The organism is Actinomadura madurae (genome assembly GCF_900115095.1).
Taxonomy (GTDB): domain Bacteria; phylum Actinomycetota; class Actinomycetes; order Streptosporangiales; family Streptosporangiaceae; genus Spirillospora; species Spirillospora madurae.
This window is the reverse complement of record NZ_FOVH01000001.1, coordinates 849,205-957,724: the sequence shown is the minus strand read 5'-3', so window position 1 is coordinate 957,724 and position 108,520 is coordinate 849,205. Positions and strand designations below refer to the sequence as shown.

General features: G+C 72.7%; 97 protein-coding genes and 1 tRNA gene (1 of these 98 cut by a window edge). 40 read left to right on the top strand and 58 right to left on the bottom strand.

The genetic code is table 11. The features are described from left to right. Positions 1 to 124: 124 nt before the first annotated feature. The 11 genes from BM339_RS04515 to BM339_RS04465 form a co-directional block, all read right to left on the bottom strand. The gene (locus BM339_RS04515) at positions 125 to 1,225 is read right to left on the bottom strand and encodes a prephenate dehydrogenase (protein WP_021597566.1); all 1,101 of its coding nucleotides are present in this window, start codon (positions 1,223 to 1,225) and stop codon (positions 125 to 127) included. Between the two features lie 21 nt (positions 1,226 to 1,246). Then, the gene (aroH, locus tag BM339_RS04510) at positions 1,247 to 1,609 is read right to left on the bottom strand and encodes a chorismate mutase (RefSeq protein WP_021597565.1); all 363 of its coding nucleotides are present in this window, start codon (positions 1,607 to 1,609) and stop codon (positions 1,247 to 1,249) included. A gap of 30 nt (positions 1,610 to 1,639) precedes the next feature. After that, a complete protein-coding gene (locus BM339_RS04505; RefSeq protein ID WP_021597564.1) occupies positions 1,640 to 2,371 on the bottom strand; it encodes a pseudouridine synthase in 732 nt (243 codons plus the stop codon). After that, on the bottom strand, positions 2,368 to 2,943 hold the full coding sequence (scpB, locus tag BM339_RS04500; RefSeq protein ID WP_021597563.1) for an SMC-Scp complex subunit ScpB: 576 nt from the start codon (positions 2,941 to 2,943) through the stop codon (positions 2,368 to 2,370). Before scpB ends, BM339_RS04505 begins: the two co-directional genes overlap by 4 nt. Further along, positions 2,936 to 3,802, bottom strand: a complete 867-nt coding sequence (locus tag BM339_RS04495) for a segregation and condensation protein A (RefSeq protein ID WP_024935257.1) — start codon at positions 3,800 to 3,802, stop codon at positions 2,936 to 2,938. Before BM339_RS04495 ends, scpB begins: the two co-directional genes overlap by 8 nt. A 116-nt stretch (positions 3,803 to 3,918) precedes the next feature. Next, positions 3,919 to 4,560, bottom strand: a complete 642-nt coding sequence (locus BM339_RS04490; protein ID WP_075019959.1) for a SecDF P1 head subdomain-containing protein — start codon at positions 4,558 to 4,560, stop codon at positions 3,919 to 3,921. Positions 4,561 to 4,594: 34 nt separating this feature from the next. Beyond that, positions 4,595 to 5,464: a ParA family protein gene (locus BM339_RS04485; RefSeq protein ID WP_276330333.1), complete on the bottom strand. Its 870-nt coding sequence runs from the start codon at positions 5,462 to 5,464 to the stop codon at positions 4,595 to 4,597. A gap of 193 nt (positions 5,465 to 5,657) precedes the next feature. Next, on the bottom strand, positions 5,658 to 6,686 hold the full coding sequence (gene xerD / locus BM339_RS04480) for a site-specific tyrosine recombinase XerD (RefSeq protein ID WP_052357475.1): 1,029 nt from the start codon (positions 6,684 to 6,686) through the stop codon (positions 5,658 to 5,660). Positions 6,687 to 6,727: 41 nt separating this feature from the next. Continuing rightward, positions 6,728 to 7,372: an NUDIX domain-containing protein gene (locus BM339_RS04475; RefSeq protein ID WP_075019958.1), complete on the bottom strand. Its 645-nt coding sequence runs from the start codon at positions 7,370 to 7,372 to the stop codon at positions 6,728 to 6,730. Then, positions 7,369 to 9,057, bottom strand: a complete 1,689-nt coding sequence (locus tag BM339_RS04470; RefSeq protein ID WP_024935259.1) for a CTP synthase — start codon at positions 9,055 to 9,057, stop codon at positions 7,369 to 7,371. The genes BM339_RS04475 and BM339_RS04470 overlap by 4 nt, the downstream gene beginning before the upstream one ends. A gap of 918 nt (positions 9,058 to 9,975) precedes the next feature. Next, on the bottom strand, positions 9,976 to 11,625 hold the full coding sequence (locus BM339_RS04465) for a coiled-coil domain-containing protein (protein ID WP_024935260.1): 1,650 nt from the start codon (positions 11,623 to 11,625) through the stop codon (positions 9,976 to 9,978). Between the two features lie 351 nt (positions 11,626 to 11,976). Here BM339_RS04465 and pip point away from each other — a divergent pair, with 351 nt between their 5' ends. The 14 genes from pip (at position 11,977) to BM339_RS04395 (ending at position 24,878) form a co-directional block, all read left to right on the top strand. After that, positions 11,977 to 12,945, top strand: coding sequence for a prolyl aminopeptidase (pip, locus tag BM339_RS04460; RefSeq protein WP_075020145.1), 969 nt, complete (start codon positions 11,977 to 11,979; stop codon positions 12,943 to 12,945). A gap of 583 nt (positions 12,946 to 13,528) precedes the next feature. Continuing rightward, on the top strand, positions 13,529 to 14,077 hold the full coding sequence (gene ectA, locus BM339_RS04455) for a diaminobutyrate acetyltransferase (RefSeq protein WP_083597233.1): 549 nt from the start codon (positions 13,529 to 13,531) through the stop codon (positions 14,075 to 14,077). 56 nt (positions 14,078 to 14,133) lie between these two features. Then, positions 14,134 to 15,396 (top strand): diaminobutyrate--2-oxoglutarate transaminase, encoded by a 1,263-nt coding sequence (gene ectB, locus BM339_RS04450; protein WP_021597326.1) that lies wholly within the window; start codon positions 14,134 to 14,136, stop codon positions 15,394 to 15,396. A gap of 33 nt (positions 15,397 to 15,429) precedes the next feature. Beyond that, a complete protein-coding gene (locus BM339_RS04445; protein WP_021597325.1) occupies positions 15,430 to 15,825 on the top strand; it encodes an ectoine synthase in 396 nt (131 codons plus the stop codon). After that, positions 15,822 to 16,760, top strand: coding sequence for an ectoine hydroxylase (gene thpD / locus BM339_RS04440; protein ID WP_021597324.1), 939 nt, complete (start codon positions 15,822 to 15,824; stop codon positions 16,758 to 16,760). The genes BM339_RS04445 and thpD overlap by 4 nt, the downstream gene beginning before the upstream one ends. A gap of 103 nt (positions 16,761 to 16,863) precedes the next feature. Beyond that, positions 16,864 to 17,757 (top strand): ectoine/hydroxyectoine ABC transporter substrate-binding protein EhuB, encoded by an 894-nt coding sequence (gene ehuB, locus BM339_RS04435; RefSeq protein WP_021597323.1) that lies wholly within the window; start codon positions 16,864 to 16,866, stop codon positions 17,755 to 17,757. Positions 17,758 to 17,760: 3 nt separating this feature from the next. Beyond that, a complete protein-coding gene (ehuC, locus tag BM339_RS04430; protein WP_075019956.1) occupies positions 17,761 to 18,477 on the top strand; it encodes an ectoine/hydroxyectoine ABC transporter permease subunit EhuC in 717 nt (238 codons plus the stop codon). Next, on the top strand, positions 18,477 to 19,130 hold the full coding sequence (ehuD, locus tag BM339_RS04425) for an ectoine/hydroxyectoine ABC transporter permease subunit EhuD (protein ID WP_021597321.1): 654 nt from the start codon (positions 18,477 to 18,479) through the stop codon (positions 19,128 to 19,130). The genes ehuC and ehuD overlap by 1 nt, the downstream gene beginning before the upstream one ends. Further along, positions 19,117 to 20,082: an ectoine/hydroxyectoine ABC transporter ATP-binding protein EhuA gene (gene ehuA / locus BM339_RS04420; protein WP_021597320.1), complete on the top strand. Its 966-nt coding sequence runs from the start codon at positions 19,117 to 19,119 to the stop codon at positions 20,080 to 20,082. Before ehuD ends, ehuA begins: the two co-directional genes overlap by 14 nt. A 390-nt stretch (positions 20,083 to 20,472) precedes the next feature. Further along, positions 20,473 to 21,672, top strand: coding sequence for an RNA-guided endonuclease InsQ/TnpB family protein (locus BM339_RS04415; protein WP_143118272.1), 1,200 nt, complete (start codon positions 20,473 to 20,475; stop codon positions 21,670 to 21,672). 7 nt (positions 21,673 to 21,679) lie between these two features. Then, a complete protein-coding gene (locus BM339_RS04410) occupies positions 21,680 to 22,075 on the top strand; it encodes a helix-turn-helix domain-containing protein (RefSeq protein ID WP_075019954.1) in 396 nt (131 codons plus the stop codon). A gap of 70 nt (positions 22,076 to 22,145) precedes the next feature. Further along, a complete protein-coding gene (locus tag BM339_RS04405) occupies positions 22,146 to 23,336 on the top strand; it encodes a thiolase family protein (RefSeq protein WP_021597317.1) in 1,191 nt (396 codons plus the stop codon). Positions 23,337 to 23,338: 2 nt separating this feature from the next. After that, entirely contained in the window at positions 23,339 to 23,710 is a 372-nt protein-coding gene (locus tag BM339_RS04400; protein WP_075019953.1) for a Zn-ribbon domain-containing OB-fold protein, read from the top strand. Between the two features lie 34 nt (positions 23,711 to 23,744). Continuing rightward, complete coding sequence (locus tag BM339_RS04395) at positions 23,745 to 24,878, top strand: NAD(P)H-dependent flavin oxidoreductase (RefSeq protein WP_075019952.1); 1,134 nt, start codon at positions 23,745 to 23,747, stop codon at positions 24,876 to 24,878. Here the strand turns inward: BM339_RS04395 and BM339_RS04390 are convergent. Beyond that, positions 24,862 to 25,407, bottom strand: coding sequence for a putative immunity protein (locus BM339_RS04390; RefSeq protein ID WP_200871994.1), 546 nt, complete (start codon positions 25,405 to 25,407; stop codon positions 24,862 to 24,864). The two genes, BM339_RS04395 and BM339_RS04390, sit on opposite strands and share 17 nt — an antisense overlap. Positions 25,408 to 25,541: 134 nt before the next feature. Here BM339_RS04390 and BM339_RS04385 point away from each other — a divergent pair, with 134 nt between their 5' ends. After that, positions 25,542 to 26,381 (top strand): aldo/keto reductase, encoded by an 840-nt coding sequence (locus BM339_RS04385; RefSeq protein WP_075019951.1) that lies wholly within the window; start codon positions 25,542 to 25,544, stop codon positions 26,379 to 26,381. A gap of 7 nt (positions 26,382 to 26,388) precedes the next feature. Here the strand turns inward: BM339_RS04385 and BM339_RS04380 are convergent, their stop codons facing one another. Further along, the gene (locus BM339_RS04380; RefSeq protein WP_021598833.1) at positions 26,389 to 26,793 is read right to left on the bottom strand and encodes an ATP-binding protein; all 405 of its coding nucleotides are present in this window, start codon (positions 26,791 to 26,793) and stop codon (positions 26,389 to 26,391) included. Positions 26,794 to 26,940: 147 nt separating this feature from the next. Here BM339_RS04380 and BM339_RS04375 point away from each other — a divergent pair, with 147 nt between their 5' ends. The 3 genes from BM339_RS04375 to BM339_RS04365 all read left to right on the top strand — a co-directional run bounded on the left by BM339_RS04375 (position 26,941) and on the right by BM339_RS04365 (position 28,776). Next, complete coding sequence (locus BM339_RS04375; RefSeq protein WP_075019950.1) at positions 26,941 to 27,795, top strand: helix-turn-helix domain-containing protein; 855 nt, start codon at positions 26,941 to 26,943, stop codon at positions 27,793 to 27,795. Beyond that, a complete protein-coding gene (locus BM339_RS04370) occupies positions 27,792 to 28,049 on the top strand; it encodes a DUF397 domain-containing protein (RefSeq protein ID WP_075019949.1) in 258 nt (85 codons plus the stop codon). The genes BM339_RS04375 and BM339_RS04370 overlap by 4 nt, the downstream gene beginning before the upstream one ends. 70 nt (positions 28,050 to 28,119) lie before the next feature. Next, complete coding sequence (locus tag BM339_RS04365) at positions 28,120 to 28,776, top strand: hypothetical protein (protein ID WP_075019948.1); 657 nt, start codon at positions 28,120 to 28,122, stop codon at positions 28,774 to 28,776. 6 nt (positions 28,777 to 28,782) lie between these two features. Here BM339_RS04365 and BM339_RS04360 read toward each other — a convergent pair whose 3' ends face one another. Beyond that, positions 28,783 to 29,280 (bottom strand): FBP domain-containing protein, encoded by a 498-nt coding sequence (locus BM339_RS04360; protein ID WP_075019947.1) that lies wholly within the window; start codon positions 29,278 to 29,280, stop codon positions 28,783 to 28,785. Positions 29,281 to 29,352: 72 nt separating this feature from the next. Here BM339_RS04360 and BM339_RS04355 point away from each other — a divergent pair, with 72 nt between their 5' ends. The 3 genes from BM339_RS04355 to BM339_RS04345 all read left to right on the top strand — a co-directional run bounded on the left by BM339_RS04355 (position 29,353) and on the right by BM339_RS04345 (position 34,823). Beyond that, entirely contained in the window at positions 29,353 to 29,922 is a 570-nt protein-coding gene (locus BM339_RS04355) for a TetR/AcrR family transcriptional regulator (protein WP_075019946.1), read from the top strand. Positions 29,923 to 30,064: 142 nt separating this feature from the next. Beyond that, the gene (locus BM339_RS04350; protein WP_075019945.1) at positions 30,065 to 34,309 is read left to right on the top strand and encodes an nSTAND1 domain-containing NTPase; all 4,245 of its coding nucleotides are present in this window, start codon (positions 30,065 to 30,067) and stop codon (positions 34,307 to 34,309) included. A 31-nt stretch (positions 34,310 to 34,340) separates the two neighbouring features. Further along, a complete protein-coding gene (locus BM339_RS04345; protein ID WP_021598564.1) occupies positions 34,341 to 34,823 on the top strand; it encodes a pyridoxamine 5'-phosphate oxidase family protein in 483 nt (160 codons plus the stop codon). Here BM339_RS04345 and BM339_RS04340 read toward each other — a convergent pair whose 3' ends face one another. Next, positions 34,824 to 35,645, bottom strand: coding sequence for a class I SAM-dependent methyltransferase (locus BM339_RS04340; protein ID WP_075019944.1), 822 nt, complete (start codon positions 35,643 to 35,645; stop codon positions 34,824 to 34,826). Positions 35,646 to 35,701: 56 nt separating this feature from the next. On the opposite strand from BM339_RS04340, the gene BM339_RS04335 reads away from it, so the two are divergent. The 3 genes from BM339_RS04335 (at position 35,702) to BM339_RS04325 (ending at position 37,854) form a co-directional block, all read left to right on the top strand. After that, positions 35,702 to 36,289: a TetR/AcrR family transcriptional regulator gene (locus BM339_RS04335; RefSeq protein WP_024936667.1), complete on the top strand. Its 588-nt coding sequence runs from the start codon at positions 35,702 to 35,704 to the stop codon at positions 36,287 to 36,289. A gap of 75 nt (positions 36,290 to 36,364) precedes the next feature. After that, complete coding sequence (locus BM339_RS04330) at positions 36,365 to 36,961, top strand: TetR/AcrR family transcriptional regulator (RefSeq protein ID WP_075019943.1); 597 nt, start codon at positions 36,365 to 36,367, stop codon at positions 36,959 to 36,961. Further along, positions 36,958 to 37,854 carry an SDR family oxidoreductase gene (locus BM339_RS04325; protein ID WP_075019942.1) on the top strand — a complete coding sequence of 299 codons (897 nt, stop codon included), beginning with the start codon at positions 36,958 to 36,960 and terminating at the stop codon, positions 37,852 to 37,854. Before BM339_RS04330 ends, BM339_RS04325 begins: the two co-directional genes overlap by 4 nt. On the opposite strand, the gene BM339_RS04320 is transcribed toward BM339_RS04325, so the two are convergent. Together BM339_RS04320 and BM339_RS04315 are read right to left on the bottom strand one after the other, a co-directional pair. Continuing rightward, a complete protein-coding gene (locus tag BM339_RS04320) occupies positions 37,849 to 38,820 on the bottom strand; it encodes a CapA family protein (protein ID WP_075019941.1) in 972 nt (323 codons plus the stop codon). The two genes, BM339_RS04325 and BM339_RS04320, sit on opposite strands and share 6 nt — an antisense overlap. Before the next feature lie 25 nt (positions 38,821 to 38,845). After that, positions 38,846 to 39,904, bottom strand: coding sequence for a class I SAM-dependent methyltransferase (locus tag BM339_RS04315; RefSeq protein WP_075019940.1), 1,059 nt, complete (start codon positions 39,902 to 39,904; stop codon positions 38,846 to 38,848). 101 nt (positions 39,905 to 40,005) lie between these two features. Between BM339_RS04315 and BM339_RS04310 the strand changes: the two genes are divergently transcribed. Continuing rightward, entirely contained in the window at positions 40,006 to 42,891 is a 2,886-nt protein-coding gene (locus BM339_RS04310; protein ID WP_075019939.1) for an ATP-binding protein, read from the top strand. On the opposite strand, the gene BM339_RS04305 is transcribed toward BM339_RS04310, so the two are convergent. Continuing rightward, on the bottom strand, positions 42,875 to 43,450 hold the full coding sequence (locus BM339_RS04305) for a dihydrofolate reductase family protein (protein WP_075019938.1): 576 nt from the start codon (positions 43,448 to 43,450) through the stop codon (positions 42,875 to 42,877). The two genes, BM339_RS04310 and BM339_RS04305, sit on opposite strands and share 17 nt — an antisense overlap. A gap of 71 nt (positions 43,451 to 43,521) precedes the next feature. Between BM339_RS04305 and BM339_RS04300 the strand changes: the two genes are divergently transcribed. Beyond that, complete coding sequence (locus BM339_RS04300; RefSeq protein WP_021599619.1) at positions 43,522 to 44,103, top strand: TetR/AcrR family transcriptional regulator; 582 nt, start codon at positions 43,522 to 43,524, stop codon at positions 44,101 to 44,103. Here the strand turns inward: BM339_RS04300 and BM339_RS04295 are convergent. The 3 genes from BM339_RS04295 to BM339_RS04285 form a co-directional block, all read right to left on the bottom strand. Next, positions 44,100 to 45,134 (bottom strand): SGNH/GDSL hydrolase family protein, encoded by a 1,035-nt coding sequence (locus tag BM339_RS04295; RefSeq protein ID WP_075019937.1) that lies wholly within the window; start codon positions 45,132 to 45,134, stop codon positions 44,100 to 44,102. The genes BM339_RS04300 and BM339_RS04295 overlap by 4 nt on opposite strands. A 70-nt stretch (positions 45,135 to 45,204) precedes the next feature. Next, entirely contained in the window at positions 45,205 to 45,702 is a 498-nt protein-coding gene (locus tag BM339_RS04290) for a GNAT family N-acetyltransferase (protein WP_075019936.1), read from the bottom strand. Between the two features lie 24 nt (positions 45,703 to 45,726). Continuing rightward, complete coding sequence (locus BM339_RS04285) at positions 45,727 to 46,839, bottom strand: ADP-ribosylglycohydrolase family protein (protein WP_052357969.1); 1,113 nt, start codon at positions 46,837 to 46,839, stop codon at positions 45,727 to 45,729. 223 nt (positions 46,840 to 47,062) lie between these two features. On the opposite strand from BM339_RS04285, the gene BM339_RS04280 reads away from it, so the two are divergent. After that, positions 47,063 to 47,635 (top strand): hypothetical protein, encoded by a 573-nt coding sequence (locus BM339_RS04280; protein ID WP_052357968.1) that lies wholly within the window; start codon positions 47,063 to 47,065, stop codon positions 47,633 to 47,635. A gap of 69 nt (positions 47,636 to 47,704) precedes the next feature. Further along, positions 47,705 to 48,541, top strand: a complete 837-nt coding sequence (locus BM339_RS51145) for a GNAT family N-acetyltransferase (RefSeq protein ID WP_075019935.1) — start codon at positions 47,705 to 47,707, stop codon at positions 48,539 to 48,541. On the opposite strand, the gene uvrB is transcribed toward BM339_RS51145, so the two are convergent. Together uvrB and BM339_RS04265 are read right to left on the bottom strand one after the other, a co-directional pair. Continuing rightward, complete coding sequence (gene uvrB / locus BM339_RS04270) at positions 48,534 to 50,651, bottom strand: excinuclease ABC subunit UvrB (protein WP_021598744.1); 2,118 nt, start codon at positions 50,649 to 50,651, stop codon at positions 48,534 to 48,536. The two genes, BM339_RS51145 and uvrB, sit on opposite strands and share 8 nt — an antisense overlap. An 87-nt stretch (positions 50,652 to 50,738) precedes the next feature. After that, entirely contained in the window at positions 50,739 to 51,890 is a 1,152-nt protein-coding gene (locus BM339_RS04265; protein WP_075019934.1) for a sensor histidine kinase, read from the bottom strand. 136 nt (positions 51,891 to 52,026) lie between these two features. On the opposite strand from BM339_RS04265, the gene BM339_RS04260 reads away from it, so the two are divergent. The 3 genes from BM339_RS04260 to BM339_RS04250 are packed head-to-tail and all read left to right on the top strand — an operon-like array spanning position 52,027 to position 54,671. After that, entirely contained in the window at positions 52,027 to 53,040 is a 1,014-nt protein-coding gene (locus BM339_RS04260) for a hypothetical protein (protein WP_021598742.1), read from the top strand. 21 nt (positions 53,041 to 53,061) lie between these two features. Then, positions 53,062 to 53,742, top strand: coding sequence for a hypothetical protein (locus BM339_RS04255; RefSeq protein ID WP_075019933.1), 681 nt, complete (start codon positions 53,062 to 53,064; stop codon positions 53,740 to 53,742). A gap of 26 nt (positions 53,743 to 53,768) precedes the next feature. Continuing rightward, positions 53,769 to 54,671, top strand: coding sequence for an inositol monophosphatase family protein (locus BM339_RS04250; RefSeq protein ID WP_075019932.1), 903 nt, complete (start codon positions 53,769 to 53,771; stop codon positions 54,669 to 54,671). 9 nt (positions 54,672 to 54,680) lie between these two features. Here the strand turns inward: BM339_RS04250 and BM339_RS04245 are convergent, their stop codons facing one another. Continuing rightward, positions 54,681 to 55,907, bottom strand: a complete 1,227-nt coding sequence (locus BM339_RS04245) for an ArsB/NhaD family transporter (protein ID WP_075020144.1) — start codon at positions 55,905 to 55,907, stop codon at positions 54,681 to 54,683. 68 nt (positions 55,908 to 55,975) lie between these two features. Between BM339_RS04245 and BM339_RS04240 the strand changes: the two genes are divergently transcribed. Continuing rightward, entirely contained in the window at positions 55,976 to 61,828 is a 5,853-nt protein-coding gene (locus BM339_RS04240) for a WD40 domain-containing protein (RefSeq protein WP_075019931.1), read from the top strand. Here the strand turns inward: BM339_RS04240 and coaE are convergent. From coaE to polA, 6 genes are all read right to left on the bottom strand, one after another. After that, positions 61,825 to 62,424, bottom strand: coding sequence for a dephospho-CoA kinase (gene coaE, locus BM339_RS04235; RefSeq protein WP_075019930.1), 600 nt, complete (start codon positions 62,422 to 62,424; stop codon positions 61,825 to 61,827). The genes BM339_RS04240 and coaE overlap by 4 nt on opposite strands. A gap of 16 nt (positions 62,425 to 62,440) precedes the next feature. Continuing rightward, complete coding sequence (locus BM339_RS04230) at positions 62,441 to 62,932, bottom strand: GNAT family N-acetyltransferase (protein WP_021600180.1); 492 nt, start codon at positions 62,930 to 62,932, stop codon at positions 62,441 to 62,443. A gap of 138 nt (positions 62,933 to 63,070) precedes the next feature. Continuing rightward, positions 63,071 to 65,023 carry an endonuclease/exonuclease/phosphatase family protein gene (locus tag BM339_RS04225; protein ID WP_024936538.1) on the bottom strand — a complete coding sequence of 651 codons (1,953 nt, stop codon included), beginning with the start codon at positions 65,021 to 65,023 and terminating at the stop codon, positions 63,071 to 63,073. Between the two features lie 230 nt (positions 65,024 to 65,253). Next, positions 65,254 to 66,732 carry a 30S ribosomal protein S1 gene (gene rpsA / locus BM339_RS04220; RefSeq protein WP_075019929.1) on the bottom strand — a complete coding sequence of 493 codons (1,479 nt, stop codon included), beginning with the start codon at positions 66,730 to 66,732 and terminating at the stop codon, positions 65,254 to 65,256. A gap of 237 nt (positions 66,733 to 66,969) precedes the next feature. After that, complete coding sequence (locus BM339_RS04215; protein ID WP_256255209.1) at positions 66,970 to 68,049, bottom strand: polysaccharide deacetylase family protein; 1,080 nt, start codon at positions 68,047 to 68,049, stop codon at positions 66,970 to 66,972. Positions 68,050 to 68,445: 396 nt separating this feature from the next. Further along, positions 68,446 to 71,136, bottom strand: coding sequence for a DNA polymerase I (gene polA / locus BM339_RS04210; RefSeq protein WP_075019927.1), 2,691 nt, complete (start codon positions 71,134 to 71,136; stop codon positions 68,446 to 68,448). A 138-nt stretch (positions 71,137 to 71,274) separates the two neighbouring features. Between polA and BM339_RS04205 the strand changes: the two genes are divergently transcribed. Together BM339_RS04205 and BM339_RS04200 are read left to right on the top strand one after the other, a co-directional pair. Next, positions 71,275 to 71,631 (top strand): PaaI family thioesterase, encoded by a 357-nt coding sequence (locus tag BM339_RS04205; RefSeq protein ID WP_235206576.1) that lies wholly within the window; start codon positions 71,275 to 71,277, stop codon positions 71,629 to 71,631. A gap of 277 nt (positions 71,632 to 71,908) precedes the next feature. Beyond that, positions 71,909 to 72,484 carry a DUF4352 domain-containing protein gene (locus tag BM339_RS04200; RefSeq protein ID WP_075019926.1) on the top strand — a complete coding sequence of 192 codons (576 nt, stop codon included), beginning with the start codon at positions 71,909 to 71,911 and terminating at the stop codon, positions 72,482 to 72,484. Positions 72,485 to 72,559: 75 nt separating this feature from the next. On the opposite strand, the gene BM339_RS04195 is transcribed toward BM339_RS04200, so the two are convergent. From BM339_RS04195 to BM339_RS04170, 6 genes are all read right to left on the bottom strand, one after another. After that, positions 72,560 to 73,318 carry an ABC transporter ATP-binding protein gene (locus BM339_RS04195; RefSeq protein WP_075019925.1) on the bottom strand — a complete coding sequence of 253 codons (759 nt, stop codon included), beginning with the start codon at positions 73,316 to 73,318 and terminating at the stop codon, positions 72,560 to 72,562. Then, complete coding sequence (locus tag BM339_RS04190) at positions 73,308 to 74,048, bottom strand: ABC transporter ATP-binding protein (RefSeq protein ID WP_052357949.1); 741 nt, start codon at positions 74,046 to 74,048, stop codon at positions 73,308 to 73,310. Before BM339_RS04190 ends, BM339_RS04195 begins: the two co-directional genes overlap by 11 nt. A gap of 47 nt (positions 74,049 to 74,095) precedes the next feature. Next, positions 74,096 to 75,253 carry a branched-chain amino acid ABC transporter permease gene (locus BM339_RS04185; protein ID WP_075019924.1) on the bottom strand — a complete coding sequence of 386 codons (1,158 nt, stop codon included), beginning with the start codon at positions 75,251 to 75,253 and terminating at the stop codon, positions 74,096 to 74,098. Then, positions 75,250 to 76,215, bottom strand: a complete 966-nt coding sequence (locus BM339_RS04180; RefSeq protein ID WP_021597334.1) for a branched-chain amino acid ABC transporter permease — start codon at positions 76,213 to 76,215, stop codon at positions 75,250 to 75,252. The genes BM339_RS04185 and BM339_RS04180 overlap by 4 nt, the downstream gene beginning before the upstream one ends. A gap of 92 nt (positions 76,216 to 76,307) precedes the next feature. After that, positions 76,308 to 77,471 carry a branched-chain amino acid ABC transporter substrate-binding protein gene (locus BM339_RS04175; protein ID WP_021597333.1) on the bottom strand — a complete coding sequence of 388 codons (1,164 nt, stop codon included), beginning with the start codon at positions 77,469 to 77,471 and terminating at the stop codon, positions 76,308 to 76,310. Between the two features lie 298 nt (positions 77,472 to 77,769). Beyond that, positions 77,770 to 78,354: an ANTAR domain-containing response regulator gene (locus tag BM339_RS04170; RefSeq protein WP_021597332.1), complete on the bottom strand. Its 585-nt coding sequence runs from the start codon at positions 78,352 to 78,354 to the stop codon at positions 77,770 to 77,772. 107 nt (positions 78,355 to 78,461) lie between these two features. On the opposite strand from BM339_RS04170, the gene BM339_RS04165 reads away from it, so the two are divergent. After that, positions 78,462 to 78,546, top strand: a tRNA-Leu gene (locus tag BM339_RS04165). A gap of 100 nt (positions 78,547 to 78,646) precedes the next feature. Further along, positions 78,647 to 79,399 carry a hypothetical protein gene (locus BM339_RS04160; protein ID WP_075019923.1) on the top strand — a complete coding sequence of 251 codons (753 nt, stop codon included), beginning with the start codon at positions 78,647 to 78,649 and terminating at the stop codon, positions 79,397 to 79,399. A gap of 165 nt (positions 79,400 to 79,564) precedes the next feature. On the opposite strand, the gene pyk is transcribed toward BM339_RS04160, so the two are convergent. Continuing rightward, positions 79,565 to 80,995 carry a pyruvate kinase gene (gene pyk, locus BM339_RS04155; RefSeq protein WP_075020143.1) on the bottom strand — a complete coding sequence of 477 codons (1,431 nt, stop codon included), beginning with the start codon at positions 80,993 to 80,995 and terminating at the stop codon, positions 79,565 to 79,567. A 108-nt stretch (positions 80,996 to 81,103) separates the two neighbouring features. Further along, on the bottom strand, positions 81,104 to 81,661 hold the full coding sequence (locus BM339_RS04150; RefSeq protein WP_075019922.1) for a type 1 glutamine amidotransferase domain-containing protein: 558 nt from the start codon (positions 81,659 to 81,661) through the stop codon (positions 81,104 to 81,106). Positions 81,662 to 81,725: 64 nt separating this feature from the next. On the opposite strand from BM339_RS04150, the gene BM339_RS04145 reads away from it, so the two are divergent. Further along, positions 81,726 to 82,412 (top strand): helix-turn-helix transcriptional regulator, encoded by a 687-nt coding sequence (locus tag BM339_RS04145; protein WP_075019921.1) that lies wholly within the window; start codon positions 81,726 to 81,728, stop codon positions 82,410 to 82,412. Here BM339_RS04145 and BM339_RS04140 read toward each other — a convergent pair. After that, entirely contained in the window at positions 82,409 to 83,269 is an 861-nt protein-coding gene (locus BM339_RS04140) for a hypothetical protein (RefSeq protein WP_075019920.1), read from the bottom strand. The two genes, BM339_RS04145 and BM339_RS04140, sit on opposite strands and share 4 nt — an antisense overlap. Before the next feature lie 297 nt (positions 83,270 to 83,566). Between BM339_RS04140 and BM339_RS04135 the strand changes: the two genes are divergently transcribed. After that, a complete protein-coding gene (locus tag BM339_RS04135) occupies positions 83,567 to 84,994 on the top strand; it encodes a pyridoxal phosphate-dependent decarboxylase family protein (protein ID WP_075019919.1) in 1,428 nt (475 codons plus the stop codon). A 7-nt stretch (positions 84,995 to 85,001) separates the two neighbouring features. Here BM339_RS04135 and BM339_RS04130 read toward each other — a convergent pair whose 3' ends face one another. The 19 genes from BM339_RS04130 to BM339_RS04040 all read right to left on the bottom strand — a co-directional run bounded on the left by BM339_RS04130 (position 85,002) and on the right by BM339_RS04040 (position 105,311). Further along, entirely contained in the window at positions 85,002 to 85,454 is a 453-nt protein-coding gene (locus BM339_RS04130; protein WP_075019918.1) for a VOC family protein, read from the bottom strand. Positions 85,455 to 85,543: 89 nt separating this feature from the next. Beyond that, entirely contained in the window at positions 85,544 to 85,963 is a 420-nt protein-coding gene (locus BM339_RS04125; protein WP_021598013.1) for a helix-turn-helix transcriptional regulator, read from the bottom strand. A 73-nt stretch (positions 85,964 to 86,036) separates the two neighbouring features. Next, positions 86,037 to 87,500, bottom strand: a complete 1,464-nt coding sequence (locus BM339_RS04120; RefSeq protein ID WP_021598014.1) for a glutamate synthase subunit beta — start codon at positions 87,498 to 87,500, stop codon at positions 86,037 to 86,039. Positions 87,501 to 87,515: 15 nt separating this feature from the next. After that, a complete protein-coding gene (gene gltB, locus BM339_RS04115) occupies positions 87,516 to 92,087 on the bottom strand; it encodes a glutamate synthase large subunit (RefSeq protein WP_075019917.1) in 4,572 nt (1,523 codons plus the stop codon). A 295-nt stretch (positions 92,088 to 92,382) separates the two neighbouring features. Beyond that, the gene (locus BM339_RS04110; RefSeq protein ID WP_075019916.1) at positions 92,383 to 93,468 is read right to left on the bottom strand and encodes a hypothetical protein; all 1,086 of its coding nucleotides are present in this window, start codon (positions 93,466 to 93,468) and stop codon (positions 92,383 to 92,385) included. 96 nt (positions 93,469 to 93,564) lie between these two features. Then, entirely contained in the window at positions 93,565 to 94,359 is a 795-nt protein-coding gene (locus tag BM339_RS04105) for a hypothetical protein (protein WP_024936736.1), read from the bottom strand. Positions 94,360 to 94,429: 70 nt separating this feature from the next. Further along, the gene (locus BM339_RS04100) at positions 94,430 to 95,167 is read right to left on the bottom strand and encodes a VIT1/CCC1 transporter family protein (RefSeq protein ID WP_052357985.1); all 738 of its coding nucleotides are present in this window, start codon (positions 95,165 to 95,167) and stop codon (positions 94,430 to 94,432) included. A 14-nt stretch (positions 95,168 to 95,181) separates the two neighbouring features. Further along, on the bottom strand, positions 95,182 to 96,570 hold the full coding sequence (lgt, locus tag BM339_RS04095) for a prolipoprotein diacylglyceryl transferase (protein ID WP_075019915.1): 1,389 nt from the start codon (positions 96,568 to 96,570) through the stop codon (positions 95,182 to 95,184). An 81-nt stretch (positions 96,571 to 96,651) separates the two neighbouring features. Further along, positions 96,652 to 97,488, bottom strand: coding sequence for a DsbA family protein (locus BM339_RS04090; protein ID WP_021599548.1), 837 nt, complete (start codon positions 97,486 to 97,488; stop codon positions 96,652 to 96,654). A gap of 161 nt (positions 97,489 to 97,649) precedes the next feature. Next, entirely contained in the window at positions 97,650 to 98,426 is a 777-nt protein-coding gene (locus tag BM339_RS04085) for a DsbA family protein (protein ID WP_075019914.1), read from the bottom strand. A gap of 57 nt (positions 98,427 to 98,483) precedes the next feature. Continuing rightward, complete coding sequence (locus BM339_RS04080; protein WP_021599546.1) at positions 98,484 to 98,975, bottom strand: vitamin K epoxide reductase family protein; 492 nt, start codon at positions 98,973 to 98,975, stop codon at positions 98,484 to 98,486. A gap of 170 nt (positions 98,976 to 99,145) precedes the next feature. Further along, entirely contained in the window at positions 99,146 to 99,958 is an 813-nt protein-coding gene (trpA, locus tag BM339_RS04075; protein WP_024936737.1) for a tryptophan synthase subunit alpha, read from the bottom strand. Then, positions 99,955 to 101,190 carry a tryptophan synthase subunit beta gene (trpB, locus tag BM339_RS04070; RefSeq protein WP_021600035.1) on the bottom strand — a complete coding sequence of 412 codons (1,236 nt, stop codon included), beginning with the start codon at positions 101,188 to 101,190 and terminating at the stop codon, positions 99,955 to 99,957. The genes trpA and trpB overlap by 4 nt, the downstream gene beginning before the upstream one ends. 129 nt (positions 101,191 to 101,319) lie before the next feature. Next, positions 101,320 to 102,126 (bottom strand): indole-3-glycerol phosphate synthase TrpC, encoded by an 807-nt coding sequence (gene trpC, locus BM339_RS04065; RefSeq protein WP_024936738.1) that lies wholly within the window; start codon positions 102,124 to 102,126, stop codon positions 101,320 to 101,322. A 69-nt stretch (positions 102,127 to 102,195) separates the two neighbouring features. Next, positions 102,196 to 102,651: a DUF2752 domain-containing protein gene (locus BM339_RS04060; RefSeq protein ID WP_075019913.1), complete on the bottom strand. Its 456-nt coding sequence runs from the start codon at positions 102,649 to 102,651 to the stop codon at positions 102,196 to 102,198. A gap of 27 nt (positions 102,652 to 102,678) precedes the next feature. Further along, complete coding sequence (locus BM339_RS04055) at positions 102,679 to 103,344, bottom strand: response regulator transcription factor (protein ID WP_075019912.1); 666 nt, start codon at positions 103,342 to 103,344, stop codon at positions 102,679 to 102,681. After that, positions 103,341 to 103,949 carry a Trp biosynthesis-associated membrane protein gene (locus BM339_RS04050; RefSeq protein ID WP_075019911.1) on the bottom strand — a complete coding sequence of 203 codons (609 nt, stop codon included), beginning with the start codon at positions 103,947 to 103,949 and terminating at the stop codon, positions 103,341 to 103,343. Before BM339_RS04050 ends, BM339_RS04055 begins: the two co-directional genes overlap by 4 nt. 251 nt (positions 103,950 to 104,200) lie before the next feature. Continuing rightward, on the bottom strand, positions 104,201 to 104,407 hold the full coding sequence (locus BM339_RS04045) for a cold-shock protein (RefSeq protein WP_026405868.1): 207 nt from the start codon (positions 104,405 to 104,407) through the stop codon (positions 104,201 to 104,203). 247 nt (positions 104,408 to 104,654) lie between these two features. Beyond that, positions 104,655 to 105,311, bottom strand: a complete 657-nt coding sequence (locus BM339_RS04040) for a TIGR03085 family metal-binding protein (protein WP_075019910.1) — start codon at positions 105,309 to 105,311, stop codon at positions 104,655 to 104,657. A 140-nt stretch (positions 105,312 to 105,451) separates the two neighbouring features. Here BM339_RS04040 and BM339_RS04035 point away from each other — a divergent pair, with 140 nt between their 5' ends. Together BM339_RS04035 and BM339_RS04030 are read left to right on the top strand one after the other, a co-directional pair. Further along, positions 105,452 to 107,299 carry an ABC transporter ATP-binding protein gene (locus BM339_RS04035; RefSeq protein ID WP_024936743.1) on the top strand — a complete coding sequence of 616 codons (1,848 nt, stop codon included), beginning with the start codon at positions 105,452 to 105,454 and terminating at the stop codon, positions 107,297 to 107,299. Beyond that, a protein-coding gene (locus BM339_RS04030) for an ABC transporter ATP-binding protein (RefSeq protein WP_075019909.1) crosses the window boundary here: on the top strand, positions 107,296 to 108,520 show its 5' portion. 587 nt of this gene lie beyond the right edge of the window; 1,225 of the gene's 1,812 nt are visible here — the first part of the coding sequence; the start codon lies at positions 107,296 to 107,298; the stop codon falls past the right edge of the window. The genes BM339_RS04035 and BM339_RS04030 overlap by 4 nt, the downstream gene beginning before the upstream one ends.

Sequence of the window (108,520 nt, the reverse complement as noted above, 5' to 3'; positions counted from 1 at the left end):
CACTCCGCAGAGCCCCGCTCCAGGCGTCGGTCAGCGCCACTCTGAGAGGACGACCCCCCAGACCCCCCGACAAGAACGGCTGACCGCCACCCTCCGCTCCGCAGAGCTCCGCTCCGGGCGTCGGTCAGCCGGGTACCGACCAGCCGCGCGCGCGCAGTTCGGCGGCGAGGCGCTCGGCGGCCTCGGGGACGACCGTCAGCTCCAGCACGCCCAGCGGGCGGCCGGGCGAGTGCTCGATCGTCACGTCCTCGATGTTGACCTGCGCGATCCCCGCCGCCTGGAAGATCATCGCCAGCTCGCCCGGACGGTCCGGGATGACCACCTGCACGGTCGCGTAGGCGGGCTGGTCGCCGCCGTGCTTGCCGGGGATGCGGCCCCGGCCCGCGTTCCCGCGCAGCAGCAGGTCGGCGACGTGCGCGGCGGCCTCGTCGCTGCCGTCGCGCAGCAGCGACGCGGCCACCGCGAGGTCGGTCGCGACGGCCTCCAGCACGTCCGCGACGGGCTGGGAGTTCGCCGACAGGATCCCGATCCACAGCCGCGGGTCGCTCGCCGCGATCCGGGTGACGTCCCGGACGCCCTGCCCGGCGAGGCCCAGCGCCACGTCGTCCGCGCCGGTCAGCCGGGCGGCGACCGCGGCCGACACCACGTGCGGGCCGTGCGAGACCAGCGCGACGGCCCGGTCGTGCTCGGCCGCGTCCACCTCGACCGGCATCGCGCCGCACGCCTTCGCCAGCCCGGTGACGGCGGCGACGGTGTCCGGCGTCGCCTCCGGCGTCGCGCACAGCGCCCACGGGCGGCCGAGGAACAGGTCGGCCCGCGCCGCGCTCGGCCCCGACCGCTCGCTGCCGGCCAGCGGATGCCCCGCCACGAACGTCGTCAGGTCGCAGCCGAGCTCCGCCGCCTGCGCCAGCGGCAGCGCCTTCACGCTCGCCACGTCGGTGTAGGCGGTGGCAAGGCCGCGCTTCTGCGCGTCCAGCAGCGTCACCGCCACCGCCGCAGGCGGCACGGCCAGCACCGCCAGGTCGGCGGGCTCCTCGTGCGCCCCGTCGGGCAGCGCCTCGCCCGCGCCGAGCTCCACCGCCAGCGCCAGCGCCGCCGCGTCCCGGTCGGTCAGCAGCACCTCGGCGCCGCGCTCCCGCATCGCCAGCGCGATCGACGTCCCGATCAGTCCCGTCCCGACCACGACGATGCGCCGCGCCACCACGTCCTCGCTCACGCCGGTCACCCTACTTGCCCGGCACCACCGCTACTGCGCTATGTCGAGCCGCAGAGCCGTCGCGCCGCGCAGGTACACGTGCTGGACGCCCGAGCGGGGGCGGTCCGTCTCGATGTGCGCCATCAGCCGGATCACCCGCGGCAGCGAGCCGGGGACGCCGATCTCCGTCGCGCACAGCAGCGGCACCTCGTGGAAACCGAGCTTGCGGGCGGCCAGCGCCGGGAACTCCGCGGTGATGTCCGGCGTCACCGTGAAGATCACGCTGATGACGTCGTCGGTGGTCAGCTCGTTGCGGGCCATCACCTCCGCGACCAGTTCCGTCGTCGCCTCCAGGATCTGGTCCCGGTCGTCGGCGTCGATCTGCGTCGCCCCCCGGACCGCGCGTACCGCCACAGTCGCCTTCCTTTCCACACCCGGTGTCGTTTACAGCCCGACCGTCTTGTACAGCTCCCCGACCTCCTGCACGGTCAGCGCCCGCATCCCGCCCGGCTTCAGCGAGCCCAGCCTGATCGGCCCGAACTCGATGCGGGCGAGCTGCTGGACGGGGAACCCGACCTCCTTCAGCAGGCGCCGCACGATGTGCTTGCGCCCCTCGTGCAGGGTGATCTCGACCAGCACGCGCCGTCCGACCTGGTCGAAGACGCGGAACCGGTCGGCCTTCGCGGGCCCGTCGTCGAGCGTCACGCCGGCCTTCAGCCGCCGACCGAGGTCGCGCGGGATCGGCCCGTGGATCTCCGCCAGGTAGGTCTTGGCCACGCCGTAGCTCGGGTGGGTCAGCCGGTGCGACAGCTCGCCGTCGTTGGTGAGCAGGATCAGGCCCTCGGTGTCGGTGTCGAGGCGCCCGACGTGGAACAGCCGCTCGGGCACCTCCACGTAGTCGGCGAGGGACTTGCGGCCCCGCTCGTCCGACATCGTGGACACCACCCCGCGCGGCTTGTTGATCGCGTAGTACCGCATCTCGGACCGGGTCTCGACCCGCTTGCCGTCCACATGGATGACGGCGCGCCGCGGGTCGACGCGCTCACCGAACCGGAACACCTTCTTCCCGTTCACGGTGACGCGGCCCTCGCCGATCAGCTCCTCGCAGTGGCGGCGGCTGCCGATCCCGGCCTCGGCCAGGACCTTCTGCAGACGCACGCCCTCGTTCTCGGTCACGTGTCCTCAACTATGTCGTCCGGCAGGTCATCGGGCAGGTAGGGGGCGAGCTCGGGCAGCTCGTCGAGGTCGCGCAGGCCGAGTCGCTCCAGGAAGTACCCGGTGGTCCGGTACAGGTGCGCCTGCGACTCCGGGTCCTGGCCCGCGTCCTCGATCAGGCCGCGCAGCGTCAGCGTCCGGATGACGCCGTCGCTGTTGACGCCGCGGATCGCCGACACGCGGGCCCGGCTCACCGGCTGCCGGTAGGCGACCACCGCGAGCGTCTCCAGCGCGGCCTGGGTCAGCCGCGCCTGCTGCCCGTCGGTGACGAACCGCTCCACGACCGGGGCGCACACGTCCCGGGTGTAGAACCGCCAGCCGCCGGCGACCTCCCTGAGATCGAACCCGCGCCCCTGCTCGGTGTATTCCGCGGCCAGCTCCCGCAGCGTCTCCGCGACCTCGCCGCGCGGACGCTCCAGCAACTGCGCCAGCGCCATCTCGGTGACGGGCTCGTCCACCACCAGCAGGATCGCCTCGATGGACGCCCGCAGCCCGGGGAGCTCCGGCGCGTCCGCGCCGGGTTCCTCAGTCATCGTCTCCCTCGTCCTTCCGGGTCTTCTCGTCGTCCTTCGCGGGCGCGCCCTCGTAGTCGTCGCCGACCTCGACGTCGCCCTCGTCCGTGCCGGTCCACGTGATGTGCAGCTCGCCGAGGGGCTCCAGCTGCTCGAACGTGACCGCCTGCTCCCGGTACAGCTCCAGCAGCGCCAGGAACCGCGCGACCACCTCGTAGGTGCCCTCCGCGTCGGACGCGAGGACGCGGAACGTCGTCCTGCGCAGCCTGCGGAGCCGCTCCACGACGATCGCGGCCTGCTCCTTGACGCTGGCCCTCGGCTGGTACATGTGCTCGACCGACACCGCCGGCGGCGCCTTCGGGGTGAGCGCCCTCGCGGCGAGCCGGGCGAACTCGTCCGGACCGAGGCCGAGCAGCACCTCCGGCAGCAGGTTCGCGAACCTCGGCTCCATCGGCACCAGGCGCGGGTACCGCCGGCTCGCGTCGGCGATGTGCCCGGCGATGACCTGCGCGACCTCCTTGTAGGCGCGGTACTGGAGCAGCCGCGCGAACAGCAGGTCGCGGGCCTCCAGCAGGGCCAGGTCCTCCTCGTCGTCGACCTCGCCGGACGGCAGCAACCGGGCGGCCTTCAGGTCCAGCAGGGTCGCGGCGACGAGCAGGAAGTGGCTGGCCTGGTCGAGGTCCCAGTCGGCGCCGTGCGAGCGGATGTGCGCGATGAAGTCGTCGGTGACCTTGTGCAGGGACACCTCGGTGATGTCGAGCTTGTGCTTGGAGATCAGGCCGAGCAGCAGGTCGAAGGGGCCCTCGAAGTTGTCCAGGTGGACGCGGAAGCCCTGCTCCTGCTCGTTCTCCTGCCCCGGCTCCGGCGACGTCTCGGCCACGTCGCTCACGGTAGCGGAGGACTCCTCCCGCGCTGTGCTCACCGGCCCCATCGTCCCATGCCCGGCGGGTCCCCCGCGCCACGGACGATCACGAGCGGTGACGGGCCGCCGGGGCGCTACCGCCCGGTCAGCCGCCCGACGATGCCCTCCGCGTGGGCGCGGTCGAACGTGCCGGCCGGCCCGCTGATCTGCACCTCGCCTCCGGTGATGGCCTGGGTCACCTGTGCGGGCTCCGACACGAGGCCGCCGCCGACGAGCATGCCCATGAGCCTGGCCGGCAGCTGGGAGGCGGACGCCTCGGCGGCCTTGCGGGTCAGCTCGGCGAACCCGGGCGCGTCCGCGGAGGTCAGGGTGATCTCGACGACCCAGCCGGGGTTGCCCTTCGCGGGGTCGGGGGCGGCCGCCCGCACCTTCTCCAGCCTGCGCACGGTCAAGTCGTCCTCGCCGAACGTGTAGCAGGACCGAGCGCCGGTGACGGTCACCGCCCCGCCCGTGCACGGCGGCGCGGACTCCTTCTCGACCAGCGCGAACGTCAGCGGCACGCGCAGGTCGAACGGCCCCGACGACGCGGCCGGCGTGGGCTCGCCGCCGTCGCCGCCGGTCGCCACGAGATAGCCCACGACGACCGCGACCAGCAGGATGAAGCCGGCGATCACGGCGCCGATCACGATGAGCGCCGTCCCCGGCCCGCGCGCGGGCGGCGGGGGCGGCGGCGCGCCGGGCGGCGTGTCATGGGGAAAGGGCGGGGGGTGACCCATGTGCGCTCCGTCGCTCAGGGGGTGCCGGACGGCCTCACGCGGCCTGCGCGGCCCACCTGATGAGCACCTCCCGCGCCAGGCTCCGGTACGCGTTGGCGCCCATCGAGCTCGGGTCGAAGAACGTGATCGGCTCGCCGGCCACGGTCGCGTCCGGGAACCGGACCGTCCGGTTGATCACGGTGTGGAAGACCTTGTCGCCGAACGCCTCGACGATCCGGCCGAGGACCTCGCGGGTGTGCAGCGTCCGCGAGTCGTACATGGTGCCGAGCACCCCGTCGATCACCAGGTCGGGGTTGATCCGGCCCTGCACCTTCTCGATGGTCTCCATCAGCAGCGCCACGCCGCGCATCGCGAAGTACTCGCACTCCAGCGGGATCAGCACGCCCTCGCTGGCGGCCAGCGCGTTGACGGTGAGCAGGCCGAGCGACGGCTGGCAGTCGATGAGGATGTAGTCGTAGTGGTCGACGGCCGACTTCAGCGCGCCCTGCAGGATGTACTCGCGGCCTACCTCGTGGACGAGCTGGACCTCGGCGCCGGACAGGTCGATGTTGCTCGGCAGCAGGTCCATCCCGTCGACGCCGGTCTCGATGACGACGTCCTCCCACTCGGTGTCGCGTTCGAGCAGCAGGTTGTGGATCGTCACGTCGAGCTGGCGCGGGTCGCCCTTGCCGAGGCCGACCGACAGGGCGCCCTGCGGGTCGAAGTCGACGAGCAGGACGCGGCGGCCGTACTCGGCGAGCGCGGCGCCCAGGTTGATCGTCGTGGTGGTCTTGCCGACGCCGCCCTTCTGGTTGCAGACGGCCACGATCCGCCCCGGCCCGTGCTCGTCCAGGGGTTCCGGTTCCGGGAACACCGGCACGGGTCGCTGAGTAGGCCCGAGGGCCCGGCTCGGATCGGTCTCGATGGTGGCGGAGGAAAGGACTCCATCCGCACCGTTAGTGCTGGTCACCAGATCCCTCCCCGGCGGCCTGGAAATGCCATCCAGAACGGGGACTCTAGGCCCGTCGACCCCGTCGCTCAAGCCGACGCGCGCCGAACGTCGCGATTTGTCGGCGCACCGGTCCGTCCGGTTCGTCCCTCCGTGCGCCGCTCCCGGGTCAGGTCCGCGCCCGCGGGTGCGAGGTGGCGTAGACCTCGCGGAGCAGCTGGACCGTGACGAGGGTGTAGACCTGCGTGGTGGTCACCGAGGCGTGGCCGAGCAGCTCCTGGACGACGCGGACGTCGGCGCCGCCGTCCAGCAGGTGGGTGGCGAACGAGTGCCGCAGGGTGTGCGGGGACACCTCCGACAGCTGCGCCCGGTCGGCGGCGGCGCGCAGCACCATCCACGCGCCCTGCCGCGACAGCCGCCCGCCGCGCGCGTTGAGGAACAGCGCCGGGCCGCCACGCCCGGCCCCGGCCAGCTCGGGCCGGGCCCGCACCAGGTAGGCGTCCACGGCCTCGCGGGCGTAGTCGCCGATCGGCACCACCCGGGCCTTGCCGCCCTTGCCGGCGACGCGGGCGAACCCGTCGCGCAGGTCGAGGTCGTCGACGTCCAGGCCGACGGCCTCGGAGATCCGCGCGCCCGACCCGTAGAGCAGCTCCAGCAGCGCCCGGTCGCGCAGGCCGCGCGCGCCGCCGGGGTCGCCGGACGGCCCGGCCGCCGCGGCGAGCAGCCGCTCGACCTCCGCCAGCGAGATCGCCTTCGGCAGCCGGCGCGGCGGCGTCGGCGGCTTCACGTCGTGCGCCGGGTCGGTCGCGGCCAGGCCCTCCCGCAGCGCGAACCGGTGCAGCCCCCGGACGGCGACCAGCGCCCGCGCCGCCGAGCCCGCCGACAGCGGCGGATGGTCCGGGTCGCCCTCGCGCAGCACCACCAGGAACGCCCGGACGTCGTCCTCGGCGACCTCGCCGATGGCCGCGCGGCCCCGGCCGTCCAGCACCTGGGCGTACCGGCGCAGGTCGCGGCGGTAGGAGCTGAGCGTGTTGGCGGCCAGGCCCCGCTCGACCGCCAGATGCGCCAGATAGGCGCGGACGGCCGAGTCGACCGCGGACTCCGCGGCGTCGGCCGCGTCCCGCGTGCTGCTCCGGGAGGACGGGCTCGGGGACAGTGCGGCACCTCTTCCGGCCGTGGGCTCCGGGGACCCGCCCATCATGCCCCCTCCGGCGGCCGGAGGGGGACCTCATCCGGGGCTCAGTGCTCCGGCGCGTCGACCGGGCGCAGATCGGCGTACCCGGAGTCGCGCGCCGCGCGCACCGCGAGGACGCCCATGCAGGCGATCATGTTGTGCAGCTCGCCCGCGAACACCTTGCGGACCGCTTCCTCCAGCGGCACCCAGACGACCGGCATGTCGGCCTCCTCGTGGACCCGCTCGAAGTCGATCTCGTCGGCGGGCACCTCGGTGAGGCCCCGGGCCAGGAAGATCCGGACGCGTTCGTCGGCCATGCCGGGCGTGGGGTACACGTCGAGCAGGGTGTCCCAGCGTTCGGCCCGGTACCCGGACTCCTCCAGCAGCTCCCGCTCGGCGAGCTTGTGCAGGGGCTCGCCGTCCACGTCCCGCAGGCCGGCGGGCGCCTCCCACAGCAGCCGCGCCACCGGGTGCCGGTACTGCCGCAGCAGCAGCACCCGGTCCCGGTCGTCGACGGCGATGACACCGACGGAGCCGATGTGCTCGATCACGTCGCGCTGGACGGCCTCCACACCGTCGCCGACCGGCATCTCCACCTGGTCGACGCGGACACCGAAGACGCGTCCCTTGTAAGGCGTGGACGTTTCGACGACCGTCCAGCGCTCCGGACGGTCACGGACGTCGTCCGGGCCGAGCTCCTCGCCGCTCATGACGTGGCCACGGTCCCCGTCCCGCCCTCGCGCGCCTCCGCGTAGTCGAGGGCGGCGGAGATGAGACCGGTGAACAGCGGATGCGGCCGGGTCGGGCGGGACCGGAACTCCGGATGCGCCTGCGTGCCGACGAAGAACGGGTGCTGCTCGCGCGGCAGCTCGACGTACTCGACGAGCCGCCCGTCCGGTGACAGGCCCGAGAACCGCAGCCCGGCCTGCTCCAGCCGGTCGCGGTAGGCGTTGTTGACCTCGTAGCGGTGCCGGTGCCGCTCGGACACCTTCGCCTCCCCGTACAGCCCCCGGACCACGGAGCCCTCGGCGAGGTCGGCCGGGTACAGGCCGAGCCGCATCGTGCCGCCCATGTCGCGCTCCCCGGCGACCACGTCGAGCTGGTCGGTCATGGTGGCGACGACGGGATGCGCGGTGGTGGCGTCGAACTCGGCGCTGCCGGCGTCGGTCAGCGCGCCGAGCGTCCGCGCCGCCTCGATGACCATGCACTGAAGCCCGAGGCAGATGCCGAGCAGCGGCACCCGGTTCTCCCGGGCGTGCCGGACCGCGCCGAGCTTGCCCTCGATGCCGCGGACCCCGAACCCGCCCGGGACGAGGACGCCGTCCACGCCGTCCAGCTCCCGCTTGGCGCCCTCGGGCGTCTCGCAGTCGTCGCTCTTCACCCAGCGGATGTGCACCCTCGCGTCGTTGCCGAACCCGCCGTGCCGCAGCGCCTCGGTGACCGACAGGTACGCGTCCGGCAGGTCGATGTACTTGCCGACCAGCGCGATCGTGACCTCGCGGGCCGGCTTGTGGACGCGGCGCAGCAGCTCGTCCCACGACCCCCAGTCCACGTCCCGGAACGGCAGGTCGAGGCGGCGCACCACGTAGGCATCCAGCCCCTCCGAGTGCAGCACCTTCGGGATGTCGTAGATGCTCGCGGCGTCCACCGCCGACACGACGGCCTCGCGGTCCACGTCGCACATCAGGCTGATCTTGTGCTTGAGCCCGTCGGTGATCGGCCGGTCGGACCGGCACACGATCGCGTCGGGCTGGATGCCGATGGAGCGCAGCGCCGCCACCGAGTGCTGCGTCGGCTTGGTCTTCAGCTCCCCGGACGGCCCGATGTAGGGCAGCAGCGACACGTGCAGGAAGAAGCAGTTCTCCCGCCCGATCTCGTGCCGGATCTGGCGCACCGACTCCAGGAACGGCAGCGACTCGATGTCGCCGACCGTCCCGCCCACCTCGGTGATGACGACGTCGACCTCGCCGTCCTCGCCCATCCCGCGGATGCGGTCCTTGATCTCGTTGGTGATGTGCGGGATCACCTGCACCGTGTCGCCGAGGTACTCCCCGCGCCGCTCCTTGGCGATCACGTTGGAGTAGACCTGCCCCGTGGTGACGTTCGCGGACCCGTGCAGCTCGGTGTCCAGGAACCGCTCGTAGTGCCCGATGTCCAGATCGGTCTCGGCGCCGTCATCTGTGACGAACACCTCGCCGTGCTGGAACGGGTTCATCGTCCCGGGATCGACATTGAGGTAGGGATCGAGCTTCTGCATGGTGACCCGCAGGCCGCGGAGAGCGAGAAGCCGCCCAAGGCTGGACGCCGTCAGTCCCTTGCCGAGGCTGGAGGCGACACCGCCGGTAACGAAGAGATGCTTGGTAGGACGCGGCCTACCAGTGGCTGCCGAAGGCAAGAAGAGACTCCCGTGGTCGTTGCGAGGCGGACACGCTCACTGTCCACGGGCCTCTAGCTTATGGCATTTCTCTCCTCCTTCGGGCGCTGGGCACCCTCTATCGTCGAGAAACGCGGGCGATCGCTGCTGTGTTTATGGCAGTGCCCTCCTCCTTCGGGCCTTGGCGGCCCTCCATCGTCGGGCACCGCGGGCGATCGCTGGCATCGCTCCGGCTCGCCTTGCGGCTCGCTTCGCGATCAGGGTCTCGCTTCGCTCGCCCCTGCCTTCGGACGCGATCGCAACCATTTCGGTTGTCGCGTGGCTGGGCCACCGGCTGGCGTCCGCGCGTCCGTACCGCCACAAACGGCTCTTGGCTGAGCACCACCCGGCACGCCTCTTGGCTGAGCACGCCGCCCACGCTTCCGCATGAAGACGTTCGCAACGCTCTTGGCTGAGCCCAACTCGGCACGCTCTTGGCTGAGCACGACCCGCAACGCCTTTGCGCAGGCACGGCCCGCGCACGACCCGCGACGCGACCCCGCGAGGCCCTTAGATGAGCGCCATCCCGCAACGCTCTCGGACGAGCACGACTCGCAAGGCTCCTTCGTGGACAAGACCCGCGACGCCCTGGATGAGCAGCGCTCGCGCTGCCCTGGGAGAACCTGGCTCGCAAGGCTCTTGCTTGACATCATTCGCGACGCTCTTGGATGTGGACGATTCGTGCGGCTCTTGGTAGTGGGGGCTGAGATTGAGTGCGGGGCTCAGCCCGTGACCCGCGGGTCGGGTGGCCGGAGGGCGCCCTGGCGCCCGGAGGTCGCCCGACCCGTCGAGCCGGGCGACCGCAGCGACACGCCGCCGACCTGCACGGTCGCTACACACCCGCACCGTGGCGTGAGGATCGGCCGGCTCGTGACGGGGGGTGCAGGGGGGTCGTCCCCCCTATAGGCGGGGCGTAGCCGCTGTGGGCATGATGGTGCGGAGTTGTCTGGTCAGTTCGTCGATCAGGCTGCGGGCCTGGTCGGCGGCCTGGCGGGCGGCGTCGCGTTCCTGGGAGAGTTCGGCGATCTGGGCGCGCTGCTCGGTGACGGCCTGGGCGAGCTGGTCGACCCACTGGTCGCGTTCGGCGAGCTTCTCGGCGACGGCGTCGCGTTCGGCGGCGAGCTGGCGCATCGCGGCGACGGTCTTGTCGCGTTCGCGGCCGGCCTGGTCGGCGCGGCCGCGGGCGAGGGTGAGCTCGGACTCGGCGCGGGCCTGCGCCTGGACGGCGGCCTCCCGGTTCCGGTCCGCGGACTCCCGCGCCTTGGCGGCGGCGTCGCGTTCCCGCTCGGTCTTCTTGGCGGCCTCCAGGGACTGCGCGGCGGTGTCGAGGGCCTGCTGCCGCTCGGCCTCGGCGGAGTCGGCGCGGGCGACGGTCTCCTGGATGCGGCGCTCGGCGTCCTGGGCGCGGCGTTCGGCGTCCTGCGCGCGGCGCTCGTTCTCCTGGGCGCGGCGTTCGGAGACCTCGGCGCGGCGGCGGCTCTCCTCGGCCTCCTTGCCGGTGGCGGCGACGGCGTGCTGGAGGTTCTGCGCGGTCATCTCGGCGTCGGTGACCTTGGCGCGCAGCTGCGACAGCTCGGCGTGCGCGGCCTCCAGCGCGCGGGACAGCTCGGCGGCCTGCTCGGCGACGCGGTCGCGCTCGGACTCGGCGGAGCGGCGGCCGCCGACGGCGTCCTCGACGGCGCGCAGGGCGTCGTCGCGGGCCTCGCTCATGGCGTCGCGCTGCTGGATCGCCTGGCGGACGGTGGCCTCGGCCTCGGCGACGCGGCGCTCGGCCTGCTCGACCTGGGCCTGCACCTGCTCCAGCTGCGCGCGGGCCTGGTCGGCCTGGGCGCGGGCCTGGTCGGCCTGGGCGCGTCCCTGCTGGGCCTGGTTCCAGGCGGCGGCGGCGTCGCGCTGCGCGTTCTCCTTCTCGGTCTGGAGCGCGGCGATCTGCGTGACGACCTCGGCGGCCTGGCGCTCGGCCTCCACCGCCCGGCGGTCGGCCTGCTCGGCCTGGCCGCGGGCGCGCTGCACCTCGCCCCAGGCGGCCGCGGCGTCGCGCTGCGCCGACTCCTTCTCCTGCTGGACGGCGGCGACCTGCGACGACGCCTCGTTCTGGGCTTCGGCGAGGCGGCGCTCGGCCTCGACGGCGCGGCGGTCGGCCTGCTCGGCCTGGCCGCGGGCGCGCTGCACCTCGCCCCAGGCGGCGGCCGCGTCGCGCTGCGCCGACTCCTTCTCCTGCTGGACGGCGGCGACCTGCGACGCCGTCTCGGTCTGCGCCTCGTTGACCTTGCGCTCCCCCGCGGCGAGCGCGTCGCCGATGAGGTCGGCCATCTGGCGGAGCCGCTCGACGATGTCCCAGGGCTGGGCCTCGTGCTGCTCGACGTCGGGGCGCACGATCTCGCCCGTCCGGGCGTGCGGCGCCTGCTGGCCGGGCTTGGACATCTGGATCGGCTGCTGGGCGGCCGGCAGCGCCTGGGGGGCGCGGTTCGGGTCGCGTCCCATGGCGGGCCAGGGGTTGGCGGCGTCCGGGACGCCGCGGGAACCGCCCGATCCGTTCAGCTCGCTCACCGGTCTCCTCGCCTCCCGGGCGGGAGCGCAGCGGCGCCGTTCACCCTGCTCGCCGCGTCGCTCGCCCGACGGCTCGTCACTTCGCTCACGTGTCTCCTCGCCCGGCGGCGCGCGGCCGCGTTCGCGGGGGTCGTTGTGCTCATCTCGTTCGCTCCGCAGCCGGCCCTGTGGCTCCTCGCTTCGCTCACTAGAGGCACTCTAGTCCCGACCAGCGGAACGTTTGCCCAGTTTGGGGTTTACTTTCTCGACTCTCGCGCCGTGTTCTCGCACGCCGGACGCCTGATCGAGGCGCGCACGGTGCCGTGGGTCACACCGCTGCGGGACGCGGCCGGGGTGGGACAATCGCGCCCCATGGAGCTTCGCACCCTGTATCCGCCGATCGAGCAATACGATTCCGGGCTGCTCGACGTCGGCGACGGCGACCGTATCTACTGGGAGGTCTGCGGGAATCCGGAGGGCAAGCCCGCGGTGATGGTGCACGGCGGGCCGGGCGGCGGGTGCAGCCCCGCGCACCGCCGGCAGTTCGACCCGGAGGCGTACCGGGTCGTGCTGTTCGACCAGCGCAACTGCGGGCGGAGCGAGCCGCACGCGAAGGACCCGGAGGTGTCACTGGAGGGCAACACCACCTGGAACCTCGTCGCCGACATGGAGCGGCTCCGGGAGCACCTCGGCATCGAGCGCTGGCTGGTGTTCGGGGGGAGCTGGGGCAGCGCGCTGTCCCTGGCGTACGCGCAGACGCATCCGGAGCGGGTGACCGAGCTGGTGCTGCGCGGCATCTTCATGCTGCGGCCCTTCGAGCTGTACTGGTTCTACCAGGAGGGGGCGTCGCTGCTGTTCCCCGACCTGTGGGAGAAGTACGTGGAGCCGATCCCCGAGGACGAGCGCGAGGACCTCATCTCGGCGTTCCGGGAGCGGCTGGAGTCCCCCGACCGGGAGGTGCGGGTCGCGGCGGCGAAGGCGTGGGCGACGTGGGAGGGCTCGACGCTCACGCTGCGGCCGGATCCGGAGCTGGCCGGCGGGTTCGCGGAGCCGGACTACGCGGTGGCGTTCGCCCGCATCGAGAACCACTACTTCGTCAACGAGGGGTTTCTCGAGGAGGACCAGCTGATCCGGGACGTGGACAAGATCCGGCACATCCCGGCGGTCATCATCCAGGGCCGCTACGACGTCTGCACCCCGGTCGCGACGGCCTGGGATCTGCACCGCGCGTGGCCCGAGGCGGATTTCCACATCGTCGACGACGCGGGACACGCCTACAGCGAACCGGGGATCCTGCACCGCCTGATCGAGGCGACCGACCGCTTCGCTGGGAAGGGCTGACGCCGGATCAAAACGGCTGCACCCTAATGCGGTGGACTGGTGTCCGGAAAGTGGCCGGGGGCGGGCTTCGGGTCCCGGCCCCGGCCGTCGCATGTGCGACCCGAAACCCACGATTTCTTACCAGATAGCAATCAAGCTCTTACTCTTAGGCTAGGGACCTCTGCGCTTGAAGGTCAGGAAACCGGGCCCCCCAGAGCCCGCGCCAACGCCTTGTCCCCCACCCGTCCCAGGGCGCCCGCAGGCGGACGACCTCCCGCGACGCGACGTGACGCCCGCCGCACGCGTCCAGTTGACAGCGAATCTGAGTGACTTACCTCACACAACCGATACCAAAACGCGCCCTCAGACCGGCGGCCGAACATTAAGGTGACGTTCAGGAAACGTCCCGCACGGTTCCGCGGCGCGCCCGGCAGTTACTCCTGCGTATCACCGGGAAATGCGCACGACGGCCCGGGCAAAGCCCGCCGGAATTGCACTCAAATCCGCAAAGCCCTTAACCATACCCAGTGGCAGATGGGGCTAAACATCACGCAGATAACAATCATCTGCGATCACCGGTCGAGATTCGCTAAGTTGCCTGGACATGGCAGCGCAACCCCTGGAATCACCGACCGGACGCCCCGATGGAAACGAGACGAACGCGGAAGTGGCAATCCAGGAGCCGAGCCTCACCGACGGCCCGCAGCTTTGGCGGCTCGCCCGGGACTCACGGGTCCTGGATGTCAACTCGCCGTACAGCTACACGCTTTGGTGCCGCGATTTCGCGGACACGTCCGTGGTGGCGCGTGACGGCGCGGGCGCCTGCGGCTTCATCACCGGGTACGTCCGGCCGTCCCGCCCGGACACGTTCTTCGTCTGGCAGGTCGCCGTCGACCACGACCATCGCGGCCAGGGACTCGCCCGCCGGATGCTCGACCGCCTCGCCGACCGGCTCGCCCCGCGCGGGCACCGGTACATGGAGGCGACGGTCACGCCGGCCAACACGGCCTCGACCGCGATGTTCGCATCGTTCGCCCGGGACCGCGGCTGCGAGCTAGCCCGCAGCCCGCTGTTCGGCGCGGAGCACTTCCCCGAGGGGGGACACGAGCCCGAGGTGCTCTTCAGGATCGGCCCGATCACCGGCGCGCACTGACCGACCCCGTTCCCACCCCCTGCCCGCTCCCCACCCCTACCTGCCTGGAGGCAGACATGGACGTCTTCGCCCGCCTGGAATCCGAAGTCCGCGGCTACTGCAGGAGCTGGCCCACCGTGTTCACCACCGCGCGGGGCAGCCACATGACCGACGAGAACGGTAAAACCTACCTTGATTTCTTCGCCGGCGCCGGAACGCTCAACTACGGGCACAACAACCCGCAGCTGAAACGCCGGCTGCTGGATTACCTCGCCGGCGACTCGGTCGTGCACGGCCTCGACATGTACACGACCGCCAAACGCGAGTTCCTGGAACGCTTCAACGAGTACGTCCTGATGCCGCGCGGCTTCGACTACAAGGTGCAGTTCCCGGGCCCGGCGGGCAACAACTCCGTCGAGGCGGCGCTGAAACTCGCGCGCAAGTACACCGGCCGCGAGACGGTGGTCAGCTTCACCAACGCCTTTCACGGGATGACGCTGGGCGCGCTCGCCGTCACCGGGAATTCCATGAAGCGGACGGGGGCCGGCGTGCCGCTCGGGCACGGCGTGGCGATGCCGTACGACAACTACCTCGACGGCCGGACGCCCGACTTCCTGCTCTTCGAGACGATGCTCGACGACAGCGGCAGCGGCCTGGACAAGCCCGCCGCCGTGATCGTGGAGACCGTGCAGGGCGAAGGCGGCATCAACGTCGCCACAGCCGAGTGGATGCGCGGTCTGCAGGACCTGTGCCACCGGCACGACATCCTCCTCATCGTCGACGACGTGCAGATGGGCTGCGGCCGCACCGGGCCGTTCTTCAGCTTCGAGGAGGCCGGGATCACCCCGGACATCGTCTGCCTGTCCAAGTCCCTCAGCGGCTACGGGCTGCCGTTCGCGGTGACCCTGATGAAGCGCGAGCTGGACGTGTGGGAGCCGGGCGAGCACAACGGCACCTTCCGCGGCTTCAACCCCGCGTTCATCACCGCCGTCGCCGCGCTGGAGGACTACTGGACCGGCGACGACATGGAGAAGGAGACCCTCGCCAAGGGCCAGCAGGTCCAGTCGGCGCTGGAGGAGATCGCGCTCGCGCACGCCGGCGCGATCGACGGCGTCCGCGGCCGCGGCCTCGCCTGGGGCCTGGTGATGAACGACGCCGAGATGGCGCCGCGGGTGTGCGACGAGGCGTTCGCGCGGGGGCTGCTCATGGAGACGTCCGGCCCGGAGGGCGAGGTCGTCAAACTGCTTCCGCCGCTCACCACGACGGAGGCCGAGCTGGGCCGCGGCCTGGAGATCATCGCGGAGTCCATGGAGGCCGTCCGCCAGAAGGTCACCGTCTGAGCCGCCCCCGGCACATCTGAAAAGAGGAGATTCATGATCGTTCGTTCCCTTGGGGAGATCATCGGCACCGAGCGGGACGTGCAGGCGCCGACCTGGTGCAGCCGGCGGTTCGTGCTGGCCAAGGAGGGCGTCGGGTTCTCGCTGCACGAGACGATCCTGTACGCGGGGACCGAGACGAGGATGTGGTACGCCAACCACATCGAGGCCGTCTACTGCGTCGAGGGGCAGGGCGAGCTCACCAACGACGAGACGGGCGAGAAGCACAAGATCGAGCCGGGCGTGATGTACCTGCTCGACGGACACGAGCACCACACCCTGCGGGCCCACACGGACGTGCGGACCGTCTGCGTCTTCAACCCCCCTTGCACCGGGCGGGAGGTCCATGACGAGAACGGTGTCTACCCGCTGCTGACCGAGGAGGACGCATGAGCATCATCGAGTCCCATCCGACCATCGACGACGCCTATCCGACCCGCAAGTCCTCCGAGGCGGCGCTGCTGTACCGCCAGGACCCGGTCGTGCACGGCGATGCGCAGGACGGGCCGATCGACGCCGCGACGCTCGACTCCTTCGAGGCCAACGGGTTCCTGTCCGTCGACCAGCTGCTCGCGCCGGACGAGGTCGAGGACTACCGCGCCGAGCTGCGCCGGCTGTCGGCGGACCCGCAGGTGCTGGCCGACGAGCGCACGGTCACCGAGCGCGGGTCCGAGGAGGTCCGCTCCATCTTCGAGGTGCACAAGATCAGCGAGGTGTTCGCCCAGTTGGTGAGCGACCACCGCGTCGTGGGCCGGGCCAGGCAGATCCTCGGCTCGGAGGTTTACGTGCACCAGAGCCGGGTGAACTACAAGCCAGGGTTCACTGGCAAGGACTTCTACTGGCACTCGGATTTCGAGACCTGGCACGCGGAGGACGGCATGCCCCGGATGCGCGCGGTGAGCATAAGCATCGCGCTCACCGAGAATTTCGTGCACAATGGCGGGCTAATGATCATGCCTGGCTCGCACAAGACCTTCGTGGCCTGCGTCGGGGAGACGCCGGACGACCACTACAAGGAGTCCCTGCGCGGACAGGAGATCGGCACGCCCGACCCGAACAGCCTGTCGATCCTGGCCGACAAGCACGGGATCGAGCTGTTCACGGGGCCCGCGGGCTCGGCGACCATGTTCGACTGCAACTGCATGCACGGCTCGAACGGGAACATCACCCCGTTCCCGCGATCCAACGTGTTCATCGTGTTCAACAGCGTGGAGAACACCTGCGCCGAGCCGTTCTCGGCGCCCGCGCCCCGTCCGACGTTCATCGGCGCGCGTGACTTCACTCCCGTCGGCGCCGGGGGCGCCGAGGGAGGCCCGGTCGGCGCCTGACCGAACACAACAATTCGATAACCCCGACCCACCCGCTCCGCGCCCGCGGGGGCCGCCACCGGTCCCCGCGGGCGCGGAGCACACCCATCCCAGGAGTTCAACGATGACTTCCTCGAGACGCGACTTCCTCCGGACCGCCGTTCTGCTGTCCGCCGCGGTGCCGCTGGCCGCGGCGGGCTGCTCCACGACGGATCCGGAAGAGGAGAAGGCCGGCGGCGGCACGCTGGACAAGGCCAAGAGCGCCGGCACGATCACGGTCGGGTTCGCCAACGAGGCCCCCTACGGCTACACCGACAAGTCCGGGAAGCTGACCGGCGAGGCCCCCGAGCTCGCCCGCGTCATCTTCAAGAACCTCGGCATCGACGACATCAAGGGCGTCCAGGTCGACTTCGGCGGGCTCATCGCCGGGCTGAACGCCAAGCGGTTCGACGCGATCGCGGCCGGCATGTTCATCACGCCGGAGCGGTGCGCCTCGGCGGCGTTCGCCAACCCCGAGTACGTCGCCAAGAGCGCCTTCATGGTGCCCGAGGGCAACCCGGAGGGCCTGAAGGCCGCCGAGGACCCCGGCAAGAAGGGCGTCAAGGTCGGCGTGCTCACCGGCGCGGTCGAGGCCGGCTACGCCGAGAAGACGGGCGTCAAGAAGGGCGACATCAAGACCTACGCCGACCAGGCGAGCGCCTTCGAGGGCCTCAAGGCCGGGCGCATCGACTGCATCTGGCTGACCCGCATCTCGCTGGCCGACCTGCTGACCAAGCACCAGGGCGAGGGCTTCGAGGTCACCGACGCCTTCACGCCCGTGATCGACGGCAAGGAGCAGCTCGGCGCCGGCGCGTTCGCGTTCCGCAAGGCCGACAGCGACCTGCTGAACGCCTGGAACGGGGAGCTCGGCAAGCTCAAGCAGGGGAACAAGCTGCTGCCGATCCTGCAGCCGTTCGGCTTCACGCAGGCGGAGATGCCCGCCGCCGACGACACCGCCGCCAAGTTCTGCCAGGGCTGACCTGTGTCCGATGTCCTCGACAGCTATCCCCAGTGGCTGGACGGGGCGTGGGTCACGGTCCGGCTCACCCTCCTCGGCGGCGCGCTGGCGCTGGTGCTCGCGCTGATCTTCGGGATGGCGGGCACCTCGCGCCACGCGTGGGTGCGCGTGCTGAACCGGGTGTACGTGGAGTTCTTCCGCGGCAACGCCACGCTGGTGCTGCTGTTCTGGTTCTTCTACGCGCTGCCCCTCATCGGCCTGCGCTTCACCACGACGTTCGCGGCCGTGCTGGCCCTCGGCCTGAACGTCGGCGCCTACGGCGCGGAGGTGGTCCGCGGCTCGATCAACGCCGTCCCGAAGGCGCAGTACGAGGCCACGGTGGCGCTGAACTTCACGCCGGTCCAGCGGATGCGGCGGGTCCTGCTGCCGCAGGCCTTCGCGCTGATGCTGCCGCCCTTCGGCAACCTCATCATCGAGCTGATGAAGGGGACGGCCATCGTGTCCCTGGTCGGCCTGGTCGACCTGACCCGCGTCTCCAAGAACATCCAGGGCAGCACCGGTGAGACCGTCGCGGCGTTCTCCGTGGTCCTCGTCCTGTACTTCGTGATCGCGCAGCTCCTGCAGCTGTTCGTCCGCTACGCCGAGCGGCGCGTGGACCGCATGCTGGGCCGCAGGCTGCCGAGCGAACCGTCCCTCGGGACGATCGCCGCCGGCGCGCCCGGAGCGGGGGTGGGCAGCTGATGACCTGGGACTGGCAGTACTCCGGCGACATCCTGCCCGACCTGCTGGACGGGTTGCGCTACACGGTCATCGCGACGCTGGCCGGCTACGTGATCGCGATCGTGCTCGGCCTGGTGTGGACGCTGCTGCGCCGCACCCCGAGCCGGGTGTTCAACCAGACGATCCGGTGGATCACCGAGTTCATCCGGTCGACGCCGCTGATCCCCCAGCTGTACTTCGTGTTCTTCGTCCTGCCCGCGTGGGGCGTGACCATCGGGTCGCTCACCGCGGGGATCATCACGCTCGGGATCCACTACTCGACCTACACGGCCGAGGTGTACCGCGCCGGGATCGCCGACGTGCCGAAGGGGCAGTGGGAGGCGTGCACCGCGCTGAACCTGCCGCGCACGAGGGTGTGGCTGGACGTGATCCTGCCGCAGGCGATCCGGCGGGTGATCCCGACCCTCGGCAACTACCTGATCGCGATGTTCAAGGACTCGCCGATGCTGCTGGCGATCAACGTCTCGGAGCTGCTGTTCTCCGCGTACCAGGTGGGTTCGCGGTCGCTGCAGTTCCTGGAGCCGATCACGATGGTCGGCCTGTTGTTCGTCATCGTCAGCGTCATATCCTCGATACTCGTCCGCCGCTTGGAGAGGCGCTATGCCACCAACTGACACGACACCGGACGCGCCCTCGCCGAACGACTCCGACGGCGGCGCCGAGAAGAAGGACGCCGCCGCGGGGCGGGGCGTGTCCACCGAGAAGGGCGGCCTCGAAAAGGGCGGCACAGAGAAGGGCGGCGGCGAGGAGGCGGGCGTCACGAAGGACGAGGCGCCCGTGGAGCTGCCGCACGGCGAGGCGCCAGGCATCCGCTTCGAGAAGGTCATCAAGCGGTTCGGCTCGAACGTGGTGCTCCGCGAGCTGGACTTCACCGTGGAGCCCGGCGAGCGCGTGACCCTCATCGGGCCGAGCGGGTCGGGCAAGACCACCATCCTGCGGCTGCTGATGACCCTGGAGGCCCTCGACGAGGGCCTCATCTGGATCGGCGACGACACGCTGTGGCACGAGGAGCGGGGCGGCAAGCGCGTCCCGGCGGGCCAGAAGCACCTGCACGAGATGCGCAAGCAGGTCGGCATGGTGTTCCAGCAGTTCAACCTGTTCCCCAACATGAACGTGCTGCGCAACCTCACGGAGGGGCCGGTGCGCGTGCTGGGGGTGTCCAAGGACGAGGCGGTCGAGCGCGCCAAGGGCCTGCTCGACATGGTCGGCCTGTCGGACAAGGAGAACGCGCACCCGACGCAGCTGTCCGGCGGGCAGCAGCAGCGGGTGGCGATCGCGCGGGCGCTCGCCATGCAGCCGCGCGTCCTGCTGCTGGACGAGGTCACCTCGGCCCTGGACCCCGAGCTCGTCGTCGGCGTCCAGGACCTGCTGCGCGACATCGCCCGGCAGAGCGACCTGACGATGCTGTGCGTCACCCACGAGATGACCTTCGCGAAGGACATCTCGAACCGGGTCCTGATGTTCGACCAGGGCCAGATCGTCGAGGAGGGGCCGCCGGACCAGATCTTCGGCGAACCGTCCGAGCAGCGCACCCGGGACTTCCTGCAGGCGGTCCTCGCGTCCTGAAGGAGCCCGAACCCGCGTCGCCCGCGCCCCCGTCGCCCCGGGGACGCGGGCGACCCTCATTGAGGGGGCCCGCTTGGACCGCGCTGCTTCCGACCGGGCCCGCCCCACACGATCTCGGGCCGCAACCGGTGAGCGACGCCGCGGGAGGTGTGCAGGGCGATCGCCTCCTAGACGACCCGGGTCCGCTCTGGCAGTACGCCGGGGCGCCGGCCAGGCGGTTCCCGGGCATCGAGGTCGACCCGGCGGGTGCTCTACGCCGACGGGGTCAAGTCCTCAGCTCCGCCGGTGTGGCCGTGGGCGTAGACCTGTGCCTGCACATTTGTCCGCCGCGACCACAGCCGCACGATGGCTCTCCGTGGTTTGTCGGTGGCGATCGGTATGTTGTGGGGCGTGTCCCAGTTCCGGCTGTGCCCATCCCCTGCCCAGGAGGCGGGGTTGCTGGAGCATTGCGGGCATGCCCGCTTCGTGTGGAATCTGGCCGTGGAGCAGCAGGCATGGTGGACGCCGCGCCGGGGCCCGGCGCCGGGGTATGTTGCCCAAGCCCGCCAGTTGACCGAGGCCCGCGCCGCGAACCCGTGGTTGGCGGCCGGGTCGCAGACGGTGCAGCAGCAGGCGCTCAAGGACTTCGCGCAGGCGATGGCGAACTTCTTCGCGGGCACGCACCGGCGCCCGACCTGGCGTAAGGCCGGTGTGCATGAGGGGTTCCGGATCGTCGGGGCCCGCGGCCGGGCCTGGGATGTGCGGCGGTTGTCGCGCCGCACCGGTGAGGTGCGGGTGCCGAAGGTGGGGTGGGTGCGGTTCCGCTGGTCCCGGCCCGTCCCGCCGGGGGTGAAGTCGTTCCGGGTGACCCGCGACCGCGCCGGACGGTGGCATGTCGCCTTCGCGCACGTGCCCGCCCCGGTTCCCGCGCCCGGTAACGGTGAGGCGGTCGGCGTCGACCGCGGCGTGGCGGTGTCCGCCGCGCTGTCCACCGGCGAGACCTCCACCGTGCCGGGGTTGACGCCGGGTGAGGCCGAGCGGCTGAACCGGCTGCTGCGCCGTCTGGCCCGCGCGAAACCAGGGTCGAACCGGCGTGCCCGCGTCAAGGCCGCCATCGCGCGGCTCAAAGCGCGTGAGGCCGACCGCCGTAAGGATTGGGTGGAGAAGACCTCGACGGATCTGGCGCGCCGCTTCGAGGTGATCGCCGTCGAGGACCTGAGCGTGCGCGCCATGACCCGCTCGGCCAAGGGCACCAACGACGTACCTGGCACCAACGTCCGCGCCAAAGCAGGGCTCAACCGGAGCATCCTGGCCAACGGGTGGGGTCGGCTCGTCACCCGGCTGGAACACAAGGCACCCGGCCGCCTGGTCCGGGTCGACCCTGCGTACACGTCGCAGACCTGCAACGCCTGCGGGCACCGTGCCCGGGACAACCGCGAGAGCCAAGCGATGTTCCGGTGCGTGGCCTGCGGGCACCAGGACAACGCCGACGTCAACGCCGCACGCAACATCCGAGACACCGCCGTGGGGCGCACGGTGGCCGCGCAGGGAGGCGGGGCGGCAGCCCGGCCGGTGAACCGCGAACCTCCACCGGCTCTCCTGCCCGCGTAGGGGATGGGTGGGAATCCCCCGCCTCCAGGCGGGGGAGGACGTCAACCGCCATGAGGATCCGCCGGACGGGGACGCGGCGCTGCAGCCCGTCCTGGCCTGGCTGGAGGCGAACCTGCACCGCCCGCTGACGCTGGACGACATCGCGCGGCACGCGTCGGTCAGCGTCCGGACGCTGACGCGGCGGTTCCGCGACCAGGCGGGGACGACGCCGCGGCGGTGGCTGGCGCGGGCCCGCGTCCACCGGGCGCAGCATCTCCTGGAGAGCACGGACCTGCCGGTCGAGCGGGTCGCGGCCGAGGCCGGGTTCGGGTCGCCGGTGACGCTGCGCGCCCATTTCGCCCGCCGGGTCGGCGCGTCCCCGCTGGCGTACCGGAGCGCGTTCCGGGCCCGTCCGGACGGCTGATCGCCCCCGTCGGCCCGTTCACCGAACGCGATTCTGTACCGTGGCGCTTACGGACGAGGAGAGCGAGGCGATGGGCACTTCGATCGTGGGGCTCGGGATGACCGAGCTCGGCAGGGTCTACGGGCGGAGCCCGCGGCGGCTCGCCGCCGACGCGGTGCGGCTCGCCGCCGACGACGCCGGGCTGGCGCTCGGCGACCTGGACGGGCTGCTCGTCAGCCACGGCATGGGCGGCTCCCCCGGCATCGAGCTGGCCGAGACGCTGGGGCTGCGCGACCTGCGGACGCTGTCCCTGGTCAACTCCTACGGCGCCACGGCCGGGGCGATGGTGTCGTACGCGGCCATGGCGGTGCTGAACGGGACGGCGACCACGGTCGCGTGCGTGTTCGCGGACGCGCCGCTGAAGCCGAAGCAGTCGTCGGGCTCGGCCTACAACCGGGACGCCCCCGCGGGGTCCGGGGTCGCTCCCGGGAAGGCGGAATGGTACGGGTTCGGCGGGATGACGGCGGCGCTCGGGCTGCGCAGCGTCAACTCCTACTACGCCCTCGCCGCGCAGCGGCACATGGCCCGGTACGGGACGACCAGCGAGCAGCTCGGCGCGATCGCCGTGTCGACCCGCGCATGGGCCGTCCGCAACCCGCTCGCCCAGATGCGCGAGCCGATCACGCTCGCGGACCACCAGAACTCCCGCTGGGTCTCCGAGCCGCTGCACCTGCTGGACTGCTGCCTCGTCTCCAACGGCGCCGTCGCCGTCATCGTGACGAGCGACGACCGGGCGCGCGACCTGGCGCGCCCGCCCGTGCACCTGTGGGGCTGGGGCCAGGGGCATCCGGGGCACCGCAAGGAGCGCGGGAGCGACTTCGGCCTGACGACCGGCGCCGCCGCGTCCGGGGCGACGGCGATGAAGATGGCCGGTGTCACGGTGGCCGACGTGGACGTGTGCGAGCTGTACGACTGCTACACCTACACCGTCCTGGTGTCGCTGGAGGACTACGGGTTCTGCGGCAAGGGCGAGGGCGGCGCGTTCGCGGCGTCCGGCGCCCTCGGGCCGGGCGGGTCGCTGCCGACCAACACCGGCGGCGGGCAGCTGTCGGCGTACTACATGTGGGGCATGACGCCGCTGTCGGAGGCCGTGATCCAGGCGCGCGGCGACGGCGGGGAGCGGCAGGCGCCGTCCAACGACGTGATCCTCGTCAGCGGGAACGGCGGGATCCTCGACCACCACTCCACGCTGATCGTCAGCCCGCACCGGAAGGAGTCCTGACCGTGGAGATCGGCATCCTGCGCCGGGACGGCCGGACCGACCCGTTCTTCGACGGCACCGCCGCCGGCCGGCTCGTCATCCGGCGCTGCGAGGCGTGCGACCGCTGGTTCGCGCCGGACGCGTCCGGCTGCCCCGGCTGCGGCGAGGAGGACCTCGCCTGGGCCGACGCGAGCGGCGAGGCGTCGCTGGTGACCTGGACCGTCCTGCCGAAGGATCCTCCCGCCTACCTGGCGCTGGTGGAGCTGGCCGAGGGCCCGTGGATGCACACCCGCCTGGACCGCGTTTCCCGCGACGACCTGCGCGAGGGCCTTCCCCTGCGCGCCGTGTTCGAGCACCCGGACGAGGGCGAGTCGTACGTCCTGTTCCGCCCCTAGACCGAATGCCGTTCGGCCCGTTAGCGTCGAGACCATGAACACCGAGGTCTGCGCACGGTTCGGCATCGAGTTCCCGCTGTTCGCCTTCAGCCACTGCCGCGACGTCGTCGCCGCCGTCACCAACGCCGGCGGCTTCGGCGTCCTCGGCGCCGTCGCGTACACCCCCGACCGGCTCGAAGAGGAGCTGCGCTGGATCGACGACCACGTGCACGGGCGCCCCTACGGCGTGGACGTCCTCGTCCCCGGCAAGATCGACAAGTCGGCGGAGGGCGGCGGCCTCGACGCCATGCTCGCCGCCATCCCGGACGAGCACTGGACCTTCCTCACCGGCCTGTTCGCCAAGTACGACGTCCCGCTGCCGGACTTCGAGAGCGCCAAGCGGTCCAACGCGCGCGGCGGCACCCAGGTCACCGCCAAGGGCGCGACCGAGCTGATCGACGTGTCGCTCGCCCATCCGATCGGCCTCATCGCCAGCGCCCTCGGCACCCCTCCCCCGCTCATGGTCGACAAGGCCAGGGCCGCCGGCGTCCCCGTCGCCGCGCTCGTCGGGACGTCCGAGCACGCCCGCCGCCAGGTCACGGCCGGCGCCGACCTGATCGTCGCGCAGGGCGGCGAGGCCGGCGGCCACACCGGCGAGATCTCCACGATGGTGCTCGTCCCCGAGGTCGTCGACACCGTCGCGCCGGTGCCCGTCCTCGCCGCGGGCGGCATCGCCACCGGGCGCCAGATGGCCGCCGCGCTCGCCCTCGGCGCGTCCGGCGTCTGGTGCGGCTCGGTGTGGCTCACCACCGAGGAGGCCGAGACGTCCCCGCCGGTGAAGGAGAAGATGCTCGCCGCGACGTCCCGCGACACCGTCCGCTCCCGCTCGCGCACCGGCAAGCCCGCCCGCCAGCTCCGCTCCGCCTGGACCGACGAGTGGGAGGGGCCCGCCAGCCCCGGCCCGCTCGGCATGCCGCTCCAGATGATCGTCGCCGAGGGCGCCATGCGGCAGATCACCAAGATCGCCGAGTCCGGCAACCCGGGCGCCCAGGCCCTCGCCAACTACTTCGTCGGCCAGTGCGTCGGCCTCATGAACACCGTCAAGCCCGCCCGCCAGGTCGTCTACGACATGGTCGAGGACTTCGCCGGCGCCGTCGAGCGCCTCAACGCCATCACCGGGGCGGACTGACCCGCAGCCCCGCGTCGAGCCGCCGGTGGAGCGCTCCCAGCCGGGTGCGGACGTGCCCGCCGGACGGGAAGCGCCGGACCACGGCGCGCACCTCCGGCGACGCGTGCTCCACCGCCCAGCGGATCTCCTCGTCGCCCGCGCCGGGGTCACCGCCCGCCGCGAGCTCGCGGGCCTGCGCCTGCCGCAGTGCGGTCGCGAACACGTGGTTCACCTGCTGCGACGACACCAGGTCGTGGACGTACGGGCTCGCCGCCGCGTAGGCCGCGGCGCGAGCGGCGGCGGTGGCGACCGGATCGCCGGCCTCGCGCGCCGCCGCGAGCGCCGCCGAGGCGAGCGGGCGCAGCGGCCCCTTCCGCATGTCCCCGTGCGCGTAGGCGCGGATGCCCGCGATCGCCTCGCGCGGACGGGAGTCACCGGGCGCCCTCGCCTCGAACAGCGGAAGCACCCGCTCGGCGCAGTCGGCGGCCCACCGCCCGACCGCACGCCGATCCTCGTCGGTCAGCGTTATCCCAGGTTCGGACATCGTCATGAGCCTCGATCATATCGTTGAAACGCCGGTTGAAACTTTGACGGATCAGGCCCTCACCACGGCCACCAAGCCTCAAACCATGGTGATCCCCCTACCGGTCGCCTACGGTGAACGCCGGGGGGAGAACTCAACACATGTCGACCGAGAACATCCGTATCGGGGACGAGTGGCCGGTGCGGCGGCTCGGGTTCGGGGCCATGCAGCTGCCGACCGAGCCGGGCGAGGCCCGCACGAACTCCATCGCGGTGGTCCGGCGCGCCGTCGAGCTGGGCGTCACGCTGATCGACACCGCGTATCTGTACGGGTGGGGCGCCAACGAGGAACTCCTCGTCGAGGCGCTGCACCCCTATCCGGACGAGGTGCTCATCACCACGAAGGTGGGCGTCGTCCCACCGGCCCCGCCGCGCGAGGCGGCCCTGTGCGGACGCCCCGAAGTTCTGCGAGATCAGGTCGAGCAGGCCCTGCAGCGACTTCGGGTCGACAGGCTTGAGCTCCTCCAACTGCACCGCGTCGACCCGGAGGTGCCGCTGCCCGATCAGGTGGGGACGCTGGGCGAGCTGCGTGCCGAGGGCAAAATCGGCCACATCGGCCTGTCGGAGGTCACCGTCGCCGAACTCGCCCAGGCGCGGCGGATCGTGGACGTCGCCAGCGTGCAGAACCGCTACAACATCCTCGACCGCGAGCATGAAGCGGTGCTCGACGCGTGCACGGCGGCGGGAATCGCCTTCCTGCCCTGGCGGCCCGTCCTCCCGGCGGCCACGGCGCGCACGAGGGAGATCACCGCCGTCGCGGCCGAACTCGGCGCCTCCCCCGCCCAGGTCGCGCTCGCGTGGCTGCTCGACCGTTCGCCGATCATGCTGCCCATCCCGGGGACCTCCTCGATCAGGCATCTGGAGGAGAACGTCGCAGCGGCGAGCCTGCGGCTGGACGACGACCAGCGCAGCCGCCTGGACGCCGTCCGGCCCTCCACGTGATCGTTCGTCATCGCAGGGGCGGCGGGCCGGGGAACCGCATCCACACCGCCGTCCGCTCCCCGTCGGCCCGGACGCTCCACTCCAGGGTCAGCGCATCGATGATCCGCAGGCCGCGCCCGTCCACGGCGAGCGGATCGTCCCGCATCACCGGCCGCGCCCCGAGCGCCCCGTCGTCGACCACCTCCGCCACGATGTCCGCGCCGAAGGCGGAGAACATCACCGTCACCCGCCCGCCGCACCCCGACGCGGTGTGCTCGACCGCGTTGGTGAACGCCTCGTTGACACAGGTCTGGACGTCCCCGAGCGAGGGGTGCCCCTCCCCCAGGACGTCCCGCGCGAACCCCCGCACCTGCCGCGCCGCCCGCTCCGCCCCCGGCAGCGTGAGCGCCGCGATGACCTCGCTGATCGCCATCTGAGTCCTCTCTTTCGGACCCACAGACTCCAAGCGCAGCGCAGTCACCTCAACACGTTCCGTGTCACCCGAAAGGACTCCCGGCTAAATTTTCAGCGGTGGTCGATTCTCCGGACATCTGACTTCGTAGCGTGACACTCTGATCACATGTCGGAAGCGACCCTCTCCACCACGCGCCGCCGCAAGATCGGAAGAGTCCTCCGCCAACTCCGGGAGGAGGCCGGGTACACCCTCAAGACCGCCGGTAAGCAACTCGAACGCTCCCCGTCGTCCCTCAGCCAGATAGAGAACGGCGTGCAATGGCTGCGCCTCCGCGACCTCGGCTTCATCCTCGACCAGTACGACGTCCCCACGGACCTCCGCGCCGCCCTCATGACCCTCAACGAGCAAGACCGCCAACCCGGCTGGTGGGACGCCTACCGCGACCTGGTCAGCCCGGAAGCCATCGACTATGCGTCGGTGGAAAACAACGCAGCGCGCATCATGATCACCGAGACCACCTACATCCCGGGGCTATTGCAAACCGAGGCCTACGCCAGCGCGCTGCACCAGAGGCAGGTGCCGGAGAACCCACCCGAACAAATAGAGCGCTGGGTCGCTTTCCGCCTCGCTCGCCAGCAGATTCTGCAAAGATCTCGGGTACCGCGACTCGACGTGACCGTCGACGAAGCGGCGCTTCGCCGCGTACGCGGCGGACGCCACGTGATGAGATCCCAACTCCGAAGACTGTTGAACGAGATGGAGAAGGACTACCTCCACTTGCACGTTCTCCCGCTGGATGTAGATCCCGGTCCTGCCTACGGCGGTCAGTTCGATCTCCTGGAGATCGGCTCGCCCGCCATCCTCAGCATCGTCCTCACCGACCACTTGACCGGACGATGGCTTCTCGAAGGCGACACGGAGGTCTCACGGTATAAAGTCAAGTGCATAGAGGTGCAATCGTCGGCACTCTGCCAGAACGCCTCCCGTGATGCCATCGAGAGAATAATCTCTGAGCTATGACGGGATCGGATCTGAGGAACGCGATCTGGCGGAGAAGCAGCTTCAGCAGCTCTCAGACTCAGGAATGCGTAGAGGTCGCCGCAGTCTGGCGAAAGAGCAGTTGGACAGGCTCTTCAGGAACTGATTGCGTCGAGCTTGCCAGCGTCGACCGGGTGGTGGCGGTGCGGGATTCGAAGGACCCGGACGGGCCTGTCATCACCTTCGAAGCACGGGCATGGAGCGCGTTCCTCAGCACGCTCAAGGCGCGGGGCTGAGGCTGTGCATAGGCCGGGGCGGCCTGGGGATCTGCCGGAGCCTTGGGAGCTGTGGGCGCGGGGCGCGGCGATGGCGGCGGTGGAGGCCACGATCCCGGAGGACTTGAACGCGTCGTTCCTGGTGCACTCCAGAGGCGTCTCGCATGACGATTCCGGCGGCAACGAGTGGACGCTGGCGCTCATCGAGGGCGGGCGGGCCGTCCTGTACGGATGCGACCACGAGGCGAGCAGGACGAGGTTCCGCGAGCCGCGCCTCGATCTGCTGGCGGGCGCGCCGTCCTGGCTGCCGCTCGAATGGCTGCGCGACCTCCTGGAAGCGGACGAACTGGGGTTCGTCTATTGGTTCGACGGCGAGTGGACTCGGGTCGAGTATCCGGCGGGCGTCCGGGACGACGGGCTCGCCGGCACGGTGGGGCGCACCATGGACATGCAGAAACTGGTCGCCATGGTGACCGACGTCGTGTTCGGCTACAAGCTGGCCGAGGCCGTCGGCGCCGACGATGACGAGGACGTCGACAGCGCCTTGGACGAAACCATCGGCAGGGCGCGGAAGGGCGCTCTGGAGGAGATGGTGAGGCAGGCGCGGGAGCGTGCCCTGTCCGCCGATGGCTTCGCCTGGTTCAGCGAGCGTTTCGACCTGGATCTCACCGCGGCGCTCAGGACCGCTCAGCGGGCAGGGCTGACCCCCGGCAGCGCCTTCCCGGAGCTGCCCGCCGGGGCGGAATGAGCGCGATCAGCGGGTGATCTTGTCGAGGAAGGTGGTCAGGTTGGTCCGCATGCGGGCGATCTTCTCGTCCAGGGTGAGGGCCTCCTCGTACTCGCCGGCCGCGACCGAGTGCTTCTTGTCGCGGACGTAGAGGGAGCAGTCGAGGTCGTCGCAGAGGTACTGGCCGACCGAGTTGCCCTGGCGCCCGGCCTCGCCGGTGCGGCGGGCCGTCATCAAGGACACGGCGCCGCCGGTCCGTGTCGTCAGGCACAGCGAGCACATGCTGCGCGCGGTGAAGCCTCGGGACGCGCCGGAGGCTCTGCGCAGGGCGATGCCGGTGAGGCGGCCGTCGTGCTCGGCGACCAGGTAGGCGCGCTCGGGGGCGCCGGGATCTCGCCAGCCCAGGTAGTCCAGGTCGTCCCAGGGAAGGTCGGCGAACTCCTTGGGCAGGCCGAGGCGCTTCGCCTCGCCCTTGGAGCAGTTGACGAAAGACGTGCGGATCTCACGCTCGGTCAGGGGTCTCATGTGCGGCGAGGCTAGTCTTCCTAATAGGCTTAGGCAAATTCATTAGGTGTCTAGGCGATTGAGGTGGGGTCCATGGCTCGGGCGGGGGTGACCGTCGAGCGGCTGACCGGGGCGGCGGCGGAGCTGGCCGACGAGGTCGGTTTCGGCAACGTGACCGTCGCGGCGCTCGCGCGCCGGTTCGGCGTCAAGGAGGCGAGCCTGTACTCGCACATCAAGAACGCCCATGATCTGAAGACTCGCGTCGCGCTGCTGGCCCTGGCCGAGCTAGCCGACGAGGTCGCCGCGGCGGTGGCGGGGCGCGCGGGCAAGGACGCCCTGGTGGCCTTCGCGAGCGCCTACCGCGACTACGCCAAGCGCCACCCGGGCAGGTACGCCGCCGCCCGGATGGAGCTGGACCCCGAGACGGCCGCCAGGAGCGCGGCACGGCGGCACTCGGAGATGACGCGGGCACTGCTGCGGGCCTACGACCTGTCAGAGCCCGACGAGACCGACGCGGTCCGGATGCTGGGCAGCGTCTTCCACGGCTACGTGAGCCTGGAGACCGCGGGCAGCTTCAGCCACACCCCCCGTGATGTGGAGGCCTCCTGGAGCAGAACCCTGGACGCCCTCGACGTCGCCCTCAAGAACTGGCCCCCGGCCTGATCCTTGCGCCACCCCTCGTGACCTTTTGGTCGATTACGGTGTTCGCCGCTCCCTGCCGCTCCCGATGCACTGGGATTGGCGTGTGCGCGAGGACACGCGGAGTGATCGATCGGAGTTGATGCGGGCCGGAGTGAGGGCCCGGGTGGTCCGGTGGACGGGGTCGACCGGGGCGCAGGCGCGGCGGTGGTCCGCTCCGGTGCTGCTGTCGGTGTTGGCGGCGGGCGCGGTCGGGCCGTTGCTGATCCCGGTCGTCGGGGCGTCGGCGGTGGCCTCGGCGGGAGTCGGGGCGGTGACGGCGGTCGGCGGGAACGTCCTGACCGATCTGGTGAGGTCGGGGATCGCGCGGCTGGCCGGCCAGGAGGTCCAGGGCTCGGAGGGAGATCTGGAGTCAGAGCTGGAGCGGGGCGTCCGGCGGATCCTGGAGGCCGGCGGGGAGCGGGCGGAACGGCTGCGCGGCGAGATCGCGGAGTTGCTGCGGGAGGTCGGGGCGGTCGGCGCCGCGATCGAGGCGGTGCTGGAGACCGGTGACCGCCGGTTGCAGGCGGAGCTGGCCGCCGGGCTGGCGGCGGTGGGCGAGGAGTTCGGCGAATTCGGGTTCGTCCTGTCCGAGCTGCGGGTTCAGCTGGGGCTCCTCCGCGAGGGCATCGACCGCCAGGGCGGCCGGCTCCGGCAGCAGAGCGCCCAGCTCCAGCTCGCCGTGGACCTGGGGTACCGGCAGGCCACCGATACGCGGCTGCTCCTAGAGCAGGTGGCCGCGATCGAGCGGCGGACCCGCCCGGGTCGTCCACCCGAGTCCGGGGCGGCGTGGTCCGACGGGTGCCCCTACCGGGGGCTGGTCGCCTTCAGCGAAGCGGACGCCGGGGTGTTCTACGGGCGGGAGGTGCTCACGGCGCAGCTGGTGGCCAGGCTCGCGCAGCGCCTGACCAGCGCCGGACCGCTGATCGTGACCGGCGCGTCGGGGGCGGGCAAGTCGTCCCTGCTGCGTGCGGGGCTGCTGCCGGCGGCCGGGCGCGGTGAGTTGTCGGAGGCGGCCCGGCAGTGGCCGCGCCATGTCCTCGACCGGCCCACCGGATCTCCGCTGGAGCGCCTGGCGATCCTGGTGGCCGGGCTGGCGGGCCTGGATGCTCCCGGCGTGCTGCGCTCGCTCACACGGGAGCCCGGTCAGGCGCACCTCCTGGTACGCCAGGCGCTCGACGCCGACGCGGGGCGCCGCGGCCTGTCCGGCCCGGCCGCGACCGGATCCCGGCTGATCCTGGCCGTCGACCAGTTCGAGGAGCTGTTCACCCTGGACGTCCCGGACGAGCGGCGCGAACGGGCCGAGGTGGAACGGGACGCGTTCATCACCGCTCTCCACGCGGCCGCGAGCGCGCCGGCCGGACCCGACGGCGCCTCCGCGGCCCTGGTCGTGATCGCCGTCCGCGGCGACTTCATCGACCGGTGCGCGCAGCACCCCCTGCTCGCCGCCGCGCTCCAGGACGGCCCCTTCGTCGTGGGCCCGATGGCGGAGGCCGACCTGCGGCGCGCGATCACCGGGCCCGCCGACGTCGCCGGCCTGAGCATCGAGCCCGGCCTGATCGACACCATTCTCAGCCCGCTGCGCTCGCCCGCCGGCGGTTACGACGCCGGGGCGCTGCCGCTGCTGTCCCAGGCGATGCTGACGATCTGGGAGCACCGCGAGGACGACCGGCTCACCGGCCGCGGCTACGCCCTGACCGGCGGTGTCACGCAGGCGGTGGCCACCAGCGCCGAGGCGGCCTACGCCGACCTGGACCCCGGTCGGCAGCGGCTGGCCCGCCACGTGTTCCACCGGCTGACAGCGGTCTCGCGCGACGGCCGGCTCGCGCGGCGCACCGTCCAGCGCCCGGACCTGCACGCCGGTCACTCCGACCGGGGACGCGCCGACTCGGACCGGATCCTGGACGTCTTCGCCGCGCGGCGGCTCATCGTCGTCGACGACTCCGGCGTTCAGATCGCCCACGACGTTCTGCTGCGCGCCTGGCCGCGACTGCGCGGCTGGCTGGAGGCGGACCTGTCCGATCACGCCCTCTACAACCAGCTCGTGGACGCCGCCGGCGAATGGGCCGGCCACGGCCGGTCCGCCTCCTTCCTGTTCCGCGGCGAACGGCTGGCCGCCGTCCAGAGCGCCCGGACCCGCTGGCAGGCGGACCCCGGCCGCTTCCCCGCCCTGACCGACACCGCGCGTCTCTTCCTCGCCGCCGGCGCCCGCGCCCGGATCCGCGGCAGGCGCCGCCGCCGGGCCGTGCTGGCCGCCTTCTCCGTGCTCGTGGTGTTCGCACTGGGCCTGGCCGCCACGGCCGTCCGCTCGTCCGTCGACGCACGGCATCAGCGGGACCTGGCCGTCTCCCGCCAGCTCATCGCCCAGAGCCGGCTCCAGGCCACCGACCCCGTCCTTTCCGCACTGCTGGCCGCGGCCGCCTGGCGCATCGACCCGGCACCCGCGACCCGCGCGAACCTGCTCTTCATGCTGAGCAGGCCCGAGCGCGGCGTTCTCACTTCGCGCGCCGACTCGATCACCGCGGCCGAGCTCAGCCCGGACGGACGCACGCTCGCGCTCGGCACCCTGAACGAAGTGTCGTTCGTCGACGTCAGGACACGCCGGCACGTCGGCGCGCCGCTCACCGGCCTGGACGGTGCGGTCTCCGCGAGTTTCAGCCCCGACGGGCGCACCCTGGCGACCAGCAGCGGCGGCGATCACAGGGTGCTGTTCTGGGACGTCAGGACGCGCAAGCAGGTCGGAGCGCCGCTTCCCGATCACGGCAACCCCGTCGACGCGATGGTGTTCCACCCGGACGGACGCACCCTGGCCACCAGCGGCGACGGCATGGTCCGGTTGTGGGACGCGAGGACGCACGAGCAGATCGGAGAGGACCTCACCGGCCGGGGTGAACCCGCCTCCGTGGCGTTCAGCCCGGACGGACGCGCTCTCGCCACCGGCACCGACGGCAAGGTGCAGATATGGGACACCAGGACGCGTGAGCGGATCGGCGCCCCTCTCGAAGTCGACTACGACTCGATGCCCCCCACCGCGGTGTTCAGCCCGAGCGGGAACATGCTCGCCACCGGCGGGAAAAGCGTGGTGCGGCTATGGGACTCCGCGACGCGCAAGCCGGTCGGCGGTCCTCTCACCGCCCACGACGGCGACGTGACCTCTCTGGCCTTCAGCCCGGACGGGCGCACCCTGGCCATCGGTGACAGCGGCAACACCCTGCGACTGTGGAACGTTCATACCCGGCGCCAGCTCGGTGAGCCCTTCATCGGCCATACCGACTCGGTGACGTCCATCATCTTCCTCAATGACGGCGGCACCCTGGTCACCGGCGGCACAGACGGCACCGTGCGGCTGTGGAACTTCACCACGCACAGGCAGGTCGGTGACCCGCTCGCCGGTCATCGGGAAGAGATCACCTCCCTGGCGCTGAACCGCGACGGAAAGACCCTGGCCACTGGCAGCGCGGACAGGACAGTGCGGTTCTGGGACCTTCACCGGCGCCGTCAGATCGCCTTGCTCGAAAGGGCGCACGCCGAGAGCGTCACATCCGTCGCTTTCAGCCTCGGCGGGGACACCCTGGCCACCAGTGGCGGCAACGACAAGACGGTCCGGCTGTGGGACGTGCGGACCCGGCGTCAGACCGGCGCCCCCATCACCGGCGACTACAGCGGATCCGTGGCCTTCAGCCCGGACGGACGCACCCTGGCCGTCGTGGACGGCTATTCCACGGTCCGGCTGTGGGACGTCCGAACCTGGCGGCAGACCGGCGCACCGATCACCGGCTCCGGCGACTACAGCGGACCCGTGGCCTTCAGCCCGGACGGGCGCACCCTGGCCACCGAGGGCGACGGCAACTCGGTGCGGTTGTTCGACAGCAGGACGCACAGGCAGATCGGCGCCCCTTTCGCAGGCCACGAAGGCATCATCTCCTCCCTGGCGTTCAGCCCTGACGGCCGATCATTGGCGAGCGGCAGCCTCGACGGCACGGTCCGGCTGTGGGACGTCCGCGCCCATCGGCAGATCGGCGCGGCCCTCACCGGCCACACCGCCTATGTGGGTTCCATCGCGTTCAGCCATGACGGGCGAGCCCTGGCCAGCGGAAGTGGTGACGGAGAGATCCACTTGTGGGACCCGGAAACGCGAACGCAGATCAGCGGTCCCCTCACCGGGCACGACGGGGCCGTCGCCGCCGTGCTCTTCGGCCCGGACGGGCGCACCCTGATCAGCGGCGGCGCCGACAGGACGGTGCGGCAGTGGGACGTGGCGGCCCCCCGCGATCCCTACGCGGCCGTCTGCGCCATCGCCGGGCGCTCGCTCACCGCCGGAGAGTGGGCCCGATACGTCCCCGGGCAGAGATTCCGTTCCGTCTGCCCCTGACCGGGCGAGCGATCTGCAGGAAGATCTCAGGATGAGCCTTCCTGATGATCTGGACGAGCTGGCGCGGAGCGTCATCGACGGGAACCGGTACATGACGCTCGCAACGAGCGAGGACGACGGCCGGCCGCGGGTGTCGCCGGTGTACTTCACGCACGCCGGCTACCGCACGTTCTACTGGGTGTCGTCTCCGGACGCGCGGCACTCGAAGAACGTCGCCGCGCGCCCCGAGGTGGCGATCGTCATCTACGACTCGTCCGTGGAGATCGGCAAAGGCCGCGCCGTCTACCTCGACGCCGTGGCGGCGAGGGTGCCGGACGACGAGCTGCCGCGGCGGTGCGCCGAGGCGTTCGCGGAGGTGGATCCCGGCGCCTACCGGCTCGAACCGCGGGACCTCGTCGGGGACAACCCGTGGCGGCTGTACCACGCGGACGCGACCGGGTGGGAGGTGCACCTGCCCGGCCGCGACCCGCGCAACCCCACGGGCACCGACACCCGGCGCCGCGTGACGCTCTGATCAGCCGGTCCGCGTCGCGGTGACGGCCATCGTGATGTAGGGCAGCGTGAAGCCGCCGCCCAGCGCGTCGATGGCGGCGCCGACGCCGTCGAGCACCTCCGTCGCCTTCTCGGGCGGGAGGGTGGTCAGGCTGCCGTGCGTGGGCATCTGGTCGAGCCACTCGTCCCGGGTGTAGTGGTGCTCCCAGTCGAAGCGCCACTGCTCGGGATCGGTGAACGCGCCCGCCTGCCGCATGCCGTCGGCGGCCTTGTCGAACATCGCCTGGTAGACGTCCAGGGCGGGCCGCCCCGCCTGGCCGGAGAGCGGGGAGCCGGGCGCCACGCGCTCGTAGACCTCGACGAGGGCGTCCGCGACCTCGGCGGGAAGCTGGAAGACGTGCCAGAACGCGGCGAGGCGGCCGGCGGGGCGGAGCACCCGGGCCGCCTTGGCCGCGCCCGCGACCGGGTCGATCCAGTGCCAGGCCGTCCCGGCGACGACGGCGTCGAAGTCGCGGCCGGCGGCGTCCCAGGTCTCGAAGGCCGCCACCTCGACGTCGAGGCCGCGGCGCCGCGCGAAGGCGGCCATGCGGGCGTCGGGCTCGACGCCCAGCACGGTGCAGGCGGCGGCCTGGAACTGCCGGGCGGCGGTGCCGGTGCCGCAGCCGACGTCCAGGACGTCCGGGCCGGGGCTCGCGGCGGCGATCCGGTCCACCATGGCGTCGGGATAGGCGGGACGGGTCCGGTCGTAGCGTGCGGCGTCCGTGCCGAAGGACTCGGCGACGTGCCTGGCACGATGGGGTTCGGCAGGGGAGCTGTCCGCTTGCCGGGACGGTAGAGTGGGCATGCGCCCACTATGAATGGGCAAGCGCCCACTCGTCAACGGGAGAGGTGGGATCCACGGTGCCGACCGGGGTCGCCCTGCGCGACGTGCGCGAGCAACTGTTCGACGCCGCCGAGCGCGTCCTGCTGCGGGACGGGCCGAGCGCCCTCACCAGCAGGGCGGTCACCGCGGAGGCGGGCTGCGCCAAGGGCGTCCTGCACCGGCACTTCGCCGACTTCGACGCCTTCCTCGCCGAGTTCGTGCTGGACCGCGCCCGCCGGATGGACGCCCAGGCCGCCGTGCTGCGCGACTCCGCCGGCGCCGGCACCGTGGTCGGCAACCTCGCCGCCGCGATGACGGCCGTGTTCGAGTCGGTCGCGATGGCGATCCTCCCGCTCATCACGTTCCGGGACGAACTGCGCGCCCGGCTGCGGACGACCTGGCCCGCCGGGCTCCCCGTCATCACCGAGGCCGTGGAGATGGTCGCCGCCTACCTCGCCGCCGAACGGGACCTCGGCCGCATCGCGCCGGACGCCGAGGTCGAGGTGCTCGCCCCCACCCTGCTCGGGGCGGGGCACCTGCAGTACGCCGACCGGGCGGCTCCCGCACCGGATCCCGAGGCGGTCCGCAAGACGGTGACCACGGTCATCGGCGGCGTCCTGCGCTGATCGCGCCGCGCGCACTTGCCCCGGCGCCGCCGGTGTGTTTTTATAAATGCACGTTCATTCATTAATGGAGGTGCGATGGCGGGGCGGCCGCGGGGCGTGGACGACGCGGTGATTTTGCGGGCGGCGGTCGAGGTGATCGGCAGGGTCGGCCCGGCGAGGCTCACGCTCGCCGCGGTGGCGGACGAGGTCGGCCTCGTACCGGGCACGCTCGTCCAGCGCTTCGGGTCGAAGCGGGGCCTGCTGCTGGCGCTGGCGGAGCGGTCGGTCCAGGACGCCGGCACGCTGCACAAGCGGGCGCGGGACGGGCACGAGTCCCCGCTCGCGGCGCTCCGGGCGTTCGCCGCCGCGTCGATGTCCGAGCTGGCCACGCCGGAGAAGTACGCCAACCACCTGGCGTTCCTGTGCATGGACCTGACCGACCGGGAGTTCCACGAGCGCGCGCTGGCCGTCCACGAGGCGCACGGCCGCGTGATCGAGATGCTGCTGGACGAGGCGATGGCAGGCGGCGAGCTCCGGCCCGGGACCGACACCGGGGCCGTGGCCGGATCCGTCCAGGTCGCCATCGCGGGGGCCGGGCTGACGTGGGCGCTCGACCGCCGGGGAACGCTGGCGGACCGGCTCGCGCACGAGATCGGCACCGTCCTGGCGCCGCACGCGAAGGAGGGACCATGACGCTCGAAGGGCAGGTCGCGCTGGTGGCCGGGGGCACCCGGGGCGGCGGGCGCGGCATCGCCGTCCAGCTCGGGGCGGCCGGGGCGACCGTGTACGTCACGGGACGCAGCAGCGGGTCCGAGCGGTCGGACCTCGGCCGCCCGGAGACCATCGAGGAGACCGCCGAGCTGGTCACGGCGGCCGGCGGGACCGGCATCCCCGTCCGCGTCGACCACAGCGTCCCGGACGAGGTCCGCGCGCTGGCCGGGCGGATCACGGCCGAGCAGGACGGCCGGCTCGACGTCCTCGTCAACTCGGTGTGGGGAGGCGACCCGCTGACCGACTGGGAGCACCCGCTATGGGAGCAGGACCTCGACCGGGGGCTGCGGCTCCTGCGGCAGGCCGTCGAGACCCACGTGATCACCAGCCGGTTCATGCTGCCGCTGATGGTCGCCCGGAAACGCGGCCTCGTGGTGGAGGTGACCGACGGCAACACCGCCCGCTACCGCGAATCGTTCTTCTACGACCTCGCGAAGTCGAGCGTCATCCGGCTCGCGTTCGCGCAGGCCGCGGAGCTGAGGCCGCACGGGGTCGCCGCCGTCGCGATCACGCCCGGCTTCCTGCGCTCGGAGCACGTGCTGGAGCACTTCGGCGTCACCGAGGAGAACTGGCGGGACGCGGTGGCCAAGGACCCGCATTTCGCGTACTCCGAGACCCCGGCGTACCTGGGGCGCGCCGTCGCCGCCCTCGCCGCCGACCCCGAGATCATGAGCAAGACGGGACGGGCCCTGGCCACCTGGGGCCTGTACAAGGAGTACGGGTTCACCGACGTCGACGGGACCCAGCCCGACTTCGCCGCGCACTGGGCGGACGCGCTGGTCGACGAGTACGGGCCGCTCGGCGACCCGCTATGACCGCGGCACGTCGACGACCAACCGGCCGTCCCGGACGGTCACCGGCGTGCCGAACCCGGCACAGGCCCGGGTGAACCGGTCGGCGATCCAGGCGCGGTCCGCCCCCTCGGCCAGGCGGGTGCGGCAGAAGTCGAGCCGCAGCGGCACCGCCTCGATCCGGGACGGCCCGGCGGCCTCCAGCCTGACCAGGAACACCAGCCCCAGGTCGTTGCGGAGCCCGGCGTCGACGGCGTAGTCGTCGATGAAGTCGCCCATGTCGAAGATGACCGGCCAGGCGATCCCGTGGAAGACGTGCGCCGAACTCCCGGCGACGAGCGTCGCGCCCGCGTCCACCAGGGCGCGCGCCGCCCGCCGGACGTACGGCAGCGGCTCGGAGGTCATGTTCGGGCCCCAGTGCGGCAGGACGAGCACGGCGTCGTGCTCGTCCCGGAGCCGCCGCACCTCGTCCAGCAGGAATTCGGGGACGCCTCGCTCCAGATCGGCAAGGGCGACCCCCGGACGGCCCGCGCCCGCGGCGAAGTCGGACGGGTGATCGGTGACGCCGACGACCGCGACCCGCACTCCCCCGGCGTCCAGGACGACCGGCTCCCGCGCCCGCTCCAGATCGGCCCCGGCGCCCACCGTGCGGATGCCCACGCGGCCGAGGAGGGCGAGCGTGTCCGCCAGCGCGTCGCGTCCGAAGTCCAGCGCGTGGTTGTTGGCGAGCGTCACGCAACCGACGCCGAGATCGGCGAGGGCCTCGACCGCGGCCGGCGGCGCCCGGAAGTGGAACGGCTTGCCGGGCGCGTCCCACCGCCGTCCGCGCCCGGACACGCAGCACTCCAGGTTCAGCACCGCGAGATCGGCCTCCGCGAAGACCTCGCGCACGCCGCCGGAGAACAGCCCGTACGGGCCGGACGCGGCGATCTCGTCCGCCACGCCCCGGCCCAGCATGGTGTCCCCGGCCAGCGCCACCGTGATCGTCATGCCGTGCTCGCCATCCTTGGGGGCCTCACATCCTCAACCGGTAGATCCGCCAGAAGCCGGTGTCGCTCACGTCGAGCGTCTCCACCCCGGCATACCCGGCATCCGTCGCGTACGCCGCGAGCGTCCCCGGGCGCATGACCGCCCCGGTCCCGGCCGACCCGTCGTGGCTGAGCGAGTCGGGCAGGCAGATCAGCAGGCTGAAGCCGTACAGCAGGCGCTGGACCTCGTCGCCCGGCGTGGTGAGGACCTGGTCGGCGGCCTCGTCGACGACGATCACGACCGCGTCCGGCGCCGCCGCGGCCCGCATCCCCGCCAGCACCTCCGTGGGGCGCGGCATGTCGTGCAGGCACTCGACCAGCATCAGCACGTCGTACGGGCCGCCCGGGAGCCCCGCCGCGGCGTCGGCGCGGTGGAACCGCACGCGGTCGGCGACGCCGGCCTCCGTGGCGTGCTTGCGCGCGGCGTCCAGGGCGACGTCGTCGAGGTCGAACCCGTCCACCTCGATCCGCGGATGGGCCTTGGCCAGCCCGATCGCCGACCAGCCCTGCCCGCAGCCGACGTCGGCGACCCGGGCGCCCGCGGCGAGCCGCTCGCGCAGCCCGGGGATCTGCGGCGCCCAGTCGCGGGGCAGGGCGTGCAGCAGCATCGGCCGGTTGAGGTCGCCCTGGGCGTTGGACATGTCCTCCCCGTAGGCGTCCCAGGGCACGCCCCGCCCGGCCCGGTACGCCTCCGCGATCGCGGGCAGCTGCAGCACCGCCGCCATGACCTGGCGGACCAGCGGCTCGGTCCAGGCCGGGCTGTCGGCGTCCAGCAGCGCCTCGGCGTGCCCGGCCGGGAGCTCGTACCGGCCGTCCGGCAGCCGGACCAGGACGCCCGCGACGGCCTGCTGCTCCAGCCACTCCGTGGCGTACCTGGGCTGCGCCCCGGTCCGCCCGGCGAGCTCCTCGGGGGTCGCCGGACCGTCCTCATGGAGCGACGCGTACCAGCCGAGCCGCCCCCCGAGCCAGACGGCCGCGGCCTCCATCGTGGCCACTGCCTGCCCGAACAGCCGTTCCGACAGGGCACCCGGGCTATATTCGGTCATGAGGTCTCCTTTCCTCCTCTACCGAAGAGATAGGCCTCGGCACATGCAGGCGCCTTGCACGGCGCTTGCACGCGGCGGCGACCGCACGGGGGTTCACGGCCATGGAGTTCCGGGTGCTCGGCTCGCTGGTGCTGGTGGACGGCGAGCGGGAGATCATGCTCACCAGCGCGCACCAGCGGCGCCTGCTGGCGGCGCTGCTGCTGGAGCCCGGATGCCCGGTGTCGGCCGGCCCGCTGGTGGACGCCCTGTGGGGCGAGGACCCGCCCGCCTCCGCCGCCACGACCGTCCAGTCGTATGTGTCCCGGCTGCGCCGCGTCCTCGGCCCCGGGCTGCTGCAGCGCAGCCCCGGCGGGTACCTGCTGGCCGCCGGCGCCGAGTCGACCGACGCCGGACGGTTCGAGCGGCTGGCCGCACGCGGCCGGTCCGCCGACCGCCCTGCCGACCGGATCCGCCTCCTGGAGGAGGCGCTCGCGCTGTGGCGCGGGGACGCCTTCACCGACCTCGCGCACCACCCGCCCGGCCAGGCGGAGGCCGCCCGGCTGGCGGAGCTGCGCGCCTCCTGCCGCGAGGACCGGGCGGCCGCCCTGCTCACCCTCGGCAGGTTCGCCGAGTCCGTCGCCGACCTGCGGGCCCTGACCGTCGCGGAGCCGTTCCGGGAACGGCCGTGGCGGCTGCTCATGCTCGCGCTGCACCGCTCCGGCCGCCAGGCCGAGGCGCTCGCCGCGTTCCGCGCCTACGACGGGATCCTCGCCGAGGAGGGACTGGAACCGTCCTCGGCGATCAGGGCCGTGCAGGCGACGATCCTGGCCGAACCCGACCCCGCCCCGCCCGCCGAACCCCTCACGGCCGCCCGCCGCCCGCCCCGCCCCGTCACCCCGCTGATCGGGCGGGAGGACGAACGCGCGTTCGTGCTGGACCTGCTGAAGGAGCACGCGCTCGTCACCATCACCGGCCCCGCGGGGGTCGGGAAGTCGCGCCTGGCGGCGGAGGTCGCCGCCGCCGAGGCCTCCGCCCGCCTCGACGGAGCCCGCGTCGTGCACCTCGCCGCCGTCGCCGACCCCGGCAGGGTCTGGTACGCGGTCGCCCAGGAGCTGGGCGTCAGCGGCCAGGGGCCCGACCGGCTCGCCGACGCGCTCGCCGCGCGCGACATGATCCTCGTCCTCGACGGCGCCGAGCACGTCCTGGACGCCGTCGCGGCACTGGTGACCACCGTCCTCGCCCGCTGCCCCGGCGTGACGGCGCTCGTGACCGCCCAGGAACGCACGGGCGTCGCCGCAGAGTGCGTCGTGCCGCTGTCCCCGCTGTCCGCGGACGGCGCGGACGCCCCCGCCGTCCGGCTGTTCACCGAGCGCGCGACCGCCGTCAACCCCGCCTTCCGGGCGGACGGCCCCGGCGCCGCCACCGTCGCCGCGCTGTGCCGCCACCTCGACGGGCTGCCGCTGGCGCTGGAGATGGCCGCCGCCCGCATGGGCTCCTACACGCCCCGCGACCTGCTCGACCGGCTCGACCGGCGGTTCGCGCTGCTGCACGGCGTCCGGGCCACCGAACCCGGCCGGCACCGCACCCTGCGGGCCGCGGTCGACTGGTCCTACCGGCTCCTCGCCCCCGCGGAACGCGAGGTCTTCACCGCCCTGTCGGTCTTCCCCGCCTCGTTCGACGCGCCGGCGGCCGCGGCGACCTGCGGCGGCGACCCCGAGCACGTCCGCGACGTCCTGGCCCGGCTGGTCGAGCGCTCCATGGTCACCGCGGAGCTGCGCGGCGGCCGGGCCCGGTTCGCGCTGCTGGAGACCCTTCGCGGCTACGGGCGGGACGTGCTCGCCGCCCGCGGCGACCTCGACGCCGCCCAGGGCCGGCACGCCGCCTGGGCCGCCGACCTCGCGGAACGGGCCGACGCCGGGATGCGCGGCCCCGGCGAGGCCGAATGGACCGCGCGGATCGACGACGCCCTGCCCGACCTGCGCGCGGCCTTCGCCTGGGCCTCCGCCGGACGGCACGCCGACCTCGTCCGGCGGCTGACCGTGGCGCTGCTCGGCTACGCCTACCACCGGCTGGTCCTGGAACCCGCGGACTGGGCGGCGCGGGCGCTGGAGACGGTCGGGGACGACGCCCCGGCCGCCCTGCACGTCCTCGCCGCGATCGGCCCCCTGAACAGGGGCGACCTCCCGGCCGCGGAGTCCCTCGCACGCACCGGCCACGGCCTGGCCCGTCCCGGCGCCCCGGAACGGAACATGGCCGCGCTCCTCATGGCGGACGCCGCGGGCTACGGAGGCCACGCCGAGGACGTGGCCGGGCGCGCCGCCGAACTCCTCACGGCCGCCGACCCCCACCTCCGGGCGCTCGGCCACGTGACGGCCGGCATCGCCGCGGCGTACCTCGGCCGCCCGGACGCCGCCCGCGAGCACGCCGCCCGGCTGCGGCCCCTCGCCGGCCGCGCCGCCGCCCCCACCCTCGCCGCCTGGCGGCACTACCTCGCCGGAGAGATCTCGGCCGCCGGGGACGGCATCGCCGCCGTCCACGACCTCGACACCGCGGTCCGGACCGCCCGGCAGGTCGGCAACCGGCTGATCGAGGGCGTCGCGCTGGTCGCCGCCACCGCGTGCCGCACCCGGCACGGCCGGCCCGAGGCCGCGCCGCCGGCGGTCGCCACCGCGATCGGCCACTGGCGCCGCCAGGGCGACTGGACGCACCAGTGGCCGACGCTGCGGACGGCCGCGATCCTGCTCTCCCGGCTCGGCGGCCACCGCGACGCGATCGTCCTCGCCGCCGCCGTCGCCGCCCTCGGCCCGGCGCCCTACGGCCGGGAGGCCGACGACCTCGCCGCGCTCGAATCGCGGGCCCGCTCGGCGCTCGGGCCGGCCGCGGTGGCCGAGGCGCGCGCGGCGGGCGCCGCGCTCGGCCCGGCCGACGCCGCCCTGTACGCGCTGAACGCCATCGACGCCCGATCTCGGGACGCGCGCCCGCGTGCGGGCGTCACGGACTCCGGCTGAACCAGGTGACCTGCGCCCCGTTGCCGAACGACTCGCGCCGCTCCGGCGTGAACCGGGCGGGACGGAACTCGCCCGCGAAGGCCGGTGCCCCCGCTCCGGCCACCACCGGGTAGGACTTGACGATCAGCTCGTCGATCTCGGGCAGGAGGACGGCCGCCAGCCGGCCACCGCCGGCGAGCCAGATGTCCTTGTCGCCCTTCTCGGCCTTGAGCTCCCGGACGGTGCCGAGCGGTTCCCGCACCAGCTCGACGCCCGGATCGTCGATCGCCTCCAGCGAGGTGGACGCGACGTACTGGCGAACGTGCGCGTACGGGCTGGTCACGCCGATGTCGAGCGCGGGCCGGTAGGTTCCGAGGCCCATGATCAGCGTGTCGAACCGCTTGTTGGGAGCGTCCTCCAGCCCGGCCCGCGGGCGGACGTGGGTCGGGACGGTCTCCGGATACCGCTCGTTGATCCAGGCCGCCATGTCGTCCCCGAGCGGGTAGAAGTCGACCTCGCCGCGGGGGCCGGCGATGTAGCCGTCGATGCTGACGCCGACGTAGTAGACGAGTTTTCGCATACCGACACTCCACTCGTAGTACTCTCTCTGTAGTGATTTGAACGTAGTACTACAGATGGAGTGGTGTCAACATGCGGCGGAACACCGAACGGAGGGCGGCCCTGGTCGACGCCGCCATCGAGGTGCTGGCCAGGGAGGGCGCGCGCGGGCTGACGTTCCGCGCCGTGGACGCCGAGGCGGGCGTGCCGACCGGCACCGCCTCCAACTACTTCGCCAACCGGGACGACCTGTTCACCCAGGCGGGCGGCCGCATCTACGAGCGCCTCACACCGGACGCCGCCACCGTGGCCGGGGTGCGCGAGGGCCCGCGCGACCTGGCCAAGGTCACCGAGATCCTGCGGGAGACCGTCGGCCGGATCGCCGAGTTCCGCACCGGCTACCTCGCGCTGCTGGAACTCCGCCTGGAGGCGACGCGGCGGCCCGCCCTGCGCGCCGTCCTGACCGACCGGGTGCGGGCGGACGTCGAGACCAACATCGCCCAGCACCTGGACTCCGGCCTGCCCGGCGACGCCACCTCGGTCCGCCTCCTCTACCTCGCCCTCAACTGGCTGATCGTCGAGCACCTGACCCTGCCGGGCGTGTTCTCCGACGAGGAGGTCCAGGAACTGGTGGGGCTCGCGGTGGAGCGCGCCGCCCCGCGCGAGGACGGCTAGGAGAGCGGCCGGCCGGGGCCCTTCTTGATCTGGTCGACGAAGAGCCGGGCGAGCGCCCGCTGGCCCGCGACCGTCGGATGGTAGCTGCGCGGCTCCGCCTCCAGCGCCGCCAGGTTCAGCGTCAGGCCGTTCATGTAGGCGTCCTTGCTGCCCACCTCGTGGCCTGCGAACGCGCTGTAGGCGTCCACGAACTCCACGCTGCCGGGGCGCCGCCCGGAGACCTTCCGCGCGTCCGCCTCCGCCACCGACTGCCGGATCAGCCGGTCCAGGTCGTAGGTGCGCGCGTTCAGCCAGCGCTGGTCCGACACCGTGATGTTGTCCCCGTCCGCGCCGCTGACCTCGGAGAACGCCTTCGGGTACCCCATCACGACCACCCGCGCCCGGGGCGCCCGCTCGGTGATCTTCGCGATCAGGTCGGGCAGGCTCCGGCGGAGCTCGGCCATCCGCCCGGCGATCTCCTCGCCCTGCGCGGTGCAGCCCTTGCTCCACGGCAGCCGCACCACGCAGCCCGCCAGCACCCTGGAGAACCCGACGTCGTTGCCGCCGATGCTGATCGTCACCAGGCTCGTGTCGGCGCCGATGCGGCCGATCTGCGGGGGCTCACCGCCCCGCCCCTTCAGCACGTCGCCGGTCCTGGCGCCGGAGCACGCCCAGAACGCACTGCCCTTCGCGAAGCGGAACGCCTTCGAGACCTCGTGGTAGTACGCCTTGGACGTCCGGTGGCAGCGGTCGAGCGGGTTCTGGTCGGCCACCGTCGCCTCCGCGCCGACGCCCGCCGAGTAGGAGTCGCCGAGCGCGACGTAGGAGCCGCGCGTCGCCACCTCCAGCGGAGTCGGCGCCCTCGTGGTCGCCACCGGGTCGGCCCGCGCCTCCGGCGCCGGCGTCCGGCACCCGCTCCCGAAGACCTCGCACCGCGCCGCCGGCAGCAGGACCAGCGGGACGACGGCCAGGGCCAGCAGCACCACCAGCAGGGCGAGCGCGGCCCTCCGCTCGCCGAGACGGCCCCGCACCCACGCGACCGGGCTGATCATCGTTCTCCTTCGCGTCCCAAGGTCCAGACGTCCGTGAGCCGCCCCGGGTTCCCGCCTTTACATTGTAGATCTACTCCAGTGGCGCCCACATGACGAGGCGCGGGCCGAGTTCGTGCAGGCCGGCCTCGATCTCGGCCTCCCAGTGGGCCCTGAGACCCGGCCCCCAGCGCTCCGGGGGCAGCTCGGCGAACCCGTGCCGGGCGTACCAGGGGCCGTTCCACGCGACGTCCCGGAACGTCAGCAGGCTGACCCCGGGCGACCCCGCGGCGGCGGCCCGCGCCTTCACCTCGTCCAGCAGCCGGGCGCCGATCCCCCGCCCCACCAGGTCGGCGCGCACCGAGATCTGCTCCAGGTGGACGGCCCCGTCGACCTCCTCGACGGCCGCGAACCCGACCGGCGGATCGCCCGCCACCACGATCTCGGCGCCCTTGGCGATCATGTGCTCGACCACGGGCGGGCCGGGCGGGAAGACGATCCCGATCTCGTGGAACATGGGGTCGCCCGAGTTCTCGATCGCCCCCAGCCCCGGCAGATCCGCGGGCCCGGCCAAACGCACCGTGTAGTCCATTCCGCGATCGTAGGGCCGCGCCGGTCAGGCGTAGAAGCGCATATGCCACTCCAGCGGGGGCTCGCCGTAGGCGTCGCCCGGCGGGTTGGGGCCGAACTCGACCTCGCTGCCGTGGGCGAGCTCGATGATGGCGGCGCCGGCCTCGACCGTGTCGCGCCAGTGCTCGGGGACGGCCCGCGCGCCGTACCGCGCCCCGAGCAGGTGGCCGCAGAGGGCGCCGGTCGAGTCGCTGTCGCCGGAGTGGTTGACGGCGAGCAGCAGCCCGCGCGGGACGATCTCCAGCGGGTACCCTCCCCCCGCCTCCGCGGCGAGCGCGGCGTGGACGGCGATGGCGAGCGCCTCGGGGCCGGTGAAGCCGCGTCCCAGGCTCTCCACCCGCTCGGGGGAGGGCCGGCCGCTCCCCGCGAGCTCGACGGCCCGGTCGAGCGCGGCGGCCGTCTCCTCGTGGCCCGGGTGCTTGCGCAGCTCCGCCATCGCCTGCCGCACGGCGTCGGCGAGCGCGGCGCCGTGAACGAGCGCCGACACCGCCACGGCGAGCGCCCCGGCCGGGAGGCGGCCTGACGGGTGGCCGTGGGTGAGGGCCGCCGTGCCCTGGCCGCGCGCGAAGACGGCCTCGGGATCCGGGTGGCCGAATCCGGCCGGTGCCGCGCGGACCGTCCCCGCGCAGCCCTTCGAGTCGTTGACGGGCTCGTCCACCGTGCCGAGCGGCCATCCCGGCTTGCCGCGCTCCCCCGCCGCGAGGAGCGCGGCCCGGGTGGTGCGGCTGACGCCCCGGCGGGCCATGACGGCCGGGGCGTGCAGCGCCGGCCCGGTGGCGTGCAGGTCACCCGCCGGGAACCGCTCGCCCTGGACCCTCATCCACGAGAGGTAGTTGGACTGCACCAGGCCGAAGTACGCGCCGCCGATCCCCCTGGAGCGGGCCCGGATGGACGCCTGGAGGCCCGCCTGCGCGGTGAGCAGGCAGAGCTGCGTGGCCTCCCCGATCTCGGGCCGCCCCGTGTACCCGGTCACGCCGCCGGGCCCGTACGCCTCCCGGATCGCCTCCAGCGACATGCCCTCCACGGGCCGGCCCAGCGCCTCGCCGACCGCCCCGCCGAACAGGCACCCGCGCATCCGATCACCCATCGTCTCCGCCATAACCGAACACGGTAACGACACCGCCCGCACCGCGGCCGCCTCCGCCATCGACGCCGGCCCTTCGATGATCACGATCTCCGTGGCGCGGTGGACCTCGTGCGGTAGCGGGGTGGGGTTTCCGTCTGGGTGGGGAGTTGGATCACCCGTGGGAGGGAGGTCTCGGTCTTGCGGGTGGTCGTTCACTTGCTCTGAACGATCCCCGAGGACGAGAAGGGCCTGATCAATGGCAGGGAACGCTGTGTCGCTCGTCCGGCGCGTGCACGGAAGGACCGTCGACGGTGCGCCGCGGTGGGCGGTGTGGGCCGCCTACGGCGCCAGCCTGGTCGTGCTGCCGTCCTGCATTTGGCGGATCGCGCTGGGCTTCGGCGCGCCGATCGGCCCGCTCATGCCGAGCGACGGCGACACGCACGGCGACGTGCCCGGCTGGGTGCCGATGTGGTCGTACACGATCCTGCTGAGCATCGTCAGCGAGTTCCTCGCCTTCCTGGCGGTGGGACTGGTGAGCCGGTGGGGCGAGGTGTTCCCGTCCTGGATGCCCCTCGTCGGCGGCCGCCGGGTGCCGACCACGGCGGCCGTCCTGCCCGCGGGCATCGGCGCGCTGCTCCTGATCCTCCTCACCTCCTCGCGCGTGCCCGGGTTCGACACCTTCACCGCGCCGGACGGGAGCACGGTGTACATAGAAGGGTGGCGGCTCGGCCTGTTCATCGTGTCCTACGGGCCGCTCCTGGCGTGGGGCCCGCTGCTCGCCGTCGCCACCGCCGCCTTCTACCTCCGGCGGAGGAGGGCGCGGTCGTGACCGGGACAGGACGCCGCGCCCGCCGGAAAAGCGGATGCGGTGCCGGGCGGACCGCGGTGATGCTGGGGCATGGCCTGGACGCTGACCAGTGATCTCGAAGAGTTCCGCGCGCGGGCGGGCGGCTTCCTGCGGGCCGACCCCGTCCGCAACACCGTCGCGCTCACCGTGATCGAGGCGATGCGGAAGCAGGGACCCGGCCTCTACGAGGGCGCGCTGTTCGGATGGTGGCCGCGGGACGGGCGGGTCGCGGCCGCCGTCCTGTGGGCCGGCGCGAACCCGCCGATGCTGAGCGCGATGCCGGACGGCGCCGCGCGGGACCTCGCGGACGCGCTCGCCGCGCGGGGCGCGACCGTGCGGGGGGCCAACGGGGCGCCCCGCGCCGCCGAGGCGTTCGCGGGGGCGTGGACCGCCCGGACGGGGGCGGCGTCACGGGTGGTGATGCGGCAGCGCCTCTACCGGCTGGGGAAGCTGGAGGCGCCCGACCCGGCACCGGACGGCGCCGCGCGCGTCGCGGGGGACGCCGACCGGGGCCTGGTGCTGGACTGGTTCGCGGCGTTCCACCGGGACGTCGGCGAGCACGGCGAGGTGAACACGGCGATGGTCGACGGGCGGCTCCGCGCGGGCGGCGTCCTGCTGTGGGAGGCCGGCGGCCGCCCGGTGGCGATGGCCGGGCGGACCCCCGCCGTCGGCGGGATGGCGCGGGTGGCGCCCGTGTACACGCCGGCCGGGCACCGCCGCCGCGGCTACGGCGCCGCGGTCACCGCGGCGGCGACCCGGGACGCGCAGGACGCCGGCGCCGCCGACGTCGTGCTGTTCACCGACCTCGGGAACCCGACGAGCAACGGCGTCTACCGGCGGCTCGGCTACCGGCCGGTGGAGGACCGGGTGGTGCTGGCGTTCACCTGACGCCGGCCTCCTTCATGTCGCGCAGCTCCCGCTTGAGCTCCTTGATCTCGTCGCGGAGGCGGGCCGCCAGCTCGAACTGCAGGTCGGTGGCGGCCTGGTGCATCTGGTCGGTCATCTGCTCGATCAGGGCCTCCAGCTCCTCGCGGGGCCGCTCTCCGACGAGGTCGGCGGCGTGCCGGCCGACCTCCTTGGTGCGGGACGCGAGGCCCGGGACGGGGGCCTTGCCGCGGGACTGCTGGCGCCCGGCGCCGCCGATGAGGGTCTCGGTGTCGGCGTCCTCGCGGGCCAGGGAGTCGAGGATGTCGGCGATGCGCTTGCGGAGGGCCTGCGGCTCGATGCCGTGCTCCTCGTTGTAGGCACGCTGCTTGGCGCGGCGCCGGTTCGTCTCGTCGATCGCCCGTTCCATGGACGGCGTGACCGTGTCGGCGTACATGTGCACCTGGCCGGACACGTTGCGGGCCGCGCGGCCGATCGTCTGGATGAGGGACGTCTCGGAGCGCAGGAACCCCTCCTTGTCGGCGTCCAGGATCGCGACGAGGGAGACCTCGGGCAGGTCGAGGCCCTCGCGCAGCAGGTTGATGCCGACGAGGACGTCGAACTCGCCGGCGCGCAGCTCGCGGAGCAGCTCGATGCGGCGCAGCGTGTCGACCTCGCTGTGCAGGTAGCGGACCTGGATGCCGAGTTCCAGGAGGTAGTCGGTGAGGTCCTCGGCCATCTTCTTGGTGAGCGTGGTGACGAGGACGCGCTCGTCGCGCTCGGTGCGCTCGCGGATCTCGTGGATCAGGTCGTCGATCTGGCCCTTGGTGGGCTTGACGACGATCTCGGGGTCGATGAGGCCGGTGGGGCGGATGACCTGCTCGACGACGTCGCCCTGGACGCGGTTCATCTCGTAAGGGCCGGGCGTCGCCGACAGGTAGACGGTCTGGCCGATCCGGTCGAGGAACTCCTCCCACTTGAGCGGCCGGTTGTCCATGGCGGACGGCAGCCGGAACCCGTGCTCGACCAGCATCCGCTTGCGGGACGCGTCGCCCTCGTACATGGCGCCGATCTGCGGGACGGTCTGGTGGGACTCGTCGATGACGAGGAGGAAGTCCTCCGGGAAGTAGTCGAGGAGGGTGTTGGGGGCGCTGCCGGGGCCGCGGCCGTCGATGTGCCGGGAGTAGTTCTCGATGCCGGAGCAGGTGCCGACCTGGCGCATCATCTCGATGTCGTAGGCGGTGCGCATGCGCAGCCGCTGCGCCTCCAGCATCTTGCCCTGCCGCTCCATGACGGCGAGGGTCTCCTCCAGCTCGGCCTCGATGTCGCGGATGGCCCGCTCCATCCGCTCGGGCCCGGCGACGTAGTGGGAGGCGGGGAAGACGTACAGCTCGTCGTCCTCGGTGATCAGCTCGCCGGTGAGCGGGTGCAGGGTGGCGAGCTTCTCGATCTCGTCGCCGAACATCTCGATGCGGACGGCGAGCTCCTCGTACTGCGGGATGATCTCGATGGTGTCGCCGCGGACCCGGAACGTGCCGCGGGTGAAGGCGAGGTCGTTGCGGGTGTACTGCATGCCGACGAGCTGGCGGAGCAGGTCGTCGCGGTCGATCTCCTGGCCGACGTGCAGGCGGACCATCCGGTCGACGTACTCCTGCGGCGTGCCGAGGCCGTAGATGCAGGACACCGACGCGACGACGACGGTGTCGCGGCGGGTGAGCAGCGAGTTGGTCGCCGAGTGCCGCAGCCGGTCGACCTCGTCGTTGATCGAGGAGTCCTTCTCGATGTAGGTGTCGGTCTGCGGGATGTACGCCTCGGGCTGGTAGTAGTCGTAGTACGAGACGAAGTACTCGACGGCGTTGTTCGGCAGCATCTCGCGCAGCTCGTTGGCGAACTGGGCGGCGAGGGTCTTGTTCGGCTGCATGACGAGGACGGGCCGCTGCAGTTTCTCCACCAGCCAGGCGATCGTGGCGGTCTTGCCGGTGCCGGTGGCGCCGAGCAGCACGGCGTCCTTCTCGCCGCCCTGGACGCGGGCGGTGAGCTCGGCGATCGCCTGCGGCTGGTCGCCCGACGGCGTCATCTCGGTGACGACCTCGAACGGCGCCACCCGGCGCCGCAGATCCGTGATCGGGCGCATCGGCATCTCCCTGGTCCGGCGTACTCCCTGCTCCCCCACTGTATGCAGCGGGTGGGACATTCCCGTCCCGTGCGGCTCAGGCACGGCTCAGGACGCCGGGAGCGGGATCCGGGCGCGGACGGCGTAGCCGCCCTCCCGCGGCCCCGCGTCGAAGCTGCCGCCGAGGGCGGTGACCCGCTCGCGCAGCCCGACCAGGCCGTTCCCGCCGCTCGGCAGCCGGTGTTCGGGCCGGGCCGTGGACGGCTCGTTGGCGATCTCCACCTCGATCGCCTCGGGCAGCAGGCCGAGGTCGACGCGGGTGTCGGCGGCCCCGGCGTGCTTGTGCACGTTGGTGAGTGCCTCCTGGACGAGGCGGTAGACCGTCCGCCCGACGGCGACGGGCATCGGGCGCTCGTCGCCGCGGATCACCAGGTCGACGCGGAGCCCGGCGGCGCCGGACTGGTCGACCAGCTCGCGGACGTGGGCGAGGGTCACGGCCTCCTGCGGGAGGGCGTTCTCCCCCTGCCTGAGCACGCCGATGACGTGGCGCAGCTCCTCCAGCGCCTGGCGCCCCATGTCGCCGATGACGGAGGCCGTCTCGGCGGCGCGGGCGGGGTCGCGGACGGCGATCGCCTTGAGCGCGCCCGCGTGGACGACCATGACGCTGATCCGGTTGGCGACGACGTCGTGCATCTCCCGGGCGATGCGGGTGCGCTCCTCGCCCCGCGCGCGCTCCGCGAGCAGGTGCTGTTCCCGTTCGAGCCGTGCCGTGCGCTCCTGAAGCGATGCGATCAGCTGCTTCCGCGCGCCCATGTAGAGGCCGAGCAGGACGGGGACGGCCACGAACGCGATGCCGAAGATGGACTGCGCGAGGAAGCTCTCCGTGTTCGACGTCGGGGAGGGGAAGGCCAGCCCGGCGACGTAGGCGGCGACCGCGAGCACCACCACCGTCCGGCGGGACGTGGTGTAGGCGGCGAGCGAGTACATGATGACCAAGGCCGCGAAGACCCCCGCGCCGGTGACGGTGCCGAACACCACCATGAACACGGTGAGGCCCACGGGGTGGAGGCGCCGCACCACCAGGGCCAGCCCGAGGACGACGCTGCAGGCCGACACGACCGGTGGCGGGAGCCAGAACATCTGGTCCGCGAACCACAGGAAGACGCTGTCGAAAATGGCGAGGGTGAGGGCCAGCGCGATGTCGAAGGCGCGCGAACGCCGCGTGGGCCATGCCCCCGCCACCCAGCCCCGCACGTGCATGGCGACGAGCCTATAGCGACCGGAGGGGCGGATTGTCGCACATGTGAGCGAACCCCTTACCTGCAGGGCTTTTCCGGCCCATGACCCCTCGTTACGATGAACGACGCGCCGATTTGGGACGGGGTAGCCACCGACAATGACCCGATTCACCGACTGGTTCGGGAAGAACGCCGACGCGGTGATCGCGCTCGTGCTGGCCGTGATCGTCGCGATCCTCGGGCTCGGGGTGAACCTGCCGAACGAGGACGAGATCACCAACAGCGGGATCCTCGCCGTGATCGGCCTGCTGGCGACGTCGGTGCTGCGCGACCGCGGGCGGCGGATCCCGGTCGAGGCGGAGGTCCGCGACACGCTGCGCGCGTCCTCGGCCACGCTCGACGACCTGAGCGGCAAACTCGCCCACATCGAGACGTTCGAGGGCGTCCTGTCCGACACCAAGCGCGCGCTGGACGAGACGGCGGTCGTGCGGGTCATCAGCGGGGCCCAGGTGGCGCAGGTGCTGGCGGAGGCCCGCCGCGACACCGACCGCTGGTTCTTCAAGGGCGGGACGGGGACCTACATCCGCGCGCGGACGCTGCCCGAGTGCGTGAGCGCGGCCCGGCGGGAGCGGCGGACCCTGCTGTTCCGCCTGGAGATCCTCGACCCGACGAACGTGGAGGTGTGCGAGGCGTACGCGCGGCACCGCCGGTCGGTGTCGGACGGCCCGGACGCGACCGGCGAGCCGTGGACGCTGGAGCGCACGCGCAAGGAGGCGTACGCCACGCTCCTCGCCGCGTGCTGGCACAAGCAGCGGTTCGCGATGCTCGACATCGACATCGGCCTGGCGCAGACCATGACGACGCTCCGCTACGACCTGGCGTCCTCCCGCGTGGTGGTCACCCGCGACGACCCGCGCGGCGAGGCGCTGGTCGTCGACAGCAGCAAGTTCTACTACAGCTGGGTGAGCGCGGAGCTCCAGACCAGCCTGGACCAGGCGCGCCGGGTCCCGGTCGAGCAGGCCCGGCTGGCCCCGCTGGACGACGAGCCCACGGTCGAGGAGGCCCGCAAGCTCTTCGAGGTGATCGGAATCGACCTCGCGCCGTCCTACACCGACCGCGACGTCATCGAGATCATCCGCAAGGCGCTGCGCGCCAAGGACCCGTACGAGTGATGACCGGATGAGGCCGCCGCCGTGAGGTACGAGGAGATCCGGGAGCAGATCCGCGCCGGGACCGCGGCGCGGACGCTGCCCGCGTGGGCGGAGGGCGTCCTCGGCGAGATCCTGGACGGCGCCGCGGCGGAGGGCTCGCCCGCCCCGGCCGTGCGGCACCCGCTCGGCTTCCTGTGCCTCCCCGTGGAGCGCAGCGGCGACCTCGGCGTGTGCCTGCACATCTGGACGCCGGAGGTGCGGCCCGCCCCGTCCACCACGTCGCCGGTGCACTGCCACAGCTGGGACCTTGTCAGTTTCGTCCTTTACGGGACGGTACGTAATGTGCGGATGGACATCGACGACGCCTCCGGCGGTGCCGAGCAGCAGATCTTCGAGGTCGTCAGCCGGGACGGCGTCGACGAGCTGACGGCGACCGGACGCGCCGTCCGCTGCTCGCCGGGCCCGTCCAGCACGCACCGGACGGGCGAGTCCTACACATTGCCCGCGGGTGTGTTCCACAGCACGCTCATCGAGGACGGCAGGGACGCGGCCACGATCGCCCTCGGCCGCCAGTCCCCGGGCGGCGGCGACCTGTCGCTCGGCCCGCTGGACGTTCCCACGCACCAGGTGCGCCGTTCACGTTCCGACCATGGCGACACCGTGCGCGCCCTGCGGCGCTCGGCGCGCAGGATCGCCGCGGCCCACTGCTCGGCGGGCCGGTAGGCCGCCGCGACCGACTGGAGAGGCCGATGAGACCCACGACCCCGGCGGAGGCCCTTCCGGTCGATCTCTCGGAGGCCCGCCGCGTGGCGGTGGAGGCGGCCGAGGCGGCGGGCGCCCTGCTCGCCGCGGGCGTGGGCGGGCCGCTCGGGGTGCGCGCGAAGGGCACCGGCGGCGACGTCGTGACGGAGCTGGACACGGCCGCCGAGGACCTGATCCTGGGGCTGCTGCGGGCGGCGTACCCGCGGCACCGCATCATCGCCGAGGAGTCCGGCGTCCTCGACGGCGCGCCCGGCGAGGACATGGTGTGGCTCGTCGATCCGCTGGACGGCACCAACAACGTCGCGATCGGCATGCCCGTCTACGCGGTGGGGCTGGCGTTGTGCTGGCGCGCCGAGCCCGTCCTCGGCGTCGTCCATGACCCGGTCTCGGGGCGGACGTGGTCGGCGGTGCGCGGCTGGGGCGCGCGCGGGCCGGCCGGGAAGCCGCTCACGCTGCCCGCCCGCCCGCGCCCGGGACGTGCGAAGAACCCGGTCCTGGCCTGGACGCAGGGCCACGCGGTCGGGCCGGACGACCGGACCGCCTTCGCCCTGCGCTCCTCCCTGGAGCGCCGGTGCGCGCGGATGCTGCAGCTGTGGGCGCCGCTGGTGGGGTGGGCGATGCTGGCGCGCGGCGACATCGACGGGATCGTCGGCTACCTGCCGGAGATCGTGGACCTGCCCGCCGGGGCCCTGCTGGCGGCCGAGGCGGGCGCCGAGCTGCGCCGGCTGGACGGGAGCCCGTACCGGCTGGAGATCGACCGTCCGGCGTCCGAGCTCGGTTTCGTCGCGGCGCGCCCCGAACTGCTCGACCGCCTTCTGGAGACGGCCGCGGAGGCCGGGCGGCACGACGGCCGCCCCCGCGTCGCGGGCCGGCCCGGCCTCACGGGGTGAACCGGAGGCTCACCGGGTGAGCCAGAGGGCCCCGACCGAGGCGGCGCAGCCCGTCACGGCGAGGACCGTGCCCGCGAGCACGAACTTCCTGATCGGCACGCGGACGTCCCAGCGCCGGCACCACTCGAACCACAGCAGCGTGGCCAGCGACCCCCACGGGGTGATGACCGGCCCCACGTTCGTCCCGGTGAGCAGGGAGAGCAGCTGGTCCTTGTTCGCCGGCGGCACGGCCGACTCCCCCGCCACGTAGGCGGGGAGGTTGTTGAGGACGTTCGACAGCCCCGCCCCGGCGAACGCGGCCCGGAACGCCCCGGCCAGGCCGCCGTCCTCGCCGACCAGGCCGCGCATCACGTCGTCCAGCCCGAACCTCTCCAGGGCGGGCACGACGAGGAACAGCCCGGTGACGAACACCATCAGCTGCCAGGGGATGAGCGACGGGCGGAGGGCCGACCGGTCGCGCAGGGCGAAGGCGGCCACGGCCACGGCGGCGGCGACGGTCGCGGCGATGCCGAGCTGTATCCCGGTGTGGACGCCGCCGAGGATCGCCCCGATGAACAGCAGGCACGCCGCCCCGGCGGCGGAGAACAGGACCCGGTCGCCGATGGGCGCCGGGGCGGGCGGCTCGTAGGCGTCCTCGCCGCGCATGCGCCTCCGCCAGTAGAACCACCACAGCAGGACCATCGTGACGGCCAGGACCGCGAGCTGCGGCGCCCACATACGGGCGGCGAACGCGCGGGTCTGCAGCGCCACCCGGTCGGCGGCGAGCAGGTTGGTCAGGTTGGACACCGGCAGCAGCAGGCTCGCGGTGTTTGCGAGCCACACCGTCGTCATGGCCAGCGGAAGGGTCGCGATCCGCGCGCGCGCCGCCAGCGCCAGCATGACCGGGGTCAGCAGGACGGCGGTCGTGTCGAGGTTGAGGAAGATCGTGGTGAGCGAGGCGAACGCCACGCACAGCAGGAAGAGCGCCGCGTAGTTGCCGCGCCCGGCCCGGGCCATCCGCTGCGCGATCGCGTCGAAGACCCCGGCCTCCTTGGTCAGCTCCGCCAGGATGATGACGCTGAACAGGAAGAGCAGCAGCGGCGCGATCCGCTCCACGCTGGCGCGGGCCGTGGCGGGGGGCAGGAGGCCGGTGGCCACGAACACGACGCCGACGGCGAGCACGCCGATGCGGATCCAGTCGAGGATCCCGAGCGAGCCGGCGGCGCGGCGCAGGGTCTCGGACCGAGGGGACTGCACGCGCGCCATGATCCCATAGGCGCCGCGGCGCGCTGCCGTCCGCGGCCCGGCCGCGCGATACTGGCGGCATGACTCCCCCCGGCCACCCCCAGGAGCGCCCGACCGACTTCTTCATCAGCTACTCGCCGGCCGACGAGCGGTGGGCGTCCTGGATCGCCTGGCAGCTGGAGGCCGCCGGGCACCGGACGATGATGCAGGCGTGGGACTTCGTGCCCGGGACGAACTTCATCGACTTCATGGACCGGGGCCTCTCGGAGGCCAAGGCCGTGGTGGCGGTCCTGTCGCGCAACTACCTGCGGTCCCGGTACGGGCGGCTGGAGTGGATGGCGGCGCTGCGGGCCGACCCGGACGACCCGGCGCGCAAGCTCGTCACCGTCCGCATCGAGGACTGCCCGATCGACGGCCTGCTGTCCACGATCACCTACGTCGACCTCGTCGGCGTCGACGACCCGGACGAGGCGCGGGGCCTGCTGATGCGGCGCATCCGGGAGGCCCTCGCCGGCCACGCCCGGCCCCTGGACGGCCCCGGCTTCCCCGGCGGCCGCTCCGCGCCGCCCGGCCGGGCGGCGCCGCTCCCAGGCCGCCTGGAGCCGTCTGAGGGCGCCCAGGAGCCGTCCGGGCCCGGGCGGCAGGACCCGTCCGGGGAGCGTCCCGCCCGCCGGGCCCCCGCCGCCGCGCCGGCGTTCCCCGCGGCCGACGCCGGGGACGAGCCGCGCGAGCGGCTGAGCGTCCTGCACGTGTCGGGGCCCCGGTTCGGCCGCACCCTCGCCGAGCCCGGCGAGCCCACCACGGCCGCGGAGCTGCAGGACCGGATCTGGAGCGACGTGACGCGGCTGGCCGACGCCGGCGTGCCGCGCCCCGACCTGCTCGTCGTGACCGGCAACATCACCCACTCGGGCAGCCGCAAGGAGTTCGCCGAGGCGCTGTCGTTCCTGACGAGCCTGCGCGCCCTGCTCGGCCTGGAGGCGCAGCGCGTCGTCGTCGTGCCGGGGACCCACGACGTCACCCGCGCGGCCTGCCAAGCGTACTTCTCCAGCTGCGAGGCCGACGACATCGAGCCGCAGCCGCCGTACTGGCCGAAGTGGCGGCACTACGCGAACCTGTTCAAGGAGTTCTACCAGGGCATCGACGCGCTCATCTTCGACAGCGCCCAGCCGTGGACGCTGTTCCCCGTCCCCGACCTGAAGGTGGTCGTGGCCGGGCTCAACTCGACCCTGCCGCAGACGCACCGCGAGGAGGACCGGTACGGGCGCGTCGGCCAGGCGCAGGCCGCCTGGTTCAACGAGCGGCTCCGGCATTTCGAGGACGAGGGCTGGCTGCGCCTGGGAGCGATCGAGCACACTCCCATCCCCGGCGAGCCCGGCGCGCTGCGCGACCCCGAGACGGTGGAGTCGCTCCTCGGCGGCCACGTCGACCTGTTCTTCCAGGGCACGGAGTCGGAGTTCGGCGCGATCCCCCTGCTCGGCGGCGGTGTCCCGGCCGTGCCGGCGCTCGGCCCCGGCCGGCACCAGACCATCGTCCTGCACCGGGACGGCCTGGAGAGGTGGATCCCCGAGGCCGCCGCCCGGCGCGGCCCGGAACGCCTCGAACGGGCCTGGCCGAACGTGGACGGAACGTTCCCGCCCTCGCGCACGGAGGTCCCGCCCGCCCCGCCCGCCCCGGAGCTCGGCCCGGGGGCCGAGGACGGCGCCGACCCGGTCCCCGATCCCACGGCGCGCCTGCTCGACCGCCTCACCGAGGCGTGCGAGACGCGGTTCGAGCGGGCGACCATCCGGCGCGTCGTCCCACCCGCCGGTCCGGACGGACGGCAGGACCCGCCGCACCTGCTCCTCACCCACCTGGAGGACGGGTTCGTCCGCCAGTACCGCATCGGCGCCCACGTGGGGCAGGTGACGGAGGAGGACGTCGACGCGTTCGTCCGGCACGTCCACGCCGACGGGACCGACCACGGCTCGGAGCTGGTCTACCTGGGGCCGGCCCCCGCGCGGTCGGTGCGCGACGACGCGCTGCGGCGGGGCATCCGCGTGCGCAGCCTCACCGAATTCCAGGGCCTGGTCGACCTGTCGGAGTACGTGACCGCCCAGACCAGGCGGCTCTCCGCGGAAGGCCTGTACCCGCCGTCCCTGTACGTCCCGCAGCGGTACCGGAACCTCGACCGCCTGCGCCCCGAGACCGGCCCGCAAGAGGAGCGCTCCGCGGCCGACGTCCACGAGGACGTCGTCGGCGAGATGCTGCGGCTGCTCGCCGCGGACCACGGGCGCTTCCTGCTGCTCCTCGGCGACTTCGGCCGCGGCAAGACGTTCGCGCTGCGCGAGCTGGCCCGCCGCATCCCCGAGGAGCTGCCGCACGTCATCCCGATCCTCATCGAGCTGCGGGCCCTCGACAAGGCGCACTCGGTGGACGGCCTGGTCGCCGCGCACCTGGCCAACCACGGCGAGGAGCTGATCGACCTCAAGGCGTTCCACTACATGCTCCGCCAGGGGCGCATCGTCCTGCTCTTCGACGGGTTCGACGAGCTGGTGACGCGGATGACCTACGACCAGGCCGCCGACCACCTCGACACCCTGCTCCAGGCCGCCCAGGACAAGGCCAAGGTCGTCGTGGCGAGCCGGACGCAGCACTTCGAGTCCCAGGCCCAGGTGCTGACCGCCCTCGGCGAGAAGGTCGGCGTGCTGCCGCACCGGCGCGTCCTCGGCCTGGAGGAGTTCACCCCGCCGCAGGTCCGCTCCTACCTGGTGAACCGGTACGGCAGCGAGGACGCCGCCGAGGCGCGCCTCGGCCTGCTGACCGGCATCGAGGAGCTGCTCGCGCTGACGTCCAACCCCCGGATGCTGTCGTTCATCGCCGACCTGCCCGACGACCGGCTGCGCGCGGTCGCGCAGGCCCGCCGCGCGGTCAGCCCGGCCGACCTGTACCACGAGATCCTCTCGTCCTGGCTCGCCTACGAGGCCGAGCGGGTCGGCGGCGCCGGCGGGCCGTCCGGGCTGAAGAGCGACGCCATGTGGCAGGCCGTCGGCACGCTCGCGCTGCGGCTCTGGGACGGCGACGAGCAGTTCCTGCGCCTCGCCGAGCTGGCCGACGTCGCCGAGACGCTCACCGGGCTCGCCGGCGGGCGGATGTCGTCCCACCAGGTCACGCACGCCGTCGGCGCGGGCAGCCTGCTCGTCCGCACCCCCGAGGGGCTGTTCGGGTTCATCCACACGTCGGTGATGGAGTGGCTCGTCGCGCGGCACATCGCCGACGAGTTCGCCCGGGGCGCGGCGCCGGCCGTGCTGGGCCGCCGCGCCCTGACCCAGCTGATCGTCGACTTCCTGTGCGACCTCGCCGACACCCGCGCCTGCCAGGCCTGGGCGGCCGGCGTGCTCGCCGACCCCGACGCCGACGACACCGCCCGCGCCAACGCGATCCGCATCACCACGCGGCTGCGCACGCCCGCGCACACCGACCTGCGCGGCGCGCACCTGCAGGGCGAGGACCTGTCCTACCGCGACCTGCAGGAGGTGGACCTGACCGGCGCCGACCTCACCGACGCCCAGCTCGTCGGCGCGAACCTGTCGCGCGCCGTCCTGCGGGACGCGTCGCTGGCGGGCGCGCGCCTGGACGAGGCCAGGCTGACCGGCGCCGACCTGCGCGGCGCCGACCTGTCCCGGGCCCGCCTCGCCCGCGCCGACCTGCGGGACGTCGCCGTGGACGGCAGCCGCTGGACCCGCGCCGCGCTCGTCGCCGCCGACCTGCCCGACCGGATCGCCGCCGCGCCCGAGCTGCGCGAGGCCGCCGTCGCGCCCGGCCGCCCCATCGACATCCAGGTCGCCCCGGCCGCGGTGGGCGTCCCCTACGGGTTCCACTTCCAGACCAGCCGGCTCCCGCAGCCCCTCTCCTACAGTCCGGGCGGGTCCGTCGTCGCCATCGGCGGCGAGGACGGCGGCGTCCTCATCTGCGACGCCGTCACGGGCACCCCCCTGCGCACGCTCCAGGGCCACACCGACCGCGCCTACGCCGTCGCCTTCGACCCGGCGGGCAACGTCCTGGCGAGCGGATCCGCCGACGGCACCGTCCGGCTGTGGGACCTCGCCACCGGCCACGGCACGCACACCCTCGCCGTCCACCCCGACGGCGTGTGGCCCGTGGTCGTCGGCGGGCGCTCGGCGGCGGGCGGCGACCTCGTCGCGGCGGGCGCCGCCGACGGGACCATCCGCATCTGGGACATCGTGTCCGGCGTCCCGCTGCACGAGCTCGCCGGACACACCGCCCCCGTCTACACCGCCGTGTTCGACCCGGCCGGCTCCCTCATGGTCACCGGCGACTCGGGCGGCACGCTGCGCGTCTGGGACCTCACCACCGGCGCGCTCCTGCGGGAGCTGACCGGCCACCGCGGCGCCGTGTTCCGGGCCGTCTTCCACCCGGACGGCTCCCTCCTCGCCGCCGGGGACGAGGCCGGCGTCGTCCGGCTCTGGGACATCCGCACCGGCGAGATCAGGCAGGAGCTCCTCGGCCACACCGGGCGCGTCTACGCCATCGCGTTCCACCCGGACGGCACCCTGCTCGTCACCGGCGACACCGACGGATCGGTCCGCCTCTGGGAGGACGGCCGGCAGCGGGCCGTCCTGTCCGGCCACGGCGGCGGCATCTACCAGGCGACGTTCAGCCCGGACGGCGGCCGCCTCGCCACCGCCGACAGCGCCGGGTCCGTCCGGCTCTGGGACCCGCGGACCGGGCGGCAGCGCCTGGAACTCGCCGGCCACCGCGGCGCCGTGTGGCCGTTCGCGTTCCGCCCCGACGGCGCCCAGCTCGCCACCAGCAGCAACGACGGCACCGCCCGGCTCTGGGACGCCGAGACCGGCCAGTGCCGCACCGTGCTGCGCGGCCACGGCCGCCGCGTCACCGGCGTCGCGTTCAGCCCCGACGGCGGCATGCTGGCCGGCAGCGGCAACGACGGCCTCGTCCGGCTCTGGGAGCCGCGCTCGGGCCGGATGCTCCGCGAGCTGCGCGGCGTCGCCGACAACCTCACCGCCGCCTCGTTCAACACCCGCGACTCCCAGCTCGCCACCGCCACCAACGACGGCGGCGTCCACCTGTGGCAGGCGGGGACCGGCCTGTTCGAGCGCGAGCTGAACGTGGAGACCGACCACGTGTGGGCGCAGGCGTTCGCCCCCGCGGGCGACGTCCTCGCCACCGCCAACGACGACGACTCCGTCCGGCTCTGGTACTGGACGACCGGCCGCGAGATCGTCAACCTCGCCGACCACCGGGGCCGCGTCCGCTCCATCGACTTCCAGCCGGGCGGCGCCCTGCTCGCGACCGGCTGCGACGACGGTCTCGTCCGGCTGTGGCACCCCCGCACCGGCGAACTGACCGCCGTGCTGCGCGGCCACACCGACCGCGTCTACCAGGTGGCGTTCTCACCGTCCGGCGAGACCCTCGCCAGCGCGAGCAACGACGGCACCGTCCGCCTCTGGGACCCCACCACCGGCGAGGCCCTGCACACCCTCGCCGACCACGCCGGCCGCCTCTGGACGACCGCGTTCCACCCGTCCGGGGCCCTGCTCGCCAGCGCGGGCGACGACATGGTCGTCCGCCTGTGGAACCCCTCCAGCGGCCGCCTCCTGCACACCCTCGCCGGCCACACCCGCCGCATCTGGTCGGCCGCCTTCAGCCCGGACGGCTCCCTCCTGGCCAGCGCCGGCGACGACGGCGCCATCATCCTCTGGGACGTCACCGACCACACGGCCCCCGCCCGCCGCACGACACTGCTAGGCCTGGCCGAGGGTTGGGCGGCCCTGGCCCCCGACGGCCGCTACAAGTGGGAGGGCAACGCCACCGCCGAGTTCTGGTACGCCGTAGGCATGTGCCGCTTCGAACCCGGCGAACTGGACCCCTACCTCCCCGAAGTCCACCGCCTCCCCCTAGACGCCCCCTTCTAGGAGGCGGCGCGGCGGGTCAGGGCCTTCCAGAGGGCGTCCACCTGGGTTTTCAGGGCGTCCAGGGTGCCGTTGTTCTCGATCACGTGGGTGGCCACCGCGCGGCGGGCCTCGCGGGTCGCCTGGTTCGCCATGCGGGCTCGGGCGTCCTCTTCGGTCATGCCGCGGCGGGCCACCAGGCGGTCCAGCTGGGTCTCCTCGGGCGCGTCCACGACGACCACCTCGTCGTACATGTCGGCCAGGCCGTTCTCCGTGAGGAGGGGAACGTCGTAAACGACGACCGCGTCCTCGGGGGCGGCCTCCATCAGCTGCCGCATCCGCTCCCCCACCAGGGGGTGGACGATCGCGTTCAGCGCCGCCAGCCGCTCGGGGTCGGTGAAGACGATCTTGCCGACCTTCTCGCGGTCGAGGGCGCCGGAGGGCAGCAGCACCTCCTCGCCGAACTCGGCCACCACGGCGGCCAGGCCCGGGGTGCCCGGCTCGACGACCTCGCGGGCGATCTTGTCGGCGTCGATGACCAGCGCGCCGTGCCGCTCCAGGCGCGCCGACACCTCGCTCTTGCCCGAGCCGATCCCGCCGGTGAGTCCCACTTTCAGCACGGGCTCACCCTAGCCGTCAGGCCTTCGCCGCCGGGACGAGGGGCTTGCGCATGTGGACGAGCGTCAGGTGCGCGGCGACGCGCTCCCGGTGCGTCTCGCTGTAGCCGAGGCGGCGGTACAGGCGAAGATTCGCCTCGCTCAGGTGGCCGGTGAACAGCACGCACGCGTCGGCGCGGCCGGCGACCTCCTGCTCCAGCGCCGCCATCAGCCGCCGCCCGATGCCGCGGCCCTGCAGGTCCGGGACGACCACGAGCCGCCCCACCAGGCAGGTGTGGTCGCTGAACTGGGCGCGGACGGCGCCGACGAGGCGCCCGCCGAGCATCGCCTTCAGCACCACGGCGTCGCCCGCGAGCACCTTCCGCAGCTGCTCGCCGGACTCGACCAGCGGCGGGATGAACGGGTCGCCGTACAGCTGCGCCTCGGCGACGTACGCGGCCCGCTGGACGGTCATCAGCTCGCCCGCGTCGCCGGGGCCCGCACGCTCGATCACGACCGTCAGCTCGTCCATGGGCCCTCTCCCGGCGGGGGGCCGGCCCCCGGCACCCCCCGGTTCGCTTCGCTCATACGCCGTCTCCCGGTGGGGGGACGACCCCCCACACCCCCCGGTTCGCTTCGCTCATCCGACGACCCTAGTGGCGGACGGCTCTCACCGCCCGATCCGGACCGTCACCGCCACCGGATAGTGATCGGACGCGTCCGACTCGGGCACCCCGTAGTCGGTGACGAGCACCCCGTCCGACCCGAAGACCCAGTCGGTGCTGGCGCCGTCGGACCTGGTCGGGTACCCCTCGCCGCCGATCGCGGTGTTGCGCAGGTCGGTGCCGTCGGTCATCGCGGTCAGCTCGCGGCTGCCGGCGCCCGCGTTGAAGTCGCCGCCGATGAGGGTGCGGGGCGCCCCGCCCCAGGCCCGCAGCAGCGTCGCGATCGACCGGAGGCGCTCGTCGACCTGGTCGTCGCCGCCCTCCAGGTGCGTCGACCACACGTCCATCGTGGTCCTCCCGACAGCGAGCCGGGCCCACACGTAGCCGCGGATCTGCGACCAGTCGCCCTTGCGCATCCGGCCCGTCCCGGAGCTGCGCACCGGAAGCGACGTCAGGATCGCGTTGCCGAACTGCCCGTCGGCGGCGGGGCCCCAGATCAGCTTCATGCCGAGGCGCCGCGACAGCCACACGCCGACGTCGGTGGTGCCGGACAGCAGCGATCCCCGCCCGGCCTCCTGCAGCAGGACGACCTGGGCGCGCTGCCCCTCGATGACGCGGGCGATGCCCTCCGGGTCGAGCCGCCCCGACTGGTTGACCGCGTCGTGGATGTTGTAGCTGAGCACCCGAACCTGGCCGTTGGCGGGCGCCGCCGGGGCGTCCCCGTCCGGGGCGGCCACGGTGAACACCAGCGTGCCGATCAGCAGCGCCAGCGCGGCGGCGCCGGCGGTCAGCGCGCGCAGCGGCGCGCGGGCGGGCAGCGGGCCGCCGCGGGCCGCCGCGAAGGCGGCGAGGGCCCCGAGCAGGATCCCGGCGAGGCCCGGCAGCACGTTGTTCGGGAACGGCAGCGGCGACACGGCGCTGATCTGGTACGGGATCAGGATCGCGGCGATGAGCAGGCCGCCGAGCGCGGCGCCAGCGTCGACCCGCCACACCGGCCCGCCGGCCCCGGAGCGGCGCAGCGGCGCCCGGCACGCCACCGCGAGCAGCCACGCCGACAGCACCTGCCCGACGATCACGATGGGGACGACCTCGACGCCGGAGAGCGCGTACGTCCCGGCGACGGCGCCGGCCCCGACCCCGAGCAGCGTCCCGCCGAACACGCAGACGCCGCCCGGCACCGCGCGCACGGCGAGCCCCGACGCCAGGAACGCCAGGGCGAGGCCCTGCCCGGCGACGATCGCGATGTGCGCGCCGGTCAGCGACTGCCAGCCGGACGAGGCGATGAACGCGGGGCTGGACAGGACGAGGACCTGCAGCGCGAGGAACGGCCCGAACGCGGCGGCGCCGATCGCGTCCCGCCAGGAGATCCCGGGCGCGGTGACGGGACCGGACGCCAGCTCCCGGTAGAGCGCGGCGGCGCCGACCGCGACGAACACCAGGCACGCCAGCCAGGGGCCCACGCCGTCCCGCCACACCGGATCCCACGTGGCGAAGCACATCCGCACGGCGGCGTCGATGGACAGGCCCGCGACGGTGGCCGTGGCGAAGCCGACGCCGGACAGGCCGCGGGCGCCCTCGTACAGCGCCGCGACGGCGATCATGCCGATGGCGGTGCCGGCGAACGCCAGCCAGGTGCGCGGGTCGATGGCCTGCGCGAGGAGCCGGACGGCGAACAGGCCGCCGATGCCGGTGAGCAGCAGCGCGCGGGGGCCGGCGGCGCGGCGGATCAGCGGCGCGGCGAACCCGGCGAGGTAGATGACCGCGACCCCCACGGCCGCCGCCGCGGTGCCGGTCTGGTCGGCGAAGTGGTCGAGCTGGGGCAGCGAGAACCGCAGGGTCTGCGCGAGGACCGCGACGGTGACCGCGATCAGCGCGAGCCTGGCGGGGCCCTGCGGGACGATCGAGGGTCCGGCCGCGGCGGGGCCGCCTGTCCTCGTGCCTACGTCTGTGCTGGCCAATTGAACGAGTGCTCCCGGGGGACGAGCGGACCTGCGGGATTGGCGGACGCGCCTGGGCTGCGCCTGCGCCGGCGACCAGGTGTCGCCGCCGGAGGCCATCGTGACGCAAACCGAGCACGGCCGGAGGCCGATCCAGAAGATCGTTCTCCGGCCGTGTCCGGGACGTTCACCGGCTCGCCGCGCGGGGCCGCCGGAGCGGCCGGGCGCGGCGGGCGCGCGTCAGCGGGCCGTCACTGGCCGCCGGAGAGCTTCTCCCGCAGCGCCGCGAGCGCCTCGTCGGTGGCCAGGGCGCCACCGCCGGACTCGCTCTCGCCGCCGCCGGAGTAGGAGGTCTCGCCGCCGGTGGCCGCGGGCTCGGCGCCCGCCTCGGCCTCGGCCTTGCGGGCCTCCTCGATCTGCTTGCGGTGGGCGTCGAAGCGGGCGCGGGCCTCGGCGTACTGCCGCTCCCACGTCTCGCGCTGCTCGTCGAAGCCCTCCAGCCACTCGCCGGTGTCTGCGTCGAAGCCCTCGGGGTACTTGTAGTTCCCCTGGTCGTCGTACTCGGCGGGCATGCCGTACAGGGTCGGGTCGAAGTCCTCTTCCTCGATCCCGGCGGCGCCCTCGTTGGCCTGCTTGAGCGACAGGCTGATGCGGCGCCGGTCGAGGTCGATGTCGATGATCTTCACGAAGATCTCGTCGCCGACCTGGACGACCTGCTCGGGGATCTCCACGTGGCGCTCGGCCAGCTCGGAGATGTGCACCAGGCCCTCGATGCCCTCCTCGACCCGGACGAACGCGCCGAACGGCACCAGCTTGGTGACGCGGCCCGGCACGACCTGGCCGATCTGGTGGGTGCGGGCGAACTGCTGCCACGGGTCTTCCTGGGTCGCCTTGAGCGACAGGGAGACGCGCTCGCGCTCCATGTCGACGTCCAGGACCTCGACCGTGACCTCCTGGCCGACCTCGACGACCTCGGACGGGTGGTCGATGTGCTTCCAGGACAGCTCGGAGACGTGCACGAGCCCGTCGACGCCGCCGAGGTCGACGAACGCGCCGAAGTTGACGATCGAGGACACGACGCCCTTGCGGACCTGGCCCTTCTGCAGGGTGTTGAGGAAGGTCTGGCGGACCTCGCTCTGCGTCTGCTCCAGCCAGGCGCGGCGGGACAGCACCACGTTGTTGCGGTTCTTGTCCAGCTCGATGATCTTGGCCTCGAGCTCGCGGCCCACGTAGGGCTGCAGGTCGCGCACGCGGCGCATCTCGACGAGCGACGCGGGCAGGAAGCCGCGCAGGCCGATGTCGAGGATGAGACCGCCCTTGACGACCTCGATGACCGTGCCGGTGACGATGCCGTCCTCGTCCTTGATCTTCTCGATCGTGCCCCAGGCGCGCTCGTACTGGGCGCGCTTCTTGGACAGGATCAGCCGGCCCTCCTTGTCCTCCTTCTGGAGGACGAGGGCCTCGACGTGGTCTCCGGTGGAGACGACCTCGTTCGGGTCCACGTCGTGCTTGATGGACAGCTCGCGCGAGGGGATGACGCCCTCGGTCTTGTAGCCGATGTCGAGGAGGACCTCGTCACGATCGACCTTGACGACAGTGCCTTCGACAATGTCGCCGTCGTTGAAGTACTTGATGGTCTCGTCGATCGCCGCGAGGAAGGCTTCCTCGGACCCGATGTCGTTGACCGCTACCTGCGGGGTGGTCGAGGTGGCCTCGGTGCTGCTCGTCATGTGTCGGCTGGCTCCGGTACGGACATGGAAGTCGTATGGGGTTGTGCGCGGAGGGCCGTTTTCCGCCCTGCCGAAGACCGGATTGGAACGCGGTCGCCGCCGCGTCAGTACACCGAACCGTTGTCGCCGACCTGACCGAGCGCGAGCCTGCTCCGTCCGAAGCGCGCGCAGGCCCACAGCGCAGCGATCAGGATATGGGACCGATCTCTCGTGGTCAATCCACAGGGACGGCCGCGATCAGTACATCCGCGCCTTCGCCCGGTACTCCTTGGCGAGCCGGTCCTCGGCCGCCTTGGGAAACGTCACGGTGTTCGGGTCACCGTCAGATGTGTACCGCTCATCGGGGTTCTTGTCCAGGTATTCGAGCCACGCGGTGGAACAGTACCGCGTGCAGTCGTTCTCCTTGATCTTGCCCTCGGAGCGGACCCGGTCGATGTTCCAGCGGTCGAAGTCGTCGTCGAACGGGGACAGGGCGGGCTTCCAGCCCGCGAGGAAGAGCCCCTGGAAGGCGTAGCGCCCGTCCTGCTTCTCGGCCCACGTCTTCTTCTTCGGCACGGCCCCGAACGGGTAGGCGAACGTGGTCGTGTGGGTCCCGGTGAGCCGGACGATCCGGTCCTCCATGTCCCCGATCTCCTTGTGCACCTGCTTCTCGGACATGCCGCCGAGATTCGGGTGGGACACCGTGTGGTTGCCGATCTCGAACCCGTGCTGCGCCAGCCACTTCAGTCCCGCGGTGGCCTGCGCGTCCTGCATCCCGAACAGGTCCTTGTTCAGGTAGAACGTCGCCACCGGCCGGAACCCCGGGTTCTCCCGGGCGACCTGCGTGAGGATCGCGACGGCGGTGTCCGGCGCCGGGTTGCCCTGCGCGTCGAGCGCGAAGTGGCCGGGCGTGCTGTCGTCGAACGTCAGGACCACCGGGTGCTTGCCGGCCGGCACGTCGAACCTCCCGCCGACGAACTCCGCCGCCGTGATCGGGTAGTAGCCGTCCTTGGCGAGGCCGGTCAGCTCGTCGTAGAGCTCCTTGGTCGTGCGGTCCAGCGACAGCTCCGGCTTCTTCAGGATCCGGTGGTACATCAGCACCGGGACCTGCCCCAGCTCGTTCGCCTTGGCCGCCACCGCGGCCGGCGCCGCCGCGAGGATCGGCGCGGTGGCCGCCACCGACGGCGACCCGCTCGCCGACGGCCCCGGCGCGGGCGTCCTCCCGGCCCCGGCCGCCTGGGCGGCCGGCGTGGCCCCGGACGCGGCGCCGGTGCGCCCGGCCGTGTCCTCCTTCTCGCGTCCCCTCCGGTCCCCGGGAAGCGTCAGCCCCAGGACCACGGCGCAGGCGATCACAACTCCAGCGATCTTGTGAAGGAGCGGCACGTTACCCCCGCCGGTAGACCCGAACAGGACCAGGGGGCCAGCGTACGACTCCCTGGACATCTACGGACACCCACTGGCGTACCCACATGATCCCCACGGCCCACACCCACCCAGACCCGCATCCCACCAAGTCCGATTTATGGAGCGCCCACTACCCCGACAACCCCGGCCACCGCAGCAACCACGCGACGAGCGGAATGGTTGCGATCGCGTCCGAAGGCAGGGACGAGCGAAGCGAGACCCTGATCGCGCAGCGAGCCGCTAGGCGAGCCGGAGCGATGCAGCGATCGCCCGCGTTTCTCGACGATGGAGGGCGCCCAGCGCCCGAAGGAGGAGAGAAACGCAGAAAAATCAGTGCGCCGCGTCCTGCCAGGTGCGGCCGGTGCCCATGGAGACGCTGAGGGGCGCGCGGAGCGCGTAGGCGCCGGCCATCTCGGCGCTGACCAGGGCCTTGAGCTCGTCCAGCTCGCCAGGGGCGACCTCGAAGACGAGCTCGTCGTGGACCTGCAGGAGCATCCGGGAGGCGAGGCCGGCGGCGCGCAGGGCGCGGTCGACGTTGAGGCTCGCCACCTTGATGATGTCGGCGGCGGAGCCCTGGATGGGGGCGTTGAGGGCCATCCGCTCGGCCATCTCGCGGCGCTGCCGGTTGTCGGAGGTGAGGTCGGGCAGGTAGCGGCGGCGGCCGAGGATCGTCTCGGTGTAGCCCTCCTGGCGGGCCTTGGCGACGATGTCGCGCAGGTAGTCGCGGACGCCGCCGAACTGCTCGAAGTACTCCTCCATGAGGCCGCGGGCCTCGTCCGGGGAGATCCGGAGCTGCTGGGACAGGCCGTAGGCGGACAGGCCGTAGGCGAGGCCGTAGTTCATCGCCTTGATGCGGGCGCGCAGCTCGGAGTCGATCTGCTCGGGCGGCAGGCCGAAGACGCGGGACGCGGTGATGGTGTGGAAGTCGGCGCCGGAGCCGAACGCCTCCAGGAGCGCCTCGTCCTCGGACAGGTGCGCCATGATGCGCAGCTCGATCTGCGAGTAGTCGGCGGTGAGGAGGGACTCGTAGGGCTCGCCGACGACGAAGGCCTCGCGGATCTGCCGCCCCTCGGCGGTGCGGATCGGGATGTTCTGCAGGTTCGGGTCGGTGGACGACAGGCGCCCGGTGGCGGCGATCATCTGGTTGAACGTGGTGTGGATGCGCCCGGCGTCGTCGGCCATCGGGATGAGCGAGTCGACGATGCTCTTGAGCTTGGCCACCTCCCGCCAGCGCAGGATGTGCTCCAGGACGGGGTGCGGCTCCTTCTCCAGGAGGGTCGTCAGGGCCTCGGAGTCGGTGGTGTAGCCGGTCTTGGTGCGCTTGGTCTTGGGCAGGTTCAGCTCGTCGAACAGGACCTGCTGGACCTGCTTCGGCGAGCCCAGGTTGAAGTCGTGGCCGACGGCGGCGTGGGCCTGCTGCTCCTGCTCCTTGACCTGGCCGCCCAGGGAGGCCGACAGCCCGGCGAGGTGGTCGGTGTCGACGGCGATGCCCGCGCGCTCCATGTCGGCCAGGACGCCGACGAGCGGCAGCTCGACCTCGTGCAGGAGGCGGGTGGCGCCGCGCTTGTCGAGGTCCCTGTCGAGGACGTCGGCCAGCTCGGCGACGGCGCGCGCGCGGACCGCGAGGGCCTCGGCCGCCTCCTCCTCGCCGGAGCCGTCCAGGGTGAGCTGGCCCGAGTCCTCGGTCTCGCTGCGCAGCTCGCGGTGGAGGTAGCGCAGGACGAGGTCGGCGAGGTCGAAGGTCCGCTGGCCCGGCAGCGCGAGGTAGGCGGCGAGGGCGGTGTCGCTGGTGACGCCCTCCAGCCGCATGCCGCGCGCGGCGAGCGCCAGCATCGGGCCCTTGGCCTCGTGGATCGTCTTGGGGCGGGCCGGGTCGGCGAGGTAGGCGGCGAGGGCGCGCTCGTCGTCCTCGACCAGCTCGGCGGGGTCGATGTGGACGGCCGGGCCCTTCTTGGACGCCAGCGCCAGCGCGGTGATCTCCCCGGTGCCGCGGCCCCAGGCGCCGGTGACGGCGATGCCGGTCCGCTCGCCGGTGTTGGCCTCCAGCCAGGTGCCGAGCGCGCCGGGCTCCAGCGCCTCCACCTCGACGTCGAATCCTTCGTCGGCCTCGGGCTCGGCCGCGGAGATCGAGGAGTACAGCCGCTCGCGGAGCACCCGGAACTGCAGCGAGTCGAACAGGGTGTGGATCTCCTCGCGGTCCCACTGGCCCATGGTGAGCTGCGGCGGCGTCAGCTCCAGGCCGACCTCGGTGTCGAGCTTGTTGATCTGGTGGTTGCGCAGCACGCCGGCGAGGTGCTCGCGCAGGTTGTCGCCGGCCTTGCCCTTGATCTCCTCCACCCGGGCGACGAGGGTGTCGAGGTCGCCGTACTTGGTGAGCCACTTCGCGGCGGTCTTCGGGCCGACCCCCGGGACGCCGGGCAGGTTGTCGCTGCTCTCCCCCACCAGCGCGGCGAGCTCGCGGTACCGCTCGGGCGGGACGCCGTACTTCGCCTCGACGGCGGCCGGGTCCATCCGGGACAGCTCGGACACGCCGCGAACGGGGTAGAGGATCGTGACGTCGTCGTTGACGAGCTGGAACGCGTCGCGGTCGCCGGTGACGATGAGGGTCCGCAGGCCCGCCCGCGTGGCCTGGACGGACAGCGTGGCGATGATGTCGTCGGCCTCGAACCCGGCGACCGACAGGCGCGGGATGCGCAGCGCGTCCAGCACCTCGAAGATCAGGCTGACCTGGCTGCGGAACTCGTCCGGCGTCTTCTGCCGCCCCGCCTTGTACTCGACGTACTGCTCGTGCCGGAACGTCGGCTCGGAGCGGTCGAACGCCACCGCGATGTGGGTCGGCTGCTCGTCGCGCAGGACGTTGATGAGCATCGAGGTGAAGCCGTACACGGCGTTGGTCGGCTGCCCGTCGGTGGTGGAGAAGTTCTCCACGGGCAACGCGAAGAACGCCCGGTAGGCCAGGGAATGCCCGTCCAGCAGGAGGAGCCGGTCACGCTTGTCAGGGGTCGTTGCCGTAGTCACCACACCAGGACTCTAGTCTGCGCGTACGACAGTTTTGTGGAGGCGTAAGTGACTGACACCGACGGCGCGGGCCCGCGGGACCCGGGCGCGAAGATCCACGCCGGGGACGGGCCCGGCGCGGAGGGCGACCTGGCCGCGTCCATGGGCGTGGAGTACCTGGAGGCGTCGGCCGAGCGCGTCGTCGGCCGCATGCCGGTGAAGGGCAACACCCAGCCCTACGGGCTCCTGCACGGCGGCGCCTCCTGCGTGCTCGCCGAGTCGCTCGGCTCCGTCGGCTCCGCCCTGCACGCCGGGCCGGGGCGCATCGCCGTCGGCATCGAGATCAACGCCACCCACCACCGGTCCGCCACCGAGGGGTACGTCACGGGCGTGGCGACCCGCCTGCACGGCGGCCGCACCCTCGCGACCTACGACATCGTCATCACCGACGAGCAGGACCGGCGGGTGTGCACCGCGCGCCTCACCTGCATGCTGCGGGACGCCCCCTCCGGAGCTTGATCCGCGCTTTCTTTGCGGTGCACGCCCCGGGGTCTGTAGCGTGGATGGGAACGGCCCGGGATCACCGAGTAGACAACGTACGCGCCCGGGGAAGGTTCGTACGGCCCCAAAGGTGATCCCGGGTCAACGCGTGTCCGGGACCGATCCGGCCGCCCCTGACACCGGTAGGCCGGCACCGGTAGGCCGACACCGGTATAGGTGGATCACCGGTTGCGGTTGCGTTGCGAAACGCCCCTGGCCGTTCACCGGCGCCCGGCACCGGACGTACGTTCCGGGCATGCGCCACCGTGACACGCGCACCCGCCGCAGGCCGGCGGGCGCTCCCCTGGCGGGCGCCGCCCTCTCGCTGGCCGCGGCCCTCCTGCTCTCCGGCTGCTCGGGCTCCGGGGACGCCGCGGACCCGCCCACCTACAAGATCCCCGCGGAGACGGCCCGCGAGGGCGAGAGCGTCCCGCGGGGCAAGACCGGGAGCAGCGCCGACATGCGCTTCACCGTCATCGGCTTCCGGACGGACATGACCGACGTCATGGGCACCCACGCCGCGATGGACGCCAAGGGCGCCTTCACCCGCATCCGCCTGCTCGCCGTCAACACCGGCCGCGACATCCAGGTCTTCGACACCTGGAGGCAGCGCCTCATCACCGCCGACGGCCGCGCCCACTCCCCCGACGTGAACGCCACCATGATCAAACGGCAGCCGGAGCGGCTCTCCGTCGGCGCGGCCATGCGCGCCGAGTTCGACCTGTGGTTCGACATCCCCCGCGGCGCGAAGGTGAAGGCCGTCCGGCTCTACGGATCGCCTCCGGTCGGCGCCGTCAGCGACCCCGCGCCCGCCGAGATCGCGCTGCCCTGAGCGTCCCCGCGGACGCGAGCGCCCGCCCGTCCGGACGAACCGGCCGGGCGGGCGCGCACGCCTAGCCAGGACCCCTCAGACGGACTTGCCCTCCTCCGGGTCGTCCGCCGCCTCGGCCGCGCCGTCGCCCAGGTCACCGCCCAGGTAGGCGGCGCGGACCTGCGGGTCGTCCAGCAGCTCCCGCGCGGGCGCGGACTTCACGACCCGGCCGGTCTCCAGCACGTACGCGCGGTGCGCGATCTGGAGCGCCTGCTGGGCGTTCTGCTCCACCAGCAGCACCGTCGTGCCGCGCCGGTTGATCTCCTCGATGATCGAGAAGATCTGCTGGACCAGCATCGGCGCCAGCCCCATGGACGGCTCGTCGAGCAGCAGCACCTTCGGCCTGGCCATCAGCGCCCGCCCGATCGCGAGCATCTGCTGCTCGCCGCCGGACATCGTGCCGCCCGCCTGCGACTTGCGCTCGGCCAGCCGCGGGAACAGCTCGTAGGCCTCCGCCAGCTCCTTCGCCGCGCTGTCCTTCCGGGCGTAGGCGCCCATCAGGAGGTTCTCCTCCACGGTCATCCCGGGGAAGATCCCGCGCCCCTCCGGCGCCTGCCCGATCCCGGCCGTCACCCGCTTGTGGCCCTGCAGCCGGCTGATGTCCCGGCCGTCGAACCGGATCGCGCCCGACGACAGGTTCCGCAGCCCCGACACCGTCTTCAGCGTCGTGGTCTTGCCCGCGCCGTTCGCGCCGATCAGCGTGACGATCTCACCCTGGTCGACCGACACCGAGACGCCCTTCAGCGCGGCGATCTTTCCGTAGTGGACGTGGATGTCCTCGATCTCAAGAAGCATCGGCCGGAGCCCCCAGATACGCCTCGATCACCCGCGGGTCGTTCTGCACCTCGGCCGGCAGGCCGTCGGCGATCTTCTGCCCGAAGTCCAGCACCGCGACCCGGTCGCTGATCCCCATCACCAGGCTCATGTCGTGCTCGATGAGCAGGACCGTCACCCCGGTGTCGCGGATCCTGCGGATCAGGTCCTGCAGCGCGGTCTTCTCCGCCGGGTTCATGCCCGCCGCCGGCTCGTCCAGCAGCAGCAGCCGCGGGTTCGTCGCCAGCGCCCGCGCGATCTCCAGGCGCCGCTGGTCGCCGTACGGCAGGTTCTTCGCGGCCTCCTCGGTCCGGTGCGAGATCCCGACCAGCTCCAGCAGCTCGCGGGCCCGCTCGCGGCCCTGGCGCTCCTCGCGCCGGTGCCACGGCAGCCCCAGCGACGCGCCCGCCAGGCCCGTCCGGTGGTGGGCGTCCGCGCCCACCAGGACGTTCTCCAGCGCCGTCATGTTGTGGAACAGCCGCACGTTCTGGAACGTCCGGGCGATGCCCAGCTTCGTCACGACGTAGCGCTTCTTGCCGTCGATGCGTTTCCCGCCGAACACCACCTGGCCCTCGGTGGGCCGGTACACGCCGGTGGTCACGTTGAACACCGTCGTCTTCCCGGCGCCGTTCGGGCCGATCAGCGCGAAGATCTCCCCTTCGCGGATCGTGATGTCGACCTTGTTCAGCGCCACGACGCCGCCGAACCGCATGACGACGTCCCGCAGCTCCAGGACCGGTGCGCGCTCGTCCGTCCCGCTCACTTGTTCACCTCCGCGGCCTCGGACTGCCCCGGCCCGGCGACCTCGGCGCCCATGCTGCCCATTCCGCCGGTGCCCTCCGCCAGCTCGGCCTTCCGCCGCCGGGACGGCCACAGGCCCTCCGGGCGGAAGATCATCATCAGGACCAGCGCGCCGCCGAAGATCAGCATCCGGTAGTCGTCCAGGAACCGGAACCGCTCGGGCAGCCATGCCACCACGAACGCCCCGAGGATCGCCCCGGGGATGTTCCCCGAGCCGCCCAGCACGACCGCCGCCAGGATCAGCGCCGACACGATGAACTCGAAGTTCGCCGGCAGGATCGACGTCTGCTTCGCGGCGAACACCACGCCGCCGCTGCCGCCGATCGCCGCGCCGATCGCGAACGCCGCCAGCTTGAACTTGAACGTCGGGACGCCCATCAGCTCGGCGGCGTCCTCGTCCTCCCGGATCGACGCCCACGCCCGGCCGACCCGCGAGGCATCCAGCCGCCGCACGAAGATGATCGCCAGGACGATGAACACCAGCAGCAGGTAGTAGTACGGCCGCGAGTCCAGCAGCCCGTACTTCAGCGGCTGCACGCCGAGGATCTCGAACTCCGACAGCGACGGCGGGTGCGGGATGCCCTGCACGCCGCGCGGGCCGTTCACGAACGAGCTGTTGTTCGCCGTCCGCTTGACGATCTCACCGAAGCCCAGCGTCACGATCGCCAGGTAGTCGCCGCGCAGCCGCAGCGTCGGCGCCCCGAGGATCACCCCGGCGAGCGCGGAGAACAGGATCGCCAGGACCAGCGTCTCCCAGAAGCTCCAGTGGTACCGCACCGCGAAGATCGCGATGGTGTACCCGCCGACCGCGTAGAACGCCACGTACCCGAGGTCGAGCAGGCCGGCCATGCCGACCACGACGTTCAGGCCGATCGCCAGCAGCACGTAGATGGCGATCTGGTCGCTGAGCATCGACGGCCAGCTCGCGCCGCTCGGCGCCATGAAGGTGCCGATCGACTCGCTGGGCAGGAACACCGCGGCCACGATGAGCAGGGCGTACACCGCCCACCGCTGCCATCCGGGAGCGCCCGCCCACCAGGTCCGCAGCGGGTCGAGGGACAGGCCGGAACCGAGCCGGCCTCCGTTGCCGTTTCCGTTCTTCTTCGTGAGGTTCATGCGCGCGCCTGCTGGAGGGACTCACCGAGGATGCCGGTGGGACGGAACATCAGGACCAGGATCAGCACGGTGAACGCGACCACGTCCCGCCACTCCGAGCCGAACAGGCTCGAACCGTACATCTCAAGCAAACCCAGGACGAAACCGCCGGCGAGCGCGCCGCGGATGTTGCCGATCCCGCCGAGCACCGCCGCCGTGAACGCCTTGATGCCGAGCAGGAAGCCCACGAAGTAGTTCGTCTGCTCGAAGCGCAGGAAGTACAGCGCCGCCGCGACGCCCGCCATCACACCGCCGACCATGAACGTCACCGACACGACCCGGTCGATGTTGACGCCCATGAGCACGGCCGTCTCCGGGTCCTGCGCCGTGGAGCGGATGCCCCGGCCGAGCTTGGTCCGGTTCACGAACTGGTCCAGCGCCACCATCATCAGCACCGCGCCGAAGAAGATGATCAGCTTGTCGTTGCTGATCTGGATCGGCCCGACGTCCACCACGTCGGTGAGCTTCTTGAAGTGCTCGTCGACCGGGAGCTTGCCGCCCTCCTTCGAGGTTCCGAAGACCCGGTGCACGACGACCGTCGCGAACAGCTGCTGGATGAAGATCGAGGCCCCGATGGCCGAGATCAGCGCCGCGAGTCTCGACGCCCCTCTCTTGCGGAGCGGTCTGTACGCCGTCACCTCCAGGAGCATGGCGCCGCCGCCGGCGACCGCGCCGGCCACCACCGCGGTCAGCACCACCACCCCGATCAGCGCGAACCCGCCCACCGTGTCGACGCCCAGCGAACGGACCGTCCACAGGGCCGCGAACGTGCCGACCATGAAGATGTCGGCATGGGCGAAGTTGATCAGCCGCAGCACGCCGTAGACCATCGTGTAGCCCAGCGCCAGCAACGCGTAGATCGCGCCCAGCGCCAGACCGTCGATGGTCGACGGCCAGAATTGATTGATGAAGTCGTCGAGCACCGTAGGTCGCCTTAGTCAGAGAGAAGGAGCGGGAACGCTGTAGCGCTCCCGCTCCCGCGCCGTCAGGGTCCCGGTAGGGCGTCCGGTTACGCCTACGAGACCTTCGCTTCGTTGCTGTTTCCGAGGAGCGGCAGCTTGTTGCCCTCCACCTCGTAGATGTAGATGTCCTGGGTGGCGAGCTCACCGTTGTCGGCGAACTTGATCTGCTTGCCGACACCCTGGACGTCGACGGTCTTCAGGTAGTTGTTGATGTCCTCGGGCTCGGTCTTGCCGGCCTTGACGGCCTCGATGAACGCCGTCGCGGCGTCGAAGCCCTCGGTCGAGTAGATCGCGACCTCGGAGCCGAACTTGGCCTTGTAGTCGTCGGCGAACTTCTTGGCCTTGGGGTTCGTCTTGCCCTCGGCGTCGATCAGGCAGCCGCAGCTGATCAGCGTGCCCTGCGCGTTCTGCTGGCCGGTGCCGTCGATCAGGCCGGTGGCCAGCGACCCGTCGCCGGACATCATCTTGCCCTTGTAGCCGCCCTCGCGCAGCTGCTTGAACAGCCGGCCCGCGACCGCGTAGTAGCCGCCGAAGTACACCAGGTCCGGCTTGAACTGGTTGATCTTGTTGACCGTCGAGGAGTAGTCGGTGCCCTTGTCGTCGACCGCGTCGCTCTGGGTCTGAGCGCCCTTCTCCTTGACCGCCTTCTCGATGGCGTCCGCGAGGCCCTTGCCGTAGTCCTGGTTGTCGGAGACCAGGAAGACCTTCTTCGCCTTCACCGAGTTGATCGCGAAGACGCCGACGCCGGCGCTCTGCGCGGCGTCGTCCGCCACCACGCGGTGCCAGTACTTCCAGCCCTTCTCGCCGAGCGTGATGTTCGTCGCCGACGGCGACACGCTCGGGATCTTCGCCTCTTCGAGGATCGGGCCGACGCTCTGCGACTCACCCGAGAACGCCGGGCCGATGAGGCCCGCGATCTTGTCGTTCTTGACCGCGCCCAGCGCCAGCGACGTCGCCTGCTCCGGCTTGCCCTGGCTGTCGTAGGTCTTGAACTTGATCTTGACCTTGGGGTTCGTGGCGTTGTACTGCTCGATCGCCAGCTGCGCGCCCTGCTTGGGCGGAATCACCAGGCCCGAGTTCTCACCGGTCAGGTCACCCATGAACCCGATCGTGACCTCATCGCCACTGCCACCGGAGTCGCTATCGCCGTCACCACAGGCCACGGCGCCGAGCGCGAGCGCCGCGCTCACCGCCACCGCGCCGGTGATCCTCATCATGTTGCGCCGCAAGGTGCCCAACCTTTCCATCCGGATCCGGGAGGGGATCGGGTACGAGTCAAGCCCCGACGCCGCCACCTCGGATGAAGGAAACGGTCACTCGGGGACCAGCTATGTCGTACACCGTCGACCCGCCCCATAACAGGACCCCCGGATCGAAGGGTTACTCGTTCGTTACGCCCCTGTGAGCTTCCGATACCCGCCGTTGCCTGGGACGATTACATACAGTGACGCTAAGGGATCAGTCCGGTACGTCCGCTTTGGACCTTGACAACGCGGGGGTGCCGGGGGCGGCGCGTCAGCCTGCGGCGGGCTCTCCCCGGCCACCGGACGCGCCCGCCACGACCGCCTCGGCGACGGCCCGCATCGTGAGCCTCCGGTCCATCGAGGTCTTCTGGATCCAGCGGAACGCCTCCGGCTCGGACCAGCCGTGCGCCTCCTGCAGCAGCCCCTTGGCGCGGTCCACCACCTTGCGGGTCTCCAGCCGCTCCTGCAGCCCGGCGACCTCGGCCTCCAGCGCCCGGAGCTCGGTGTACCGGCTCACCGCCATCTCGATCGCGGGCGCGAGGTCGGTCTTGGAGAACGGCTTGACGAGGTAGGCCATCGCGCCCGCCTCCGTCGCCCGCTGGACGAGCTCGCGCTGGGAGAACGCGGTGAGGATCACCACCGGGGCGATGCGGTCCGCGGAGATCCGCTCGGCCGCCGAGATCCCGTCCAGCACCGGCATCTTCACGTCCAGGATCACCAGATCGGGCTTCAGCTCGCCCGCCAGCCGCACGGCCGTCTCGCCGTCCCCGGCCTCCCCGACCACCTCGTAGCCGTCCTCCTGAAGCATCTCCTTCAGGTCCAGCCGGATCAGGGCCTCGTCTTCCGCGATCACCACTCGCCGCGCGCTCTCCACACCACGACCCTACCGAAACCCGCTACCCTGGTCCCCGTCGCCCCGCACCAGGGCGACGAGCCGGACCGAGCTAGAAATTTCCGGAAAATGCCGGGATGGTGGAATTAGGTAGACACGAATCCCTCAAAAGGATTTGTCCGAAAGGGCGTGCGGGTTCGAATCCCGCTCCCGGTACCCATGGACTTCCAGCCCGCCACAACACGAACACCGGCGAACACCTCTCACCGAGTGCGATCATCAGGAAACTGTCAGTGGCGGATGCGACAGTGCGGGCATGTACGATCCGCGAAAGCGCCCGCTCGCGTTACGCCTGCTGGGCTCGGGGTTCACGATCGCCGAGGTCCATCGCCAGACGGGGATACCCAAGTCCACATTGGGCAACTGGAAGAAGCACCCCGAGAAGGCCGCGAGCCACACTCCCCCGTTATGTCCCCGTTGTCATGACCAGGGGCTCGATACGACGGCTTACTCCTACCTTCTCGGGCTCTACCTCGGCGACGGTCATCTGGCCCGGCAGCGCAACGGCGTCTACCGCCTGGAGATCGCTTGCGCCGACGCCTGGCCCGGCCTGATCGACATGGCCGCCGACGCGGTGGGCGCGGTCTTGTCGTCCAAGGTCGGACGCCGCCAGAAACCGGGCTGCACGATGGTGGGCTCCTACTCCAAGCACTGGCCATGCCTGCTTCCCCAGCACGGACCGGGGATGAAGCACACTCGCAAGATCGAACTGCTCGCGTGGCAGCGGAAGATCGTCGAGGAGCACACCGGCGAGTTCGTCCGCGGGCTGATCCACTCGGACGGGTGCCGGACGACGAACCGGGTCCGTAAGCGCCTCAAGGGAGGCGATCGCTGGTACGAGTATCCGCGGTACAACTTCACGAACGCGTCGCTGGACATCCAGCGGCTGTTCACCGGTGCGCTGGACCGGCTAGGGATCGAATGGACGCAGATGACCGCCCGGAACTTCTCGGTGGCGAAGCGGGAGGCGGTGGCGCGGCTGGACGAGTTCGTGGGGCCGAAGTACTAGGGCCGCCGGTGTCCGGAGCGAGGTGGAAACGAGACCGGGCGGTGATACCTGCCCGGTGGGCACGTTCGGACGGCGGAAGGCCGGGCACCGCACGGGGTGCGGTCGCGCGGTGCCCGGCCGGAGCGGCCGGCGGAGCCGGTCGGTGGAGGCCGTCGGCGGAGCCGGTCAGTGGGGGATCGCGATGGCGTCGCCGAGGCTGTGGACGCGCAGGGCGTTGGTGGAGCCGGCGGTGCCGGGCGGCGAGCCGGCGACCACGACGACCTTGTCGCCTTTCTGGCAGCGGCCGAGTTCGAGGAGCGACTGCTCGACCTGGCGGAACATGGCGTCGGTGTGGTCGACCTGCGGGACGATGAAGGTCTCCACGCCCCAGACGTGGGCGAGCCTGCCGCGGGTGGCGGGGACCGACGTGAAGGCGAGCAGCGGGATCGGCGAGCGGTAGCGGGACAGGCGGCGGGCGGTCTCGCCGGACATGGTGAACGCGGCGAGGGCCTCGGCGCCGACGATCGCGCCGACCTCGGCGGCGGCGCGGGCGATGGCGCCGCCGACGGTCTCCGGCATGCGCTCCAGGGTGTGGGTCGCCTGGAGGGCGGCCTGCTCGGCGGTCTGCACGATGCGGCTCATCGTGAGGACGGCCTCGATGGGGTACTGGCCGACGCTCGTCTCGCCGGAGAGCATGACGGCGTCGGCGCCCTCGAAGACGGCGTTGGCGACGTCGGAGGTCTCCGCGCGGGTGGGGCGGGGCGCGGAGATCATCGATTCGAGCATCTGGGTCGCGACGATGACCGGGCGGGCCTTCTCGCGGCACAGCTCGATGGCGCGCTTCTGGACGATTGGCACCTGTTCGAGGGGGAGCTCGACGCCGAGGTCGCCGCGGGCGACCATGATGCCGTCGAAGGCGGCGACGATCTCGGGGAGGCGCTCGACGGCCTGCGGCTTCTCGATCTTGCCGATGAGGGGGACGCGGACGCCCTCCTCCTCCATGATCTGGTAGCAGATGTCGGCGTCGGCGGGTGTGCGGACGAAGGAGAGGGCGACGAGGTCGACGCCGAGGCGCAGGGCCCACCGCAGGTCGCGCTCGTCCTTCTCGGTGAGGGCGGGGACGCTGACGGGGACGCCGGGCAGGTTGAGGCCCTTGTTGTCGGAGACCATGCCGCCGACGGTCACGGTGGTGTGGACGCGGCTGCCCTCGACGGAGGTGACCTTGAGGGCGACGCGGCCGTCGTCGATCAGGACGGTGTCGCCGGGCGACACGTCGCCGGGGAGGCCCTGGTAGGTGGTGGAGACCTCGCGGCGGGTGCCGGGGACGTCGTCGGTGGTGATGGTGAACTCGTCGCCGAGGGTGAGCCGTACCGGGCCGTCGGGGAAGCGCCCGATGCGGATCTTGGGGCCCTGCAGGTCCGCGAGGATGCCGACGCCGCGCCCGGTGGCGTCGGCGGCGGCGCGGATGCGGTGGTAGACCTCCTCGTGGACGGCATGCTCGCCGTGGCTCATGTTGAGGCGGGCGACGTCGATGCCGGCTTCGACGAGGGCGTTGATCTGCTCGGTGCTGGAGCAGGCGGGGCCGATGGTGCTGACGATCTTCGCTCGACGGGTCACGTGCATAACCGTACTTAGTTACTCGTCGGTACGGATATTCGTGCAGGATATGGTCGCCTCCGGTTCACGCAGTGGTCTAGGTCAGAGGTCTAGACCACATCCGGCCGGTCATCGCGCGAAGGCCTCCACGGCGGCCCTGCAGAACGCCTTGAGGTCGTCCGGCTTGCGGCTGCTGACCAGGACGTTGGGTCCCGCCTCGCAAACCTTTACCTCCTCGTCCACCCACGCGGCGCCCGCGTTGCGCAGATCGGTCTGGAGGCTCGGCCAGGACGCGAGCGTGCGGCCGCGGACGACGCCGGCCTCGATGAGGGTCCAGGGGCCGTGGCAGATCACCGCGACCGGCTTGCCGGCGTCGAAGAAGGACCTGGCGAAGGCGACGGCCCCCGGGTCGGTGCGCAGGAAGTCGGGGTTGGCGACGCCGCCGGGCAGCAGCAGGGCGTCGAACTCGGTGTGGTCGGAGACGTCGACGGTGGTGTCGATGGGGAAGGTGTCGGCCTTGTCGAGGTGGTCGAACGCCTGGAGGCGGCCGGACTGGGTGGACACCAGGCGCGCGCGCCCGCCGGCCTGCTCCACCGCCTTCCACGGCTCGGTGAGCTCGACCTGCTCGGTGCCCTCGGGCGCGCACAGGAAGGCGACGCTCCTGCCCTGAAGATCGTTGCTGGCCACGATGTCCTCCGATTCGCCGGTTTTCAGGGCCTTTGCCCGCCCGCGCGAGTGGTATGCAGGAAGGGTGAATCCGACCGGGTATCGCGAGTACCGGGCGCCGGGTCTGGCGTGCCTGTGGACCGCGTCGCTGCCCCGGGACGCGGAGCCGTTCGTCCAGCGGGTGGTGCCGGACGGCTGCGTGGACCTGATCTGGTCGGACGGCGGCATCCTGGTGGCGGGGCCGGACACCGGCCCGATCCCGGCGGTGATGCGGCCGGGCGAGGAGGTCGTGGCCGTGCGGTTCGCGCCGGGGACGGCGCCGCCCGTGCTGGGCGTCCCCGCGGACGCGATCCGCGACGGGCGGGTGCCGCTGCGGGACCTGTGGGGCGGGGAGGCCGACCGCCTGGCGGAGGCGGTGGCCGCGGCGCCCGACCGGCGGGGCGCGCTGGCCCGCGCCCTGCGCGGCCGGATGGGGCCGGCGGACCCGCTCGTGGCGGCGGTGGTGGCGGGCGTCGCCCGCGGTTCGGTGCGGGACGTCGCCGACGGCCTCGGCCTGGGCGAGCGGCAGTTGCGGCGGCGCTCGCTGGCGGCGTTCGGGTACGGGCCGAAGACGCTGCAGCGGGTGCTGCGCTTCCAGCGGGCGCTGCGGCTGGCGAGGGCGGGCGAGCCGCTGGCCTCGGTGGCGTACGCGGCGGGCTACGCCGACCAGGCCCACTTCGCGCACGAGGTGCGGGACCTGGCGGGCGAGCCCGTCCGCAGGCTGCTGGTCTAGGGCTTGAGCCGTCCGTGGGCGCGCAGCGTCAGGAGGCTCTCGACGGTGGCGAAGCCGCGCCACTCGGGGCCGGTGAGGGGCGTCCACGCGGGGAATCCGACGTGCCAGCCGCCGTCGTCGTCCTGCGCGTCGATGAGGGCGTCGAGCCCGGCGTCGATGGCGTCGCCGGGGAAGAGCCGCCGCCCGAACCCGTCCGGGCGGGGCGCGAAGTCGAGGGGTCCGTGGTGGTCGCTCCGCGCGCCGGCGGCGAGGAGGTCGCGGACGCGCCCGAACGCCGCCTCGGCCCGGTCGCGGTCGGGCACGTGGTCGAGGAAGGCCAGGACGGCGAGGACGTCGTACGGGCCGGGTTCGGTTCCGGGGTCGTCCAGATACCGCCAGCAGAACTCGGTCGCGGGGCCGAGCCACGGGTGGTCGGCGCCGGCCCGGTGCAGCATCCCGGCGAGGGCCGCGGTGGGGTTGATGCTCGCGGGCGGGTCGTCGGTGGTCTGCCACCAGGGCGCGTGCGGCGCGTCGCGGACGGTCGGCAGGACGAACGGCACCCCGCCGCCGTCCGCGGTGATGGACGACAGGTAGCCGGCGATGCGGGCGACGGCGGGGTCGCCGTCCGCGCCGGCCTCGTGCAGGATCTCGAGGGCGTGCTGGGCTGGGACGGGCTGGCTGCCCTCGCCGCGCAGGTCGGGTTCGAGGGCGTGGCCGTAGCCGCCGTCGGGGTTCTCGTAGGGGCGGAGGGCCGCCAGGACGGGGGCGGCGGGGGCGCCGCGGAAGTGCATCGCGAAGCGGTGCCGGTCGATGAGGCGGCCGCTCAGACGCATGAACTCGGCGGCGCGGGCGAGTCCGGATTCGGGCAGTACGTTCATGGGCTCGACGCTAGGCCGCCGGGTCGCGGCCGTCTTGCAGGAATCGGACACCGCGTGCGGCGGGGCGGGTGGGCCCGGCCACCCCAGCGGTGGGTGGCCGGGCCCCTGATGTCCCGCGGTACCGGGTGCGGGAGCGCGCGGTCCCCGGCGGCCGCGACGGGCTCGCGGCGGTGCCGCGGCCGGGCGGTGAACCCAGGCCGGACCGTAGCCGACCAGCACGAAGACCACAAGTGGATGACCGGCCATCGGGGTTTCGGACGTTCCGTCCGGTACGCCAGCTATGGTCTTCTATGGGTCATGAGTGACCCTTTTTACGAATGTGACAAGGCCGGGGAACCGCTCGCCGTGGTGGCGCGCGCCGCGGAGCCGTACCTGGAGAGCCTGCGGAGCCGTCCCGTCCACGACCGGGCGAAGGACGCGCTCCTGGACGAGCTGGACGGCCCGCTGCCCGACCGCGGGGAAGGGTCGGTGGCCGCGGTGGAGCGGCTGCTGCGGATCGGCACGGAGGCGGCGACGCACTCGTCCGGACCCCGGTTCTTCCATCTGGTGGTGGGCGGAGCCACGCCGGCGGCGATGGCGGGCGACTGGACGGCGTCGCTGCTGGACCAGGTGGCGGGCATCGCGCAGGCGTCACCGCTGGCGGCGCGGGCGGAGACGGTGGTGCTGCGGTGGCTGAAGGAGCTGTTCGGGCTGCCCGCGTCGTTCGGCGGCGTGCTGACGCCGAGCGCGACGCTGGCGCACGTGGCGGGCCTGGCCTGCGCGCGGCACTGGTGGGCGGGCGAGCACGGGGTGGACGTGACGTCGCGGGGCCTGGCGGGGCTGCCCGCGATGCCGGTGTTCACCAGCGGGCTCGTGCACGTCAGCACCAGGAAGGCGCTGCAGATCCTCGGCTGCGGGAGGGACACGCTGACGACGTTCGCGGCCGGCGACGACGGGCGGGCCGATCTCGCGGCGATGGACGCGGCGCTGGCGCGCGAGCGCGGCCGGGCGGTGATCGTGGCGAACCTCGGCGAGGTGAACACCGGGGCCTCGGACCCGATCGCCGGCCTGGCGGACCTGGCGGAGCGGCACGGCGCCTGGCTGCACGTGGACGGGGCGTTCGGCCTGTTCGCCGCCCTCAGCCCGCGCACCGCGCACCTCGCCCGGGGCGTCGAGCGCGCCGACTCGGTGACGGCGGACGGGCACAAGTGGCTGAACGTCCCCTACGAGAGCGGGTTCTCGTTCGTCCGGGACCCGGAGTCGCTCAGCCGCGCCTTCGGGGCGTGGGGCGCGGCCTACCTGCCGGACGCCGCGGACGAGCGGGTCAACTACAGCGCGCTGGGCCCGGAGTCGTCGCGGCGGGCGCGGGCGCTGCCGATCTGGGCGACGCTGCGGGCGTACGGGCGGGACGGCCACCGCGCGATGGTCGAGCGTCACCTCGACGTGGCCGGGCATCTCGGCCGGCTCGTCGAGGCGGCGCCCGACCTGGAGCTGCTGGCGCCGGTGCGGCTGTGCGTCACCTGCTTCCGGTACCGGCCCGAAGGCGTCCCGGCGGAGCGCCTGGACGACCTCAACGCGCGCCTGGGCGAGGCGCTCCTCGCCGACGGCCGCGTCTACGCGGGGACGAGCACCTACCGGGGCATGACGGTCCTGCGCCCCGCGACGCTCAACTGGCGGACGACGAAGGCCGACGTGGAGCGCCTCGTCGACGTCCTGCGCGAGCTCGGCGCCCGTCTCACCCGCTGAGCGCCGGTCAGCTGGTGCAGTCGCCCCAGGGCGCGGTCTCGTCGAGCTGGTCGAAGGGCTGGGTGAGGCTGTACCAGCAGCCGGAGTCGTCGCGGAAGACGGCCTCGATGCCGTAGGGCCGCTTCTCCGGCTTGTGGAGGAACTCGACGCCCTTCGCCGACAGCCGCTCGTAGTCGCCCTGGCAGTCGTCGGTGTTGAAGGCGCCGGCGCCGAGGACGCCCTTGGCGATGAGCGCCTTCATCTGCGCGGCGGACTCGGGGTCCATGGTGGGCGGGCCCGGCACCATGAGGGCGAGGCTGAGGTCGGGCTGCGCGTTGGCGCCGAGGGTGACCCAGCGCATCCCGCCCTCGCCGAGCGTCATGTCGTCGCGCACCTCCAGGCCGAGCTTCTCGGTGAAGAACTCCTTGGCCGCGTCCTGGTCGAGCACCCACACGGTGGCGAGTCCGAGCTTGGTGATCATGCCTGGTTCCCTTCGTGAGCGGATCTGCGTTCACGGTAGGAGGCACGGCGGGCGGCGGGCTTCTCCGATGTTGCTCAGTGCCTGCGGGATCAGTCCCTGCGGAAGCCGCCCGCCCACAGCAGGACGAAGCAGCCCGGTATCGAGGACGCGCCGCCCGTCCGGGCCGTGCGGCGGAACTCGGTGGGCGTCATCCCGGTCCGCTGCTTGAAGCGGGTGCAGAACGTGCCGAGGCTGCTGAAGCCGACCAGCACGCAGATCTCGGTGACGGTGAGGTTGGCCGTGCGCAGGAGGTCCTGGGCGCGCTCGATGCGGCGGCGGGTGAGGTAGGCGCCCGGGGTCTCGCCGTAGACCTCGCTGAACAGCCGGACGAAGTGGTAGCGGGAGTAGCCGGCGCGGGCGGCGACGGCGGCGATGTCGAGGGGGCCGGCCCATTCGCGGTCCATGGCGTCCCGGGCGATCCGCATCCGGCGCAGCACGCCGATGTCCACGGTCGGGGACGCGTTTCCCATGCCGCCACTATCCCAGGTGGGAGGCCGTCCGCGATACGCCGCACGTCTCGCGGAACGGCCTCCCCTCCCGGGGTCAGCCGATGGGGCGGGCCGTCGGCGGGATCGGGTACGGCAGGTCCGTCCGGCCGCTGAGGTAGGCGTCGACGCCGTGCGCGGCGGCGCGGCCCTCGGCGATGGCCCAGACGATCAGGGACTGGCCGCGGCCCATGTCGCCGGCGGTGAACACGCCGTCCACCGACGTCCGGTAGTCGCCGTCGCGGACCACGTTGCCGCGCTGGTCGAGGTCGACGCCGAGCTGCTCCAGCATGCCCTCGCGCTGCGGGCCGAGGAAGCCCATGGCGAGGGTGACCAGCTCGGCGGGGATCTCCCGCTCGGTGCCCTCGACCGGCGCGAACCGGGTGTCCGGCCCGCCGACCTCCACCAGCCGCAGGGCGCGGACGTTGCCGTCCTCGTCGCCGGCGAACTCGGTGGTGGACACCGCGTAGACGCGGTCTCCGCCCATGTCGGCGAGCTCCTCGTGGGCGCTCTCCATCTTGAACAGCATCGGGTACGTGGGCCACGGCTGGGCGTCCGGGCGGGACTCCGGCGGACGCGGCATGATCTCCAGCTGGGTGACGGACGCGGCGTCCTGCCGGATCGCGGTGCCGACGCAGTCGGCGCCGGTGTCGCCGCCGCCGATGACGACGACGTGCTTGCCCTTGGCGGAGATCGGCGACTCCTCGTAGTCGCCCTCCTGCGCCCTGTTGGACGGCGGCAGGTACTCCATCGCCTGGTAGACGCCCTTGAGCTCACGCCCGGGGACGGGCAGGTCGCGCCAGGCGGTGGCGCCGCCCGCGAGGACCACGGCGTCATGGGACGCGCGCAGGTCCTCGGCGGTGATGTCGACGCCGATGTTCACCGAGGTCCGGAAGGCGGTGCCCTCGGCGCGCATCTGGGCGAGGCGCCGGTCGAGGTGCCGCTTCTCCATCTTGAACTCGGGGATGCCGTAGCGCAGCAGCCCGCCGATCCGGTCGGCCCGCTCGTACACCGTGACGTCGTGGCCGGCGCGGGTGAGCTGCTGGGCGGCGGCGAGGCCGGCGGGGCCGGAGCCGACCACCGCGACCTTCTTGCCGGTCTTGACGGCGGGCGGCTGCGGGCGCACCCAGCCCTCGGCGAACGCCCGGTCGATGATCTCCACCTCGACCCGCTTGATCGTCACCGGGTCCTGGTTGATGCCGAGGACGCAGGCGCTCTCGCACGGCGCGGGGCACAGCCTCCCGGTGAACTCCGGGAAGTTGTTGGTGGCGTGCAGCCGCTCGGCCGCCTCCTGCCAGTCCTTGCGGTAGACCAGGTCGTTCCACTCGGGGATGAGGTTGCCGAGCGGGCAGCCCTGGTGGCAGAACGGGATGCCGCAGTCCATGCAGCGGCTCGCCTGCTTCTCCAGCCGGTCCGTGCCGAAGTCCTCGTAGACCTCGGACCAGCTCTTGATCCGCACGTCCACGGGACGGCGCTTCGGGAGCTCCCGCCGGACGGTCAGAAAACCCTTCGGGTCGGCCATGAAGGAGTCCCCCTCTCAGCTCTGCGCGGCGGCCATGACCGCCTCGTCAACGTCGCGTCCCTCGGCCTCGGCCTTCGCCATGGCGTCCAGCACGCGCCGGTAGTCACGCGGCATGATCTTGGTGAAGCGGGCGGCGGCGGCGTCCCAGTCGTCCAGCAGCCGCCGGGCGACCCGCGAGCCGGTCTCGGCCAGGTGCCGCTCGGTCAGGTCCCGGACGAAGTCCACGTCGCCGGCGTCCAGCGGTTCCAGGTCGACCATCTCGCCGTTGACGCGCTCGGGCGCGAGGTCCAGGACGTAGGCGATGCCGCCGGACATGCCGGCCGCGAGGTTGCGCCCGGTCGGGCCGAGGATCAGCGCGCGGCCGCCGGTCATGTACTCGCAGGCGTGGTCGCCGGCGCCCTCGACGACGGCGGTGGCGCCGGAGTTGCGGACGCAGAACCGCTCGCCGACGACCCCGCGGGCGAGCAGCTCGCCCGAGGTGGCGCCGTACAGGATGACGTTGCCGCCGATGATCTGCTCCTCGGCCGCGAACGCGGCGTCCGCCGGGGGACGCAGCGTCAGCCGGCCGCCGGACAGGCCCTTGCCGACGTAGTCGTTGGCGTCGCCGACGAGCCGCAGCGTGACGCCGCGCGGCACGAACGCGCCGAACGAGTTGCCCGCCGAGCCGGTGAAGGTGACGTCGATCGTGCCGTCGGGCAGGCCCTCGCCGCCCCACTTCTTGGTCACCTCGTGGCCGAGCATGGTGCCGACCGTCCGGTTGACGTTGCGGATCGGCAGGTCGAGCGTGACCTTGTCGCCGTAGGCGAGCGCGCCCTCGGCGAGCTGGATCAGCGTGTTGTCCAGCGCCTTCTCCAGGCCGTGGTCCTGCTCGGTGACCCGGTGCAGCGCCGCGCCCGGCGACCGCTCGGGGGTGTGCAGGATCGGGGCCAGGTCCAGGCCGGAGGCCTTCCAGTGCGCCACGGCCTCGCGGGTGTCGATCATCTCCACGTGCCCGATCGCCTCGTCCAGCGAGCGGAACCCGAGGGCCGCCAGGTACTCGCGGACCTCCTCGGCGACGAACTCGAAGAAGTTCACGACGAACTCGGGCTTGCCGGAGAACCGCTCCCGCAGGACGGGGTTCTGGGTGGCGACGCCGACCGGGCAGGTGTCCAGGTGGCAGACGCGCATCATGATGCAGCCCGACACCACCAGCGGGGCGGTCGCGAAGCCGTACTCCTCGGCGCCGAGCAGCGCGGCGATGACGACGTCCCGGCCGGTCTTCATCTGGCCGTCGGTCTGCACGACGATCCGGTCGCGCAGCCCGTTCAGCAGCAGGGTCTGCTGGGTCTCGGCGAGGCCGAGCTCCCAGGGCGCGCCGGCGTGCTTCAGCGAGGTCAGCGGGGACGCGCCGGTGCCGCCGTCGTGCCCGGAGATCAGCACCACGTCGGCGTGCGCCTTGGACACCCCGGCCGCGACCGTGCCGACCCCGACCTCGGCGACGAGCTTGACGTGCACGCGCGCCGACGGGTTGGCGTTCTTCAGGTCGTGGATGAGCTGCGCCAGGTCCTCGATCGAGTAGATGTCGTGGTGCGGCGGCGGCGAGATGAGGCCGACGCCGGGCGTGGAGTGCCGGGTCTTGGCGATCCACGGGTACACCTTGTGGCCGGGCAGCTGGCCGCCTTCGCCGGGCTTGGCGCCCTGCGCCATCTTGATCTGGATGTCGTCGGAGTTGGTGAGGTACTCCGACGTCACGCCGAACCGGCCGGACGCGACCTGCTTGATGGCGCTGCGCCGCAGGTCGCCGTTCTCGTCGGGGGCGAACCGCGCCGGGTCCTCGCCGCCCTCGCCGGTGTTGGACTTGCCGCCGAGCCGGTTCATCGCGATCGCGAGGGTCTCGTGCGCCTCCGCGGAGATGGAGCCGTACGACATCGCGCCGGTGGAGAACCGCTTGACGATCTCCGAGACCGGCTCGACCTCGTCGATCGGCACCGGCTCCCGGTCGCCCTCCTTCAGCCTGAACAGCCCGCGGAGGGTCATCAGCTTCTCGGCCTGCGAGTCGACCTTGGAGGTGTACTCCTTGAAGATCTCGTAGCGGCGGGTGCGGGTGGCGTGCTGCAGCTTGAACACCGTGTCCGGGTTGAACAGGTGCGGCTCGCCCTCGCGGCGCCACTGGTACTCGCCGCCGACCTCCAGCGTCCGGTGCGCGAGGTCGTTGCCGCCCGGCGGGTAGGCGCGGGCGTGCCGCTGCGCGACCTCGCGAGCCAGCACGTCGAAGCCGACGCCGCCGAGCCGGGACGTGGTGCCGGTGAAGCAGCGGGACACCACGTCCTCGCCGAGCCCGATCGCCTCGAAGATCTGCGCGCCGGTGTAGGACGCGACCGTGGACACGCCCATCTTCGACATGATCTTCAGGACGCCCTTGCCGTACGCCTTCACCAGGTTGCGGACCGCGGCGGCCGGGTCCAGGCCCTCGATGGCGCCGGCGCGGACCAGGTCCTCCACGGTCTCGATCGCCAGGTACGGGTTGATCGCCGACGCGCCGTACCCGATGAGCAGCGCCATGTGGTGGCACTCGCGGGCCTCGCCCGTCTCGATCACCAGGCCGACCCGCGTGCGGGTCTTCTCCCGGATCAGGTGGTGGTGGACGGCGCCGGTCAGCAGCAGCGACGGGATCGCGGCGCGGGCGGAGTCGGCGCCGCGGTCCGACAGCACGATGATCCGCGCCCCGGCCCCGATCGCCCGGCTCACCTCGGAGTTGATCTCCTCCAGGCGCGCCTCCAGGGCCTCTCCCCCGCCGGAGACGTCGTACAGGCCCTGCACGACGTAGGCCTGCAGGTGCGGGAGCGACCCCTCGTCGTCGATGTGGATGATCTTGGAGAGCTCGTCGTTGTCCAGGATCGGCGTCGGCAGCACGAGTCGCCGGCACGAGTCCGGGCCCGGCTCCAGCAGGTTGCCCTCCGGGCCGAGCGTGGACTGCAGCGAGGTGACGAGCTCCTCGCGGATCGCGTCCAGTGGCGGGTTCGTGACCTGCGCGAACAGCTGCTTGAAGTAGTCGAACAGCAGTCGCGGGCGCTCCGACAGCACCGCGATCGGAGTGTCGGTGCCCATCGACCCGATCGGCTCGGCGCCCGTCCTCGCCATCGGGGTGAGGATGATCCGCTGCTCTTCGAGCGTGTAGCCGAACGTCTGCTGCCGCTTGACGAGCGTCTCGTGCGTCGGGATCTCCCGCTCGCGCTGCGGCAGCTCCTCGAACCGGACCAGGCCCTCGTGCAGCCACGCGCCGTACGGGTGCTCGGCGGCGAGCTCGGCCTTGACCTCGTCGTCCTCGACGATCCGCCCGGCGGCGGTGTCCACCAGGAAGATCTTGCCGGGCTGCAGCCGGCCCTTGCGGACGACCTTGCTCGCCGGGATGTCGAGGACGCCCGCCTCGCTGGCCAGCACGACCAGGCCGTCGTCGGTCACCCAGTACCGGCCGGGGCGCAGCCCGTTGCGGTCCAGGACGGCGCCGACGACGGTGCCGTCGGTGAAGCTGACGCTGGCGGGGCCGTCCCACGCCTCCATCAGCGTGGAGTGGAACTCGTAGAAGGCCCGGCGGCCGGGGTCCATCTCGGTGTGGTTCTCCCACGCCTCCGGGATCATCATCAGCACGGCGTGCGGCAGCGACCGGCCGCCGAGGTGCAGCAGCTCCAGGCACTCGTCGAAGGAGGCGGTGTCGCTGGCCTCGATGTCGATCACCGGGTAGATCCGGGACAGGTCGCCGGGGATCAGGTCGGACTTCAGCAGCGCCTCGCGGGCGCGCATCCAGTTCCGGTTGCCCTTCACCGTGTTGATCTCGCCGTTGTGGGCGATGAACCGGTACGGGTGGGCCAGTTCCCAGGCCGGGAACGTGTTGGTCGAGAACCGCGAGTGGACCAGCGCGATCCCGCTGGTGAAGCGGCGGTCCGACAGGTCGGGGAAGAACGGCTCCAGCTGCGGGGTCGTCAGCATCCCCTTGTAGACGATCGTCCGGCTGGACAGGCTCGGGAAGTAGACCCGCACGTCCTGCTCGGCGCGCTCGCGCATGCAGAAGACGACGCGGTCCAGCTCCAGGCCCGTCCGGCCCTCGTGCGGGCCGCCGGGGGCGGGGGCGACGAACAGCTGGGCGAAGTGCGGCATGACCCGGCGGCTGGCCGGGCCGGTGAAGGCGGGGTCGTGCGGGAGCTCGCGCCAGCCGAGGACCGTCAGGCCCTCCTCGACGCAGAGCGTCTCGACGTGCGCGACCACGGCGGCGCGCTCGGCGCCGTCCACGGGCAGGAAGGCGATGCCGGCCGCGTAGGCGCCGGCCTCGGGGAGCGGGAAGTCGCAGACCTCGCGGAAGAACGCGTCCGGGATCTGGAGGAGGATGCCGACGCCGTCTCCGTCGTCCGGCTCCGCGCCCACGGCCCCGCGGTGGTCCAGGTTCTTCAGGACGGTCAGGGCGTTCTGGACGATGTCGTGGCTCTTGCGGCCGTGCAGGTCGGCGACCATGCCGACGCCGCAGGCGTCGTGCTCGTTGGCGGGGTCGTACAGGCCCTCCGGCTGGGGGTGGCCCGGTGCCCGGCCGGCAGGTGTGAGGGCAGCAGCAGCCATCAACCCTCCCGTCGTCGTCGTGTCACTGCTTCGTGTCAGTGCAGGCTCGGGACGACGTTGGCCCTGCTGCGGTGAGATGACATTACATCACTGCCGGGATCATGCCCGACTGCACCGGATCGCGAAACTTCCTCGTGCCGATCGCCGGTGTGTCATCTTCGAGTGGTTTAGACCAGGCTACCGGTTTCCACCGGGCACGGACGGTGACGACGGCGGTGAGGATCATCACCGGAACGCGATGTTTACGGTGATACGGCGGCGTTCAACCAGGTCGCGGGGGCCGTGCGGGTCGAGGTCACTCGGAGGCGCGGGCGGCGCGGCCGAGGACCGCCGGGGCCTTCCCGCCCTCGATCAGCAGCGACAGCAGCGTCTCGTCCTTCTCGTCGCCCTTGCCGTCCAGCCGCTGCGCCCACGACACCACGGCGAAGTGCCCCATCGCCAGGCCCCGCGCCATGCCGAAGCCGCGGCCGAACGCGTCCAGCGGGGCGGGGGCCTCCAGCGGCCGGACGAAGCCCGCGCCGATCGTGGTCTCCAGCTTCGCCACGAACCTGTCGGCGTCCGCCGACCCGGCCAGGTTGAACACCGCGACGGCCAGCGCGTAGCCGCGGCCGGTGTCGGAGTAGATCCCCCGGGCCGCCTGCGTGCAGCCGCCCCGGCCCAGCTCGGCGCCCACGGACCCGCCCCACACGGCGGCGGCGCAGTCGCCGTCCAGCCGCTTCGCGCGCAGCTTCAGCGTCGCCTTGCCCTCCGGGACCGACAGCTTCGCCGCCGACGCGGGGAACGCCTCACCGATCGTCAGGGGCTGGGGGTCCGCGCTCCGGGAGGCGATGCCGGCGTACGCGTCGCTGGACGGCGAGCTGGAGTAGGACACCGGCGACACGCCGGTCCCGGCGGGCGTGCCGATCTTCGCGGGCGGGGCCGCGGCCGGGGCGTCGTCACCGCCGCCGAGGACGGCCACCGCGCCCGCCCCGAGCAGCACCAGCGCGCCGAGGGCCGCGGCCGCTCCGAAGTACAGCCTCGGTCCGGGCCCGCCGGCACGGCGCGCCGTCCCGCCCTGGCGCTCCTGGCCGCCCGTCCGCCCGGAGGGCCGGGCGGTTCTCGCGGCCTTTCCCCGCTTCTTCGGCCGCTTGCCGTTCTTCTTCGGCTTCCTGCCGCGCTCGGCGGCGCCGGGGGGCGGCTCGTAGGCGTCCTCCGGCGGGACACCGTCGTCGTAGGGCCCCTCCAGGTAGGGGACGTCCTCGTACGGCGGCCTCGGCGGGGGCGCGGCCGGCCGCTCCGGGCGGGGGGCGGGGCGGCGGGACGGCGGGGTCCGGCGCGGTCCGCCCGCCCGGCCCGGCGCCGTCCTGCGGGGGGCGGGCTGCCGGCGGCCCTGGCGGCTCACCGGGGGCCGCCCTCGGCCGCCGCCGCGGCGTTCATCGGATCCACGACCGCGCAGACTACCGCCCGCCCGCGGAGGGCGCGTCCAGGGCCGGCCCGGTCACTGCCCGGCCCGCCCGCCGGCGGCCAGGTCGAGGCGCCCGTACAGGAAGTCGGCGGCGTTCTCGATGACCAGGCTCACATCGATCATCTCGTTGAGCGAGGCGGGCTGCTCGCCCCCGGCCCGCTGCACCCACGTGCCGACGGCGTAGTGGCCGTAGGTGCGGGTGTAGGCGGCGCTGAAGCCGGAGCCGAACGGGGGCACGCCCTTCGCGTCCAGCGGCGTCACCCAGCCGGCGCCGGCCGCCGGGTCGAGGTCGCGCAGGATCTGCTTGACCCCTTCCTCGCTCGCCAGGTTGATCACGAAGAACTGGCCGACGTGCTTCTTGTCGGCGCTCACGTACGCGCCCCGGACGACCTGGGTGCACTGGTACTTGGCAAGGTCGGCCTGCAGCCGCCCGCCCCAGGTCGCGGCCTTGCAGTCCGTGCTCAGGTTGGACGCGGCCAGCGTGAACGCGTACTTGGACGACTTCAGGCTCTTGGCGGAGAACGCCTCGCCCTCGGTGATCGCCCGGCCGTCGGCGGAGCGGTTCCCGAGCTTGGCGAAGCCCTCCCCGAGGTAGTCCGGGGCGTAGGCGGTCGGCACCGCCTGCCGCACCTTCTTCTCGCCGCCGCCGCCGGTCAGCATGACCACGGCGACCGCCGCGACGGCCGCCACGACCAGCACGGCGGCCCCGGCGAGCAAGAGTTTGGGAGCGGGGAGCTTGCGGCCGGGCTTCTCGTCGTCCGGCCAGAAGTCCCGCCCGCGGCCCTTCTGCGCGGCCTTGGTGGAACCTGAGTCACGAGCCTCGATCACAGCCCCGGAGCTTAGCGGTCCGCGTCGTCCCCGCGGGCCCAAAAGGGCTATTCGTCCAGATTCATTGGCCCTAGAGGCCGTTGGTCCCGATCAGCGCGCCGAACCCGTAGGTGATCGCCGCCGCGGCGGCGCCGAACAGCAGCTGGCGCGACCCACCGAACCACCACGCGCGGGCCGTGATCCGCGACACCAGCGCCCCGGCACCGAACAGCCCGGCCGCCGCGATGCCCGCCGCGGGCCACAGCGACGACGCGCCCAGCAGGTACGGCAGCACCGGCAGCAGCGCCCCGACCGCGAACGACAGGAACGACGAGCCCGCCGCGAGGACCGGCGAGGGAAGCTCGCCGGGCGTCACGCCGAGCTCCTCCTTCGCGTGCACCTCCAGGGCCTCCTCGGGGTCGCGGGACAGCTGCCGCGCGACCTCGGCGGCCGTCACCGGGTCCACGCCGCGCGCCTCGAAGACCTCGGCCAGCTCCTGCTCCTCGGCCACCGGGTGGCGGGCGAGCTCAAGCCGCTCCACCTCGATCTCGGCCTCGGCCAGCTCCGACTGGGACGCGACCGAGATGTACTCCCCCGCCGCCATGGAGAACGCGCCCGCCGCCAGGCCCGCGAGCCCCGCGAGCAGGACGACCTTCTGGCTCGCCTGGCCGCCCGCGACGCCCGCGATCAGCGCGAAGTTGGACACCAGCCCGTCCATCGCGCCGAACACCGCGGGCCGCAGCCAGCCCCCGGTGACGTCGCGGTGCCGGTGGTGGTGCTCCGGCCGCACGGCGGGCCTCCCGCCCGCCGCTCCCCTCGCTTCGGACACCGTCCCCCCGTCGCCTACTTCCCGTCCTTGACGGGCTCCCCCTTCTCGGCGCGATCGGAGTCGGCGGCACCGTCCTTCTCATTGTCCCCGGCCGGGGCCTGCTCCTCGGCCTCGGGTGCCTCGCCGTCCGCCGCGGGCTCGGAATCGGCCTCGGAATCGGCCTCAGAGTCCGCCTTGGACTCCGGCTCGGACTCCGGCTCGGAATCGGCCTCGGAGTCGGCCGTCTCCGTCTCGGTGGCGGTGCCGTCGGCCTCCGGCTCGTCCGCCTTCCGCTCGGGGCCGGGCTCCGGCTCGGACTCTTCGGCCTCCGCCTCGGGCTCCTCGGGCTCCTCCGCGGGTGTCGCGGCCTCCGCCTCGGAATCCGCCTCGGGCTCGGCCCCCGGTTCCTCGTCCGGGGCGGCCACGCTGGAGGCCTCGGCGCCCGCGTCCGCCTCGCCGTCCGCGCCGCGGGCGTCCTCCGGCGTCTCCGACTCCTTCTCCAGGCCGCCACCGCCGGGCTCGTCGTCAGGGGCGATCTCGTCGGGCCCGGTCGCGGCCGGGCCCGGCTCGGCGGCGGTCACGGCGCCGACGTTCTCCGGGCCGGTGCGGCCGCGCGCCCGGTACAGGTAGGCGACCGCGCCGACGAAGAGCAGGATCGCCGTCCAGTCGTTCAGCCGCAGCCCGAGGATGTGGTGCGCGTCGTCGATGCGGAGCGCCTCGATCCAGCCGCGCCCCACCGTGTAGGCGGCGACGTACAGGGCGAAGGCGCGCCCGTGCGTGAGCTTGTAGCGGCGGTCGGCCCAGATCACCAGGGCCGCGACGCCGATGCACCACAGCGACTCGTACAGGAACGTCGGGTGGTAGGTGGCGACGTCGGCGTACTTCGGGTCGAGGGCGGGCCCGCCGTCGAGCATCGGCCGGTGGTTCTCATCGATCTCCAGCGCCCAGAAGGCGTCCAGCGGGCGGCCGTACAGCTCCTGGTTCCAGTAGTTGCCCCAGCGGCCGATCGCCTGCGCGAGCGCGATGCCGGGCGCCACCGCGTCGGCCAGCGCCAGCACCGAGATCCCGCGGCGCCGGCAGCCGATGAGCGCGCCGACCGCGCCGAGCGCGACGGCGCCCCAGATGCCGAGGCCGCCCTTCCAGATCTCCAGCGCCCGGAGCGGATCGCCGTCCTCCCCGAAGTACCGCTGGTAGTCGGTGACGACGTGGTAGAGGCGCCCGCCGACGAGGCCGAACGGCACCGCCCACACGGCCACGTCGATGATCACACCGGGGGTGCCGCCCTTGGCGGCCCAGCGGCGCTCGCCGAGCCAGACGGCGACGACGATGCCCAAGATGATCATGATGGCGTAGGCCCTGAGCGGGAGCGGGCCGAGGTGCCAGACGCCCTGCGAAGGGCTCGGGATGGAGGCGACCGGGTGCATGACCGTTGACGTTACCGCCTCCGGGGCGCAGCGCGCGCCGTCTCCGCCACAGCGCGCGCCATCCCCGCTGAGGCGGCGCGGTCAGGCCCGCCGCGCTCCGGGCGGCGCGGTGCGCGCGGCGTCCGCGGTGCCGCCGGAGTTGGTGGTCCCGGGGGCGGGGGCGGGCCCGCCGCCGGCCTGCGCGACGGCCTTCCGGAGCCCGGCGGGTGAGCCGATCACCTCGTCGCCCGCCTTCTCGCCGTTCAGCGCCAGGTACGGGGTCGAGTCGACGCCGGCCCTGCCCGCCTGGGCGCTCGCCTGGTCGACCGTCTCGATCCGCTGGTTCCCGTTGACGCAGGCGGCGAAGGACGGGTCCGCGACGCCCAGATCGGCGGCCCACTTGATCAGGTCCGGCGCGGCGAAGCCGGTGTCGCCCTCCGGGGGCTGCTCGGCGAAGAGCCTGTCGTGGTACCTCACCCAGTGCGAGGCGGGCATGCAGGCGGCGGCGTTCGCGGCCCGCCGCGAGTTCGACATCAGCGGGTCCTGCTGGAACAGCTGGAACGGCCGGTAGACGACCTTGACCTTGCCCTCGGCGGCGAGCTGCTTCATCGTCCCGCCGAGCCGCTCCTCCATCACCCGGCACGCCGGGCACTGGAAGTCCTCCCAGACGTCGAGGACGGGGGCGGTGACGCCCGGCTGCGCCATCGCGACCGACCCGTCCTGCTGCCGGGTGGCGGGCGCCAGCGCGCCCTTGTAGGAGTCCTCCAGCGGCTCGTCCCCGCCCCGGGAGAGCGCCACCACGGCCACCGCGACCGCGACCGCCGCCACCGCGACGCCGCCGAGGACGACCGCCAGCGCCCGCCGCCGCCGCGCCGCGGCCCTGGCCCGTTCCTCCGCGAGACGCCCGCGCGCGGACGGTCCCCTCCCCTGCTCGCTCATCGATCCCCCGATCGGCCACTGTGCGTGTTCGTGAGCTCGCACCAGCGTAACGGGGAAGGGCCCGGCGGGTGCCGGAAAGCGCCGCGCCGCGCCGTCCCGGCGGGGACGGCGCGGCGTGCGGGTCCGTGCCGCGGCGGGGGCCGCGTTTCAGGAGGGCGCGCTCACTTGCCGGCCGCGGCGGCCGACTCGACGGTCGCCCGCAGGGCGGCCGGGTTCATGAACTGCGTCGACTCGAGCTTCTGGCCGTTCAGGAAGACCGTCGGCGTGCCGTCGACACCGCGCTCCTGAAGGGCGTACTTGGTCATCGCGTCGACCGTGGACTTCTTCTGCTCGTCCCGCACGCACTTCTCGAAGCCGGCGTCGGTGACACCGACGTCCTTGCCCCACTTCACGAGGTCGTCCGGGGAGAAGCCCTCCTCGCCCTCGGCGGGCTGGAACCGGAACAGCGCGTCGTGGTAGGAGATCCACTTGTCGGCCGGGACGCAGAGCGCCGCCTCGGCCGAGCGCAGCGAGTTGATCTTGATGGGATCCTTCTGCTGGCCGAACAGGTGGAAGGGCCGGTAGACGACCTTGACCTTGCCCTGCACCGCGAGGTCCTCGATGGTCTTGCCGGTGGCCTCCTCGAACTGCTTGCAGATCGGGCACTGGAAGTCCTCGAAGATCTCCAGCTCCGGCTTGGTCACCCCCGCCTTCGCCATCACGATCGAGCCGTCCTGCTGGCGGCTCAGCGGGGCGAGCGCGCCCTTGTGCACCTCGGCCCGCCCGTTCTTGCGCTGCTGGTCGATGATCAGGACGGTGGCGACCACGACCACCGCCACGGTGACCACCGACCCGAGGATGATGGCGAGCAGCCGCCGCTGCTTCTGCCGCGCCGCCTGCCGCTTGCGCTCGGCGGCCAGGCGCTCCCTCGCGGACCGCTCTCGTGCGGCCTTGCTCATTGGTTCTCCTAAGCGTGCGGACCCGCGCCGGCACCGTGCGGCGCGGTAACGGCGAGACTAGTCGACCTGACCGATCCGCCGGAATTCGTCGATCAGAACGAGGATGAAGAGCAGTGCGGTGATGACATGGACGCCCGTGCACCACAGGCAGATCTTGTGCAGGATCGCCAGTTCGACGGTGACGAGGTAGACGACGAACAGCACGCCCACCGCGACGCTCGCCACCCGCGCCCAGCGCAGCGGCGGCCACAGCGACCGCAGCGCCCACGGGGTCAGCAGCGCGCCGAACGCCACGAAGAACGCGAGGCCGAGCAGCGGCATCGGGATCCCCAGCAACGTGGAGTACTCGCTCGTCGTGACGGCGTGGCAGTCCACGGTCCTGGACGCCGAGCAGACCAGCGCGCCCTCGTCGTAGTGCGTGACCGTCAGGTAGACGGAGATCCCGAGGCCGGCGAGCGTCAGGACCCAGGCCGTGACCTGGAACCACACGGGCGGCGTCCGCGGCCCGGCCGTCCCGGGCCGGCCCGTCGCCGTCATCTCTTGCGTCATCGTGATCCTTCCGGGACCGCCTCCGCCGGCGAACACACCCTATTGGAGAGCGGAGGCGGCACAAGACAGGAACTCGGCGGGCGGCGCCGGGAGTTCCCGCGGCGCCGGAAAACGTGCGCGGAGCGGCGCCGCGGACGCCGCCCGGCCGGCGAGCGTAGGGCGGGTCGCGGTCAGCGGCCCTGCCGGACGCCCGCCGCCAGCTCCTCGGTCAGCGCGCGGATCCCGGCCACGCCGGAGGCGAGGTCGGGCGCGTCCAGGAGGCGGCGGACGAACGCCGATCCGACGATCACCCCGTCCGCGAACCCGGCGACCTCGGCGGCCTGCGCGCCGGTGCCGACGCCGAGGCCGAGGCCGACCGGCAGCGGCGTGCCGCTCGCCTCGATGATCGCGCGGGTCCGCTCGACCAGGCGCGGGGCGCCGGTGTCGACCGCGGAGCGGGCGCCGGTGACGCCCATCAGCGACGCCGCGTAGACGAAGCCGCGGCACTGCCGGGTGATCGTCGCGATCCGCTCGTCGGTGGAGCTGAGCGCGACGAGGAAGACCCGGTCGAGGCCGTGCGCCTCGGACGCCGCCAGCCAGTCGCCGCCCTCCTCCGGCGTCAGGTCGGGGGTGATCAGCCCGGCCCCGCCGGCGGAGGCGAGGTCGCGGGCGAAGGCGTCCACGCCGTAGTGGTCGACGGGGTTCCAGTACGTCATGACGAGGGTGGGGACACCGGTGGCGGCGACGGCCTCGACCGTCCGGAACACGTCGGCGACGCGGACCCCGCCGACGAGCGCCCGGTGGACGGCGTCCTGGATGACGGGTCCGTCCATCATCGGGTCGGTGTAGGGCAGGCCGATCTCGATGACGTCGCAGCCCGCGTCGACCATGGCCTTCAGGGCGTCGACGGCGCCCTCGCGGGTCGGGAACCCGGCGGGCAGGTAGCCGACGAGCGCGGCCCGCCCGTCGGCCTTGGCCTTGTCGTAGGCGGTCTGCGCGGTCACGCGTTCTCTCCCTCGGGCATCAGGCCGAAGAAGGTGGCGGCCGTGTGCATGTCCTTGTCGCCGCGGCCGGACAGGCACACGACGATCGTGGCGTCCGGGCCGAGCTCCCCGCCGACCTTGAGCGCGCCGGCCAGCGCGTGCGCGGACTCGATCGCCGGGATGATGCCCTCCGTGCGGCACAGCAGCGCGAACGCGTCCATCGCCTCGGCGTCGGTGATCTCGCGGTACTCGGCGCGCCCGCTGTCGTGCAGCCACGAGTGCTCGGGGCCGACGCCGGGGTAGTCGAGGCCGGCGGAGATCGAGTGGGTTTCGAGGGTCTGGCCGTCGTCGTCCTGCAGCAGGTAGGTCCGCATGCCGTGGATGACGCCGAGGGAGCCGCCGACCAGCGTCGCGGCGTGCCTGCCGGTGGCGAGGCCGTCGCCGCCCGCCTCGAACCCGTACAGCCGGACGGACTCGTCCGGGACGAAGGCGTGGAAGGTGCCGATCGCGTTGGAGCCGCCGCCGACGCAGGCGACGACGGCGTTCGGGAGGGCCCCGGTCAGCTCGACGCACTGCCGCCGCGCCTCGACCCCGATGATCCGCTGGAAGTCGCGGACCATCATCGGGAACGGGTGCGGGCCCATGACGGAGCCGATGCAGTAGTGGGTGTCCTCGACGGTGGCGACCCAGTCGCGGAACGCCTCGTTGCAGGCGTCCTTGAGGGTGCGGCTCCCGGTCCGCACCGGGATCACCTCGGCGCCGAGCATCCGCATCCGGGCGACGTTGAGCGCCTGCCGCTCGGTGTCGACCTCGCCCATGTAGACGGTGCAGGTCAGGCCGAGCAGGGCCGCGGCGGTGGCGGTGGCGACGCCGTGCTGCCCGGCGCCGGTCTCGGCGATCAGGCGGGTCTTGCCCATCCGCCGGGTGAGCAGCGCCTGGCCAAGCACATTGTTGATCTTGTGGGACCCGGTGTGGTTGAGGTCCTCGCGCTTGAGCAGCACGCGGGCGCCCGCGTGCTCGGAGAAGCGCTCGGCCTCGGTCAGCAGGCTCGGGCGGCCGGCGTAGTTCGCGAGCAGGTCGTCCAGCTCGGCGGTGAAGGCCGGGTCGTCCTTCGCGGTCTCGAACTCGCGGGTCAGCTCGTCCAGCGCCGCCATCAGCGCCTCGGGGGCGAACCGGCCGCCGAACGGCCCGAAGTGGCCCGCGGCGTCGGGCACGGCGCCGGCAGCACCGCGCGCGGCGGTGTCGGTGGTCATGGGAAAACGCGTCCTGTCATGGGAGAAGTGGCTGGAACCGTCGGTGGGGTGCGGACTGACCCCGCCATCGCTCCCGGAGCGGTTCGACCTGCATGCCCTTCACCCTATCCAGCCCCGCGCCGCCGCCGGTCAGCCGCTCTGCCGCAGCGCCGGGTGGGCGCCGGCGGCGACCAGGTCGGCGACCGCGGCGCGGGGGTCCTTGCCGATCACCAGGCTCTCCCCCACCAGCACCGCGTCGGCGCCGCTGGAGGCGTAGGCGAGCAGGTCGTGCGGGCCCCGCACCCCCGACTCGGCGATCTTCACGACGTTCTTGGGCAGCGCGGGCGCGACCCTGGCGAACACGCCGCGGTCGACCTTCAGCGTGCGCAGGTCGCGGGCGTTCACGCCGATGACCTTCGCGCCCGCGTCGACGGCGCGGGCCGCCTCCTCCTCGGTGTGCACCTCGACGAGCGGGACGAGCCCGATCGACCCGGCCCGCTCGACCAGCGACACGAGCGCGTCCTGGTCGAGCGCGGCGACGATGAGCAGCGCCATGTCGGCGCCCGCGGCGCGCGCCTCCCACAGCTGGTAGGAGGTGACGATGAAGTCCTTGCGCAGGACGGAGACGCCGACGTTCGCGCGGACCGCGGCGAGGTCGTCGAGGCTGCCGCCGAACCGGCGCCGCTCGGTCAGCACGCTGATGACCTTGGCGCCGCCGGCCTCGTAGTCGCGGGCGAGCGCGGCGGGGTCGGCGATCGCGGCGAGCGCCCCCTTGGAGGGGCTGCTGCGCTTGACCTCGGCGATGACCGACACGCCCGGCCCGCGCAGCGCGGCGAGCGCGTTCACCGGCGCCGGGGCCTTCGCCGCCCGCTCCTTGAGGGCGTCGAGCGGGACCTCGCGCTGCCTCTCGGCGAGATCGGCCCGGACGCCCTCGATGATCTCGTCCAAAACGCTCAAGGTCGCAGGCCCCCTATTTCAGGTCGTTCCGTGCACCGATCGTAGCCGCCCCCGCCGACGGCCCCGGCGTCAGGGCGCCAGGGCGTGCGCGAACGGCAGGTTGCGGACGATCCAGTAGACGATGAGAACTCCGACGAACGAGTACGCGACCGCCGGCCTCAGCAGGGCGGACCGCATGGGCAGCCCCTGCGCGGTCCTGACCGTCCAGCGGACGTAGAGGTATGCGAAGACCGGGAGCATCACGAAGAGCAGCGGGTTGAAGCCGAAGGCGGCGCCCAGGTGGCCGTGCGTGAGCGCGTAGACGAGCCGCGTCATCCCGCAGCCGGGGCAGTAGAAGCCGGTCAGGGCCAGGAACGGGCAGCCCGGGTAGTGGCCGGGCTCGCTGGGGTCGTCGCGGAACGCGACCACGAGGGTGCCGGCGACGACCCCGCCGAGCACCGCGGCCTGCGGGGCGAGCGCCCGCGCCGGGCGCCGCCGCCCGGTGGGGCCGGCGTGCTCGTGGGCGTGGACCGGTGCGCGCGTCACGCCCTCCAGCCTAGGCCGCCGGGCCGGTCAGGCGTCCAGGACGTAGCCGACGCCCCGGACGGTCCTGATGGGGCTGCCCTCGCCGAGCTTGGCGCGCAGCTGGGCGATGTGGACGTCGACGGTGCGGCTTCCGGCGCCGGCACCGGGGCCCCACGCGGCGTCCAGGAGCTGCTCCCGGGTGAAGACGCGGCCGGGATTGGCCATCAGGAACTCCAGGAGGTCGAACTCGGTGACGGTGAGCGGGACGCGGCGCTCGCCGACGGCGGCGGCCCTGCCGCGGGGGTCGAGGGAGACGCGGCCGGCCCGCAGCGGGCCGGGCGCCTCGACCGGGCCGTCGCGGCGCAGGGCCTCGGCGACGGCGGCGACGAGGACGCGGGGGCCGAAGGGCCGGTCGACGCGGTGGTCGCCGAGGGCCCGGGCGACGGCGGGGTCGAGGGGCCCGGTGACGGCGACGACGGGCGCCGGGCGGGCGGCGTCCGCGACGCGCCGGTACAGGTCGGCGGGCAGCGCCGAGGTGGACAGGTCCAGGACGACGACGTCGGGGCGGCTGCGCTCGGCCGCGGCCGCAGCGCCGGCGGGGTCGGCCTCGATCTCGACGTCGAAGCCCTCCCGGGCGAGGTAGCGGCGCTCCAGCTCGGCGACGGCCGGATCGTGCTCGATCACCAGGACGAGCCCGCCGCCGTCGGCGTTCACGGGCGGCCGTTCCGCCGGGCGGTCGGGTCCTCGCCGCGGTCGAGCGACCGCCACATCGCGGACGGGTCGTCCTCGGCCGGACCGTCCCCGGCCGGGGCCGCCGCGGTCCTCGCCGGGGCCGCGCGCTCGTAGCGGGACGACAGGCCGGGCCAGCGGTTCCCGCGGACGGCGGTGAGGAGCCCGGCGACGGCGAGGAGGACCCCGCCGGTGACCGAGACCATCCACCACTGGTTCACGTCGAGGGCCGGGTCGCCGCCGAGCCTGATCAGGGCGCTCTTGTCGCCCGCGGCGGACAGCACGCTGGGGCGCTGCACGGCGGCGGCCGAGGCGTAGGCGATGCCCGCGCCGAACAGGGCGATGAGGACGCCGGCGGCCGCGCGGACGCGGCCGCGGGCGGCGAACAGGGTGGCGAGACCGGCGAGCCCGGCCCAGCCGAGGGCTCCCGCGGCGCCGCCGAGGTCGCCGCCGGTCAGGGTCTGCGTGAAGGGGGTGATGGCCTCGCGCGCCTCGACGGTGGCCCAGGTGCGCCCGGCGGCGAGCAGCGCGAGGCCCGCGCCGGCGGCGCACAGCAGCGCCGTCAGGCCGCGTTCGCGTGCGGGCGTCATGAGGGGCGCCCGGGGCGTTCACCGGCCGCGGCGTCCGGGACGCGGGCGTCCCCGGCGGTGTCCCGGCAGGTGCGGTCGCCCGTGCGGCAGGCCCCCGTGCGGTGCAACATGCGCCCGAGTTTATGGCAGGGCCTCCGGCGACCCGCTCCGCCCCGGCGGCGGGGTTCCCGCCGGGGGAACCGGGGCCGGAGAAACACCGAGGCCCGCCCTCCTGGCGGTGGGGGGCGGGCCCTGGCGTACGACTACGGGTGTTACAGGGGGACGACCTGGTCGGCCTGCGGACCCCGGTTACCCTGCGTCACCTCGAACTGGACGCGCTGGTTCTCGTCCAGCGTGCGGTACCCGGAGGTCTGGATAGCCGAGTAGTGCACGAACACGTCCGGCCCGCCGCCGTCAACGGCGATGAAGCCGAAACCCTTCTCGGCGTTGAACCACTTCACGGTGCCCTGCTGGGGCATGTCTTTCTCCTTGCGGCAAAACCTGGGCCCACACCTCGCGGGCCCGTGCGGTCGCTGCGGAACGCTCTCGCCCCCGGTACGGTCCCGGAAAAGCCAAAACGCCCGCTGCCATCAGTCCGCGGGCGTCTGAACGATCGAGAACCACGACTGCAACCGACCGGACCACCGTATCACCGCTCCCGCGTAAAGCGGAGGAGCCGCAAGGCTTGCGATTCTCCTCTCGGCGAACCGTGCCGTTACCTGCCCGTTAAAGACTCCAACCGGCCTCCGTCAGAGTCTTGACAGCGCCCGTGTCCCCGGTGAGGCGGACCTTCGCGACGTCCCGGCGGCCCAGTGCCCACAGGACGAGTTCGCCGACCGGCCCGTGCACGCGGACGGCGCCGCGGGAGCGCCGGCCGCCGCCGGAGACGCGCGCGCTCCGGCCGTCCGGCTGGACGAGCGTTACCTCGACGTGAACCTTTCTTAGGACAAAGCGGGCAATTTTTATCCGCCGCCAGAGAAGTTCCTCGAGTTCCGCCGAGATCTCCCGGGGCTCCCAGTCGGGACGCGCCCGGCGGATGTCCTCCTGGTGCACAAAGAACTCGACGCCGTTCGCGATTTTGTCGACCCCGGGAAGCGCGTAGGGCGAGAACTTCGGCGGACCCTGCCGAAACCGTTCCACCAGTGTCTCGAACGGGACGGCACGCGCCGTCCTTCGCCGCACACGTTCGGTATAGAACTCCAGCGGCGGGAGAAGGATTCCGGGGGCGGCGTCGGGGCGCCCTTCCCGGACGACCAGATGCGCGGCCAGGTCGCGCGCGTCCCAGCCGGCACACCTGGTGACCGCATCCGGTCCCGCCTCGGCCAGGGCGCCGGCCAGCAGCAGCCGCTCGCGGCGGACCGGGCCGTCCTCGGGAGTGCTCATCGCCCGATCGTAGGCCGCGGCCGGACGGTCGGGAATAAGCGCCGTGACCGGATGGTAGGCAGTATCCGGGCCCGCGAGTCCCCCACCGCGGTCGCACGGGGGCATCCCACCGGGCTGCCGTCCGTGATCGAGGAGTTGCCGTGCCACCAGCTTCCAGACGCGTCAGCCCGCATGTCCTGAGAGAAGGGCTCGGCGTGCTGTGGGTGGCCGTGAAGGCCGAGCCCCGGGTCTTCACGGCGTCGGTGCTCGCGAGCGCCCTGTACGCGGTGATGACGGTGGCGACCGCGCAGGTGCTCGGCTGGACCACCGAGGAGGTCGTGCTGCCGGCGTTCGCGTCCGGGAGCACGACGGCCGGGGCGCTCGCCGGGGCCGCCGCCCTCATCATGGCGGTGGCGCTGCTGAAGGCGCTCGGCGTCGCGGGCCGCCGCTTCTACGCCGGGCTCATGCAGTACCGGATGCAGGCGTCCTACCGCCGCTCGGTGACCCGGCAGTACCTGCGGCTGCCGCTGGCATGGCACCACCGGCACCCGACCGGGCAGCTGCTGTCGAACGCCAACGCCGACGTGGAGGCGGTGTGGGCGCCGATCGCGCCGCTGCCGATGGCGGTCGGCGTCGTGTTCATGCTGCTGATCGCGGCCGTGTCGATCCTGGTCACCGACGTGGTCATCGCCGCGGTCGGCTTCCTGGTCTTCCCCGCCGTGGCGCTCATCAACGTCGTCTACCAGCGGCGGCTGTCCCCGGTGGCGACCCGGGCGCAGCAGCTGCGCGCCGAGGTCAGCGAGGTCGCGCACGAGAGCTTCGAGGGCGGCCTGGTCGTCAAGACCCTCGGCCGGGAGGCGGCGGAGACCGAGCGGTTCGCGGAGCGGGCGCGGGCGCTGCGGGACGCCAACATCGCGGTCGGCCGGATCCGCGGGCTCTTCGACCCGGTGCTGGAGGCGCTGCCGAACCTGGGCGTGCTCGCCGTCCTGCTGATCGGCTCGCTGCGGCTGGAGTCGGGCGCCATGTCGGCGGGCGACCTGGTGAACGTCGCCTACCTGTTCACGCTGCTGTCGTGGCCGATCCGCGCGCTGGGCTGGGTGCTCGGGGAGGTGCCGCGCAGCGTCGTCGGGTGGAGGCGGGTCCGCGGCGTCCTGGACGCCACCGGGTCCCTCCCGTACGGGGACCGCTCGCTGGACGGCTCCGGCACGGCGACCGAGATGGAGGTCCGCGAGATCCGGTTCGCCTACGAGGGGGCGGGCGAGGGGGACGCCCCGCACCGCGTCCTGCACGACGTGTCGTTCGCCGCGTCCCCCGGCCGGACCATCGCGATCGTCGGCCCGACGGGCTCGGGCAAGTCCACGCTGACCTCGCTGCTCGTCCGGCTGGTCGACCCGGCCGACGGGTCCGTCCTGCTGGACGGCGTCGACCTGCGGGACGTCGAGCGCGGCGGGGTCGCGGCGACGGCGGCGCTCGTCCCGCAGCAGACGTTCCTGTTCGACGACACCGTCCGCGGCAACGTGACGCTCGGCCTCGGCATGCCGGACGAGAGGGTCTGGGAGGCGCTGCGGCTCGCCCAGGCCGACGGGTTCGTCGCCGCCCTCCCCGACGGGCTCGACACGAGGGTGGGCGAGCGCGGGGCGACCCTGTCGGGCGGCCAGCGGCAGCGCCTCGCGCTGGCGCGGGCACTGGCGCGCCGGCCGCGGCTCCTCGTCCTGGACGACGCGACGTCCAGCGTCGACCCGCAGGTCGAGGCGCGCATCCTGCAGAGCCTCCAGGAGGCGCAGTCGGGCGAGGCGGGCGGCGCGACCGTAGTGGTCGTCGCCTACCGCAAGGCGACGATCGCGCTGGCCGACGAGGTCGTGTACATGGAGCACGGCCGCGTCATCGCCCGCGGCGCCCACGCCGACCTGCTGGAGCGTTCCGAGGGCTACCGCAACCTCGTCAACGCCTACGAGCGGGCCGAGGCGGAGCAGGAAGCGGTCGAAGGCGGCGAGGAGGCCCTGGCATGACGGTGACGGAGACGGCCCGCGCGGCGACATCCGGCGGACTCGGCGACGCCGCCGCCGACGGCGCGATCCGCACGCTCCGGCGCGGGCTGGGGCTGAGTCCCGAGTTCCGCGCGGGCCTGGCCGGGACGCTGGCGCTCGCGCTGGTCTCGACGGCCGGGCGGGTGGTGGTGCCGATCGCCGTCCAGCAGACGATCGACAAGGGCCTCGGGCGGCCGGGCGGCCCCGACATCGCCTTCATCCGGACGGCGGTGCTGCTGTGCGCGGGCGCCGTGCTGCTGACGGCGGTGTGCGCGTACCTGATGAACGTCCGGCTGTACAAGACGTCCGAGGGCGGCCTCGCGGGGCTGCGCGTGAAGGCGTTCCGGCACGTCCACGACCTGTCGATGCTCACCCAGAGCGGCGAGCGCCGCGGGGCGCTCGTGTCGCGGGTGACGAGCGACGTCGACCAGATCAGCCAGTTCATGCAGTCGGGCGGGCTGATGTTCATCGTCTCGATGGGCCAGCTGATCGTGGCGAGCGTGCTGATGGTCGTGTACTCGTGGCAGCTGGCGCTGCTGGTGTGGGCGGCGTTCGTGCCGCTGGCGTTCGCGCTGCGCCGCTTCCAGCGGATCCTGTCGAAGGCCTACATGCGGGTGCGGGAGCGGATGGGCGACCTGCTGGCGGCGGTCAGCGAGTCCGTCGTGGGCGCGCCGGTCATCCGCGCGTACGCGTCGGAGGAGCGCACCGGCCGGCGGGTGGACGACACCGTGGAGGCCTACCGCTCGTCGCAGGCCCGCGCGCAGGCGATGGTCGCGCTCACGTTCCCGGTCAGCGAGCTGGTCGCGGCGCTCGCCATCGCCGCCGTCGTCATCGCCGGGACGCTCCTCGGCATCGCCGGGGAGGTGTCGGCGGGCAGGCTGGTCGCGTTCCTGTTCCTGGTCACCCTGTTCGTCAGCCCGATGCAGACGGCGACGGAGGTCCTCAACGAGGGGCAGAACGCGATCGCGGGCTGGCGGCGGGTCCTCGGCGTGCTGGACACCGTCCCCGACGTCGCCGACCCCGGCGACGCGGGCGAGACGCTGCCGCGCGGCCCGATCGAGGTGCGGTTCGAGTCCGTCGGGTTCGCCTACCCGGGCGGCCCGCCCGTCCTGCACGACGTGGACGCCCACATCGCGCCGCGCGGCCGCGTCGCGATCGTCGGGCAGACGGGCTCGGGCAAGACGACGTTCGCCAAGCTCCTCA

Coding starts and splice junctions, on each gene's coding strand:
- BM339_RS04390 (WP_200871994.1), bottom strand. CDS start 25,407: ATGACGATGTCCGAACCTGGGATAACGCTGACCGACGAGGATCGGCGT.
- BM339_RS04090 (WP_021599548.1), bottom strand. CDS start 97,488: ATGAGCGAGCAGGGGAGGGGACCGTCCGCGCGCGGGCGTCTCGCGGAG.
- BM339_RS04385 (WP_075019951.1), top strand. CDS start 25,542: ATGTCGACCGAGAACATCCGTATCGGGGACGAGTGGCCGGTGCGGCGG.
- BM339_RS04135 (WP_075019919.1), top strand. CDS start 83,567: ATGAGTGACCCTTTTTACGAATGTGACAAGGCCGGGGAACCGCTCGCC.
- scpB (WP_021597563.1), bottom strand. CDS start 2,943: ATGACTGAGGAACCCGGCGCGGACGCGCCGGAGCTCCCCGGGCTGCGG.
- BM339_RS04045 (WP_026405868.1), bottom strand. CDS start 104,407: ATGCCCCAGCAGGGCACCGTGAAGTGGTTCAACGCCGAGAAGGGTTTC.
- BM339_RS04185 (WP_075019924.1), bottom strand. CDS start 75,253: ATGAACCTCACGAAGAAGAACGGAAACGGCAACGGAGGCCGGCTCGGT.
- BM339_RS04240 (WP_075019931.1), top strand. CDS start 55,976: ATGACTCCCCCCGGCCACCCCCAGGAGCGCCCGACCGACTTCTTCATC.
- BM339_RS04475 (WP_075019958.1), bottom strand. CDS start 7,372: ATGAGCGGCGAGGAGCTCGGCCCGGACGACGTCCGTGACCGTCCGGAG.
- BM339_RS04120 (WP_021598014.1), bottom strand. CDS start 87,500: ATGGCCGACCCGAAGGGTTTTCTGACCGTCCGGCGGGAGCTCCCGAAG.
- BM339_RS04340 (WP_075019944.1), bottom strand. CDS start 35,645: ATGCCCACTCTACCGTCCCGGCAAGCGGACAGCTCCCCTGCCGAACCC.
- BM339_RS04280 (WP_052357968.1), top strand. CDS start 47,063: ATGGCAGGGAACGCTGTGTCGCTCGTCCGGCGCGTGCACGGAAGGACC.
- BM339_RS04345 (WP_021598564.1), top strand. CDS start 34,341: ATGAGCCTTCCTGATGATCTGGACGAGCTGGCGCGGAGCGTCATCGAC.
- BM339_RS04315 (WP_075019940.1), bottom strand. CDS start 39,904: ATGACCGAATATAGCCCGGGTGCCCTGTCGGAACGGCTGTTCGGGCAG.
- BM339_RS04360 (WP_075019947.1), bottom strand. CDS start 29,280: ATGAGACCCCTGACCGAGCGTGAGATCCGCACGTCTTTCGTCAACTGC.
- xerD (WP_052357475.1), bottom strand. CDS start 6,686: ATGGGCGGGTCCCCGGAGCCCACGGCCGGAAGAGGTGCCGCACTGTCC.
- BM339_RS04205 (WP_235206576.1), top strand. CDS start 71,275: ATGGGCGTGGAGTACCTGGAGGCGTCGGCCGAGCGCGTCGTCGGCCGC.
- trpB (WP_021600035.1), bottom strand. CDS start 101,190: ATGACCACCGACACCGCCGCGCGCGGTGCTGCCGGCGCCGTGCCCGAC.
- pip (WP_075020145.1), top strand. CDS start 11,977: ATGGAGCTTCGCACCCTGTATCCGCCGATCGAGCAATACGATTCCGGG.
- BM339_RS04490 (WP_075019959.1), bottom strand. CDS start 4,560: ATGGGTCACCCCCCGCCCTTTCCCCATGACACGCCGCCCGGCGCGCCG.
- BM339_RS04195 (WP_075019925.1), bottom strand. CDS start 73,318: ATGCTTCTTGAGATCGAGGACATCCACGTCCACTACGGAAAGATCGCC.
- lgt (WP_075019915.1), bottom strand. CDS start 96,570: ATGCACCCGGTCGCCTCCATCCCGAGCCCTTCGCAGGGCGTCTGGCAC.
- BM339_RS04375 (WP_075019950.1), top strand. CDS start 26,941: ATGTCGGAAGCGACCCTCTCCACCACGCGCCGCCGCAAGATCGGAAGA.
- BM339_RS04355 (WP_075019946.1), top strand. CDS start 29,353: ATGGCTCGGGCGGGGGTGACCGTCGAGCGGCTGACCGGGGCGGCGGCG.
- ectA (WP_083597233.1), top strand. CDS start 13,529: ATGGCAGCGCAACCCCTGGAATCACCGACCGGACGCCCCGATGGAAAC.
- BM339_RS04040 (WP_075019910.1), bottom strand. CDS start 105,311: ATGAGCACTCCCGAGGACGGCCCGGTCCGCCGCGAGCGGCTGCTGCTG.
- BM339_RS04395 (WP_075019952.1), top strand. CDS start 23,745: ATGAACACCGAGGTCTGCGCACGGTTCGGCATCGAGTTCCCGCTGTTC.
- ehuB (WP_021597323.1), top strand. CDS start 16,864: ATGACTTCCTCGAGACGCGACTTCCTCCGGACCGCCGTTCTGCTGTCC.
- ectB (WP_021597326.1), top strand. CDS start 14,134: ATGGACGTCTTCGCCCGCCTGGAATCCGAAGTCCGCGGCTACTGCAGG.
- BM339_RS04290 (WP_075019936.1), bottom strand. CDS start 45,702: ATGGACTACACGGTGCGTTTGGCCGGGCCCGCGGATCTGCCGGGGCTG.
- BM339_RS04365 (WP_075019948.1), top strand. CDS start 28,120: ATGGCGGCGGTGGAGGCCACGATCCCGGAGGACTTGAACGCGTCGTTC.
- BM339_RS04380 (WP_021598833.1), bottom strand. CDS start 26,793: ATGGCGATCAGCGAGGTCATCGCGGCGCTCACGCTGCCGGGGGCGGAG.
- BM339_RS04250 (WP_075019932.1), top strand. CDS start 53,769: ATGAGACCCACGACCCCGGCGGAGGCCCTTCCGGTCGATCTCTCGGAG.
- BM339_RS04445 (WP_021597325.1), top strand. CDS start 15,430: ATGATCGTTCGTTCCCTTGGGGAGATCATCGGCACCGAGCGGGACGTG.
- BM339_RS04190 (WP_052357949.1), bottom strand. CDS start 74,048: ATGCGGTTCGGCGGCGTCGTGGCGCTGAACAAGGTCGACATCACGATC.
- BM339_RS04325 (WP_075019942.1), top strand. CDS start 36,958: ATGACGCTCGAAGGGCAGGTCGCGCTGGTGGCCGGGGGCACCCGGGGC.
- BM339_RS04130 (WP_075019918.1), bottom strand. CDS start 85,454: ATGATCACCAAGCTCGGACTCGCCACCGTGTGGGTGCTCGACCAGGAC.
- gltB (WP_075019917.1), bottom strand. CDS start 92,087: ATGGCTGCTGCTGCCCTCACACCTGCCGGCCGGGCACCGGGCCACCCC.
- BM339_RS04310 (WP_075019939.1), top strand. CDS start 40,006: ATGGAGTTCCGGGTGCTCGGCTCGCTGGTGCTGGTGGACGGCGAGCGG.
- BM339_RS04050 (WP_075019911.1), bottom strand. CDS start 103,949: ATGACGCCCGCACGCGAACGCGGCCTGACGGCGCTGCTGTGCGCCGCC.
- BM339_RS04175 (WP_021597333.1), bottom strand. CDS start 77,471: ATGATGAGGATCACCGGCGCGGTGGCGGTGAGCGCGGCGCTCGCGCTC.
- BM339_RS04285 (WP_052357969.1), bottom strand. CDS start 46,839: ATGGCGGAGACGATGGGTGATCGGATGCGCGGGTGCCTGTTCGGCGGG.
- BM339_RS04140 (WP_075019920.1), bottom strand. CDS start 83,269: ATGAACGTACTGCCCGAATCCGGACTCGCCCGCGCCGCCGAGTTCATG.
- ehuA (WP_021597320.1), top strand. CDS start 19,117: ATGCCACCAACTGACACGACACCGGACGCGCCCTCGCCGAACGACTCC.
- BM339_RS04160 (WP_075019923.1), top strand. CDS start 78,647: ATGTACGATCCGCGAAAGCGCCCGCTCGCGTTACGCCTGCTGGGCTCG.
- BM339_RS04260 (WP_021598742.1), top strand. CDS start 52,027: ATGACCCGATTCACCGACTGGTTCGGGAAGAACGCCGACGCGGTGATC.
- BM339_RS04125 (WP_021598013.1), bottom strand. CDS start 85,963: ATGGGAAACGCGTCCCCGACCGTGGACATCGGCGTGCTGCGCCGGATG.
- BM339_RS04300 (WP_021599619.1), top strand. CDS start 43,522: ATGCGGCGGAACACCGAACGGAGGGCGGCCCTGGTCGACGCCGCCATC.
- rpsA (WP_075019929.1), bottom strand. CDS start 66,732: ATGACGAGCAGCACCGAGGCCACCTCGACCACCCCGCAGGTAGCGGTC.
- BM339_RS04265 (WP_075019934.1), bottom strand. CDS start 51,890: ATGCACGTGCGGGGCTGGGTGGCGGGGGCATGGCCCACGCGGCGTTCG.
- ehuD (WP_021597321.1), top strand. CDS start 18,477: ATGACCTGGGACTGGCAGTACTCCGGCGACATCCTGCCCGACCTGCTG.
- BM339_RS04320 (WP_075019941.1), bottom strand. CDS start 38,820: ATGACGATCACGGTGGCGCTGGCCGGGGACACCATGCTGGGCCGGGGC.
- uvrB (WP_021598744.1), bottom strand. CDS start 50,651: ATGCGCCCGATCACGGATCTGCGGCGCCGGGTGGCGCCGTTCGAGGTC.
- thpD (WP_021597324.1), top strand. CDS start 15,822: ATGAGCATCATCGAGTCCCATCCGACCATCGACGACGCCTATCCGACC.
- BM339_RS51145 (WP_075019935.1), top strand. CDS start 47,705: ATGGCCTGGACGCTGACCAGTGATCTCGAAGAGTTCCGCGCGCGGGCG.
- BM339_RS04230 (WP_021600180.1), bottom strand. CDS start 62,932: ATGGACGAGCTGACGGTCGTGATCGAGCGTGCGGGCCCCGGCGACGCG.
- BM339_RS04405 (WP_021597317.1), top strand. CDS start 22,146: ATGGGCACTTCGATCGTGGGGCTCGGGATGACCGAGCTCGGCAGGGTC.
- BM339_RS04085 (WP_075019914.1), bottom strand. CDS start 98,426: ATGAGCAAGGCCGCACGAGAGCGGTCCGCGAGGGAGCGCCTGGCCGCC.
- BM339_RS04305 (WP_075019938.1), bottom strand. CDS start 43,450: ATGCGAAAACTCGTCTACTACGTCGGCGTCAGCATCGACGGCTACATC.
- BM339_RS04370 (WP_075019949.1), top strand. CDS start 27,792: ATGACGGGATCGGATCTGAGGAACGCGATCTGGCGGAGAAGCAGCTTC.
- BM339_RS04330 (WP_075019943.1), top strand. CDS start 36,365: ATGGCGGGGCGGCCGCGGGGCGTGGACGACGCGGTGATTTTGCGGGCG.
- BM339_RS04080 (WP_021599546.1), bottom strand. CDS start 98,975: ATGACGCAAGAGATGACGGCGACGGGCCGGCCCGGGACGGCCGGGCCG.
- BM339_RS04295 (WP_075019937.1), bottom strand. CDS start 45,134: ATGATCAGCCCGGTCGCGTGGGTGCGGGGCCGTCTCGGCGAGCGGAGG.
- BM339_RS04200 (WP_075019926.1), top strand. CDS start 71,909: ATGCGCCACCGTGACACGCGCACCCGCCGCAGGCCGGCGGGCGCTCCC.